Source organism: Niastella populi (assembly GCF_002078015.1).
Taxonomy (GTDB): domain Bacteria; phylum Bacteroidota; class Bacteroidia; order Chitinophagales; family Chitinophagaceae; genus Niastella; species Niastella populi.
In genome coordinates this window covers 115,344-230,686 of the sequence record NZ_LWBP01000254.1, presented here as the reverse complement: position 1 = coordinate 230,686, position 115,343 = coordinate 115,344, and the positions used below count along the sequence as shown (strand labels likewise).

The following is a 115,343-nucleotide window of genomic DNA, read 5'->3' as shown; positions in this document are numbered from 1 at the left end:
TTGCCAATGTGAGCTGGGACCATTTTTATGCCCATACCGATCATACCTCCCTGGAAGGCACCATTTTTACAAAACCTGTTGCCCATGGCTATTTTATTTTAAGCGCCGCCGCCGGTTTGTTTGTAGATGCCAAAAAAGGACCGGTAATGCTGAATTACGGGCTCGAAGAATGCCGTTTTATAAAACCGGTATATGCCGGTGCAACCATCGGTGTGCAACTTACCTGTAAAGAAAAAGTGGAACAGGAGAAAAAAGACGAGAACGATATTGCCAAAGGCATTGTGAAATGGCTTGTTCAGGTAACTGATGAAACAGGTGAACAGGTTGCCGTGGCAACAATTCTTACCATGGTTGCCAAAAAGAACCAATAACACGAAATGCCCCAAATGTGCCACACCTTGAAGGGGTGGCACATTTTATTGTAGTATTTAATAACTTTATAAAGAGAAGATCCGCTTACGCCGGCCATCTTCCTTTTACGCGTTTGTAAAACTAATTTTATGTCGTTAGGATACGTAACCTCACATATAGATCACAATGGTGTCAATACCATTGAATTCTTTCATCCGCAAAGTAATTCGCTGCCGGGCCGCCTGCTCGAAGAACTGGCGCAAACCATACATGGCGCCGGCAATGACGACGATACCAAAGTAATTGTGCTGCGCTCGGCCGGAGAAAAAACGTTTTGCGCCGGCGCTTCTTTTGATGAACTGGCTGCAATAAAAACCCACGATGAAGGGTTGCAATTCTTTAGCGGGTTTGCCCATGTGCTGAATGCCATGCGCAAAAGCCCGCAGTTTATCATCGCCCGCATTCAGGGTAAATGTGTTGGCGGCGGAGTAGGTATTGCCGCGGCCGCCGACTACGCCATTGCCGCAGAAGGCGCCGATATTAAATTGAGCGAGCTGGCGGTAGGCATCGGTCCGTTTGTAGTTGGCCCCGCGGTAGAACGAAAGATAGGGCTGGCGGCGTTTGGCAACCTCGCTATTGACGCCACCATGTGGCGCAATGCCGAGTGGGCTAAAAGAAAAGGTTTGTATTCAGAACTACATGCTTCTGTCGATGATATGGACGAGAGTATTCAACGGTTATCATATGAACTGGCGCATAGCAACCCCCTCGCCATGCTTGAAATGAAAAAGATGCTCTGGAAAGGCACCGAAAACTGGGACCAGCTCTTGTTGCAAAGAGCAGCTATAAGCGGTTCACTGGTGTTGGGCGCTTTTACCAGAAATGCCATTGAAAAGTTCAAAGCAAAAACAAAATAGTGAAGTGATTAACCATGGCGCGGCTGAAAGTTCGTGCCATGGTTTTTTTAAGCCTTGCCGGGAACTGGCGGCCATACCGCTCCATTGCAGCCATTTAGTTATGGCATCATTATATTAAAACGAGAAATATTAAGTTCTAAGAATTTTCATTACCGGCCAGCTACCCACACCTGAAAACCTGTTACAGCTTGCAGGGGTCGCCGCTGACCTGTTTCCCCTCCATCTTGTAACCAGTAACCGTGCCTTAAAACATCCCTTGCAGCATAAATACCAAAATACCTGCCATATAGCCAACCAACGCCAACCAGGCAATCTTCCGCAGGTACCAGAAAAACTCTATCTTTTCAATACCCATAGCGGCAACGCCGGCCGCTGAGCCAATGATGAGCATACTGCCGCCCGTGCCGGCACAATAAGCCAGAAAATGCCAGAAGAAATGATCGGAAGGATATTGCTGCAGCGAATACATTCCCATCGATGCCGCTACCAGCGGAACGTTATCGACTATCGACGATAAAACGCCGATTATGACAACGATTATAGTTGGGTTGCCGATCTGTTTGTCGAGCTGCTGCGCCACATTCATCAAAGCGCCGATCGACTGCAGGGAAGCCACACTTATAAGAATACCGAGGAAGAACAGAATGCTGGGTGTATCTATCTTTCGCAGGGCGTATAATACTGAAAGGAAATGTTTATCCTGCGTGTCTTTCTGGTGATGAATTACCTCCGTTATTGCCCACATAATGCCCAGGCCCATCATCATGCCCATAAACGGCGGCAGATGGGTAACGGTTTTAAATACCGGCACCATTAATAGTATGACGATGCCCGAAATAAATATAATGTTCCGGTCGCGTAACGGCGCTTCGGGTTTCATTGTTTTCGCTTCTTCAGTGCCGCCAACTTCCAGTTCGCCCCGCATCCGGAACGACATTAACACCATGGGCACCACAGCGCAGGCCACACTGGGAAGAAATAACTTACCAACGATCTGGGTTGTTGTAACCTGCCCGCCAATCCAGAGCATGGTGGTGGTAACATCGCCTATGGGCGACCAGGCGCCGCCTGCATTGGCCGCAATTACCACTACACCGCAAAACAGCAAACGCGCCGGTTTGTTACGGATCAGCTTTCTGATCAACGATACCATAACAATAGCGGTGGTAAGATTGTCAAGGATGGCCGAAAGAAAGAACGACAGGCCGCCTATAAGCCATAACAGCTTTGCCTTTTTGGTAGTTTTGATCCGGCTGGTTATAACTTCGAATCCGTCATGGGCGTCTACCAGTTCCACAATTGTCATAGCGCCCAGCAGAAAGAAAAGAATACCGGATATTTCGCCCAGGTGTTCGGTGAGCTGTTCGTTCACATGGTGATTGTCGTTCGAATACAGGATATAGACCGTCCAGCACAGTACACCGGTTATCAGCGCCGAAGCGGCTTTGTTAAGCCTTATAACATGTTCCATGGCGATAGCCGCGTAGCCGAGGACAAAAACAATAAGTATTATTACAACCATTACAACACAATTAGTATAAAAAAAATGCCTTCCATTACAGAAGGCAATGCGCGAAGTTACAATTTTTAAAGGCTGTCTTTAACGGCAACAATGAAAACGGTATTAAATATTTAACCCGCCGCAGGCGCTTATTACCTGTCCGGTAATATAAGAACTCATGTCTGAAGCCAGGAACAGGGTAGTGTTCGCGATTTCCTCCCCACTGCCAAAGCGGCCTAAAGGAATTTTATCGAGAAATGCTTTTGCACCATCACCATCTTTCAGGTAGTGTGTCATATCGGTTTCAACAAAACCGGGTGCAATGGCATTGCAACGTACATTACGGCTGCCCAGTTCATGCGCTACCGATTTGGTAAAGCCAATGATACCGGCTTTGCTGGCGGCATAGCTGCTTTGTCCGGCATTACCACGAATACCAACGATCGAACTCATATTTACTATGGAGCCTTTTTTTGCTTTCATCATGGGGCGAATAACCTGTTTGGTCATATTATAAACGCTCTTCAGGTTTATATCCATTACATCGTCCCATTGTTCGGGAGTAAGGCGCAGTAATAAGTTATCTTTTGAAATACCTGCATTGTTCACACATACATCTACCGTTCCGAATTCTTTTACTACATCATTTACAAACGTTTCACATTCGGCAAAATTACCGGCATTACTTTTATACGCTTTGGATTTTACGCCCAGTGCTTTTATTTTTTGCTCCAGCTGAGCGGCCTTTTCGGCACTGCTGTCGCTAACATAGCTGAAAGCTACATGTGCGCCATGTTCAGCCAGTTTAAAGGCAATAGCTTCACCAATGCCACGGGCTGCACCGGTAACAATAGCAACTTTTCCTTCTAATAATTTCATAGTATCGTATTTGGGTGAGCAAAAGTACAGGAAAGAAGTCGGAAATAAGAAGCCAAAGGCCGGAAGTACGGGACGTGGGGTCGAAGTGGGGTGTCGGAAACCGGATGCCGGAAGTAAGAAGCCTCTTACTTCAGTCTTCAGAGCGCAAGTATTTCTTCAATATACTTTCTGTCATTGCTCAGGCGGGGCACTTTATGTTGTCCGCCCAGCTTTCCTTTACTTTTTAACCAGCTGGTGAAAATGCCTTTGGAGAGGGACCTTACCAATGGCTGGCGCAGGGCAATATCTTTATGCCGTTTGGCTTCGTAATCGCTGTTGACGCTTTTGAGGGCGGTATCCAGTTCCTGTGCAAAATGGTTGAGGTCGGTTGGTTCTTTTTCAAACTCTATCAGCCACTCATGACCGCCGTTACCGCTATCGCTGAAGTATACCGGGGCGGCGGTATAATCATTTACTATGGCGCCTGTTTTTTCACTGGCAACGGCTATGGCGCGGTCGCTGTTATCAACGATCACTTCTTCGCCGAAGGCATTGATAAAGTGTTTTACCCTTCCGCTCACTTTTATCTTAAATGGGTTCAGCGATGTGAACTGAACGGTGTCGCCTAATAAATAACGCCATAAACCACCGTTGGTGCTTACCACCATGGCATAGTTCTTTCCCAATTCAACATCCTGCAAACCGATGGTATCGGGATGTTTCTTTCCATATTCTTCCAGTGGCATGAACTCCATAAAAATGCCGTGATCGGTGAACAACAGCATACCTTCCTCACCCGGTCGGTCCTGGGCAGCAAAAAAGCCTTCGCTGGCATTATACATTTCGAGGTAATGTATAGGTTTGCCTATGAGTTTTTCGAACTGTTCTTTATAAGGCGTAAACGAAACGCCGCCATGCATATACAATTCCAGGTGTGGCCATACTTCGGCCATCGTGCTTTTGCCGGTAAGTTCCAGTATACGCCGGAACAGTACCAACGTCCAGGTAGGAACGCCTGAAATAGAAGTGACGTTTTCTTTTATGGTGCTGTTCGCCAGCATCTCGATCTTGCTTTCCCATTCATCCATAAGGGCGATGCTCAGATCGGGCACCCGCAGCCAGTGCCCCCAGAAAGGAGAGTTCTGCAACAATACTGCGCTCAGGTCGCCATATTGCGCATCGGCATTCAACGGGTTTATATTATGACTTCCGCCAATTACCAGGCCCTTGCCTGTCAACAGGTCCGAATCGGGATTGAACTGATAATATAATGTCAATACATCCTTGGCTGCCTTATAATGACAATCTTCAAGGCTTTCATCGGTAACCGGTATGAACTTGCTTTTATCGCTGGTTGTACCGCTGCTTTTGGCAAACCAGTAAACCGGTGTATTCCACAACAGGTTCTGCTCGCCCTTCATTATACGTTGAATGTATGGCTGCAGGTCTTCATATTCATGAATGGGAACCGTTTGCTTGAAGGTCTTTACATTGAAAAGCCCCGAGAAATTATATTTGCGGCCAAACTCTGTATACTGGGCAGATGTTACCAGATCCTGCAATACCTCACGCTGGGCGTCGGCAGGATTATTTTTCCAACCCTCTATGCGCCACAAACGCATACGGGCCAATGATGATATGGCAGGCGATAATAGCTTCACAATAATTTCACTATCGGCAAAATAAAGAATTTGAAGGGAATAAATATCAGAATGCAACAGGTAAGCCCATATATACCGTGAAACCACCGATATATTGCCTTATTTGTTAATAACTGATTGAAGAATTATCTTTTAAAACATTTGCTCAATCAGCCATTCCAATTGCCGGTTACTTATTTGAAGAAACTTCAATTCCCCTGAGCGCTTCTTCGTGTAAGTAATCTTTACGCTTTAATTCAAAATTGCGACCAAGGTATAAACGGCGCACCTGCTCGTTTTCGGCCAGCTCTTCAGCCGTACCATGTTGAAATATTTTCCCATCGATGAGCAAATAAGCACGGTCGCAAATAGAAAGCGTTTCGTTTACGTTGTGGTCGGTGATCAAAATACCGATATTCTTATACTTTAACCGGGCAACCACCGCCTGAATATCTTCCACGGCAATAGGATCTACCCCGGCAAAAGGTTCATCGAGTAATATAAACTTGGGGTCAACCGCCAGCGCACGGGCAATTTCGGTTCTTCGCCTTTCGCCACCGCTGAGGGAATCGCCATTGTTCTTGCGCACATGGTGCAGGCGGAACTCATCGAGCAGGCTTTCCAGTTTGGCTTTTTGCTGGGCTTTGGTAAGTTTCGTCATTTCCAGTACCGCCTTGATATTATCTTCCACACTTAGTTTCCGAAATACCGAAGCTTCCTGGGGCAGGTAGCCAATACCCATTTGAGCCCGTTTGTACATTGGTAGTTTGGTGATCTCCTCCTGATCGAGGAATACCTTGCCTTCGTCGGGTTTTATAAGCCCCACCACCATGTAGAACGTAGTGGTTTTACCGGCTCCGTTGGGACCCAGCAAACCCACGATCTCACCTTGCTTTACGTTTACCGAAACATGATTTACCACGGTACGGTTACGGTAAATTTTTACCAGTTCCTGTGTATTAATCTCGCTGATCAATTGTAATTAAGGTTTCGGCAAAAATACCAGAACTAATTCAAATAGAAGGCCATTGACACGGTAATTTAACAGCTATTTGCCATCCCGATTTCCTGCCTTATGTTTGCAGGCCGGTTGAAGGCTGAAAATGAGCATTTTTGCTAAAATGCTTGTTTTCAATGAAACAGAATTTGTTTTATTTCTCATAACTAATAAAGGATACTTGCAAGGGGCACCGGTGTTCTGTTAAAAACCTAAATATTGGTGAGGCCTTTGAAAAACTGTTACTATTTACATGAAAGTCATCGATCACATTCGTCAGGCAACTGGTTCGCTTATTTCCTTTGAAATATTGCCCCCGTTAAAAGGTAAAACCATCAATTCGATCTACGAACACCTCGACCCATTGATGGAGTTCAAGCCTTCTTTTATCAATGTTACCTATCATCGCAGCGAACATGTTTTCAAAAAGAAAGCCGACAGCACCTTTGAGAAGGTGGAAGTGCGTAAACGCCCCGGCACTGTTGGTATTTGCGCTGCCCTGATGAACCATTACCGGGTTGATGCCGTTCCTCACCTGATCTGCGGTGGTTTTACTAAACGTGAAACCGAAGACGCCCTTATTGACCTTAATTTTATCGGTGTTGACAATGTGCTTGTATTGCGCGGCGATGCGGCCAAGAACGAAACGGTATTTGAACCGGAACCAGGCGGAAACGCTTATGCGTTCGATCTGCTGAAACAGGTAGTAAACCTGAACAATGGGATCTACCTTGAAGAAGATATCCGCGATGGCTTCAAAACCGACTTTTGCATTGGTGTAGCCGGTTACCCCGAAAAACACTTTGAAGCGCCCAACCTGCAAACCGACCTGGCCTTCCTGAAAGCCAAGGTTGCGGCAGGCGCCGATTATATAGTAACGCAAATGTTCTTCGACAACCAGAAGTATTTCGATTTTGTGAAAAAGTGCCGCGATAATGATATCAATATCCCCATCATTCCGGGCCTGAAACCCATTACCAGCAAAAAGCAACTGTCGGTTATCCCCCGCACATTCCATGTTGATATTCCCGACGACCTCAGCAACGAGATCATGAATTGCAAATCGGATGCTGATGTGGAAAGAGTAGGTACCGAATGGCTGTTGCTGCAGTCAAAAGAATTGAAAAAGGCCGGCGCACCCGTGCTGCATTATTACACACTTGGCAAGCCAAAAGTGATCTATAATGTAGTTAAGCAAATTGTGTAACTGAATATTTCATTATACCCGGGGTTTAGCCAGCCATACAGCTTGCTAAACCCCCTTTTTTTTACCAATCTTTCTTAAACCCTTATAACATGCGCAGTCATGCAGGCTTTAATAAACTGATCGCCGGCCTGTTTGTCATTGGCGCCATAGGTGGGTTATACTTTCAGTTCGCTTCCCATAAGTTCCTTAATAATGATACGCTTGCATACATAAATATAGCAGAGCGATATGCCGCCGGCGACTGGCCACATGCCATCAACGGCTACTGGTCGCCCATGTACTCATGGCTTTTATGTATTTGCCATTTAACAGGGTTGCCGTTATTGCAAAGCTGTTATGTAATAAATTTTATTGCGGCCGCATTAAACTTATACGTAATAAGCGCATTGGCGCGCCGATATTTAACTCACCGGATGTTTTACGGTGCATTTGGTTTGTATGCGCTGCTGATCCTGCTTCACTCCGCCATGTCGACGTTAACGCCCGATCTGTTGGCGGCGTTCTTTTGTTTCTGGTTCTTATATCTGGTAACCGATAAAGATTTTGCATTCAATAACCGGCTTCCCTGGCTGGCTGGCATTGCTGCGGCATGTGCTTACTTTGCAAAGTCATATAATTTTTTGCCCCTGAACATGGCCCTGGCAACATGGCTCCTTGCCGCATTAATTAAGAAAAAGGCAGCCGGCAAAAAACAGCCTTTACCTTTAATTAAAACATACGGCATTTTTCTATTCCTTTCCCTGTTGTGGATAGGCGCGCTGAGTATTCATGAAAACAAGCTTACATTTTCTACCGCCGGCCGGTTCAACCATAATCTGGTTGGACCCTATTACAGGAATGCTTTTCCTACAAATACCCAATTACTGGCTCCCCCTTTTGAAGAAGCATATAGCATACATACCAACCCGGCCAGTTTATTGAACGACTATGACTGGAGCCCATTCAATGATACCCGCAGCTTTCATCACCAGCTTCTTTTAATTATAAATTCCATCCGCGGTTTAATTATCATTCCCGATGGCACCGGCGCCAAATGGCTTGTACTGCTGGCATCGCTGTTGTTGATTTTCATTAACAGGAAAAAGATCCACACCAACACAGCCTCCGGTATTCACAAAGTTGTCTTTTTCTGTTTATGTTACCCTTTGCTATACCTGCCGCTTTTTGTTATCGATCGCTATATTTTGGTTTATATAGTGCTTTTTCATCTGCTGCTGTTTTTCATTGCACAGACGGCTGGCGTTTTTATCAATAAAAAAATATTTGTACCAGCGGTGGCCATTATAATAGCATTCAGTATTGTTCCTTTTGTAAGGGCCGCACAACGAAAGCTGACACATAGCACTGCGGAATATGCGTATTATAGCAACTTCTATCGGCGCCTGCCGCAATTTTCGTTTCTGCAAAACCAGGCAATTGCAAGCGACCGTTATTCAATGGTAGAAGCGACCCAACTTTGTTATTATTTTAATTGCAGGTATTACTGTACCTCTACCGACTACCAATATCAATCTCTCAAAAAGTTCAAGATCCGTTTTCTTATCGCCAAAAATGACCTGTCATCATTTTCCTTTTTACATGAAAGGGGAAAAATATTGCTTGAAAAAGAAACCGTGTATGTTTACGAGATCCGGTGAAGCGGGCAAAAAAAAACCCGTGCCGGTTGAACCTGCACGGGTTATACTGATAATGAGTTCACTTATAATTTGAAGCCAACAGATAAGCTCAATACCCGGTGCTTGTTATTATTGTCTTCTGAACTATTTGTGCCTGACTGCAACTTGGCCAAACCATAGCCGTAATTAAGTGCTATCATTCCATCTCTGATCAGAAAACCGGCCGTGGCATTTATACCGTAATCGAACCTTTTCATAACGCCCAACCCGGTTCCTTCTTCGTCATTGAACGTTGAAGGATCGTCATTGCTGAATTCGATCTTGTCTTTACTGCTGTACGAAACACCCAGCGTTCTTCCTTCTATCTTACGTTTACCGCCAACGCCTATGGCCGCATATGGGCCTGCGCCTACAAAAAAGGTCGACTCTTTTGATACAGGTAGTTTAAGGGCCACATTTACCGGTATCTCTATGTAATAAGGATTTACGGTTGCCTTGAAATAATTGAGATCGCCTGAATTGCCGCGTTGGATCTTCGACCCCTTACCGGTGAACTGGATGCCGGGCTGAATGGCCAGAATTTTTGCAAAGGAAATATCGCCCATTATGCCAACGTGAAAACTGGCCAACAGGTTGGCATCATCCACTTCACCATCGCTATTATAAGAAACATTGGCAAGGTTTACGCCGCCTTTTAACCAGGCTGATCCCTTCTGAGCAAATGAGGTTACACTAATACTACTGAAAATGAACAAATAAACGAAGCGCTTTGCGATCATACATGTTGTTTTACAGGGTGATTAGGAATTTTGCCTCGCTATGACCTGAATAGTTGCGTCAGGTTTAAATTATCTGGGCAGGCTTTTTACAACCGCTTCATTAATTTTTACCGGGTACTTCTTTTTAAGATCGGCTATCCATTTCTCTTCCAGGAACACCTGATAATCGTTGATCACAAAACCACGTGCATCGGCAAAACCGCGTACTTCGCGATTGGGATATAATTTAACTATGTATGCAAATACGACGCTGTTATCCGATTCATTCTTTACGTTGGCGGTGATCAGGCCTTCGGTAAAATTGGTTCTGTCAACAACCGGAATCTGGCTCAATTCAAAACGCCCCGAATCGCCCTGCAGCAGCCCGCCGCTCTGATCCATGTATTTTTTCCAGTCTTTATAGTTCTCTTTCATTTTTTCACGGAAGCCATCTGCTGCCTGTGCCTGGGATGCGGTGAGAATGATTGCATCGGCACTGCTTTCCCACTGGTATTTATCTTTATGGCTATTATAATACTTTTTCAAACCGTCGGTATCTACAGAGGCGGGGTCCCAGATATTACGCTGCATGATCTCGAACAACAGATTGCCTTCCCTGAACTCATTTAACTGATAGGCAAACTCTTTATTGTATTCTTCAAGGTGCTGGCGATAATAGTCGAATGCACTTACTTCAATGAAATCCTCCAGCAGTTGCTGATGACCTTTGTTTTGCCGTATGCTTTCTAAACCATGTAACGTTTCGAGGTATGTATTGAAGTCCTTAACGGTTACCGTTTTTTTGGCAAATGACAGCAGCGGGGTTTTTGCTGTTACATCTGTGAATACCGGGAAGCTTTTGCCTTGTAAAACACTATCTATAATTACAAACAGGTGTTTTTCATTTACCGCGTGTTTTTTGAACCCGGTTAGCTGTAATATTTTTTTGTACAACATTTTTTGCGATACCTCCATCCTGTCGCTTTGTGTTATGCGCAGTCTGAAATCTTCATTCAGTTGCGCACTGGCGGTATCGGCTACAAACGGTTTATGCTGTAAGCGCTTTATGATATGGTAACCATAGCTGGTGAGCACCGGCGCGCTTATATCACCGTCCTTTTTAAGGGCGAAGGCTGCATTTTCAAACGCAAGATCATATTGCCCAACGCCAAACTCCATCATTTCACCGCCAGCCTGCCACGACAAATTATCATTGCTGAACTGCGTTACCAGCGCTTTAAAATCGCTGCCTTTGGTCAAAACATTATAAATTGAATCGGCTTTTTTCTTAACTTCTTTCTGCTGTTCTTCGCTTGCCCCGGGCGGGAATGACAGTAAGATCTGGGCTGCCTTCATTCTTCCCAACGCTTCTCTTTCGCCCACATTGCGGAAAATATGAAAACCTGCCTTGCTGCGAACAGGCGCTGAATATTTGCCAACCGGTGTTGCATAAACTGCGTTTTCCAATTCATAAGGCAGCACCAATGCAGTGATATACCCTATTTCGCCTTTGTTTACCGACACGGTTGGGTCTTCTGAATATTCCATTGCCACTTTTCCAAAATCCTGTCCTTTTTGCAACTGGTTCCAGGCCGCATCGATCTTCTCCTTCGCTTTTTTTACATCTTCAACTGTTGCATCAGATTTGGCCGCTACGAAAATATGGGCAATGTGAATGTCTTTTTTACTGCGGGCAATAGCTTCATACACCAGTTGGTTCAGGCTGCTTTCATCCCGCACGTAGCTATCCATGATCTGGTTACGAAAGCTCTGCAATTCTGCCTGCTGAGTAGCCAGTGTGTCAAGCCTTTTATCAAGCGCTGCCTGTACTTTCAGTTTGAACCGGATATATAACTCAAGGTAATCCCTGTACGCTTTTTCACCGGGTTTGCTTTCCGCATTATTCTTATTGTACGCTTTTAAGAATTCGTTCTTTGTAACAGATTTGCCACCGTAAGTAAATAATACCTGGGCGTTTCCTGTGGCAGTCATGAAGATCAATAATGAAGCAACCGCCGCTTTACTGATAACAGTCATAGTACTGGTTAGATTTTTTTATTTTTAAGTTTAAGGTCTATCACTTCGTCTAATTGCAGGTAGGTAAGTTTTTTTGCTATGATGCGTTTATCCTTATCTAACAAATACAGAATTGGTGTCTGGTATACATCATATAGCTGGCGATAGTTGGGTTTACCGGCCGCTTCTTCCTGTTTTTGTTGTGAAGGTAGCTGGTATGCATGTATCCAGCCGCTTAATTTATTGTCGTTGATGAACTTCTTCCAAAGGTCTTTGCCGCCATCTACCATTACCCCATAAACTGTAACGCCTTCATTTTTCCATTTGGCTTTAAAGATCGAATCTACTTTAGGAACGGTTTCTTTACAATGGCTGCAGGTGGGGTCCCAGAAACAGATAACGGTAAATTCACTTTCAATGTCGTACAAAGAAGCCGGTTTATCGAGGGTATCTACCAGGTCGAGCTGCGCCGCAGGCTGGCCTATTAAATTAGCCATCAGGCTATAGGCGCGCTTGAACATAAAGTCTTTGTACTTTTCGGTAAAGAAGTCGGCCTGGCCGGTATTGATGTATTTCTCGAACAGGTGAACGAATACCGCATCCTGCCCCATGTACTCAGGGTTCACATACTTCTGCACAAAATGCACCAGCAGGAACTTAAACATTTCCTGGTTGCTTCTTGAATACAACAGCATATGATCAACTTCCTGTTTTATTGAATCGGGGTTGGGCACCACCAGTTCTTTATAATATTTTTCCATTTTGGCTTCAAAGAAAGGTGTTCTTACCAGGCGACCATCGCTGAACGATACGCCATCCCAGTAATGTGATTTGTAAAAACGGTAAGCATACAGCGAATCGTATTTACCACCGGGATGTTTTGCGGCCGGGGGTATTACCGGTTCTTTCATTGCCTGGAACAGCGCGGTTAAAAATGTATTTGGGTTCTTCGCTATCATGCTGTCGCGGTACAACTGCATTCTGTCGGTAAGCTGTTTTAACCTTATTCTCAGCTTTGCTGAATCCTTTTCATTTTTTGCCGCTTTGAAACTTTCGTTGGTCCTGTTGATCTCACCACCTATCTGGTTGGTGAACCGGGTATATAAGTGAAAAAGCAAATTATCCTGCGAACCTGTAAAGGTTACATTATTGGGCAGACTGGCCGAATCGGCCGCTATAGAGAATTTCTGTTGTTTATCGATCAGTACTTCAAAAAGGATCTCTTTGCGGGGTGAAACCACGAAATAAATACCACCGGGCAACGGTTCCTTACCGGCAAATACCCCTTTGCCATTGGCATCGAGCAATGCCGAATCGGCAAGGGCTTTCATTTTACCGTAGTAATAACCCAGATAAACATAGGTATTCTTATAAGGTTTTAGCGTAATGGGAATATTATAACCCGTTTGTGCCTTAGCTAACACACAGCTTATCAACAGCATAGCCAGCGGTAAACATCTTTTCATAGTATTGCAATAACAGAAAAATACCTGAATTATTGAAAATAAAAACGGTTAAGTTGTTAATTCCTTGCAAAGGTAACAGGATATACATGTTAACATGGCCGAAAAGTTACATGTAAAAAGCAGACAAGGCTACAAGGTCTTATTTTTGCGCTATAATTTATACAGATGAAACTTAGCCATCTTGCAGAAACATTAATTGGATCGGAAATCGTAAAACTGGGCGGAGAAATTCGTGATAAGATCCGTGGGGGAGAGCGAATATACAATTTTACTGTGGGTGATTTTGACCCGGTCATTTTCCCTATTCCGAAAGAACTAGAAGAAGAGATCATAACGGCCTACCGGAACCACTTTACCAATTACCCTGCCGGAGACGGAAACCTCGATTTGCGTGAGGCCCTCGTTCACTTCCTGAAAGAACGGGAACAGCTCGATTATAAAGCTTCCGAAATTCTGGTGGCTTCCGGCGGACGGCCGCTTATTTATTCGTTATACCGCGCTGTTTGCGATAAAGAAGATAAAGTGATCTATGCAGTTCCTTCGTGGAACAATAACCATTATACGCATTTTATTGGCGCTGAACACGTAGTGATAGAGGCCAGGGCTGAGAACAACTTTATGCCTGTTGCCAAAGACATTAAGCCGCATTTAAAAGGCGCTACGTTACTGGCGTTGTGCTCGCCCCAAAACCCTACGGGCACCACCTTCACCAAACACGACCTGGAAGCGATCTGCGATATGGTACTGGAAGAGAACAACAGCCGGGGCGACAATGAAAAGAAATTATACGTGATGTACGATCAAATGTACTGGCAGCTTACGTATGGCGATATTGAACACTATAACCCCGTATCGCTTAGGCCAGCCATGAAGTCGTATACCATTTTTATCGATGCCATCAGTAAATGTTTTGCCGCCACCGGGGTACGTGTAGGCTGGGCATTTGGTCCGCAGGTTATTCGCGATAAAATGAATGCCATTTTGAGCCACCTCGGCGCCTGGGCGCCCATGGCTGAACAAAAAGCCTGCGCCCGCTTCCTGCTCAATAATGCGGCAATCGATTCATACCTGAATGAGTTCAAAGCAGAAGTTGAAGTGCGGCTGCGCGATATTTATAATGGTTTGCAGCAATTAAAAAGCGAAGGTTTTTCCGTTGACGCCATTGCACCGCAGGCCGCCATTTATCTTACCATTAAAATAGACCTGGCAGGTAAAAAAACAGCCAACGGCCACGTATTGAAACAACAAAGCGATGTAACCGCCTATTTGCTGAACGAAGCTAAACTGGCTGTTGTTCCGTTTTACGCGTTTGGGGCCGACAGGTCGTCGCCGTGGTACCGCTTAAGCGTTGGCACCTGTAAGAAGGAAGAGATCGCTGAAATGATAGGCCAGCTCAGAAATGCACTGAAGAAATTGACAATATAATAATGTGATAATGAGATAGTGTGATAATGAGATAATGAAAAAAGCGAGCCCTCCGTCATGATTCCGGAGGGCTCGCTTAATTATGTAATGCTGAAATATGCTGATCAGTTCTTGTTGCAGATAAACATAAAAGGTTTCAGGGTTTCCCTTTCAATGACCTTCTGTAATTGTGATTTCTTTTTCAGGATCCGATACTTCTGAATATCGAACACCTCGTGTGCTATACAAAAGCTTTCCAGTGTCTCAAAATTCACCAGCAGCTTATTCAATTGCTGAAGCTCATGCTGCATAGCCTCCTTGTTTGTATAGGCATCCTTTACCAGGACAAGCAAATCACGATTAGAGTTTTTCATTGTCTGCATCGACTTTAATAACCTACAAATCCCCTGTTTAAACCACAGCCGCATTTTTTGGATGAACCGCCGCCAGCGATTCCTCTACCTGAACTGCAACTGGCAAAAACCAGGCTAACAATTAATAAAACGATCACGGGATAACTTACTTTCTTCATATACTTGGTTCTTACTAAATTAAACTATTTTACGAACAAATTAGTATTTGATATTGCCCGAAAGCAACAAATTTAACACTGCACCGGAAAAGCCCGTCGTATTACTATCGCCGTTGGATTGGGGATTAGGTCATACCACCCGTTGTATTCCCATCATCAACGAATTATTACATCAGGGCTGCAACGTTATTATAGCCTGTAATTCAACGCAAAAAGCGTTACTCATCAGGGAGTTCCCCCAGCTTGTTTACGTGCATTTGACAGGGTATGATTTGAACTACGGAAAAAAGAGGTGGGGTACAATAGTCCGGATCTTCCTCCAGATACCAAAAATATTGATCAAAATCAATAACGAAAATACCTGGTTAAATATTTTCCTGAAGTCGCAAATGGTTAATCTCGTCATTTCCGATAACCGGTTTGGCCTGTATGCGCCAGGTGTGCCTTCTGTTTTCATAACCCATCAGCTATATATAAGAACCGGGTTGGGCAGCCTGGCAAACCGCCTGGTTCAATGGATGAACTACCGCCGTATTAAAAAATTTTCCACTTGCTGGGTGCCCGATCAACAGGGAGCAGGATCGCTGGCCGGGGAATTGTCGAACCCCGCGAAACTGCCGGCAATCCCTATCCAGTATATAGGCGGCATCAGCCGGTTCAACAGCTGCAAATTGCCGGTACATAACATCGATGTGCTTATCATTCTTTCGGGCCCCGAACCGCAGCGCAGCATTTTTGAAAAGCTGGTATTGGGTGAATTGAAATTGCTGCGGGGAAAACTTGTGCTCGTGCGGGGATTGCCCGAAGAAAGCAGCGATGTAAAGGAAGAGAATAACTGCACCATTTATAACCACGCACCTGCCGGTTTGCTAAACCAACTGATTTGCGATTCGGCGTTTGTAGTAAGCCGCCCGGGCTATACAACCGTTATGGACCTGATGAAGCTCGGAAAAAAAAGTATCCTGGTGGCTACACCGGGCCAGGCAGAACAGGAGTACCTGGCGAAACACCTGCACAAACAACAACTGGCCTATACAGCTCGGCAAGCGCGGTTCTCACTTACAAAAGCGCTGGCTGCAGCAAAAGCTTTTTCTTACCGGCAGCCGGCATTGGTGATGGATGATTATAAGGAAGTACTTCGATCGATGGTTGAAAAGATAAAGAGGGGTTGAGGTAACGTCGATGCGGCACTATTTTCAATAGTGCACTTGCTGCAAATACGTGGGGTCTTTAACCGTTCCCCGGCGCCAGACCATCCCGGTCCTATTTCGCCTTTGGATAATCAAAAAACCAGTATTGTTTATCTGCATCTTTAAACTCCGACCAGTTTTTGATCTCAGCTTTAACGGCAAAGATGGCGCAGGTAGGCATATAGTCTATCCGCACATCGGTAAGTTCGTTGGCAAATTCTGTAATACCGGGGTTGTGGGCAAAAACCGCGATGGTCTTAGCCGATGCAGGCGCCTTCGCAATGGCTTCGTAAAAGGCATCCGGACCAGCCAGGTACAGCTCGGGCGTTAAAATGATCTGTTCTTTGTCGCCATCGAATTCTTTGATAAAAAGGGCGGCTGTTTTGCGGGCTCTTTTGGCTGAGCTCGAGATGAACGCATCGATTGAAACATGCCGTTCAATCAACCGTTTGGCCATTTTGGGTGCATCATCTTTGCCCCGGTCATTCAAAGGCCGGTCAAAATCACTTTCACCAATGTTATCCCAACTGCTTTTTGCGTGCCTTATAATTAATACTGACTTCATAAAATAATAATAGGGGGATTAATCCCCCTAAAAATAATGAGTTCGATCAAAGGAATCAGAAATTTTAACAGGCCTGTTATTAAAATTGGTTCCCCATAGGAAGCTAAACGGTCGGCAAGTGCATTTGCCGCAAATACTTTGCCAAACGCACCCGCCTCCGGGGGAAAATACGTTTTATTTAGATGTATTATGTACTTATATGGTAGAGGAGAATTACAGTCCGCTAGAGTTGATATAGTTAATAAGGGAAGCAGTGTTCTTCACCTTTAATTTCTTCAGAATATTGTGGCGGTGTACTTCCACTGTTTTTATAGAGATGGCCAGCTTATCGGCTATTTCTTTCGACGACAATCCATTCCTGATAAGGTTGATCACCTCTATTTCGCGTTCAGAAAGCTGGTTCAGCCCGTCACCGCCTTCATCTTCATTCATCATTTGTTCAGAAAGGATGTTTTTCACTTCCTGGCAGATGTAAACATTACCGGCAGTTACCTGATGAATGGCATCAAGCATTTCTTTACGGGGAGAATTCTTGGTAACGTAGCCACGGGCGCCGAGGCGCAGCATTTTTTTGGCATACGCCGGCTGTGAGTGCATCGATACGGCTATAACTTTTGAACCGGGCGATAACTTACGGATCATTTTCAATATATCGAACCCATTCAATGGCGACATATTGATATCAAGCAGTACAATGTTGGGCCGTTTATCCCTGGCAATTTCAATGGCGCGCTGACCGTCCCCTAATTCCGCAATAACTTCCAGCTCTTCGTTCCTGCCTAAGAGGTACGACCAGGTTTCGCGGATCAGGGTGTGATCATCAACAATCATGATGGTAATTTTACTCATACTAATTTTTTTTCAGTAGTGTTTGAATGAGCTTGTTATCTGCACAACGGCACGCAAAACAACCAAAGGTTGTTCATAGACCTTTTGTACAACTACTAATGGATGAGCTTATACCGTTGTTTTCCTTGGGGTATAGAAGAAGTTACATATATTCCCGTACCTGATATTAAGCATTTTTTTTGATATATGCAAACTTCATTTTAAAAATGCATTAATAATGAAGTAGTATTCAACATGATAGGCAAATTTAATACCCTCTCACATTTTTACCCTCCATATAGTTGATAAATGCTTTATTTACCACCCGGTTGCCGCCAGGGGTCGGGTAATTACCGGTAAAGTACCAGTCGCCTGTATTGGTTGGACACGACTTGTGAAGGGACTCTATTGTCTGAAAGATCACCTGAACCGGCAAATTAAGGCCTTTAGGTGTAATTAATTCAGCAATTTTATCAGAGATCTGTTCGGTTGTGAATGGTTTATAAACGTTCTGAACCACGTTTTCCGTATGTAACTGACCCAATCGTTGCAATTCTTTGCACTTTTCGTACAGCTCCTTCAGGCAATCTTCTTTGCCGGTCTCTTTCATCAATTCAATCGCCGCTCTGAATGCAACAAAATCTCCCAGTTTGCTCATGTCTATGCCATAGCAATCGGGATATCTGATCTGTGGTGCTGAAGATACAATAATAATCTTCTTTGGCTCCAGCCTGGCCAGCATACGTACGATGCTTTCTTTCAGGGTTGTGCCCCGTACTATAGAGTCGTCGATCACCACCAGGGTATCAACTCCTTTTTCCACCGTTCCGTAAGTTATATCATATACGTGTTGCACCATTTCATTACGGCTTACATCTTCCGTAATGAACGTACGCATCTTAACGTCTTTGATCGCGATCTTTTCAACCCTTATCTTACGGTTGATCATTTCGCTCAGCTTATCTTCTGAAATATCCCTGCCCCACGATAATATGCGTTGAATTTTAACCTGCTTCAAATAATCGTCGAGGCCCTTCCATAACCCGTAAAAAGCAACTTCGGCTGTATTAGGTATAAAAGAAAAGATCGTATTCTTAAGATCGTGATCGATGGCATTTAAGATCTGCGGGCTCAAATTATAACCGAGGGCATTCCGCTCGCGGTAGATCTTTTCATCGCTGCCCCTTGAGAAATAAATGCGTTCGAAGCTACAGGCCTTGCGTTCTTTAGGCTCTGTTATTTTATCGATGGTTATTTCGCCATTGCCTTTTACGATCAATCCCATGCCGGGCATCAGTTCCTTCACTTCATTTTCGCCAACATTGAATACGGTACGGATGGCCGACCGCTCTGAAGCGGCTACAATAACATCTTCGCTTATATAATAATAAGCGGGGCGAATGCCATGCGCATCGCGGAAAATGAATGAATCGCCATTACCCAGTAAACCACCAACGGTAAAACCGCCGTCAAAAAGCGGAACGGCTTTGCGCAAAGCGCTCAGTACATCCATTTCACCGGGCGACTGCTCGTCGCCTTTTACTACAAAGTGATGAATGACCTCCATCATAGCAGCCAGGTCGCTTTGCTTTTGAAATTCGCCGGGCTCAATATTGATGAGATCGAACAACTCATCGGTATTAACGAGGTTGAAGTTGCCCGCCAATGCCATATTACGTGCCGGAATGGTGTGGCGTTTTATAAACGGATGACAAAACTCTACATTGTTCTTTCCCTGTGTGCCATAACGCAGGTGCCCCAACAACAATTCACCGAGATATGAAATATGCCCTTTCATTAGTCCGGGATGTTTCATTACATCGGGCTGGTATTTTTCCAGCTCTTTCACTTCCTGGTTTATTTGTCTGAAAACATCTGCAATTGGCTGGTGGGCGCTGCTGCGGATCCGCTGCAGGAAGGGATAACCGGGTTCAACGTTCAGCTTCACCGATGCTACACCCGCACCATCCTGGCCGCGGTTGTGTTGCTTTTCCATGAGCAGGTACAGCTTGTTAAGGCCCCACATTACTGTACCGTATTGCTGCAAATAGTAGGAGAACGGCTTTCTTAAACGGATGAATGCTAGTCCGCATTCATGCTTTATTGCATCACTCATGAATTACTCCCGATTATAAAAAGAAAGCGCAAAGTTACAAGGAATAAATGAGAAGAAGAAACAATGGAATGTTAAGGCGGGAAAATGAAAAAACCCCCAGTCTTCATAGGTATGGGGGTTGTTCCTCATCAGGACATTGGATCAATATCTGCGCCGGTTTGTTTTTTAATTTAAACAGGCATTGGACGGTTCAGCTTTTCTTTAGGATTTGGATCTTGGACGTTGGATTTTAATTGTTTTACTATAGATATTGGTAGCGCTAAATTGATGATTTTTCTGAAAGAAATCATAAAAAATTCAATGTCTTTTGAACACTTAATGAATTTTTTCAGCCAAAAATAAAGGTTTACCCTTAGGCCGGTGTTGCATGTCCCCCAAACAGTTATGGAATATCCCTGTAAACTTTACAAATAAATACCTGTTGTAGAATATATACTACAAGATTTCGATTACCAGTGCCCCCATTTACATACTGGTAGCCACATTATTTATAAAGTTTACGAGCGATGCCGAATTTTTGAGCTTTAATTTCTTCAGAATATTATGCCGGTGCACTTCTACCGTTTTCAGCGAAATATTCAAACTCATTGCAATCTCTTTCGACGACTGCCCTTCCTTTATCAGGTTTATGATCTGAATTTCACGTTCGGTGAGTGCATTTACATTCGGCACATCCTTATTTTCTTCGAGTACCAGCTCGGAGATATTATTCTTTATTTCATCGCAAATGTATTTGTTGCCGCCGTGCACTTCCATAATGGCCGTTATCATCTCTTCCTTGGAGGAGTTTTTGGTAACATAACCACGGGCGCCTATCTGCAACATCTTTTTGGCGTAGGCCGGTTGCGAGTGCATGCTGATGCCAATGATGCGGGAAGCAGGCGATACCTTTCTGATTTTTTCAGTGGCCTCAAAACCCGAAATGGGCAGCATGTTTATGTCCATGAGCACGATCTGGGGCTTTTTGCTTTTGGCCATTTCCACAGCCTGTTCCGAGTCGCCGCATTCAGCAACCACAGTGAAACGAGGATCGTTATTGAGTATAAAACTCCAGGTTTCCCGTATCAATTTGTGGTCGTCTGCAATTAATACACTAATTTTTTCCATAATCAATAAGGGGGTTTAGATATTTGAAATAGGGACATTTATTTTTAGTTTACAACCTTCGCCCGGTGATGTTACAATATGTACGCTGCCATTGAACAACTGGGCCCGGCTGGCAATATTCGAGAGGCCCACACCTTTTTTCGATCGCACTTTATCCAGTTCGAATCCCTTGCCATCATCACTGATCGTAAGGTCTACCGCATGGCCTTCACTGTCGGCAATCAATTCTATCACCAGATTTTTCGCAGCCGCATGCTTCAATACATTGTTTACCTGTTCCTGAATGATCCGGAACAGCATCAGTTTTCTTTTTTCATCCAGCACATTATCAATTGTTCCTGAATAATAGAACTCAACATGCAAACGCCGGGTGGCCTTTATATTTTCAACCAGGTCCTGCACCGAATCGATCAGTCCCAGGTCGCCAATGCTTGGCGGCACCAGTGAACGGGAAATGGTTCTGATCTCATTGATGGCAACAGAAATATTATTGGTGCTGCGATTGATGAGGTCGAGGCGGCTCTCATCATCGGTTTGCGCCAGTTCAAGATAGAGTTTTGCGGTTGACAGGATCTGGTTCACATTATCGTGCAGTTCCTTGCCAATTTCGGCGCGCTCTTTTTCCTGTGCGTTCACCACCGCCTGGGCAATCACTTTTTGCTTATCAACTTCCTGCTTCAGCAACTTCTTTTCAAGCTCTTTTTTATCGGTAACATCCTGCATGGAACCTACCATGCGGGCTATTTTACCGGAGTGGTCAAAAATTAAAAAGCCACGGTCAAACACCAGTGAATACTCGCCATTTGGTTTTATGAATCGGTATTCATCTTCCCATATTTTGGCAGTACTGTCTTTTATAAATTTATTCAGGCCATTCACTACCCGGTCGCGATCTTCGGGGTGTATGCAGTTTTCCCAGAAATGGTTTGAGTTATCTACATATCCCGGTTTAAAACCAAACAGGGTATAAATACCTTCACCCCAATACAGGGTGTTGGTGTTCACATCCCAATCCCAAATGGCATCGTTGGTGGCTTTTGTTACCAGCAAATACCGTTCATTGCTCAGCCTGATCTTTAATTCTGAATTTTTATTTTCAATGATTATCCGCAACAGGCTGCTGATACGTTCAAACAAATTCAATTCGCTTTCAGTAGGCGTTGCCGGATACCGGTGATAGACGGCAATGGTTGCCAGCACCTCGTTGCCGGCATTCAGAATAGGGAACGACCAGCATGAGCGCAATTTGAACCGCCGCGCAAGATCGCGGTAACCCTGCCACAGGGGATCAGTTTCAACATCAACCGTAATTACTTTCTCTTTTCTGTATATAGCCGTACCACAGGAAGCTACTTCGGGCCCTATGGGAATGCCGTTTATTGAACGGGCATATTCTTCAGGCAGGCCGGGGGCCGATAAGTGCAGAATGCTTTGCTTATCATCACCCGGCATTATTACCGAACAGATCATTTCGGTAAAGATCTTTTCCAACCCGCCAAGGAAATAATCGATGGTGGTTTTCAGCGAAGCCGCCGGCTGCGCATTTATTTCAAGCACTTCTTTCTCCAGTTCAAGCAACCGTTCCTGTTTTTTACGGTCGGTAATATCTTTGAAATAAATAAACGCGCCCTGGGAAAACGGATATACACTGGTTTCGAGCCAACGGTCAAAGGCAGGCAAAAAATGTTCGAAGGTGGAGGAATTGCCTTTTTCGATAGCTTCTATATAATGGTGGTACCCGGTAGTACCTACAAAATTCGGGAAGATCTTCTCTACGTCGGAACCAATAACATCTTTTGCATTCAATCCGGTCAAATACTCTACCGAATGGTTCCATAAGAATATCTGCTTGTTCTTGTCAACGGCAATAAAGCCATCGGTTATACTGGCCAGAATGTTTGTGATACGTTCTGAATATTCTCTCAACTGGTGCTGGCTGGTTCGTAGTTCTATTTCCGCCGCTTTCTTCTGCGTAATATCTACAAACGAAGAAACCACCGCATCGGGATGTACGCGTTGTTCGGTGTAATATACCGGTTCGGTATTGATCGAGATCCAAACCAGCGGACCTTCCCTGTGCTGAATACCCATGATCACATTCTGTAAGGAACGGCCGGTTCGCAACGTTATGAGGGAAGGATGTTGCTCATTCGGGAATGGCGTACCATCTTCATATATATATATGCTTTCCGTTTCAATCGATTTTTTTCCAATCAAAACTTCACAGGGCGCGTTCAGGATCATTTCAGCGCTGCGGTTGCAGGCAATGATATCGCCGTTCTTATCGTGCATGAGGATACCTTCACCCAACGCATGCACTACAGAACGGTACCGTTCTTCATTTATCCGCAGATCTTCCTGCGATTGACGCGCCTCGGTAATATCGCGGTAAATGCCGGCGAAACCAATACGGGTTCCGCGATCGTTCTTTACAAACGACAGCGCACAGTTAAGATAAATGCGTTTACCATCGAGGCGATTGTAATAAGCCTGGCCTTCCCAGCTTCCTTTTTCATGCACTTCCTGCAAGGCGCCTTCCCAGGTATTTGACAAATACGTGAGGTTAATGATATCATTGAGGCGCCGGCCAATAATTTCGTGGCCGGGTATGCCATAAATATTTTCAGCCGCTTTATTAAACGAGATGATGTTGAGCTCCAGATCGGTTGAAACAATTCCTTCCGACACATCCTGCATTACCTGCACCTGAAAACGGATCTTTTCTTCGGCCAGTTTGCGGTCGTGTATTTCAACTATGGAACCAATATATCCTACAAAGGTGCCGTCTTCCAAAAAACGGGGCACACCATGATCGAGCACCCAGCGGTACTCATTGTCCTTATTCCTGATACGGTATTCCAGCACTACCGGTTCGCGGTACCTGAAATAACGTTTGTATTTTTCTATTGCTATCGGCTGGTCGGCCGGGTGAACGATCTTCGCCCATCCATCGCCGCCAACTTCATTCAACGTAACCCCGGTAAACTGTTCAAAACATTTGTTTACATAAATGGTATTGTCCATTTCATCGGCCACCCAAATGATAACAGGCGCCGCATCGGCAAACTGGCGAAAGCGTTCTTCGCCTTCCCGTATTGCCTGCTCTGCCTGCTTACGTTCGGTAATGTCCTTGTTTACTGAAATGATATCGGTGATCTGACCCTTTTTATTTTTTAGAAGGGATATCGTTGACCATAAAATGATCTTTTTCCCGTCTGAAGGCCGTATAAATGAGAGCTGCCCATTCCAGGCGCCGGTTGAAAATAATTCTTCCAACAACTTTTCACGGGTTGTATCGTGAAAATCAAAGTCGATGAGCTCATGTATGGCCCTGCCCATTATATCGGCAGTCTTTATGCCAAACAATTTTTCAGCTGCGTGATTATAACTTTTGGTGCAATAGTTTTCATCAGAAGCCATTACTGCATCAAACACGTTTTCAAGTACAGTAGCCTGGTACCGGTTGGCTTTTTCGGCCAGCCGCAATTGGGTGATCTCGTTCTGGGTGGTCCAAACGCGCAATAACTTTCTATCTTCTACAACACCTACGAGGTTATTCAGGAAAAATCTTCTATTGCCCTCGTGATCGATATGCATCGACATGCGGCGATATATTTTGTACCCGCCCCTGATAAACTCCTGTACTACCTGGCAGGTTACCGGTTCATTGGGATCGAAGAATGCCGAAACTTTTTTGCCTATAGCGCCGGCCGCATTTTCGTATCCGTAAAAATGCGCCATATGGTCGTTGCATTCGGCGAGCGTGCCTGCGAACAACTGCTGTAATTGTTTCTCTTCAGGGTCGTCAATATTGATGGGCGTTTGTAACTCGCACCGCCAGATGATCTCCGAGCTTTGTTGTACAAATGCTTTGTACCGTTCAGTAACTTCTTTCAGTTCCTGGTATACTTCCTTCAGCGTTGCATTGGATTCTTCAGGAATAATGCGCGCTGTTATTTCCCTGCCTATGGCGAGCACGCACTTATCTTCTTCGAGGCCGGTGGTTGACCAGGAAATCCTTTTTACCTGGCCGTTCTTACATAAGTAATCGAACTCAGCGGTAAGAAAACCTAACTCAATGAACGATGGCCGTTCGTCGGAATGAATAAAATGTATAAAATGTTTGTCCTGCATTTCTTCGGCGGTATAGCCCAGCAGGTCGGTAAACGGCTGATTTACGTTTTTTATATATCCTTCCTCATCGATCAGGCACAAAAGGTCGTTCGAAAAGCGGAAGAATTTTTGGAGCAGGTTATCGGTTGAAGACGGCAGAGGGGCTGAACGCGGGTCATGAACAGCCTTCCAGGCAATTACATCGCCTGTTTTGCGGCTACTTTTTTCCTGTGTGGCAGAAAAACCAATTTGACGCACGCCCGATTTTCCTTTCAATGCAAGTTGAATTGTTAAACCGGTATCAATACCGGTATTTAATATGGCCTGTAGTTTGGGTTTATCGGTGGAGTCGATGATCTTTTTGAAAGAAATGCCTATAAGCTCTTCCTGATGCTTGCCAGTGAAAGAAAGCAGTTCGGATGAAGCCGACAAAATTATACCCGCCAGATCCGTTTGCAGGCTAAGGGCGGTATAATCAGTTATTACTTCAGGAATGGATTTCTTTGACTGTTTTAACATACAGCATGTGCAGCTTACATGATAAATTTTAACGTGATATTTACATGTAAATACTTATACAAAATACTTAAAAGCTGGTTCACGCCAACAGTCATGGATACGTTTCTACCCCATTTAAGGGTTTACACCTACACTTAAATGACTATTTATTGCAATGAATAATACATTACTGCAAAAGCATATAACAGCAAATGACCGCAAAAAGACCGTTCAAATATACCCAATCACCATTACAAAAACAACCCCTTGGTCTTGATAGCCGGACCAGGGGGGCGTTAGATATCGTTATGGCACAGGTACCATTTAAAATAAAAGCCCCGGCAGTAATGCCGGGGCTCAAATATGTTCCATTTTTAATGTCTGTTACTTATTGCTGGCGGTCGCATATTGCATCCAGTTCTTCAACGTGCTGCAGGCGTTAAAATCAGGATCGATCATGATGTAGTATGTCGGAATTTTAGATTCAAACCAGGTTTCAAGCGCTTTTTGTTTTTTTATTTCCAGTGCGTCTTTTGCCAGGTGGTCATAATCGTCTTTCAAATTCTCAACGTGCGGTGTTGTACGTGTTTTCAAATAAATGATGCGTACACCTTTTTTTCCCCGTTCATCGGTGTAAGGGGTAGGTTTCGAATATTCGCCGGCTTTTAAGCCGCTTTTGCCTAACAGCTCTACCAGGTCTTTATCGAGCTGGTTCAATTCAAGAAATGTGCTTCCGTTTGGACCCTGTAAATAGCCACCGGTAAACTTTGAATTCTCATCTTCACTGTACTTGGCAACCGCTTCACCGAATGTAATGGTACCTGCTATCAGTTTGGCGCGTACGGAGTCGAGTTTGTCGATGGCTTCATTTATTTCATCATCAGTGATCTTTGGAATGCGTAATATATGGCGAACGATGGCATCATCACCGGCGCGGCTTACCATTTGTATAATGTGATAACCGAATTTTGATTTAAACACCGGGGATACCTGGCCTTCTTTGAGGCGGAAGGCGTTGTTAAGAAACGCCGGGTCCCATGTTTTTTCAGTACGGTTTATGGAATATTGACCGCCGCTTTCCTTACTTCCCGGGTCATCGGTATATAAACGCGCTAAGGTTTCAAACTTCTGTGTGCCTGATTCTACCTGCGTTTTGAAGTCGTTCAATTCATCGATGGTGAGCTTTTCGAGGTCGCGGCTCGCTTTCGGGTTCACTGTAATTTGCCCTATCACCACCTGCGATTCGTAAAAGGGCAGGTTCTTCTGGTCTTTTTTCGCGAAAAAGTCTTTTACTTCCTGCGGCGTGATCTTTACATTTTCAACAATTTTATCGCGCATGCGCTCGGCGAGCTTTCTTTCCTTGAAGGTTTGGCGGAAATCTTCTTTGATCTGGTAAACTGTACGGCCGGCAATTTCTTCCAGTGCTTCTTTTGACCCGTACATATTTACGAAACCGCGGATCTGGTTATCGAGCAGGGCTTCTATTTCATCGTCACCCACCTGAATAGAGTCTTTTTCGGCCTGCACTACCAGGGCTTTCAGCGTGAGGATCTGTTCCATAATTGCGCAATCGGCATTTTCAGGAACGGGTTCACCACGACGCTGACGGTCGAGGATATCGTTATAAACATCAGATTTTAAAATGATCTTATCGCCAACTATGCCTACGATTTTATCGGCAGTTACTTTACGGGGTGCCTGTGCTACCGCAATGGTCACAAAAAACAAGGCGGTAACAAATGTAAATACAGGTTTCATCTGATTCTTTTTTGAAAGGGACAGTGCCAAATTTAAATGTTACCTGGCCAATTACTGAACGGGATACGTTAATTAACAAAAAGTTGTGTCAGGTAAAATGATAAAGGTTACAAGCTGCAGGTTACAGGGCCTGCCTTGTGCAATTTCCCTGAAACCTGGACCCTGTAACCTGTTACTCTTATAATGTTCTTTTTACTTCTTCCAGTTCAAACGCTTCAATGATATCACCTACTTTAATACCGCTGAAGTTTTTAACGGTTAACCCGCACTCCATGCCGGAAGGCACTTCCTTCACGTCGTCTTTAAAGCGTTTCAGTGATTGCAGTTCGGCGCTTTGTCCTTCACCCTTAGGATATTCTACGATGCCATCGCGAATAACGCGGATCTTGGAGTTACGCAGAATTTTTCCATCGAGTACATAACAACCGGCAACGGTAGCTTTGTCGAACACGAATACGTTCCGTACTTCCACGTTGGCAACGATCTTTTCGGTGATCTTCGGTTCCAACATCCCTTCCATAGCGCTCTTAACTTCCTCAATTGCGTTATAGATGATTGAGTAGAGTTTGATTTCCACGCCTTCGTTCTCTGCCAGGCGGTTGGCCTGCGTTGATGGACGCACGTTGAAACCTACTACGATGGCGTCAGATGCGGTAGCGAGCATTACATCGCTTTCGCTGATGGCGCCCACCGCTTTATGTACTACCGAAACAACGATCTCTTCGGTTGATAATTTCTGTAATGAATCGCTCAGGGCTTCTACCGAACCATCCACGTCACCTTTCAGGATCAGGTTCAGTTGTTTAAAGTTACCCAGTGCCAAACGGCGGCCAATTTCATCAAGCGTGATGTGTTTCTTGGTTCTGATACCCTGTTCACGCAGGATCTGTGCACGGCGGTTAGCTACTTCTTTTGCTTCTGCTTCATCTTCATAAACCTTGAACTTCTCACCGGCCTGTGGCGCACCGTTCAAACCGAGAATAAGAACCGGGGTAGAAGGCGGCGCTTCGTCGACCCGTTTGTTACGTTCGTTGAACATTGCTTTTACGCGACCGTAGAACTGACCCGATACAACCAGGTCGCCATGTTTCAGCGTACCGTTCTGTACCAGTACGGTGGCTACATAACCGCGGCCTTTATCGAGGGTAGCTTCGATGATAGTACCTGTAGCTTCGCGATCGGGATTGGCTTTCAGCTCCAGCAACTCTGCTTCGAGCAGGATCTTTTCGAGGAGCTTGTCAACATTCAATCCTTTTTTGGCGCTCAGCTCCTGGCTTTGGTATTTACCACCCCATTCTTCAACCAGGAGGTTCATACCGGCCAGCTGTTCGTATATCTTTTGCGCGTTTGCGCCGTCTTTATCTATTTTGTTGATGGCAAAGATCATTGGTACCCCGGCAGCCTGTGCGTGGCTGATGGCTTCCTTGGTTTGCGGCATCACGGCATCGTCAGCAGCTACTACGATCACGGCAATGTCGGTTACTTTGGCACCACGGGCACGCATGGCGGTGAACGCTTCGTGACCGGGTGTATCGAGGAAACTGATCTTTTTACCGTTGGGGAGCGTTACTTCGTAGGCACCAATGTGCTGGGTGATACCACCCGCTTCACCGGCAACCACATTCGCGCTGCGGATATAGTCGAGCAATGACGTTTTACCGTGGTCAACGTGACCCATGATGGTAACGATGGGAGCGCGGTGCTGCAGATCTTCTTCGTTGTCGGCCTCTTCTTCTTCTTCCATTTCCATCTGCTTTTCCATATCGATGAACTCGGCTTCATAGCCAAACTCACCGGCCACCAGTTCAATTACCTCGGCATCCAGACGCTGGTTGATAGACACCATGAGGCCCAGGCTCATACACTTACTGATCACTTCGGCAAAACTTACGTCCATGAGGTTGGCCAGTTCGCTTACGCTGATAAACTCGGTAACCTGCAGTTTGTTGTCTTGTCCTTCAACACCTTCCCTTTCGGCCATGCCCTGGCGTTTTTCGTGACGGCGTTTAGCTTTTATGCTCTTACCGCCCTTGTTGCCCGACAACTTGGCCTGTGTTTCACGTATTTTATCCTGGATCTCTTTTTCGTTGATCTCTTTCGGCTCGCGTGACACGTGGCGATTTCCACCACCATGGCGCTGCTGGTTAGGCCGGTTACCTCCCCTGAAGTTACCGCCACCCTGCTGGCCGCCCTGGCGATGCTGACCACCTTGCTGGCCCTGACCACCTCCGTGATGGCCGCCACCGTGATGACCGCCCTGCTGACCTGGTTCTCTTTTCTTGAAAAGATGCTGAGCCCGCTCCTGCGCAGTTTGTTGTGACTGCTGCTGGTCTTTCTTTTCAATGGGAATGCGCTTGCGCTTCCTCTTTTCCTCGTTGGGCTTCGGTTTGGTGCGGGCTTCGTCGCCAACCGGTAATTCTATTTTGCCCAGAATTTTCGGTCCCGTAAGTTTATCTGCTTTAATATTTTCAATAACCGGGGGCAGTGCTTCTTTCTCTTCTTCTTTTTCTTTCTGCACTTCCTTTACCGGCTCCTGTTCCTTTTTCTTTTCTACAACTACCTGTTGTTTTGCAGGCTGCTGTTGTTGAGCAACTTCTTCTTTTGGCTTCTTTACCTTTTCCTCGGCTACCGGAGCAACAGTTTCCGCTGCGGTTTCCTGTACTACTTCCTTTGGCGGCTTCGGCTTTTCTTCCTTCGGCTGTGGTGTTTCTTCTTTGGCCTTTACCGGCGGCTCCTGTTCTTTCTTTTTAACGACAATAGGCGTTTTCTTCGGTCTTGTCGAAGAATCTATTGCCGAAAGATCGATCTTGTCCAGCACTTTAGGCCCTTCTATTCCGGGTGCTTCCACTTTTGTTATTTCCTGTTGTTGCGTTTCTTCCACTTTTGGCTCTTCCGGTACTTCTTCTTTCTTCGGCTCTTCCTTTTCCTCCACAGTTGGAGTTACCACTGTTTCAGCAACAACCGGTGGCTGCGTAATTTCTACAGGTGGGGTTTCTTCTATCTTTTCAACAGCCTCTACCGTCTCAACTTTTTCTACTATTTCTTCTTTCTTCTCTATCTTTTCTACTTTCTCTACCTTTTCCTCTTTCTTTTCTTCCACTACAGGTGTTGGTTCCTGTTTTTTAACCACCTCTTTTTTCGCAGCTGCGGCATCGTCTTCCTTCTTCTTCTTCGCTTCCAGGCTTCCCTTCGGCAGATCGATCTGGTCGCTTTTTAATTTGGCCACTTTATCACTCTGGAATTCCTGTTGCAAAGCACGATACATATCCTCCGTCAGTTTTGACGTAGGTTTCAGGTCGTCTTTGCTAAATCCCTTTCCTACCAAAAAGTCTACCAGCGTTTCTTTGCCGATGTTAAACTCTTTGGCTGCGGCCATTAATCTAAGTGTTGTTGTTTCTGCCATTCGTTATTGTAAGACAATTTTTTGTTTTGTTCGCTGTTTGGATAAGCAAATTACTGGTAAAAAGTCATTTTGGTCATATTAACATTTAAAACCATGCGTGTAAACGGTTCCATGCTCATACACAGACCATTACCAATTAAACGGCTTTAATAATTTGCTGGTTCCTTACAGCTATAAACCAAATAGGACTTCTCTGCCTATCCTTTTTCAAATTCTTCATTCAGGATCCGGCGCACCTCATTGATGGTTTCTCTTTCCAGGTCGGTTCTTCTTTCCAGCTCTTCGGGTGTAAGATCAAGTACACTGCGGGCTGTATCGCAACCAACGCGTTTGAGCTCATCAAGGATCCAGGTTTCAATTTCATCGCTGAATTCTTCCAGGTCGATATCGAATTCCTGTGGTTCGCCTTCCGTATCCCGATATACGTCGATGCTATATCCGGTTAATTCTTGTGCCAGCTTAATATTCACCCCTTTTTTACCGATGGCCAGTGAAACCTGGTCGGGTTTCAGGTATACGTTCGCCTGTTTTTTATCATTGTCAAGGTCCTGGGTGGTGATCTTGGCAGGGGTAAGCGAACGCTGGATCAGCAGTTGAATATTATTGGTCCAGTTTATGACATCGATGTTCTCGTTTTTCAGTTCCCGTACGATCCCATGGATACGGCTGCCTTTCATCCCTACGCAGGCGCCTACGGGGTCGATACGATCGTCGTAAGATTCAACGGCTACTTTGGCCCTTTCACCGGGCTCACGAACGATCTTTTTAATAACAATCAAACCATCAAATATTTCAGGCACCTCAATTTCAAGCAGTTTTGCAAGGAAAGAGGGAGAGGTACGGGATAAAATAATGACCGGAGAATTGTTTTTTAATTCTACTTTTTTTACAACGGCGCGGATATTTTCACCTTTCTTGAAATAGTCCTGCGGAATTTGCTCAGACTTAGGCAATATTAACTCATTCCCTTCTTCATCGAGCAATAATATTTCTTTTTTCCAAACCTGGTAAACCTCGGCGCTGATAATTTCGCCTATTCTGTCGCCGTATTTCTTCACCAGTACGTTCTTTTTCAGGTCACTAATACGGCTGGCCAGGGTTTGTTTGGCGGCCAGGATGGCCCGGCGGCCAAAATCGAGGATATTTACTTCCTCATATATTTCTTCCCCAACTTCGAAGTCGGGTTCAATTTTTACGGCATCGCTATAAGCTATCTCAGCCAGCGGGTCCATCACGGCCCCATCCTCAACAATTGTACGGCGGCGCATAATTTCCAGGTCACCTTTCTCAGCATTCACAATTACGTCAAAATTCTCGTCACTGCCATATTTTTTACGCAGCAGGGTCTTGAAAACATCTTCCACCACCTTCATCATAGTAGGGCGATCTATATTTTCGGCTTCCTTAAAGTCTGCGAAGGCCTCTATCAGGTTTATGCTTGCCATATTCTACATTTTTTTTCCTCCCGGCACTGGTGCCGGGAGAGTCTATTAAAATACAGTTTGAATTGTTGTTGATTTTATTTGATCGAATTGAAATTGGTGTTGAATTACCTCTTTCTTTTTATTTTTTCCTTTGGTTTCCTCTACCGTTATACCCTCATCGCCTGCTTCAATCATTTTGCCGGTAACTTTAATACCGTCCTTAAGCACAACCTCTACCGTACGGCCCAGGTTTTTCTTGTATTGTCGCAACATTTTTAAGGGTTCGTCAACGCCGGGAGAAGATACTTCAAGCGAAAAGTCTCCGTTAGGGAATAGATTATCCTCCTCAATTTTCTTATATAAAGCCCGGTTCCAGGAGATGCACTTCTCAATGGTCACTCCCTGATCGCCATCCAAAAAAAGCTTTACATTATTGGTAGGTTTCACTCTAATCTCAACCAGGAAATAAGCCGGGTCACTGGCTAACATATCCTGTATCATTTTTTCAATTACCTGTACTGGTGTTTCCATGCTCTTATGGGAAATAAAGAAGGGAACGATTTCCGTTCCCTTTCTATTCATCTTTTGCCTTGGCAAAGGTAAGGTAATTACCCAATTAATTCCAAAAACCCCTTTGTTAATTTTGAATAAACGAAAATCAGCATGGGTGGCCGCCACCGTTTATCATTGGAAGAACTTCTAAAAAAACAGTGTTTTGAACTTTCGCAATGCCATACTTGTTGATTTGATATAGTTTTGCCATGTTCCCAAACAAATGACCGGGGCCGTTTGCAGCTAATGAAAAAATTATTTGTCTCAGCCAACTTAACAGTTTGTTAGGTGCTGTACGTGTACCTTTAGTTTTTTTAATATGAGCATTACACGCATCTTATTATACATACTTCTTGCCTACTTCTTATACAAATTTGTATTCAATTTCCTGGTGCCCATTATTAAAGTTTCGTGGCGGGTTCGCAGCCAGGTAAAAGAATTTCAACGCAGGCAGCAACAGCAGGACCCCCTGCAGCAGCAGCAGCAAGCCGGTTCCGGCAGGCCTTCCTCTGGCGACAACCCAACCGCAACTAAGCCAAAATCGGGCGAATACATTGATTTTGAGGAGGTAAAGGAAAAATAAGCGGTACTTTTTCATATTATTTTATACCACTTTCATATGAAAATGGTACTCCACCATATGAAAACATCCCGTTTTCATATGAAAAAGGTACGCTACCATATGAAAACACCCCGTTTTCATATGAAAAAGGTACTCCACCATATGAAAACACCCTGTTTTCATATGAAAAAGGTACGCTGCCATATGAAAACGCCCTGTTTTCATATGAAAAACCTGTGCTACCAAATGTTTCAGCCGCCGTTCGTATGAAAACTATACCCTGAAAAATACTTTACAGCCCCAGATCGAGAATGGTTTTTCCACCGGTAAGATGATGTGCCTGTAAACCCGCCAGCCGGGCCCCTTCCACATTTACCAACGCATCATCGATAAAAAGCGTTTCCGCAGCATTTACATTACTGTCCTTTATCACAAACTCAAAGGCCGCCACATCGGGTTTGCGATGGTTGATCAAATGTGAATAATAAGCTTTTTCAAAAAGATCGTCCATGGCCGAGCCATATACTTCCCGGTAACTTTTTTGAAATGCCTGCAGGTGAATGGCGTTGGTATTGCTGAATAAGAATAACCGGTATTTGTTTTTTAGCAATTGCAGAAACTGAACGTGTTCTGCCGGAAAATCGAGCAGCATAACGTTCCACGCATCTATTACCTCACTGCCAGTGGTGCCCGGATGGCACAACCGGCGGGCCTTTTCAACAAACTCCTCGTCTGTAATTGCGCCTACTTCATAGTCCCTGAAGAAACCATGTGCGTGCCCAATACGAAAGAGATCATCTATTTGCTTAAGCCCCAGCTTTATAAACGCATCGCGCGTTTGCGCAATGCCCAGGTTCAGTAATACGCCGCCCAGATCGAAAATTATGTTTTTCACAGGTGCCATTGATTCATAGTTTGGTCGCAATTTACGGCTCAAAATTATTTTACCAACCTGAAACCCGCTTCCTTCACATCGCGGCTGTTGGTGCCTATGAAAACCCTGAATTCGCCCGGCTCGGCCACATACTTCAACTCACTGTTATAAAATTTCAGATCGTTTTCAGTAATGGTAAATTCCACTTTTACCGCTTCATGCCCTTTCACCATTATTTTTTTGAACCCTTTCAGTTCCTTTACCGGTCGTGTTACGGAGCCAACCATATCACGAATGTATAGTTGCACCGTTTCTTCTCCGGCTATATCGCTATTATTGGTTACCGTTACCGAGGCGGTTATCGTTCCGCCGGCTCGTAAGGTATCGTGGCTGAGCAGCACTGTGTCATAATTAAATGCAGCATAGCTTAACCCATAACCGAACGGGTACAGGGGCTCATTCACCACATCGAGATAATCTGACTTGAATTTGGGATTGCCGCCTTCGAATGGCCGGCCCGTATTTTTTGCATTATAGTAAATGGGTATCTGTCCTACATTGCGTGGAAAGGAAGCAGTTAGTTTACCCGATGGATTGTAATTCCCAAACAACACATCGGCAATGGCGTTACCAGCTTCGGTTCCTGCAAACCAGGCTTCCACAACAGCTGTCGCCTGCTCATGTAACCAGGGAATGGCCAGCGGGCGGCCGTTCAGCAATACCACTACTACCGGTTTGCCGGTTCTTACCATCGCCTCTACCAGTTTGCGCTGGCTGCCCGGCAGATCGAGATCGGTGCGGCTGGCCGATTCGCCCGACATTTCCGCCGCTTCGCCAACCGCCAGCACTATTACGTCGGCTTTTGCGGCAACGTCAATAGCCTCGTGAATAAGATCATCGGGATGACGGGGGTCTATTTCCGTTGGTTTGGCAAAGGGGCTAATGCGTTTGGCAAATGAAGTATCATCGGTAATATTGGCTCCTTTTGCATACAGGAAATTCACGCCGGCGCCTGCTGCATTCTGTAACCCCTTTTGTATGGTTACGCTTTTTGTATTATCGCCCGATACTGCCCAGGTGCCAAGCATTTCTGACTGATTGTTTGCCAGCGGGCCTATCAACGCAATGGTACCTGACTTTTTTAAAGGCAGCACCTGGCGTTCATTCTTTAAAAGCACGATAGACCGGGCAGCAATTTCCCGCGCAGCCTGGCGGTTCTCCGTTGTCAGAATCTCTTTCTCAGGACGGCCTTCATTTACATAGCGGAAGGGGTCCTGAAACAGACCTAGTTTGTATTTTGCCTCCAGTATGCGTCGGCAGGCATCATCAATTTGTTTTTTCGTCACCTTTCCTTCTTTCAATGATTTCTGCAAAGTGGTCAAAAATCCTTCGCCCACCATATCCATATCGAGCCCGGCGTTCAGGGCCAGGGCAGAAGAAGTTTGCAGATCACCCATACCGTGCGCTATCATTTCGTTCACAGATGTATAATCGGAAACCACAAAACCTTTAAAGCCCCACTGGTTACGTAATAAACCGGTAAGCAACCACCGGTTGCCGGTTGCCGGTATACCGTCGATCTCATTGAACGAGCTCATCACACTGCCCACCCCGGCATCAACGGCCGCTTTGTAGGGCGGCAGGTATTCGTTGTACATTCTGATGCGGCTCATGTCGGTGGTATTGTAATCGCGGCCGGCCTCTGCCGCACCGTACAAGGCAAAATGTTTTACACAGGCCATAACCGTATTGTCTTTCGACAGATCGGTTCCCTGGTAGCCTTTCACCATCGCCCTTGCGATTTTCGACCCCAGATACGGATCTTCACCTGCGCCTTCGGCAATACGGCCCCAGCGTGGGTCGCGGGCAATATCAACCATTGGAGAAAAAACCCAGCACAACCCATCGGCCGATGCTTCCATGGCGGCAATACGGGCGCTTCGTTCAATAAGCGCCGTATCCCACGAACAGGAGAGGCCAAGCGGAATGGGAAAAATGGTTTTATGTCCATGTATCACATCGAGGCCGAAGATCAGCGGAATGCGAAGGCGGCTTTCGTTCATGGCAAGCGTTTGCGCCTGCCGTACTTTATCGGGACCGAAGATGCCGAACAACCCACCCACACGGCCTTTGCGAATATTATCTTCTACGCCTTTGCTCACTACCGAACCGGTAGGCACGCCCCAGCCGGGTGTTACCAGGTTCAACTGGCCTATCTTTTCTTCCATTGTCATTTTTGCCATAAGGCCGGCCACGAATGTTTTCATTTTGGCATCCGTAGTTTGTGCAGTTACCTGCAACAGGGCGAATATGGCAACGATCATTGTCAATATCCTGCGCATATGTATAAGTTTTAATCTGAGAACTACTCAACTCTTACTATCTGGCTTCTTGCCGATACCCCGTTTTCATTGATGGCTTCTATAGCGAAGAAACAGGGCTTTTCTTTGTCCATTGCTTTGCAGTAATATTCGTTGGCGCTGTAAACCATTACACAGTTATATAATTTATCCGGCGCCACACCCATATATATATTATATGCATAAGCGTTGTCAACCGGCCGCCATTTCAACCAGGCACTGCGTTTGTCTTTTTCTGTTCGCAATACAATAAATTGTTGTACCGTATCGGGTTTGCTGCCGTTCCCATTACCAAACACCCGCAGCCCGCTGATGGCAAACTTACCGGTGGGCATATGTAAATTTTCCAGTTTTATATACCGGGTTTGAACCGGCTTTTCAAGTTCGATATAATCATGCGGCACATCTGTTCTGTTATTGCTTTTATCTGCAAGCAGCTTCCAGCTTTTGCCGTCAACGCTATGGTATAATTTATACTGGTGATAAGTGCCTTGCGGTTTGCCGAGGAAGGTTACATCCTGATCGGCATAATTGATCTGGATGGCCCTTACCGTACCTGTATTTCCGAGGTCGGTCTGGACCCATTCCCCTTTGTTGCCGGTGGCGGCGCTCCAGTATGTTTTTATGTTTTCGTCAACGGCAAAGTTTGGGTAATAACTGCCAAGGGTACTTGAAACGATGACGGGTTTGTTGTAGTTCAGCAACATCCAGCCGGTGAAGGTAGTTTCCCCCCGACCCTGTCCGGTGGAGGGGGAGTTTGAACCCGGCAAATAATACGGGTAATCGCCAAAAGCTGCATCCATATACATTACACCGTCTTTATCAAAACCAGCCGGCCAGATGCCAATGCGCCTTTCGAAATTATTCTTTACAGAAATAGCCATGGTCGACACATGCCACCAGTTATTATAAGGATCCTTAAAGGTAGCTCCATGGCCGGCGCCGCGGGCAAAACCGCCTGGTTTGTAACTGAAGGGAAACGATTGCGGGGTGAAGGGACCGAGCGGGTGATCACCCACTACCACACCATCGGCATATCCGCTGAATTCGGTACCCGGTGCACCGTATTGCAGATAATATTTACCGTTATATTTTGTCATCCAGGCGCCTTCAATAAACGGATCGAGAAAGGTATTATCGAGGTATTCGCCAAAGCGCTGCCAGCCATAGCGCCAGGGTTCCAAAAAATACATTTCCTTACGGGTGCCTTTGGGTGTAAATGTTTTACGGTCAATTTGGATACCATACAACGGATAGCGGTTACTGCTGCCATTGTACATATACAATTTGCCATCATCATCCGGAAAAAAGGCGGGGTCCCAGCCGCCGATCTCAAAGGAATCAACCGCTTCTTTCCATTCATTGCCCTTGGGGTTGGTGCTCATCCAAATGGGAAAGTTGGTTGAGTAGGTTGACCCGAAAACAAGCATGGTATCGCCCTGTACCCATACCGCCGGCGCACACAGTTCATCGTATACTTTGTGCCAGGGCTTCAGGAACAAACGCGAAACAAAATGCCAGTTGCTCAGATCGTTGCTCCACCAGTAGCCCCACTGGTTTGTACTGAATAAATAATAATCGCCCTTATACGTTACGATCACGGGGTCGGCTGTTGCCCGGTGTTTACCCCACTGCGTAAAATTGGGTATAGGTGTGTAGCCGTAATCGATATTCAGGGGATTACAATAGGTTCGTTGAATAAAGGCGGGACGTTCGCCATACCGGTTGTTACCGGCACCCGATCGCCCCACCTTTTGTGTAAGAGCTATATGGCGCTTACTGTTGCTTTGAGGAAATACCTGCGGAACAGTGGCCGCAATGAGAAAAACGGTATAAATAAGTTTGGCAACCATCTGTAATAATTTTAATCAGGAGCCGGCTCCTTCCGCTATCCGCCAAAGGCGGATATGCGCTCAGGACGCTCTTTCCCGTAAACAGATCCTTTGGCCTGCCGCCACAAGGGAAACAAGCGTTCAGGATCACTTAAAATGCGGGCTTGTAAAACCCAGTTGCTTCAATCCGGCTTTAACTTCGGGGCAGCTCATGAACAACCGCCATAACAATCCGCTGCGATAATTTTCCATCATTACCACAATAGGCCCCTGGTCTATTGCCAGGTACCGTTGCGGGTACCAGTTGGCTGTTTGGCTGAAGGCATCGTAAAAGCCATAGGGTCCCCACAACTTATCTTTCATATCATTGTACCAGTGCCGCATGGCCTGCATCGATTGTTGTGGGGTATAGGGAAAAGAAGATAAGGCTGCGGTAGGGGATATTACACCGCGATCGTTGTAATTGCCCGGGGCATGCGCTGCATATCCATTCACTGAATAACTGGCTGTAAGCCCCCAGTTATCGGGACCATACCCTTTAAAGTATTTGGGATTTCTGATACACCATGAATAATTGATGAGCGTTTGATTTCTATTCTCCACCCAGTAATCGGCATACCGGTCTTTCAATCCATGCGGATCGAGGCCGAGGTAAGAATAATGCGCCCAGAACAATGGGCCGCCGTACGGCGAATCGCCCTGGTGATACAACTGCAGCGGATAATCGAATACTGAACAGGGTGCAACTATACGGCCGCTTTGCGCCCAACCTTCATGATACACTTCGGGCGGTACGCCATGTGTTGGCGATGAAGCCGCCAGAATGTACATGATCAAACATTCATTATAACCATGCACCGGAAAATTCATTTCCCAATTGTATTCCGGGCTCCAGTGCCAGTACAGGGAATTGGTGCCATGGCGATACCAGTCAAATTCAACTTCACGCCATAGCGTATCTATCCGGTTCGCCAGCACCTGTTCGGCAGAATCGCCATTGATGAAATACTGGCGAACACAAAGCAAACCCTGTAACAGGAAGGAGGTTTCAACCAGGTCGCCGCCATTATCTTTCTTACTGAATGGTTTCACTTTACCCGTTTCACCATACCACCAATGCGGCCAGGCGCCATGAAAACGATCGGCTGTCTTTAAGAACTGTACAATTTTTTCGAGCCGCTCCCGGCCCTGGTCGCGCGTTATAAACCCGCGATGAATACCAACCAGCAAAGCCATAACGCCAAATCCGCTGCCGCCGCTGGTAATAACGTTCCTGTCTTTTTGAGGGTAAACATTATCAATATGAATTCGTTCCCGCGCCATCCCGCTGGCAGGTTCCGCTCCATCCCAAAAATATTGAAACGTTTGTTCCTGCACCTCGGTAAACAGCTGTTCATCTTCAGGCGAAAATTTAGCCTCGCTGTTTACTTTATGGGTATTGGTACAACGGACCAGTAAAAAAGAAATTACAATCGTTATTACGGTTAACCTGTAACGTATCATTGCCGCGTTGCGTTTGGTTTCGGTACTTTGAGCGGGCAGGATCAAAACTTTTATTGTAATAATGATGGCCGGTGGCCTTTCGGCAACCGAACCATCATACTGCGTAACCATTCAATCAGCTAACTACAAATTCGGGTTCAGGTCCTTTTGTTGCGTTGGAATGGGCAGGTATTCATTTCCAGGTGTAAAGCCGAAAGGCGCCAGCACGGTGGCGGCCTGTTCTGTACGAATGAGGTCGTTATATCTTTCTCCCCACCATTCGCAGGCAAATTCGGCGCGGCGTTCATCCAGCACCTGTTGCAGGGTAACATCGCTTATAGGGTCAAGTTTTGCCCGCTGGCGAACGAGGTTGAACGGTACATCGCCGCTTTGCCCTTTACGTACTTTTGCTTCAGCATTTAACAGCAGGGCATCGGCATAGCGCAATACGCGTATATTGTTATTGGCGCCATATTCTCTTCTGCCCGACAGGTTTTGATTGCTGGGCAGGTATGCCTTTCCCATAAATCTTGTTTGGCCATTTGTGTTGCCATAAATTTTATCGCCGCTGGGTGAGGTAACGAATGTATTTTCATTGGCACCGGCAAAAAGTACAGTTGTCTTCAGGCGAACCGAATCATTGCGGTTGTTGAAAAAGTCAACGATAATTTGTGTAGGCGACAAAAATCCCCAACCTGAAATATAACTGCCACGCTGATCGCCGTTAGGGCCCTGAAAATCCCAGAAAGCGCCCGGTTTAATGTTAGTGCCGATACTGGAACCCTGATCGGTATACTGCATTTCATACAACGATTCGTTGCTGAGCTTTCCGGGATATTTCCATAGCTGATAAAAATCGGGGAACAGGTTGAACTTACCGCTGTTGATGATCTCATCGGTGGCAGCCAAAACAACATCCCAATACTGGCTTCCGTTTTCGTTGTCTGCCAGGTCAGCAGCGGCTTTTGCTTTCAGCAGCAGCGCCGTATATTTCGTTACAGCACCCGGATGCACCGATTGATTAGGTCTTGCGTCTTCAAGGAATGCGATAGACGAATCCATTTCGCTGATGATCCATTGGCGTATTTCGGCGGTGGTACTTTTAGGTATCTGGCTAAGGTTGGCGTTATTGGTAACAATAGGCACATCGCCAAACACGCGCGATGCAAACAAATGCGCCAGGGCGCGTATTACCCGAACTTCGCCCTTGTATTGATTATTCAGGGCCAGGTTCTGATCATCGCCGGGTGCAATATTGGCGGCATACCGGTTCAGGTCGGCCATTGCTTCATTGCAAAACAATGCCAGTCCAAAATGATTGTTCCAGTAATTGTTGCTTCCCCAGAATGTGACCACACCCGGGTTGCTGTTTTGAAAGTTCTTGATATCGCTAAGCTGTATCTGGTCGTTAGGCGCCGAACCTTTGGCAACGTCATCGCCACGTACGGTGCGTATTGCGGCATCGACCCAGTGTGCAAAACCCGGATTATCGCTCGCCGCTGCGCGGTAAATGCCCGACACCGGCGAATACATTGAACCCAGGTCGTTATAATCGATAATAGTGCTCCTGGTCTGGTCTTCCACATCGCGGTCGAGCAGCTTGCTACACGCTGTTACTTCCATTATCAATAACAGAAGTAAAATATTTTTTATGATATTCATGATGCTCATATTAGTATTAATAAGAGATTCTTACTCCAATCGTGTAAACGGCAGTGGTAGGATATACGTTATTGTCGTATCCTGACCCCGAAATAACAACTGCCGGCGTATTCACAGGCGCAGCCCCGCGGTCTTTCGGCAATTGGGCAGGCGCCGCTATTTCGGGTGTTACACCGCTGTACCTGGTAAAAATAAGCGGCCTGTCGGCGGTTGCGTATACACGGAATGAAGGTCCGTTTTCACTCTTTCCAAGCCTGAAATTGTATCCCAGTTGAATGTTCTGCAATCGCAGGTAAGATCCGTTCTCTACATAAAATGAACTGGCGCTGTTGTTCCACGAGGCGGCGGTACCGATTGCCGAAGGAAATTCATTTGTAGAACCTTCCCCCGTCCATAAACTGGTCACAAATTCTTCGTCGCCATTCATATCGGGAAACTTCTGCCGCGTTGCACGGTTAAAGTTCAGGATGGAATTTCCCCCTACACCCTGGAAGAAAACACTGAAATCGAAATTTCTGTAGTCAAGTTCGAGGGTAAATCCATAATTGATCTTCGGAAAATAACTTCCGAGGTTCACCCGGTCCTGCTCGTTGAGCACTTTATCTCCGTTCTGATCTTTGTATTTGAAAAAACCAGGCTTTACATTATTGCCTGCTGTAATTGGATCGGCATCTACCTCGGCCTGATTTTGATATACACCGGTTACCTGGTAACCCCAGAAAACATTAAAGGGTTCGCCTACCTGCGAATTCGTTGGAAATTCCGCTACACCGCCAGGCAGGTTTTTCAAACCCTGCAGGTCAACCACTTCATTTTTTACCGTAGCCAGGTTACCGCCGATCTTATAGCCAAGGTCACCAATTTTGTCGCTCCAGCTAAGGTCTACTTCAATACCGCTGTTGTTTACGGTACCCCAGTTACCGTATTGGCGAATGCCGGTGAACGGGATATTTCTTTCAAATGCCAGTTTATCGGTTTGCCGGTGATAATAATCCAACGAACCTTTTAACCGCCTGTTCAACATAGAAAATTCGATACCACCATCCCACTCGGTCACCACTTCCCAGTTAACGGTACCGAAAATCGGGTCTATTCGATAACCTGTTTGTGGTGAGCCGGCAGAACCGGGCGTACTGCCGAAAATGCCCGAATAATCATTACCCGTATTCACAACAGCATAACCGGTGCTGGGGTTAACATTATCGTTCCCCAGTTTACCCCACGATCCGCGTATTTTCAATTGATCGAACAACTGCTGATCCTTCATAAATTCTTCTTCCGAAATTACCCAGCCTACGCCCACTGAAGGGAAATAACCCCATTTGTCCTGGTACTTTGAAGTACCGTCGGCGCGGAAAGTGGCTGTCAATAAATACCTGTCGGCAAAATCATAACTAAGGCGGCCGAAAAAGGAAACGGAAGAATTCCTGAACCCTGTTTCATTATAACCGTTCTGGCGGCGAACGCCCTGATCGGCATACCAGAATTCCTGTTGGCCAGGTACGCTATCGGTTATTACCTGGGTCGACCTGAATCGTTCATCACGCACCGACTGCCCCAGCAACAACGTCCAGCTGTGATCGCCTTTGTTGTCTTTATAAGTGATTAAATTATCGATGATGTAGTTTTCCGTTCTGGTTTCAGTTGTCGTCAGTGTCGAGTTTCGCTGAAGCTGAATGTTATCGACATAATATTGCGGCAGGAAGTTCTGGTTGAGGTTAGAACCATAACGCTGGCTTATCTGCGACCTGAACGACAATTTGTTTTTCACAATATCTGCTTCAGCATACAGGGTTGGCAAAATCTGGAAGCCTTTTGTTTTGTCGAACCAGTAGTTGGCTGCCGCAACCGGGTTGTTAAATACGCCGTTGGCAAAACCAAGCGTTGTTGAAGAAGTATATTTATCAGGAAACGCCAACGTATTGTTGGGATCGAATACCGGATATAATGGCGAAGCCAGGTAAGCCAGGGAAAAGGCGCCCGTGTTGGGATTTCGCTGAATAAAATTGCTCAGGTGCGTGGTTAAACCCAGTTTCAGGAATTCGTAGGGCTTGGCTTCGATCTGAAAGCGAACGTTATACCTTTTGTAATTGTTTTCTGCTGCATCCATGATCCCATCCTGGTACAGATAGTTCAAACCCAGGGTATAATTTATTTTGCTGGCGCCGCCCGACAGATCGATGCTGTGGTTATGCATAAGCGCTGAGCTCTTAAGCAATTCATCGTACCAATCGGTACTGGTTGAAGGATTCAGGCCCGAGCCGCCAAATTTCGATACCGATAACGCAACTCTCGCGGTATCGGTGCCGGTTTTTTTTGCCAGTTCCATGGCTGCATATTGTGCGCCATTGGCCAGCTTAAATTTACCTGTTGGTCTTTGTACACCGAAGTAGCCATTATAGGTTACGCGGGTTTTCTGGTTATACCTTCCTTTTTTTGTTGTTATGATCACCACGCCATTGGCGGCACGCACCCCATAAATGGCTGCGGCAGACGCATCTTTTAAAATCGACATTTCACCAATGTCGTTGGTATTGAGGAAGTCGATGTTATCGACAAACATTCCATCTACAACATATAGTGGTGATGTATTATTAAAGGAGCCAACGCCACGGATACGAACGGTTGGTGAACCACCGGGCGCCCCGGTAGTAACAACCTGTACCCCGGGCGCGTTACCCTGCAATGCCTGCATGGGACTGGCCGTCATACGTTTGTTCAGATCTTCAGGATCCACAACGGCTACCGGAGCGGTAAGGTCGCGGCGCGAACTGGTACCATAACCGATAACCACCACCTGCTGCAATGAAGAAGCGTCTGCAGCTTTCATACTAACGTCGATAGTTGCGCGGCCATTAACGGGCAATTCCTGCGTTTCAAATCCCAATGAGGAGAAAACCAGGATGGCGCTGTCGGGCACCGTAAGCGAGTAGTTACCTGCTCCATCGGTTGTAGTTCCAATGGTGGTATTCTTTACCATTACCGAAACGCCGGCAACCGGCTCACCGGTTGTACTGGTTACCCTGCCCGATACTTTTATATCCTGAACAACCACCGACGAACCATTTTTCAGAATGACCAGGTTATTGGCCATCAACTGGTACGAGAGGCCGGTATTGTTAAGTAAGCGGTTCAGAACATCGGTCACTTCTGCATTGGCCATGGTGAGGGTAATACGGGGCGCATTGGTAACCAGGCTTTCGTTATATAGAAAGCGGAAATTACTTTTCTTTTCAATGAAGGTCAATGCCCTTTTCAATTGAGTCGATTGAAAGTCGACGCTTATCCTGTTCTGGGAAAAGCCTCCGGCAGCAACATGAAGACAGCTAAGCAGTATTATGGCAAATGAAAGCTTCATAATCAGGACAAACTTTAACAAAAGCGGGTCCCTGCCGAAACTCAGCAGAATTCCGTTTTTTTTCATACTTTGTTAATTGGAAGGTTAAATAATAGGTCTTTCCTGTGCCTAAACAGGAAACTTCGTTTCAGCCTGTATTTTACCTGGCGGGATCTCACTGCAATGAGGTTCCGCTTTTGTTTAAGGCTTTAAGAGCTGTTGTTATTCATTTTTCAATCGTTTTGATTTAAAATATCATCGTCCTATAATTACTTTGTTACCCTGCATTGAATACTGAAAGGGTGTCGATATGCTTAAATAATCCAGCGCCTGTTGTATGGTTTCATTTTCGAAAGTCCCCGAAATTCTTTCCGCACGTACTTTTTCATCCCTGATCTCGATCTCTACATTGTACCAGCGTTCCATTTTTTCAACCACTTGCAAAAGCGATTCATTATTAAATGCAAGCTTGTTTTGCACCCACGCTGTTTCAACTATCATGCTGTCGGCATCTGAATAGGTTAATTTGCTAAGTGAAACCAGGGGCTCTGTATCAGGCGCGGCCGGTTTACCGGCAACGGGTTCAACCGCTTCTTCATTCTTTACAACCAGCTTTTCATTGGGGTGCAAAACGATCTTTTCTTCGGGGCGGTTATGGATCATCACTTCCACCTTGCCATGCACCAGGCTGGTTTCGGTATGTTTGTCGCCGGGGTACGACTTCACGTTGAATGCGGTTCCCAGCACGCGTATATCTATATGTTGGGTATGGATGATGAATGGAACTTTTTGCGCTGTTGCCGGTGAGGTGGCAGGCACCACGTCAAAAAAAGCTTCGCCGCTTAGTTCAACTTCCCGTATGTCACCGCCGAAATCTTTATTGTAGGTCAGCACGCTGCCCGCATTCAGCCAAACTTTTGATCCATCGGGCAGGGTAATGGTTGTTTTGGAACCATTACGGGTGCTTACCTCATTTTTTTTGCCGGCCAGGCCGGCCGCGAAAGGGCGGTCTGAAGTTTTTTTAGTTGCGGCGTTATACCAGAATATACAGGCCACCAGGAGAACGGTAGCGGCTATACTAATTATAAAAGGTGATTTACGTGAACGCTTTTGTGCGGGTATATCGCCGGGTTGAATACCGGTTTCAGCAACCTGGTTCCATTGAACACCGGTTTCTTTCAACCTGCCCAGATGGCGGTTGAAGGCATCGTCTGCTTCACTTGTTGCAGGCACAGGCAGATTCCATAAGTCAGTTATATTTTGGAGGGCGTAATGCATGTCAGGATCGCTACGCAACAGTCCTTCCAGTTCATTCAATTCTTCGGCGCTTGCCTCACCAGCTAGTTTTTTGCCAACTAAAAACCAGATTCTATCCTTACTCATGTGTATATATATAGTATATACCTGTAAGGACACTACTATAAAAAACATACCCCCAAAGTGGTGAAATATTTTTTTACCGGGCAGTCGGAATGCGGGTTCCCGGTATTACACAGATAAATTCATACCAGGCTGTTCAGGATGAAAGGGTGGTACGTATATCGAAATGAATGGCCAACCCTATTTTACGGATGGCAATAGCCATTTGATTTTCAATAGTTTTTATTGAAAGGTTCAGCAGTTCGGCTACTTCGCGGTATTTAAGCCCGTCTTCTTTTATTAGCTTAAATATAAGCTGGCAGCGGGGTGGCAGGTCGTTGATGGCTTTTTGAACGCGGTTCATCATTTCGGCGGTAAGCATCAGTTTTTCGGGGTTGAAATAGATGCTTTGAAGTTGTACGAAGTATTGCTCGGGTTGAAGCAGGATCTTTTTCCGGGTACGCAGATAATTGAGCGAGCAATTTTTAGTGCTGATAAAAAGGTATAATTTGAGGTTATGGATACGGCTGAGACCGGCCCTTTTTTTCCACACCTTAATAAATACGTCGGAAACGATCTCTTCGGCAGTTTCAGGGGAACGCACGAAGGAGATGGCAAACTGTTGAAGGCTCTTAAAGAACAGGACATACAACTCCTTATAGGCGTACTGGTCGTCATATAGCGCAATACGCGTTTGCAGTTCCTGAATGTGCGGGCTGGCAAGCATAATAAAAAAATGCTAATCGTCAAGGAAAAAGACCAAACTGTTCACCTGAAAGCTGCTGCACAAGGTAATTTAAAAAATTAAATAAGATTTCTGCGGGGTACTGAATGAATTTTTCTAATTTTGCTGCTCTTTGAAACGAAAAGCGCTTGTTTTAATAATATTGCTGCGAAAGCAGTTCGGATCCTTAGCTCAGACGGTTAGAGCACCTGACTCATAATCAGGGGGTCTTCGGTTCAAATCCGAAAGGATCCACACAAGTTTACAGGATAATGATCCCAACAGGATCCACACACAGTTCTTATTTCATCGTTGGCTTTCTCTCCAAAAATAATTATCGGGAGGGTTAGGGTATCCCAAACACATCGATCCATCGCTGGTCGGTTGAATCGGGGCCTCTGTAGGGTTAATTTCCATATTTGACGTATTGTTTCCCGATATCCGTTACTACCGGGTGGGGCGATCCGCAAAAAAGTCAACCATTACCTCATTTTGCCCATGGCAGTGCTATGGGCTTTTTTGTAACCTTAACCTTTCATTAACCCTGTGAAAGATACTTTTGACAATCATTTGAGAACAGTATGAAAAAATTGATTACGCTTTCCCTCGCATTGGCATTTGTACTTCCCTTATTTGCACAGGATTCAACAGTTACACCAGACCCCGTTCCGGCCTCCAAAACGTCGCAAAAGAACGAATGGACCAAGGCCTTAAGCCAGCGTCACGGTAACGATCACTTCCTGATTCAGGTAGGGTATAATGGATGGTCAGGTATTTCAGATACTATCGATACAAAAGGTATTCCCCGCAGCTTTAATATGTATTTCATGTTCGACTTCCCTTTTAAAACCAGTCCCCGCTTTAGCGTAGGTATTGGCGCCGGTTTGGGAACCGACAATTTTTACCTCGATAAAACAACTGTAGACATTGCCGGCTTATCGGGCAACACGCTTTCTTTCAGAAGCGACACCACTTCCAACTATTTCAAAAAATATAAAGTAGCAACCACCTACCTCGAATTGCCGGTTGAGCTTCGTTTTACGGCAAACCCGGCAAAACCCAACAGCAGCTGGAAAGCGGCAGTAGGCGGAAAAGTAGGCACCATGTTAAGCGCCATGACAAAAGGTAAAAACCTCATGAGCCGCAATGGAGGTACCATCAATAGTTATACAGAAAAGATAAAATCAAAACGCTTCTTCAATAGCACACGCCTTGCCGTAACCGGCCGCATCAGCAAAGGCATATTTGGTATTTATGGGCAATACCAGATCAACAGCTTTATAAAAGATGGTGCCGGTCCCGACATACGGCCGTTCCAGATAGGATTAACTATCAGCGGATTATAGAAGCGCCAGCAGAAAACGCCCAATTGCGGGCCATACTGTAAAAACATCCGATTCAAAACATATTAAAGTCCGGAAGGAAATTTCGCATAAGCGAAGCTACTTCCGGACTTTTTGTTTGCACTGTTGCATCCGCATTTATCGATTCATCTTTCATTATTTAATGGCGGAAAAATGGATAAACGCCGTATTTATAATAATAAGTAGAAGGCAGGTACAGCGGTATCAACTAATTAAGAGGGTGGAATATCGTACTTTTCACCCCCCACGGCCCAACCGGAAAGAGAACACGCCGGCAGTTCCGGTTTTTCAGCTTACTTTTGCACGGAAAATTCGAAGGACTTGTTAGACAAGAAGAACATCATTCAAAAAGAAGAGAAGGCTGTACTGGTAGGACTGGTACATAAATTACAAACCGAAGAGCAGGTAACCGAGTACCTGGATGAACTGGCGTTTCTGGCAGAAACCGCCGGCGCAAAAGCCGTGAAGCGTTTCGTGCAGAAACTCCCGCACCCCGACAGCCGCACCTTTGTGGGCAAGGGAAAGCTGGAAGAGATCAAAAATTACATTGAAGGACGCGATATTAATATTGTCATTTTCGACGATGAGCTAAGCGGCTCACAGATCCAGAATATTGAAAAGGTGCTTGAAGTAAAAACCATCGACCGCAGCGACCTCATTCTGGATATTTTTGCCCGCCGCGCCAAAACGGCCCAGGCGAAAACCCAGGTTGAGCTGGCCCAGTATCAATACCTGCTGCCCCGCCTGCGTGGTATGTGGAAACACCTTGAACGTTTGGGGGGTGGTATTGGAACCAGGGGACCGGGTGAAACGGAAATTGAGACCGACCGGCGAATAGTTCGTGAAAAACTGGCCCTGTTACGCAAGCGCCTCAGCGAAATTGACAAACAGGCGGCAACCCAGCGCAAAGACCGCGGTGAATTTATCCGCGTAGCCCTTGTTGGCTATACCAACGTAGGCAAAAGCACCATCATGAACCTGCTGGCGAAAAGCGAAGTATTTGCCGAAAATAAATTATTCGCCACGCTCGATACTACAACACGTAAGGTAGTTTTTGAAACCACACCGTTCCTGTTGAGCGACACGGTAGGGTTCATCCGCAAATTACCGCACCACCTGGTTGAAAGTTTTAAAAGTACGCTCGATGAAGTACGCGAGGCCGATATACTCCTGCATGTTGTAGACACCTCGCATCCGGCGTATGAAGATCAGTTGGGTGTGGTAAACAAAACGCTGCAGGAGCTGAGTGTGATCGACAAACCAACGATCACCATCTTCAATAAAATGGACCAGTACGAAAAGAACACCTTTGATCCCTGGCTGGAAGAAGAGGTTCGGGCCGAAATACTAAAAGACCTGAAAGAACGCTGGGAAAATCAGTTACAGGGCAACTGTGTTTTCATTTCCGCCACTGAAAGAATGAACATCGACGAATTACGCGCAACCATCTTAAATAAGGTGAAGGAATTATACGCCATACGGTACCCATACAAAACGGGTTTTTATTAATGGCGATTTATTTACCTGTGCATCCGTGAACAAGCCTCCATGACCGAAAAGAAATACCAGTACCACCAGGTAGCCGAACATCCTTCAGTGCTTACATTCAGCGAGCATGGCATTGCCGTTACGGATGTAAAAGGAAAAAAGATCTGCCTCACCCGGCACCGCGACCAATGGTTTGCATTTGCCTATAAATGCCCGCATGCCAGCGGCATAATGGCCGATGGTTATGTAGATGCGGTTGGGAATGTGGTTTGCCCGGTGCACCGGTACAAATTCAGTTTGCAAAATGGCCGCAATACCAGCGGCGAAGGATATTATTTAAAAACTTACCCGGTTGAAGTTCGGGGCGAAGCGCTTTTCGTTGGGCTGCCCGATGGCGGACTGTTTGGATTATTTTGATCCCCGCGAAATTAATGCCGGCCCACACCTCACATTGTAAGGCATAAACTTACGCTTATAGTATTAAAACTAAAAAGCAGGTATATGCCAACTCCATTACAGATCTTGCTCGACCCGGAATCGTTGTACATTCTTTCTATGTACCTGGTGCTCATTGTGTGGGAAGCCATTTTTCCGGCACGGAAATTACCCGCCATTCGTTTCTGGCGCATCAAAGGCATCGCCGCCTTTATCTTTTTCTTTTACCTGTCAACCTATTTGCCGCTAGCCTATAGCCGGTGGCTGCCTTCTGCCCAGCTTATCGACCTTTCAAAAATGAACCTTGCTGTAGCAACCGTTTTGGGTGTTCTGTTATATGAAGGTGGCTTATATGTGTGGCACCGGTCAATGCACCGCTACAATGTTTTATGGCGGGTATTTCATCAAATGCACCATAGTGCAGAACGCCTTGATACATATGGAGCGTTCTATTTCAGCCCGTTCGATATGATAGGATTTACCCTCTTGGGCACCCTTTGCTTTTCAATAGTCTTAGGGTTGCCGGCCGCAGCGGTAACGCTGATATTGCTCATCACCAATTTCTTCAGCATTTTTCAGCATGCCAATATAAGAACACCGGTTTGGATGGGCTACATCATTCAGCGGCCCGAAAGCCATGCCATCCATCATGCACAGGATGTACATGCATTCAATTACTCAGACCTGCCTTTGTTCGACATACTGTTCAGGACCTTCCGCAACCCTAAAGAATATGTAAAGACGACCGGTTTTTATGAAGGCGCATCTGCGCGTATCGGAGAAATGTTACGCTTTCAGGATGTGAGCCTTCCACCCGCAAGCAAAGAATAAAATATCTATTAACCAACCGCCCGTTACGCTATAGTGGAAACGGGATAAATTAAATGTATCATTTATGCGAAAAAAGGTCATTCACTGGCTGCCCTTTATGCTGGGAGTTAGCCAGTGTTTACAGGTAGAAGCTACACCTGTACTTCAGTCAGACACCAACCCAATTACCGAACAAACAATTACGCTGGCCAACGGCGTACAACTCAACTATGCAGAAAAGGGGAATGCCGAAAACAAGCCGGTGATCTTCATACATGGCTATTCTGATTCGTGGCGATCGTTTGAAAAGGTGCTGCCCTTACTTCCAGCGGATGTTCATGCCATGGCCATCACGTTGCGCGGGCATGGCAATTCATCGAAGCCGGCGGCAGGTTACAGCTTTAAAACATTTGCTGCCGACATAGCGGCGTTTATCACTGCAAAAAAGTTAGGCCCGTGCATACTGGCCGGCCATTCGATGGGCGGACTAATTGTGCAACAATTTGCCATTGACTATCCACAGCTTACCCGGTCGATAATTATTGTAAGTTCAGACGCTTCATTTGCCGATAACCCGGGGGTACCCGAATTTTTGAGTGAAGTAATGAAACTCAAAGACCCGGTTGACTATTCGTTTGCAGAAGCATTTCAAAAGAGCACGCTGGCCAGGCCGGTAGATTCGGCTTACATCAATCAATGCATTGCAGAAAGCATGAAACTGCCGGCGAGAGTATGGCATGGATGTGCCGCTGCCTTCATGAAAACAGATCTTACAAAGGAACTACCGCGCATTGCCATTCCGGCACTCATACTTTGGGGCAGCAAGGATGGTTTTTGTTCGCGGGCAGACCAGCAAAACCTGGCTAAGCGAATAAAAAATGCCCGGCTGGTGATGTATGAGGAGGCGGGCCATGCGTTGCACTGGGAGGAATCCGAGCGGTTTGCAAAAGATGTGGTAGAATTTATTAATGCAAGTAAATAGGCGGCAAGAAAAAACGGCAGTAATTTTCGGGTGCCGGGTGCCAATAAGTAAGGATTTTGGGTTGAGAAATGATCCATTCCTGCGGACTTAGGAATTGAGCAGAAAATAAGGGTAAAAAAGCAGAAAAATTTTTAAATAAAAGCCTGATTTTTCTTTCAGTATGTGTTTTTTAAAATAGGAATTTCCTTATTTTTGCTGCCCATTTCGGAGAAGGGGTAAAAGCCCGGGCTATTAGGGCCGCCGGAATGGAAAAACAAATTCCTCCTTAGCTCAGTTGGTTAGAGCATCTGACTGTTAATCAGAGGGTCGCTGGTTCAAGTCCAGCAGGGGGAGCACTCAAACACAATAGCTTACAAGGCCACCTTCGGGTGGCTTTTGTCGTTTTTGGCGAATTTTCAAACAGTCGGGAGCAGGGGTGAGAAAGAGCTTTTCAACTAAGGACTCTGGTGTTTTTTAACTGCATTTCTGTTTGCATTCGTAAAGGGTAAGAACATCATCTTCTGCCTGCCATTGAAGAAGCGGTGGTAAAGATGGCCTTCTGCACTGATATGAACCTTTCAAAAAGTAAAACTCTATGAAAACATTCAGCATGGGCACTAATTATAGAAGCGTAAAAATTGCAATTTCACAACAATTTGTCATTAACGTTATCAACTAAATTCTTGAAAACCGGATTAACCTTTACCCTGTCACTGCTCTTCTACAACCTCCTGTATAGTCAGTCTGTAGTGGACTCGATTAAAAATATGGATACCGTAACAGTATCCAGACAAAAGCAGTTAATTAATGGAGTGAACAGGCTTACATTAAGCGCAAAGCAGATAGAAGTGGTACCAAAAATAATGGGGATAGCAGATCCTTTAAAATCAATACGCTTCCTTCCTGGTTTTGGTAATGGAGGCGATGCCAATTCGGGTGTGCAATACAGAGGGCTTCCATCAGGAAGCAATGGCTATTTTTACAATGGGGTCCTCGTTCATAACCCAAGCCATCTTTTCGGATTATTCCCTTTATTCAATAATAATGTTATTGAAGACCTGAAAATCTACACGGGCGTTGTTCCGGGAAAGTATTTTGGGAAATTATCCGGCTATATTGATATAAATAGTAACTGGCAAGTCAGAGATACCACCCTTATTAAAGCAGAAGCCTCCCTGGCTCATCTGGGCGTAGGCGCCAGAATTGAACGGGACTCTATTCAGGTGATTGAAATATTCTGGAGGAATACCTTTATGAATAAAACACTATGGCCTGTATTAAGTAAAATGGGAAAGGATTTAGAAGGTATGAACTATGACCTGTTCGACTTTAATATGAACGCCAAAAGGGTTTTCAACAAGAGTGAGATAAAGGCCTTCTTATACCTGGGTAGAGATAAAGCTATGTTTGATCTGTATGAGCAGCGGGCAAAGAATAGTATGGATTGGGGAAATCTGGTTATGGGCATAACTCATACTGCAGATATCCGGCAATACCTGCAATGGGAAAATAATATTGGATACTCAAAGTACAATACCCGCGTTGCATTTGATCTGTATGGCGAAGAGTTTGCGCTATTCAATCATCAAAAGACCTTAAGCATAAATTCTACCCTGGCTTATCGAAAATCGCGCCGCTCGGTTGAAACAGGCTTCCTTTATATAATGGATGATTTAGGCACTACCCTTCAGAATGAGGGACAGCCTGCTCAATCTGGTGGCAATGTCCGGTATAAAAGTAATCAGCATTTATTTAAGCATTTTGTGAATGCCACATCCCCATTGTCAGAAAAAATTGAACTGAAAGGCTCACTGAATCTTTCTACAGTTTCAGCTGTTGAACGCGTGTTTTTTATAAATCCGGCACTTTCAGTATCCTATCTGATGGACGCAAGGAATTCTTTTTTCTGTAGTTTATCGATGGCTTATCAGCCGATACACCAGGTTGGCCTTACAAATATTAACCTGCCAGTTGATTACGTAATTCATGCCAACCGGAATCTTTCTGTTTCAAAGATCCGGGAAGCCTCTGGCGGATACCGTTACGCAGGGGCCAGTATCGAATATAGTATAGACGTTTATTACAGATGGCTGTCTGGCTTAAAAGAATTTAATGGGAACATCGTCTCTTTAAACGAAAGCAATGATATTGCCAATGGAATAGAAAATGGTAATGGGGTTACCTACGGATCCGATTTTTTTGCCAGATTAATCACCAACCGTAATTATTTCACGGTAAACTACTCCTATTCAAGAAGCTTCAGGAAATTTGATGCAATCAATAACGGACAATGGTATAAATATATTTACGACCGGCCGCATAATTTAAGTATTGTGAATTCTTATAAAATGACTCCGAAAATATCTATCTCAGTTAGTTTCATGTACAATAGCGGAAGCGCATATACTCCCACAGTAGGGATGTATTATTTTGGCAATTCCGTATTGGCGGAATATGGCGCCAAAAACAGTGTCCGGATGGCTGCCTATCACAGGTTGGATGCAAGCGTAGACTGGCTGTTGAAGAAAACCAGCAAATGCAGGCAAACCCTGGGTATTTCAATTATCAATGTCTACAATCGCTCTAATCCAATTTATATATACCAAAGTTATGACCGGAATTATTTTCAAGAGAACAATGCCTTTAAAATGATCCAAAAAGAAGGCGCAAGTTTGCCCCTCTTACCTGCTCTCACTTATTCATTGGAACTACTATGAAAAAATTACTATTAACAATCATCATAGGTACGGTATTTTCTGCATGCATTAAAGAAGGTGCCCAAAAAGAATTTGACCCTAAGTTTGTAGTTGAAGGCATTATCGAGAACGGAGCAGTTCCAGTGGTGAAAGTGATGCACAACATACCCACTAACTACGTTATCGATGAGGAGCAACTGGAAGCTCTTATTGTACGTTGGGCAACCGTAAAGGTCTCTGGCGGAGGAGATGAGGAAGTTCTGACATTGACGCGCAACGATAAAGTTTTTCCTTATTTATTTTATGTTGGTAATTCTCTGAAAGGAAAGGCAGGTCAGAAGTACAAACTGGAAGTTAAATACAACAATGATGTTCTTCTTTCCGAAACAGAGATCCCACTTTATAAGCCTGCCATAAAAGGCGTATCGTATGAATGGCTCGACCCGGAAAAGGCTCAACCTGTCGTAAATATTGACAATGCAAATCCGGAAGCCAATTATCTGCTGTTTACGAAGCTGCAAACTCAACATGAGTTCTATGCAACCACTCCCAGAGGAATCAAGGCTATTGATCAGGCCGGCAAACAATTTACTGTATCATTGATGAGGACCCGATCGATACAGGATACCATGAACTCTTCCAGATATTATGAAAAAGGTGATGAAATAGCAATAAAAGTATCTAACGTTTCCGCAACAAGTTATTCTTTATGGTCTGCTGTTTCGCAACAAGGTCTTGCGCTTTCATTTCTGAACTACTCCGATGATTTTTCCGGTAATATTGAAGGAAATGGTGTTGGCGTCTGGTATGGCGCCAATTCTTCGGTTTACAAGCTGATTATCGACTAAAAATGCCATCACGCAAAACGTGATGGCATTTCAATATTATCTGATAAGCGCCAGGCGCTTTAGTTCTCAAATTTATCCAGCAAAGCTTCGACATCGTCGATCAGGTTTTCAAAACCTGTTTCCCCAAATACTTCAAAGCTGATCTTTGATTCATCTCCGAATACAAGCAAAGGTTCCACATCATAATAATGTACAGTTGTATTACCGTATTGGTGTACATCATCTTTTAGCTGAAAGGTAACTGCTGCTATTTTCTTCTTTGTTTTTGTGTTTACGCCTACTACAGCAGCGTGCTTGTTTAAAAGGCTTGCCAACAAGGTATAATACTCTTTTTCATACGCTTCACGATCTTTCTCATACTTCTGATAGGCGGAATCATAGAGGTTGTATGCAACTTCCCATTTCGCATTATACTCGTTCAGCGCTTTCTGGTATTCGTTATAGCTGCTGTAGTCATCGTAATCAGGATAATCTATGCCTCCGAAATAAGTATCCCAATCTGGAGAAGCAGGCTCTTTGTCGCGAACTGTTTTCAGCTCATTATGCATCATTGCATAATCAATTTGTCCACCCAACGTAAAGCTGCCTACTGTAAATGTTGTGTTGGCAGAAACGAACAGGTCTAATGTTTCGTCATCCTTGGAATTCACCAGGTTGTCATACGATAGCGAACTGAAGTTAGAGTTGGCTTCCCATGCAATTAAAGTTTCGGAACCTTTGGCGAAACTAAATTTAGTACCGGCCAGCTTATTGTCTGTGTTCACTTCGAACTTCGCGGCATATGATCCGAGTGAAAGGTTTACATTAATTAATTTTGGGAGCTTATCATCCTGATAAGTATAAATTGAAGACAGATTCATCACTTCCGAACTGTTAATCGTCATCCTGGCCATTAGCTCGGAGGGCAATTCATAGGTCTCTTCTGTATTTATTTCAACAATATCGTAGTTTCCCGTTTGAGAATTGTATACATAGTCGTATTTCGTACTATTCTCCACATGAGATTTTCCAGAATTCTTATACGTAATAGTCAGGACAGTATTGTTCGTCGTTCCATTCTCTGTAGCAGGAAAATGAAATTCAATTTTGTCGCTGGAAGCAGTCTTATCCCACTTTTTTGTTGATTGATTATATTTGTAAACTCCAAATGCCTTGCTTAGAATATAAGATTTCTTTTCTGTAGTTAGTGTAGATAGCACATTGTTTATGGCTTCTATTCTCTGCGATCCGGCTGTTATTTTTCTAAAGCCATTTACCGTTATGTCTATTTCAGGAGCTTCCAACCTATTGAAGTTTTCTAATGCTTCTATAGCAGTATTGGAACTTAAATCATCAACTTTTTTGACAAAATCGCGCCCTTCAGCCTCCATAAAGGCTTTATTGGCGGTTACACCTTCTTTATCATAGGGCAATTCATAAATGGATGGATTGTTTTCCGGATCAGAGTCGTTGGATTTCTTACATGCACTGAATACGATCGGTGCTGCGATCAATAACAATACGGTTGTTTTTTTCATAATAAAAGTAACATTTACAAAAATGGTATCTAAAAGGGGATAATAAAAACTAAGCTCGAAGGATTTAGTTAGTTATACAACTCAAAATTACATTTATAATTCATTAATTTAAACTGTTAGAGACAGTTTTATGTTCAAAATGGGGCTAAATATAACCCATCAACGTAATATTGTGTAATTTATTCTTACCTATGATCTGAAATTTATGAATACTTATCCTGTTCTATATTCACGACAAATATTAATGAGTACTATGCTAAATCACTGTTGCGATCCGGTTAGAAATGTTGCTGTTGCACTTTTCCTTATTTTACTCATTCAGGTAAATCGGCAATCTTAATTCTGCAAAATCCTCTCGCCGCCCTTTGGGAAAAACGCCTTTATTCTGGCGAAGAAAGGCAAGCATTAAGCTAATCTTTTTATCTGGCATATCTATCCCATCCCAACATGCTCTATCTCGTTTTATGTTATCCCAGGTTATTCTATGTGCGCCTACAGTACACTATATAAGTCTACAGTGGTCTACATGTGTCTTAAATGGCCATGGTAACATGGGGTGTTTTTCCGGCATAGTGCCGGTATCAGGAGGGTATTATGCCGGACGTTGTTCGGGTGTTGTTCGGACTTTCCGGGGGAATGTTCGGGTGTACTCAGGAGAAATGCGAAGAAAGTCCGAACAAAGTCGGTAGTAATACCGGCACAAGACCGGATCGATACCGGATTCCGGCTGCCTGTCACCTACTAAAATAACTTTACACTTTGGAGGGTTAGACTGGGGAGAACTTTACAGTTTTAACAATTATACTAATTAGGCTTACATTTTATAAAATTTTTGGATCTTCCCTTTTAATTTTGGAAAACAAGAAGGAGGCCGTTATGACCTCCTTCATCACTCCGGATACGGGACAACATCTCTTTTTAATTATCACCTGCTTATTCCATTTTGTATGGCTATTTCAACAGGAGAAAAAATACCTGTCTCGTTTTGTTGCATCAAGTCACTTTTTAACAGTAACGGCGGCTGGGCCAGAAACCGCGGCTCTTTTCCCCTGTGCGGCTGGGCCGCATGTATCAAAAAAGGATGGCACAGGTAAACCGTTCCGGCCCTGCCTGTAGCAGTTACCACTTCTCTATCCGGTAAGGAAGGAAATTGTGCAGCCATCTCTAAAAGAGTCATGCCCTGCTCGCCATGCGGTTTCAATAACCGCGCAATATCCAAATGTGATCCTGTCTTAATTCTGGTTGGCGCATCATCCTCGCCAATATCAGAATACAGGAACAGCATCAACAAACCCCTGTTCTTCGATCGCCAGTTTGCGCGCCATTCAAAAAAGTTGGTTGGGTTATCACCAAAACTGACGTCTACATGCCAACCCGTATCACCAGCATCTTCCGTCGAAGGAAAACGAACCGGAAAAGTGCCCATGCTCCGGCAGGGCAACCATTTATCTTTTCCAACCAACTGGTCAAAGGCCGCGTGTAATACGGGCGTATTGGCCGATTGTACAAACGGCGGCTGTGTATACATGGCTAAACGGATAACAGGTTTTGTCCAGGTAGACCGGTCGGCGGGATCAGCCTCCATTTCTTTCCATAAAATATTTCGAACTTCGGCTGCTATTTCAGTGGAGAACGCATTATCGATACGTACGAAGCCTTTTTCAATAAATTGATCTATCTGAATTGAATTCAATACTTCTTCCATAAAAAAAGAGATTAGGATGAATAATAACAATACCTACACGTGTGATCATGATCACAGTTGAAATGAAGTGTAAAAAGAAGAAGTATTAAAGTGTTGGTGACATCCTCATAAAAGCAAAGATAATGAATATTTGATTTTTAGCACATCCGGCAATACCCTTAATCAATTCCATTCTCCGCCGCCTTCAATTGCCTTTCCAGCTCATCGGCCAGTTCAGCGGCGGTACCGCCAGGCATACTTCTTAAATTACCGATGGTTTGCAGGATCGCATTTTTATCGCGCAGAAACACTTCACTGTTGCTCAGTTCACTCTTTTGAATGCAATCCTTACTGAACAATTCAGCAAGCCAGTCATTCACCTTACAATCAACAACAAGGTGTATCCTGTTACTGCTTCCCTTATTGGCAAGCCGGTGCGGCAAATTGGCATTGATATACCAGCAGCTACCTTCCTGCATCTGCAACCGGTCGTTATCGAGAAAGAATTCGACAAATGGATTTGTTATAAGGGGAAAGTGCAGCCGGGCCTCGCCTTTTTCAAAATAGAGTTCTTTATCGTTATGCTCTTTGATAATTGCGCCCGCCTGAAGATTTAATAAACGCGCTGATAATTTTTCACATTGCAGGCTTTTCAACAGCGATCTTACGGCCGGACAGTGATCCAGCAACGGCGTATCCATGTAAGCTTCATTATTCACCGGTTCCGCCAGCGTATTCAAACCGCCGCCCGGCGACCGGAACGATACAACATCCCACCCGCCTTCATAATCGTGCCTGTTTAAATGCGGTTGCCAAAATGACTGCAGCGTTTCAATTTCTTTTTGAATACTTTTGACAGCCACGGGCACATTCAACATCGCGTATTTAATGATGCTCATACCAATAAATCTACAAAGATTTCATGAATTCATAGAATGCGGCAGGCCACGATAATACAATTAACCGGGCTTTCAGGGGCAGGCAAAACCACGCTGGCCCAGGGAGTAAAACACCTGCTTGAAAAAGACGCGTTGAAAGTAGTGATCATTGACGGTGATGTGTACCGGAAGACACTTTGTAAAGACCTTGGCTTCTCAAAGGAAGACAGGATGGAAAACATCAGGCGGCTTGGCGCGGCGGCTTTTTCTTTTAAAGACCAGGCAGATATCATAATGATTGCGGCCATTAACCCGTTTGAAGAAACCAGGAATGAACTGAAAGAAAAATACGACACCAGAACGGTGTGGGTAAAATGCAACATGCCCGTTCTGATCGAACGCGACACAAAAGGATTGTATAAACGGGCACTCTTACACGACAAGCATCCCGATAAGTTATTCAACCTTACCGGCATAAATGACATTTATGAAATCCCTGTTTCACCCGATCTTGTCATCGACACAAGCACGGCAACGCCTGGGCAGTGTATCCGGCAACTATACGAATTCCTCATTTTGCCGGGTGTCTCCTATTTTCATAGGCCGGCAGGAGGTTGAGATCTTTCCCGGCCTCAATAATTATTTACAACAAAAAAGGCCCGCTGATGCAGACCTGATTTGCCTTTGTGCGTGTATCGTGTAACTATTCCTATATCGAGCTCACTTACTTTTTTTTCGTTTTTTATCGATCGTATATTGATTGTAGATCAGATCGATAATATGTTTGTCTTCAACTTCTATGAGCGATGCTATCCTGATGGCATCTTTAAAATTGAACCGCTCGGGATATTTGATCAGTTTGGTGAATGTTTGATGATGCATACCCAGATCATGCGCTACAACAGTTTTCGGTACGGTATCCAGTATTTCCGAAAAGCTTTTTATGTACCCTGCTGTAATCAGGTTCTTTACAGTATTGTAGCGCTTATCCTTCGCCATTATACAAAGAAAGCGGAAACGGCTAAATGTGCGTCAAATACGTCATTCAACTACATTTAAAAGTTCATTTTCTGACATACTTTAGTTCATTTACTGACATTGTTATATTCATATCGTACTTTTTTAATACCGTAATCACTTTTGCGCCGGTTTTGTGAAAATCCCCAATCTTTGCAAAAACATTATCATGAAAGCATTTTTGGGCATGGGACTACTGGGTTCCAATTTTGTACGGGCCATGTTAAAGCGGGGTGAAACGGTACAGGTTTGGAACCGCACGGCATCAAAAGCACAGGACCTGGAAAAAGAAGGCGCCAAAGCCTTTGCACAGGCACAGGAGGCAGTAAAGGGCGCAACTGAAATATTCCTGGCCCTGAAAGACGATGCCGCCGTTGATGAAGTGCTGCAGGCAGCCGAACCCGCACTAACACCCGGCGCTATCATAATCGATCATACTACTACGTCAAAAGAGGGCGCTATCAGAAGAACGCAGGCATGGAAAGAAAAGGGATTTACTTATCAGCATGCGCCGGTATTTATGGGACCGGTAAATGCCCTTGAAGGCACCGGCTTTATCCTTTTATCGGGCGATGAAGCCGTTATCAATATGCTTACCCCAACCCTTAAAAAAATGACCGGCCAACTGCTTCATTTCGGCGCCGAAACAGGAAAGGCCGCTGCCATGAAACTGGCGGGCAACGCCTTTTTGGTTTGCCTTACGGCCTCACTTAAAGACACGCTTACTTTATCAGGGTCGCTTGGTGTTTCTGTTGAAGAGCTGCTCACCCTGTTCAATTCGTGGAATCCCGGCACAATGATACCAGCCCGGTTGAAACGCATGACCAGCGCCGACCACAGCCAGCCATCCTGGGAACTGAATATGGCGCGCAAAGACACCCAACTATTTATAGATGCCGCACAACAGGCCGGCAACGAACTGGTGCTTATGCCCGCCATCGCCGCCCTTATGGATGAATTCATCGGCAAAGGTTTCGGCAATTACGACTGGACGGTGATCGGGAAATAGTACATTTGCCGCGCATGCGTCCCAATGATCATCCTACGGTAAGCAGTTTTCGCATCCTGAGCAGGATGCTGAACCTGTACCGGCAAATAAAAAAACAGGAGCGATTTTTTAACAACCATCTTCCCATTGCGCTGGCCGGCCTTGTGCCCGATTTTCACCAAAGATTTTCGCCAGCCCATATTAAAAGGATCACCAAATACTGGCAGCTTGGCCTGAACCTGGTATGCAAAAACCTGTACAATTTAACCGGGAAAGAATTACAGCCGCATGAGCACAAACGCATCGTACTGTTAAGTGTATTCGGCCCGTTGTTCGATGATCTGTTTGACGATAAAATTCTGGGTAATGAACAGATCATCTCATTGGTTACAAAACCCGAAACATATATCGCCGTAAACGATACAGACCGGCTTGTAACAAAAATATACCTGGAACTATTACGGAACCTGCCGAGGAAGCAGCTGTTTATGCAGCAATTGCGGGCTGTTTCATACTGGCAGCAGGAATCTTTGAAGCAATTGAACGACAATATAACGGAAGAGGAATTGTACCGCATCACCTATAATAAAAGTTACTATGCGGTGCTGTTATATTGCGCCGTGCTCGATGAATATCCAAATGAAGAAATGCGGGGAATGCTTTTTCCTGTGGCCGGTTTAATGCAATTGACCAACGACGCCTTTGACGTATATAAAGATGTGCACAACAACGTATACACGCTGCCCATCTTATACCGGAACTTTGAGCAACTGCAGCAACACTTTATGGCAGAAGTAGCACGCATCAATACTACCTTATGGCGATTGCCTTATACGGAAAAGGCAAAACTCAATTATGCCATTACCATTCACTCGTTACATGCCATGGGCTGGATGGCGCTTGAACAATTAAAACAGGTAACAACAGGCATACCAACGGTTGCAGCGCTTCGCTCAATGAGCAGAAAGTCGCTTGTTTGTGACATGGACAATTTTGAACAAAAAAGGAAATGGCTGGGTCACATCCGTCGTATTACCAACTATAGCGACTCCGCTGCCGGCAACCGGCCTGCATTCATTACCATCACTATGCCTGTATAAAGGCCACTCTGTAGAAACAGAACGGCTTACTTACTAGCTATGACACAAAAATTACAATCAGAACCTGAAAATATATGTAGCCGAGTTTATGCGCGCTGGCGTTGCAACTCAAGCATTTTGGTTTCAACAAAGAACGATTCACCCTGCTCCACGTCTATGTAACACTGTTTTTGCAGTTCAAGGAACTCTTTCTCATCACGCATGGCAATGATCGCTTCTTTATCCAGTTCGCACTTCACCCGTATCAACGATGGGAATCTTTCTTTTACCATATCAACTATATTATCCCAGGTAAACATTTTGTCCTTTGTAACCCTGGGTGTTCCTGTACGAAAACCGATCACACTATGTAAAAGATCGTAGCTTTTGCGCCGGCCCCAATTATCTTTCTGCTCTTTTGCATACACTTCCAGCACTTCGAACTGTTTTTCTTTCTCGCGGGTGAGGTGAATGATCTCATCGGCGAATTCGTCTTTAATGCTGTTGATGCGCTCGTTTATTTGCGCTTCAATAAAACCAAGGCGGGCCGACACTTCAGCATATCTCGAAGATGCTTCCTGTGCCTGATCATAATCTACATTGTTGATGACTCTCTTTTTTTCACGGAACATACGTTTATAATTTAGTTGTTATTAAATAAGGTAAGCAGGCGGCGCATTGGATGGGTTCTTCTGCCACCGTATCAATGCGCGCTTAATACCTGCTCTTCTTCTAATTCCATCAAATAGCTTCTTACAGGTCCATAATATTTCAGGAATTTGTCATCCTGAACACGCAGCCAGTCGTACCCGCTTCGAATACCTTTAATTACCCCGGCATGATCGGTTGCACCTGTGAGGTTGGCCAACACGCAGTAGGAGATCTGCGGAAAACGTTTCTTGCCAGCCATCCATAACAACTTTCTCATAATGGGGCGATCGTTCGCTCTGCTTTTATCGCTTACCCATGAAAGCTGAACGTTCCAGCATTCACACATCGATTCAAATAGTTGCCGCACATCGTCTTCCACCCTTTTATTCGAATAGCGTGGAACCAACACTACGTCAATACCAGCTTGTTGTTGAATTTCCGATTGAGCACGCGTAATTACATGGCTTACGATAGACAGCTCTTTTCTTGTGAGTATATTCATAACACTTCCGTTTTTATTATTTCGCTAATCATTGTTTTATAACCATTGCTCATAATTAATCCTACCGGCGAACACTCATCGGCCAATACGCGTGCATCGTGCCAATTACGATACAGCCTCCTTTTCTCTTCAATAGAAAGTTTGTCACATTTCATCAGGGTGCCGGCAAGAACATAATCTCTGTCGAGCCATTCGTTCTTCCACCATTTCCAATAGAGCTGGTGGAGTAACACTTCATCGATTGCCACAGGATCTTTTGATATATAATATTGTAAATACAAACAGCCACATTGAAACTGAAATTCTCCATACTGCAGTTCGTCCCAATTCAGTAAATGGCATATCTGTGCTTTGAGATGGGTGGCCAGATCATTCTGTATAAATAAATGGATCATGATCGGCAGCTTTCATGCTTCAGGATTCAGGCTGTCTTTAAACGGCACCGTATCTTTTGCAGCCCGTAACAGCATGTTATCGTTCTCAATTATTTGCATGTAGGTAGCCAGTATTTGCTCATTTTCCCGATCACCTCTGACAACTTTTCTGACATGATCGGCAGTAACACCGTGAATATCTGCCACCAAAGCAGCCACATCCCGCCTCCGCAGCATCGTTTCGTCGTTTTTTTGCCTACTTTTAGCCCCATGCATATTTGTATCGCTTTTCGATACAGCAAATATATGCCTCATTTTTTGACATTTCCAATTTTTGGGGCAAAAAATTTACTCTATGCCAACTTTTTTTGCATCGAACCTCTCCTTTTTAAGGAAAAATAAGGGGTTGACACAAGCGGAAGTGGCTACAGCATTGGGTTTGAAGCGAAATACCTTCTCCAACTACGAAACCACCCATTCTGAGCCAGATTTGAATACATTAGAAAAAATTGCCTCATTTTTCGACATATCAATGGATGAGTTAATCAGTATTGATTTGTCAAAAGGCGGCCTTGTCGAATTAAAAGGCGGAAATGATGAGAAAAATGACGATCGTGACAAAATAAATGGCGGCGTTACCAACGGCAATGTAACTTCTGCCGTGCGTCAATATCTGCCACCAATTGATGAGGATCTGCCCGTTTCTGTGGTAGGCAGCACGCTGTATCCTTACCGCCGCTTTCAGGCCCCAAAAATTATCACCATCGATAGCCAGGGGGAAGAGAATATCATTTATGTTCCGGTAAAAGCAAGGGCCGGTTATATGCTGGGCTATGGCGATCCGCAATTCATTCAGTCATTATCTGCCTATCGTTTGCCCGGATATACCAACGGCACTTACCGCATTTTTGAAGTGGAAGGCCATTCCATGTTCCCCACGCTGCAGGATGCCGACCGCGTTATTGCGCGCTGGGCCGATATATCGGAAGTTCGCGACGATCGCGTATATGTGCTGGTTACCCGCACGCAGGGTGTATTGATCAAAAGGCTCATCAACCGGCATCATGAAGGAAAGATCATCGTCAAGAGCGATAATAATCACGCCGGGGAATTTCCCACCATTGTTATGGAAGTAGACGAAGTAGCCGAAATATGGTATGTGGTTGAACGCTGGACCCGTCAATTGCCCGGCCCCGGTGAAATTTATAAACGCCTGGTGAATATAGAAGCTGAACTGGCCGTATTAAAACAAAAATTGGGAGAGTAGATCAGGTATCTTTCTCCCAATAGTCTATTCCATGTGAATACACTTATGTTCTACTCACTTCGCAAAGCGTTCACCGGGTTGGCTACAGCCGTTTTTATGGTTTGAAAACTTATTGTAGCAATAGCGATGACAATAGCCGTAACGCCCGATACCGGCAGTATCCACCAGCTAATGTTAGTTCTATAACTGAATTGCTGCAAAAACAAATGCATGAACAGCCAGGCCACCGGCGAGGCAACAAGCACCGAAATGCCTACCAGTTTTACAAATTCTTTTGTTAGTAAAGAAGTGACCGAAGCAACACTGGCTCCCAATACCTTTCTTATTCCTACTTCACGTCTTCTCATTTCAACCATATAAGCAGTAAGTCCCAACAGTCCCATGCAGGCAATAAATATGGCTATCAATGTAAATGAGTTTATCAAAGCAGAAGCATTCTTTCGCTGTTGAAAGGTTCTGGCAACATCCTCATCGGCAAACTGCAGCTCTGTGATATAGCCCGGGTTATTCTTTTTTATTATATCTTCTACTTTTTTAATGCCCTGCAATGTTGAGCCGGCCTGCATTCTTATATTGATAGTTCCATCATCTGTGCCATACCGGATCATTACGGGTTTGGCAAGCTCGCCCGGGGAATTTTGATAAAAATCTTTTACCACGCCAATGACCGTCCAGTTACGGTTATCTTCTTTCAGGGTTTGTCCAACCGGATTCGCAAATCCCAATTCCTTAGCCGCACTTTCATTTATTACGCAGGCCACATCATCTGATTTGTAGTTGTTATAATCAATATCGCGCCCTGAAAGCAGGGTAAGGCCGTTTGTTTTTACAAACCCGCCTGTGGTAGTATATAAGCCAAATGAAACATACTTGTTATCTTCCCTGCCATTCCACTCCAAACCACTTAAAGCACCGCCCACTCTTGTTATTGGCGAATTGGTTTTACAAATAGCCGCTACCATGCCGGTACTTGCCAGTTCCTGTTGAACAGCTTCAAAATTCTTTCGCAGATCCTGGGTCATTGAATGAAAAACCAAACCATCCTTTGCAAACCCCATCTCGCGGTTTTCGGTAAAATTGGCCTGTTTTCTGAAAAGGATCGAAAAGTTCATAAGGAAAATGGCCAATACAAATTGAACCACAACGAGTATGCGCCGGGGGGTTATCAACGATCCCTTATTGCTGAATACGCCCTTCAACACCTTTACCGGCTTAAACGACGATAAATAAAAGGCCGGATAACTGCCCGCCAATATGCCGGTAAACAGAATAAACGCCAGCCCCGATAACCAGAAAGCCGGCAAATGCCAGGGAATAGCTATCCGAACTTTTGCCATGGCACTGAACGACGGCCATACCAGTTGAACAATAAGCAGCCCTGCGCAACCCGCCAAAAAAGCAAGTAAGGTCGACTCTGTTACAAACTGAACGATTAACGATCTCTTTACAGCTCCCATTATCTTTCGAACCCCCACTTCTTTTCCTCTTTTCCCACTTTGCGCCGTGCTCAGGTTCATAAAGTTTATACAACCTATAAATAACATAATAACAGCCAGTACAGACAGGAAATAAATTTCTGACTGGGTTTTCGGGTTTCCTTTTTCATCAAAATTACCCTGCAAACTCATTTTACCAACAGGATGCAGAAATACCTGTGAGCCCTGTTCGTTCTTACTGTGTTTGCTTACAATATCAGCAATTTGTTTATCAACAATTGTTTTCTCTCCTGCACTGTTCAATTCCACAAAGGTGTTTGCAAAATAAAAATCCCACCTATTGTTATTATCCTGCCAGGCCAACAGGTAGTCGAACTTCAATGAACTGTTCACCGGCACATCTTTCAATACACCTGTTACGGTAACGTCGCGGGTATTATCCAAACGGATCACTTTATGTAAAGGATCTTCGTTCCCAAAGATCTTTTTCGCCATCTTTTCGGTAAGAACAATTGCATCACGATCTTCCAGCACTGCTTGTTTACTTCCCGTTATTAAAGGAAAGCTGAACATGTTGAGAAAAGGAGCATCTGCATAATAGCCTTCGGCCTGCAGCTTTTTATCTTTATAACTGAACTGTTTTCCTGTATAAGCAATTCTGGCCATTTGCCTGATCCGGGGATATTCTTTTTGCAATGCAGGTCCAAGGGGAGCCTGGCTATGGTCGTGGCAACTTAGCCGGCCATTTATAGACGTTTTATTATACACTTTAAACACCCGGTCTTTCTTTTCATGAAACTGATCGATACTTACCAAATAATAAATATTCAACAAAAGCAAACCGGCGCCGGCCATCCCTAACGCCAGTCCCGAGATATTTATAAAAGAAAGTAACGGTGTTTTAAACAGATTCCGGAAAGCAGTCTTAAAATAGTTTTTGATCATATGTTCCTTTTATGCGGCCTGCGGCAATAGTAAAACAACCTATAAAATGCCAGTTTTTTATCGCGCTCTCATCCAATGACTTATAGTTTGGTAATGTAAGCCGGTGTACGGTAATGTTACAGCCGGTGTTCATTTTTAAAGGCGGGTATAAAAACAGGAAGTACGAGGCAGATAACTGCTCGTACTTCATTCGGGATCTTTCATTGGTTGCGTTTCGCTTTCTGAACGCTCAACGCTTTATAGCGCAGCCCTTCGCATGGGGCTATACTTAAAACTGCTTTTATTCAATAACCAGCGTGGTAATGGAATGGGGCAAACTGTTTACTGCCGCTGCATTGCCCTGCAGCCAAAGGTTGTACTCAACTGCATCGTTCGAAAGGTTCAGCACCACTACAATCAACCTGCCATCGGGATTTATAAAGGCCGTTGTGATCAATTTATCGCGGCTTGAAGCAGTACCGATACGTTTTGCACCGGCCTTTACAAACTTTGAGAAATGACCTAAATAATAATAGGCGTTTGTATAGATGAGCTTACCGGTTTTTGTATCGGCATGTACAGGCGCAAAACAAAAATTACCTACATGGTTCGGCCCGCCGTTCTCATCGAGCAAAATATTCCAGTCGGTCCAGGCTACTGTACCGCTATTGAAATCATTTACCATGGAGAACCCGTAGCGTTCGCCGATAGACCATTCATTGATGCGGTTCAGATCGAATTTCTCCACACATCCTTCCGTAAATATCAGGTTGGTGTTGGGAAATGTTTCATGCACTCTTTTCAGGTTTTCGAACTGCATGGCGCTGCCGGTCCAGGTTTCGTACCAGTGATAACCAATACCCCAAACATATTTGGCAGCAGCCGGGTCGTTTAAGATGGTAGTTGCCCGCTGGTACAGCAGATCGCGGTTATGGTCCCACGCGATCAGTTTTTTGCTTCCCAGTCCCTGTTGCTGCAGGGCAGGCCCAAGATATTTCTTTATAAAATCGCGCTCTTCTTCTGCGGTAAATATGCACGATTCCCAGCGCTGTTTGGCCATGGGCTCGTTCTGCACCGTAAGGCCCCATACCGGAATGCCTTTGGCCTCATATGCTTTTATATACTTTACAAAATAACTGGCCCAGCTTTGTTTATAGCTCTCTTTCAGTTTTCCGCCCTGCAACATGTTGTTGTTGTCTTTCATCCAGGCGGGCGGGCTCCACGGACTAATATACAATGGTATCTTTCCGCCGGCTGTAGCAATGGCCTTTTTGATCATGGGAATACGATACTTTTCATCGTGCGCGATACTAAACGTTTTCAGCGCCACATCATTTTCGGCCACATAGGTATACGTATCACTCGAAAAATCGCAGCTGTTCATATTCGTGCGCACCAGCGAATAACCGATGCCTTTGCCGGCACTGTAATAAGCGTTTATCAGTTCGCTCTGGCTTTCAGCAGGCAGTTTGGCAAATGTTTCTGCAGTGGCATCTGTAATGGCGCCGCCTATTCCGGTTATGGTTTGAAATTTTCGGGTAGCATCTATAAACACACAGGGCTGCGTTTCCAGTGGCTGGCCAAACGGCGTAAGGGTAAGGGTATTTGTTTTTGAGAGGCGGTAATCCGTTTTATCGGCAGTGGTGTAAACCGTAACTGTTTTCCAGGCAGGTTTGGCCCCTGTTTGTTGCGCCTGCACAACACCTGTTTGGGTAACGAAAATTAAAAACGGGACAGCAATATTCTTCATTTTTTCTTTTTTTCTAATTACCATACATAGGTTCCAACGGCGCCTCCGTTCAATGATGAGGTTACCATTTTGCCATTGAATTTTATGTTGAAAGAACCGGTTTCGGTTCCTTTGTTCAACACGATCAATACTTTTTTTCCTTCCGGGTTCTTAAAGGCCACTGTAGCAAATGAGCCGGAATTGTTTGAAGCGATGCGCACCGAACCGGGACGAACGAATTTGGAAGCGTGCGCGATTATATAGTAAGCTACATTCCTTGTTACGTCTGAACCAATGGTAAGCGCACCGAGACAGGAAGTACAACCACCTGGCGTATGCGGTTGGTAACTGGCATCCGCCGCCAGGTTCCATTCAAGTACGTTGCGGCTCCAGTTGCGGGTAGCGCCGATGATCAGGTTCTCTACATGCCATTTCAGATCGCCCGCGAAATTACCCGGACCGCCAACCCATTGTTCAGTAAAATATACATGCCTGTCGGGGTGCGCATTATGTACATCGGTAAGCGCTGTAATACTGCCGCCATACAGGTGAAATGCCGAACCATCTACATATGCTTTTGCCGCCGCGTCGTTTAAAATTGCCAGCGGGTAATCGGGCCGGTCGGCATTATGATCGTAGGTAATTATTTTGGTTGTAATGCCTGCGGCTGCAAATGCAGGCCCGAGGTTGTTCTTTATGAATGCCGCCTGGTCAACAGCCTGCATTACCATGCTGGGATTGTTACCGCCATGCAATGGTTCATTTTGAACGGTAATGGCATCGATAGTGATGCCTTCAGCTTTCATTGCCTGAATGTATTTTACAAAATAAGTGGCATAGACGCCATAATATTCAGGTTTCAGGCTGCCGCCCACAAAGCTGCCGTTGGTCTTCATCCAAACCGGGGCCGACCATGGTGAGCCCAATATTTTTATGGCGGGATTTAAAGCAACGATCTTTTTGAGAATGGGGATCAGGTCCTGTTTTTCTTTATCGATGCTGAAGTGTGCGAGCGTGGGATCGGTTTCACCAGCCGGCACATCATCGTATGTAAATGTAGATGCGCTGAGGTCAGAGGCGCCGATGCTGAGGCGTAAGTAACTAACACCGATATGTGTACTGTCCCACAAAAATAGTTCCTTTAATAAAGCGTCGAGTGTAGCTGCGGGTAATGCGTTCAACAGGGTAGCGCTGCCGCCGGTCAAAGTATAGCCAAAGCCATCGATCGATTGAAAAGTTTGTGCCGTATCTACTTCAATAATAGTGCCTGCCGGTCCGGTACCTGAAAATACGAGGCTTACGTTTTGTTTTTGAAAAAGAATATTTTTATCGCCCTGTGTTACATACAAACTTACATCCGAAGCTACCGGTGGTTCCGGATCGGGCGGGGGGCTTTCGGAAACATTATTTCTATTGCAACTGCCGGCGAGCATCACACACACCAACCAGCATCCAACACTGTTGAGCATAATAAATAAATGATTTCTTTTTAATGGTTTCATGGGAAAGTTTATAAATGTGCCACACTTTAAAAGTGTGGCACACCTTCATACACTTCTTTTACAGCAACTAATTATAATTGGGATTCTGATCTATGTTCGTACCCTGTGTTTCCCTGAAAGGGATCGGGAATATTTCATGTTTTCCCTGTACAAAACCCCTGCCTCCCAATACAGAAGGCGCATCGCCCCATCTTACGAGATCGAACCAGCGATGGCCTTCACCGGCCAATTCGGCGCGGCGTTCAGTTTTTATTGCAGCAAGCGAAACAGGTACAGACCCAAGGCCAACACGGGCTCTAACGGCATCCAGTAAGGCCTGCGCTCTTGTGCCGGTTCCGCCCAATGCTTCGGCCTCCATCAAATACGTATCAGCCAAACGGATGATATAAGTGTTCTGACGATAGTTCAGGTCGGCAGCGCCGCCGCCTTTCGAAACATCCTGTTTGCGGGGAAGGAATTTATTCAGGAAATAGCCTGTATTCTGGTATCCTGCAATGTATTTTACTTTTCCTGCTGCAGCCAGTGCTTTTACATCGAGCAGTGTGGCTTCAAAGCGTGGATCGGTTTTTATAAAATCATAAAAATTCTGCGTAAATACCATAAAGCTCCAGCCCGAAGGAAGGTCCGGTGCAGTTTGATCAAGTCTTTCATAACTTCTTGGACCAACCTGTACATTCGCCGTATTGCCTTCATCGCGGCCGCTGCCCCAGAAGCCCCAGTCGGAATTACCGGCAGCACTATGGGTTTCTTCAAAGATCGATTCCGTGTTGAACTTGTTGTCAGGTAACCACAGATCGCTGAAATTGGTGAGTAACTTATAACCAAACATACTTGTACCGCCTGGTGTTCCGTTTACATCGGCCAGTTGCTGTGCTGCCAGTGCATTTTTATTTTCATACAGGTACACTTTTCCCAGCAGCGCTTTTGCCGCGCCTTTTGTCAAACGGCCCGCTTCTGTGCCAAGCGTAAGCGTGTTAGGCAAATCGTTGATGGCTTCAGTAAGGTCTTTTTCGATCTGTGCATATACATCCTCGGGTTTAGCCTGCGTTACATCATAAATGTTGTCGGTCTTCAATGGTTCAAGTATCAATGGAACGTTTTTGAACATACGCACCAGGTTGAAGTAATAATAGGCGCGTAAGGCTTTTGCCTCGGCTGCAAACCTTGCTCTCAGGTTATTGTCCATTGCCGGAACGGCGGGCAGTTTCTGCAACAACACATTCGCTCTTGTTATACCCTGGTAAGGATCGTTCCAGAAGCTGGCGGCCATTAAGTTGGCCGTTATGGTGTAGTTGGAAAAAGATTGCAACTGCATACCATCTGTTGAGTTACCACCGCCTGCAAAATGATCGTCAGATCCGGAGTTCATCAACGCAAGCATGTTATCGAACCCGCCCGAATTTTTGCGAACGGGATCGTATACCGCAACCAGAGCTGAATAAGCCTGGTCGGCATTGGAATAATAGGAGTTAGACAGGAATTGACCCTGCGGATTTATATCGACAAAACTTTTTTTACATGAAGCCAGCGCTACAATGGTAACCGCGGCAAGTAAGTAGTTTATTTTTATTGTACGCATAACCTTAATTAGTGGGTGAAAAATTAGAATTGCAACTGAATACCACCGATAAATGAGCGCGCCTGCGGATAAACACCTCTGTCAACGCCAAATACAGCGCCGCCGATCTCAGGATCGTAACCTGTGTAACCGGTGATGGTAAACAGGTTTTCTGAGGTAATATAAACACGCAGCCTGCTGGCTTTTATCTTACTTGTAAGGCTTTGTGGTAAAGTATAACCTAATTGTATCAGTTTAAGTCTTGCAAAGTCACCTTTCTCCAAATAGAAATCCGACATGCGGGTAAAGTTACCATTGGGGTCAGCCGTTGAAAGACGCGGGTAAGCGTTGGTGGTGCCTTCACCCGTCCAGCGGCCCAGCACATCCGTTTGATAGTTGGCGTTACCTATATCAAGCCGGCGCAATCCCTGGAAGATCTTGCTGCCTGCAATACCCTGCATAAACACCATCAGGTCGAAATCCTTGTAATTGGCATTCAGCGTTAAACCGTATGTGTATTTCGGAAGGCTGTTGCCAAGGAAGGTTTTATCGAGATTATCATTGGTGATCTGTCCGTCGCCATTGATATCTACCCAACGGAAATCGCCCGGTTTAGCGTTTGGTTGTAAACGATCGCCGTTCTTGTTCTTATAGGCATCGATCTCGGCCTGGTTCTGGAAAATACCAGCGGTTTGGAAACCAAAGAAGGTATTGTAAGACTGACCTTTCTGAATACGGGTAATTGGTCCCATGGTTTGAAAGCTGGCATCGCCCGTAATGAAATCAGCATCCTGTGCTACGTAAGTAACTTCATTTTTCAGGTAGGAGAAGTTGGCATTAACACCGAGGTTAAGATCACCGATGCTTGTGCGGTAACCCAGTTCAACTTCTATACCTCTGTTATCCATATCGGCAATATTGTCAACCGGTGCAACAGGTACCCCCACATAACCGGGAATGGTAACCGGGCGCAGGATGCCGGTTGTACGCTTCAGGAAGTAATCAAAGCTCAGCGTAATTGATTTCAGGATCTGCGCTTCCAAACCGATATTGGTTTGGGAAGTTTCTTCCCAGTGTAAATTCTGGTTATCAAGCGATTCTGGTCCGTAACCGGTTGTAATATTATCACCGGTACCGATGGTATAGTTGAAACCGCCCACTACGGTTGCCAGGTAACCCCAGTTCCTGATGGCATCGTTACCTACCACACCGTACCCACCGCGTATTTTCAGGCGGTCAACAACTTTGTTGTACATCCAGAATGCTTCATTCGACACATTCCAGCCCATAGAGAAAGAGGGGAATACACCAAACTTGTTGGCCATCCCAAATCTCGTTGAACCGTCCCTTCTGATGATACCGGTGAACAGGTATCTTTCATCATAGTTATAATTCACCCGCGAAAACAACGATGACAACTTATGCTGAGCGAGGTCAGAAGAAGTTGAGTTCCTGTTTGCCTGGGGAATATCGAAGTTAAAAGACGCATCTTTATAACTGGTTACAGGCAAATTGAACAAGGTTACCGAAGAACCGCCACCGATATTTTCAACATAAGCACCCTGACCCAGTAACACCGTCAAATTGTGTTTATCGAAACTATTGGTATACGTAACCGTATTTTCAATATTCCAGTTGAAGCTGTTGTTGTTGCTTTTGTTGTAATTGTTTTGTGAAGTTTTTACAGTGGCGCTCAGGTAATAGAAAGGCGTGAACCCTGTATTGCCCCAGTAAGCCAGCTTACCACCCACTGTCGACCGCACTTTAAAATGTTTACCAAGCGCTGCTTCGAGGTAAGCATTACCTACGAAATCATCGCTCCAGCCATACTGGCCGAGGCGGGTTTGAATATAAGCAATGGGGTTGCTCATTTCCTGTCCCACATATGATGAAATACCGTAGGGATTTCCGTTTTGATCTCTTATAACGGGGTTGTTTGAATAGGGGTTGGCGTTAGCAATGGCCGGATCGGTAACTACCAAAGGCGTAACGGGGTCGAGGTTGATAGCAGAAGCCAGTGGACCGCCGTATTCGCTGTTCGTATTTCCAATACCCACGGTTTTCTGACGTGAATACCCTATGTTCTCTCCAAATGTGAAGATCTTCGCAAACTTATGCGTTGAGTTGATACGGATGTTTTTGCGGGTATAATTTGAGATCGGACCGGCTACGATACCTTCCTGGTCCTGGTAACCGAACGACATATAAAATGTAGAACGTTCGCTACCACCGCTTACACTCAGTTCATGTGAGAAACGGCCGGCGTTGTCATTAAATAATGCATCCTGCCAGTCGGTACCTACCCCCAATGAGTTGGGGTTGGCAAAAACATTGGCGCCACCGCCATTCACCGATTTTTCGTTCATAATAGTGGCATACTGGGTGGCATTCAGCAGATCGAGCTTTTTGTTTGCACGCGACAAACCATAGAAGCCATTGTAGTTTACCGTTAGCTGCCCGTTCTTACCTTTCTTGGTTGTTACCAGAATTACACCGGTAGCGGCGCGGGTACCATAAATAGCGGCAGAAGCGGCATCTTTCAATACTTCAATCGATTCAATGTCGCTTTGGTTCAGGTAACCGATGCCGCCCTGGTCGATCACCACACCGTCAACTACCCATAATGGATTATTACCGCCGTCGCCGAACGTGGTAATACCGCGCACCCTGATGGTTGAGGCAGAACCTGGCTGACCGTTGTTTTGCGCAATGGTTACACCAGATACCCTTCCCTGCAGGGCCTGTTCAATACGGTTACTGGGCACATTCTCGAGGTCCCTGGCTTTTACACTCGAAATAGCGCCTGTAACTACTTTTTTACTTTGGGTGCCATACCCTATTACCACAACCTCGTCGAGGCCCGTCGTCCCAACATCTTCCAGTTGTATATTCAATTCTCCGCTTTCGGGAATAGCTACTTCTTTGTTGGCCATACCAACATAAGAAACAACAAGAAGTACTTTTCGATTGGGAATAGTAAGAGAGAAACTACCGCTGGCATCAGTTGTTGTAGCAGTGCTGGTGCCTTTAATGGCTACCGTTGCACCCGTAAGCGGTTCGCCGGTTTTGGCGTTTACCTTACCGGTTACAACAATATCCTGTGCCAGTACAGGTAAATAGAGAGCCTGAAATACCAGCACCACGAGGACAATTCGCAGAATTTTCATACGCAAGTCAGTTGTTAGTGAATAATTCAAATCAAAATCTAAAATAGAATGTTGATGAACCCCTGCCTAAAAAGGCGCCCCATCAATACCCTATCAAACACTACTACCTGGGCCATAACAGTGCATTTTATACCCCTCTTTACCACATCATAACTGGCTGCCCGGGTTTAATTACATGTGCCACACTTTGAAAGTATGGCACATGTAAAACTCTCATTGTATAATAGCGTGTATTATTCGGCGGCAGTAAATTGTAAAGAACGAAGGCTCATTTCACCTGAATCGATATAAATGCGAAGCGTATTCGCGCCCTTTTTCAATTCCACATCTTTTATTTCCACCGCCCGCCAGTCATTTGCCCTTGGTACCGCTATTTTTTTAGTATTGTTATTATTCACATATAAAGAAAGCTTTCCGTTTGCATGTGCGGTATTGTAGTGCACCTTCACTTTGTAATGTCCCCCCTTCACCACATCAAGAGTGTATTGCAGCCATTCGCCCGCTGCAGTATGATTTACAATATAACTACCGGCTATTGCAGGGTCGGCTGCAATATCAACCCCATCATTGCGATATACCCGGCCCCGGTTACCGCCGCGTTTGCCATTCGAGATATGATAATCGGCCGTATCGGTGTCGAGGTACGCCGCGCCGTTCCTGCCCAAATCATAATCAACCGCTTTTATTTCAACACCGCTTTTAATTATATGTGTTTTGAAAGGGATGGCGGTTTGTGACCAGGGTTGTCTGAAAAGCGCATCCAGCACATCGCGTTTAATAATGGTATTCTCCAACCGGGTAGCAGCTGCCAGCTGCATCAGGCCATTGTACGCTTCTGCTTTGGAAGGCCTCGACCCTTTGCCCGACCAGTAGGCAAGCACTTTTTCATAATCCTTATTCGACTTTATTTGCATAGGATTATTATTGCCCAATTTTTTCAATGGCCACCAGGCCCAGCCTATGTTGTTGGCTTCAAGCAGCCTTACGGCTTCGGTAAACCACACATTTGAATTTTCGCCGGTTTCGCCCAGCCATACCGGTACATTGTATTTATCCCGGGTATCGAGTATATGCTGAATAGCTTCTGTGGTATTGAAATTCCAGTATTTGTGAAAGCTGAGCACCATGTTGTTATCCCAGGGTGGCAATATGCCGTTATAATTATTACCCCAGCCGTTGCCTTCAATGATAATGATGTGGCGCGGATCAACTTCGCGAATGGCTTTTGTAATATCAACCATCAATTGCTTAAGCGGCTCGTTGCCCTTTTCGTTCAACCCGTTTTTATCGTTTGCCAGATCGGCAAAACCCCAGTTGGGTTCATTCAGAATGTCGTAACCACCGATAAAAGGTTCGTTGGCATATCTTTCGGCCAGCTTTTTCCAAAGGGCGATCGTTTTTTGGCGGTTGGCTTCGCTTTCCCACAGGGATGGTTTGGCGGGGTCGCGGTCAGAAATGTTATTGTCGTTGCCCTGGCCGCCGGGCGCAGCGTGCAGGTCGAGGATCAGGTACATGTTATTGGCTTTGCACCAGGCCAGCAGGCTGTCGGTCATTTGAAAACCCTTTTCCAGCCAGGTTTGCTTTCCCGGTTCCGGCTCTTTTTCTGCGGGCAGTGTATATAAATTATAGTGCATAGGAAGGCGAACGGAGTTGAACCCCCATGCTTTCATGGAATCGATATCTACCCGGCGGGTATGGTTTTCAAGCCACATATTATAAAATGTGCGGGTGCTGTCTTCGCCTATCAGTTCCGCCATTTTTGCCCTGATGCGGTGCTGCATACCCAGGCCGCCAAGCTGCAGCATATAACCTTCCTGCAACATCCAGCCGCCGAGGCCTATGCCGCGGAGCAATACGTTCCGGCCATTTTCATCAACTATCTGTTTATTGCTGACCTTCAAAAAACCCTGGGCCCGGGTTTCAGCATGAAGCAAAAGAATAAGAAGCAGGAGGAAAAGCAAATTCGTTAGTCTGTTATGTATCATCGGGCATTTGTTTGGGTAATTAAAATTAGAACTCTACCATAAAAATTTCCGTTTTGGCACCCCATCATTACCACATCAAAAAGAGCATAAACTGTTAAAAAACAGTGTATTTACCCTATTAACACCATATCTGCCCCATTATTTATATTAATCAATTCCCTAACTTAGTATCCTATCGCCCTCAATGCCTGTCATGATGAGAAAATTATTGCTTACCATATTAAGCCTAAGTGTGCTCAATGGGTTTACCCAAAACACCATTGCGCTGCCCGGGATCATCAATTATCCCAAACAGATCTATAATGCCGGCACCCAAAACTGGAAGATCGTGCAGGATAAAAAAGGGATCATCTATGCGGCCAACGATGAAGGCCTGCTCAGTTTCGACGGAAGTTTCTGGAAAAAATATACGTTACCCGGCGGCACGGGGGTGCGTTCGGTTGCCATCGGCAACGACGGCCGCATTTACATCGGGTCGCAGGGTGAAATTGGTTTTTTTGAGCCGGGCAGGAACGGTAATCTGCAGTACCGGTCGCTGAACGATCTGATTCCCGAAAGCGATAAGGACTTTACCGATATCTGGGATGTGGTGCCGGTAGGAAATGAAGTTTTCTTCCGCGCCTTTCGCAAAATCTTCCAGCTGGAGAATGACAGGATCACGGTCTTTGGCAATCCCGCCTGGAGCTTTTTAGGGTTACACCATAATAAACTCATCAGCAAAGCCTGGCAAAAAGGCCTGCTGCAGTTTCAAAACGGAACCTGGGCGCCCTTCTCCCAACCCGATTATTTTCCCGAAAAAGCCGAGATAACGGCCATTGTACCACTTACCGGCGACAGTTCGCTGCTACTCACCAAACATCATGGGTCATATATTCTGAAAGGAGAAGAGATCATCCCGTTCAATACGCCCGATTTGCGGCTGATCAATGAAAAGAACCCCTACAGCGCCGCGGTGATCGATAAAAACCAGATCGCCATCATTACCAACCTGGCAGGTTGTTTTGTGATCAACGATAAAGGAGAGCTGATCCAACGGCTTTCGAAACAGGACGGTTTACAGAGTAATAATATCCTCAGCGTGTTTATCGATCGCAAAAAGAACATCTGGCTGGGGCTTGATAATGGAATCGATTTCATCGCCTATAACAATGCCATCAAACATATTTATCCCGATTACCAGGAGCATAGCGCGGGTAAAGCAGCCATTATTTATAAAGACCATTTATACATAGGTACATCGAATGGGGTGTACCAGGCCGGCATTTCTTCCCAGCCCGACCTGGGTTTGATCAAAAGTAAGTTTGAATTGATAAAGGGTCCCAAGGGACAGGTTTGGAACCTGTCGGAACTGAACGGACAACTCGTTATGGGTCATAACGATGGGTTCTTCGTTATTGAGAACGGCGCCACCAAAATGATCGACAGCAGTTCAGGTTTCTGGACCTTTCAACCTTTAAGCAATGTGGCGCCCTCGTCGGTTGTGCTTGCAGGAACGTACAATGGATTGAACTTTTATAACTTTCAGAACGGCCGCTTTACCAATCCCGAAATACACGCCCATTTTGAATCGGCACGTTTTGTGGCGATCGACAACAACATTGCATGGGCGGCTCACCCATACAAAGGCTTGTATAAAATAACGATGAACGGGGGCGTTACACCCACCAAGGAACCTTATAAAGACACAAAGGGAATTCTTTCACATAACAACAATCACATTTTTAAAGTAAAGAGCCGGGTCATTCTCTCTAACGATAAAGGGATCTTCGAATACAATGCAAAAACCGGCGATTTTGAACCTTCGCGGTTTTTACGTGATATGCTGCCTAAAGTGCCCATCAGGTATATGAAAGAAGACTGGAACGGAAATATCTGGTTTGTGCACGACCGGCATTTAGGCGTTGTTGATTTAAGCACCAAACAACCCCGCATCATTTATTTTCCCGAGCTTAATGGCAAGATCACCGGCAATGGGCTTGAATATATTTATCCATATAACAACAGCAATATTTTCATTGCGGCCGAAGAAGGGTTTTACCTCCTGAACTATGATCTGTACAAGCAATTCAAAGAAGAGATACCCATACAGATAAGTGATGTGCGCATTGTAAACAAAAAAGACAGCACCATATTCGGCGGTTATTTCAATAAGGAAAGCGAACAGCAGCAGCTTATAAATGAAGAAGTACCGGAAATTAATTATGCGTGGAATTCCATTCACTTCGATTATTCTTCCCCGCTGTATGGCAAACAGTCGAGTATTGAATACGCTTATTTCCTGGAAGACTTCGACAATGGGTGGTCGGCCTGGACAAAGAAAAACGAGAAAGACTATACGTATTTGTCGCCCGGCACATACACTTTTAAAGTAAAGGCAAGAACCCATGAGGGGCAGGAATCGAAAGCAGCAGTGTACCGCTTTACTATTCTGGCGCCCTGGTACCGTACATCGTGGGCCTACTCGGTATATATTTTACTTGGAATGCTGGCCATTTACACTATTTACAAATGGCAAAAAAAGAAATTCATTCTGCAACAACACCTGCACGATGAAGAACGAAAGCGCATGGAATACCTGCATCAGTTGGAAATAGAGAAGCACCAGGAAGAGCAAAAGCAATTGATGTATCTGCACCAGCTTGAGCTCGAAAGAAATGAAAAAGAGATCATCCGTTTACAGAATGAAAAGCTGCAATCGGAGATACAGGTAAAAAACACCGAACTTGCTTCAACCACCTTCAACCTGGTGCAAAAAGGCGAAATGCTGATGAAGGTGAAAGAAGAGTTTGTACGCATGAAGAAATCAAGCGAAATTGATAAGGATACCGATGATTATAAAAAGATCCTGCGCATGCTGGGCGACGATAAAATGAAAAAGAACTGGGAACAGTTTGCCGTGCATTTCGATAAGGTGCACAGCAACTTCCTGGTGTCTTTAAAAAGTATTTACCCCAACCTTACCGCCAGCGATCTGAAGTTGTGCGCTTATTTACGGTTAAATTTAACCAGTAAGGAAATTGCGCAGATCATGAACATTACTATTAAAGGGGTTGAACTGGGGCGGCACCGGTTGAGAAAGAAACTAGGTATTCAACCCGATGTGAACCTGGTTAACTTCCTGTTGAATTTTCATTCGGAGATCAATTAGTAAAAATTGTTCCCATGATATTCGAAAAGTCAATTACCATTCTCTATTCTTCCAACCTGAAGAACAGCCTCGATTATTATGTAAATAAACTGGGATTTGAAGAACAATGGGAATGGAGAGATCCACCCCCATTTGGCGGCGTTGTAAAAAACGGCGTTGAGATCTTCTTTTGTGAAAACGGCCAGGGACAGCCGGGCACCTGGTTATGTATCGTTCTTGATAATGTTGATGCCTATTACGAACACATAAAAGAAAAAGGAGCAAAAATAATAATGCCGCCCACCAGCCGTGAATGGTACATGCGCGAAATGATGGTGGAAGACCCTGATGGGCATGTTATCCGCTTTGGTCACCGCATCGAGTGCGATTAAGCCTGCGCTTAATCCGTGCAGCACCACCGGCTATTCGTATAGATGGCGGGGTAATCGATATACCCGGCATCTCCACCCTGGTAAAACGTGTCGGGATCGGGAGTGGCCAGTCCGGCATTATGCCTGAAGCGTTCAACCAGGTCGGGGTTGGCAATAAAAGGTTTACCAAAAGCCGCCAGGTCGACCAGCTCTTGCTGTAAGATGGCTTCTGCGGAAGCAGCGGTAAAACCACCGGCCAGCATCAGCAGGTTATTAAAACGCGCCCGCACATCTTCAATAAACGCTATAGGAATTGATGATTTCCCATTACTCGCCAGGGCCGACAGGTGTATGTACAGAATATCGAGTTGTTGCAGTTTGTCGATAATATACTTATATGTTTTGGCTTCCTCATCATATGCCGGCAAGTCATTGATATGCGCAAAAGGCGATAATCGCACCCCGGTCTTTTCTTTACCGATAGCAGCCACCACGCCTTCCATGATCTCCAGTAAAAAGCGGCTTCTGTTTTCTATGCTGCCGCCGTATTCATCGGTGCGGCGATTGGTATACGGGTGTAAGAACTGTTCGGGCAGGAACCCATGGGCGCCGTGAATTTCTACCCCGTCGAAACCCACTTCAATGGCATTTAACGCAGCCCGTATGTGCGCCTGCACCAGTGCTTTGGCGCCGGAAGTGGTAAGCGCTTCGGGAACCGGAAAAGGCACATGCAGATCACCGGGAATGCGTATTACCCCATCGGCCTGTACTGCCGAAGGTGCTACGATCGGTTCATCGCCTTCGTAATTCAATGAATGACCAATACGGCCGGCATGCACCAGTTGAACAAAGATCTTTCCGCCCCGCGCATGAACGGCATTTACGACCTTCCTCCAGCCTTCCTTTTGCTTTTCATTATATATGCCGGGTGTATTCAAATAGCCGATACCATTGGCGGCAACGGCCGTATTATCGGTGATTATCAACCCGGCGCCGGCTCTCTGCGCAAAATACAGTTCGGTGGAAGTATTGGGTATACCGTTCTCTGCGCGACGGCGGCTCATGGGCGCCATTACAACCCGGTTGTTCAATGTGATACGATCGGTGACCAATGGCGACAATAACTTACTCAATTGCATGACTGACATTTATTTAATGTCAAAATTAGCAGTCATCGCCATGGCCGAACAGTGATAAAGAAAGGTTTGTTCTGTACAATTCGAGGTTGGCAGAAGCAGGGACAAAATGTTCAACACAGGTTTCCGGGAACAGTGGAAGTTTCGCTGGATCAAAGAAGAGCGTGGTTGCCGCATCAGGCACGTTATTTTGCGTTTTTGCGAAACGCTACCGGGCTTACGCCGCCGCTGTGTTTTCTGAACTGCCGGTTCAGATGGCTTTCATCTGAAAAACCCAATTCATCGGCAATCTGACTGATGGTGAGGGTGCTGTTGGTAAGGCGGTGTTGCACCAGTTGCATTTTATATTGGATAATATATTGCTGCAGGCTTTCACCGGTAAGTTTCCTGAAATATTCGCCCACATAATTGGCCGATAAATTAAAATGTCCGGCGAGGTGGCTGATGCGCAATTTTTCGGGGTGGCGAATGTTTTCATGAACGTACAGCAACATACGATTGATAAGCGGTTCCGGTTGAGATTCAGCCGCTACGGTCACTTTACTTTCGGCCACATTACGCGCCAGGATGTTCAACACCAGGGTAATAAAATGTTGCAGGTTCTCTTCATAGTAGGGTTGTTGCGCTTCAAATTCCTGCACCATATGGCCGATCAGGGTGGCGATCATCTGGCAATCGGTTTCCTGTTTTATTAGCACCCGTTCAAAACGGTTATGATGGTAGAAGATATGCTCCAGTTGGCGCAGCCATTGGGTAATGCGTTCACGTTCCTGGCCGTTCTTGCATTTGCTGAGGAAAACCTCTGAAAAGCGAATAGAGCAGAACCGCGTGGGTGAATTCATTTCAAAACCGCGGCAATCGAGCGGGGTGAATAAAAAAATGCTGCCTTTACTGTATGGATAACGGTTTTGGTTCACTTCCCGCACCCCATCACCTTCCAGTATCTGTACGATCTCGAAGAAATGATAGATCAGCGGCCGGGCATACCACAATTCCATATCGGCTACATACAACTCGAACGACCGTTGAAGCATTTTCTGTTTCATACAGTGCAAAATTACAGAAGAACTGCAAATCACTCCTTCACCAATTCGAGCTTCAATTTTACAATTTGATCAAGGACGATGATTGGAAACAGGAAAGAGAAGAACAGTAGTGCTTTGTGGTTAATGGCTACGAACTTTCGCATATATAAACGGTTCATAGAATAAGTTTCGGTTTCATTGAAAACAGGTAAAATCTGGTCAAAATAGCCGGAGCCATTGCAGAACATTCAGATTTTATTATTTTTGCTGCGTATTCCTGAATGAGAATCTATACTACGCTACAAATCGGTGCGCTTCACACCAACCATTGCGAAGATTATTTTATCACGGCAGAAATTGGGAAAAACAGGCTCCTGTGTGCTGTAATGGACGGCTGCACAATGGGGGCCGACAGCTACTTCGCGGCTACTTTAACAGGTAAATTGCTGAGAAAAATTTCCAAAGAGCACAGCTATAAAGAATTCTTGTCGAAAGAATCAGCCGGCTTAGAGCAGACTCTGGAAAAAATAACAAGGCAGTTATTTGAAGAATTGCGCTGTGCTAAAAATATCCTTCAGTTAGAAAGGGAAGAAGTGTTGAATACTTTATTGATCGGTGTTATTGATACAAACAACCGCTCAGGAGAATTCCTGTGCATAGGCGACGGTTTAATATGTATCAATAAGCATCTGTATGAATTTGAGCAAGACAACAAACCTGATTATTTGGGTTATCACCTGCATGAAGAATTCAATAGATGGTATGGCAGCCAGCATCAAAGGATTACTGCGCAGGATTTGCAAGACTTCAGTCTGGTGACTGATGGAATATTTACCTTTAAAAAATTCGATAACAAAACCTATGCAGCCCCGGGCAATGTTATTGAATACCTGTTGTTTGATGAAGAAGGAAGCCATAACAGCAATATGCTGAACAGCAAACTGCTCGATATTCAAACCAACTGGGGATTAAAGCCGGGTGGCGACCTGGCAATTATCAGAACAATATTTTAGTTACATCTTAAACACAATTTTATGGCTTATATCATGGTTGATATAGAAAGTGATGGGCCTATACCGGGAGATTATTCCATGATCTGTTTTGGCGCCGTGCTGGTCGATGAACAGTTAAGTAAAACCTTTTATGGAAAATGTAAACCCATTTCAAATAAGTTTATTCCCGAAGCATTGGCCGTTTCGGGTTTCAGTCGCGAAGAAACGATGGCGTTTGATGATGCCGCAATCGTTATGAGATCATTTGCAGACTGGATAAAACAAGTGGCAAAAGACCGGCCCGTATTTATCAGCGATAATAATGGTTTCGACTGGATGTTTATCTGCTGGTATTTTCATCATTTCACAGGCTCAAATCCATTTGGATTTAGTTCACAAAATTTGGGCAGCCTGTACAAAGGGTTGGTAAAAGATACCTTCCAAAATTTCAAACATTTGCGCAAAACAGCGCACACACACAACCCGGTCGACGATGCCCGCGGAAATGCGGAAGCGTTACTGGCGTTGAAGCGGAATTATGGGCTGAAGATCAAGTTGTAAGGGCATTAAATGAGAGAAGATCGTTAAATGCTTTTCTCTCTATCCTTCAACCATTGTACCTGTTGATCGGTATCGGGTACAGCGTTTACTCCTCAGGTTTTATCACATATCTCCGTCCAATGATCCTGAACTTATCAGTGATATTCCAGAAAGCAAAACCTGGTTTACCGGTAGGTACGGGCCAGTAAATTACCTCCCCGTCTTTTTTCTTTAACCCGAATTCCGCCAGTTTCCCTTCGGTTTTTATATTCACAATTGTTCTGTTATCCATTTGTCCGGGCCCAAATGCTTTAAAGCCCCTGTTGCCATCGAAGTCTTTATAAAACAGGGAGGTGATACCTGAATTATCTATATGTATAAATCTTTCAGTAGTATTTAATATAAATTCATTTGTATTAAGAGACAACACGAGTACCGGAATTTCCTTTTTGTTGAACTCCACCCGGCTGATCAGTTGGTTTTGCTTTTCAAAATACAATTGATTAAAAATCGTGAACGGTTCCGATCCGTTGAATGAAGATCTTTCTGCTTTATGATACATTAGAAACCATCGCTCAATTTGCTCTGCTACCTGGTTTGGCGTTTTTGAAATTTTCTGCATTGTTGATCTGTTACAACTTATATAATTCTATTTTTCGTCCGTCGGGGTCTTTAATGATAGTCATAAAACCATAGTCGGTTTGCATGGGTTCCGACAAGAACACTGTTTCTTTTTCTTTCAACAATTTAACGATTGTTTCAAAGTTATTTACCGCAAATCCCAATCTTAAATTTATTTCGGCGTCGCTTTGTCCTTTTGCCAGGGGATAAATTTCAAGGACAGTGCTTCCAAGTGTAGCCGAATAGTGATAAGGAGATTTTCCATGTTTGTGATAATCGAAGATTAAGCCGAATAAGGAATAGAACGCTGCAAGCCTTTCCATGTCTGAGGTACGTACTACGAGAAGCCGGAGTTCCATGAGGGTGAGCTATTAATTAATCACATATTACTAATTTTTCTGAATTCACTCTGCAAAATTTTCAACTGATCAATTAATTCATCAAAAGGTAAATTTTCTCCATAAATCATTTGTTCCTGCATCCGTTCATAGTCTTGACGATATACATTGAGAAGATCATCAGGAGGAACAAACGATATAGTTGCGGGCCGCAGGCTTTCATAATCAAACCAGGAAATTCTATAATAGTATTTCCGATGATTTATTAAATATTCATACAGCCTGAGATCATTAAGGGCTTCCCTACTGAACGTAGTTTTCATAATATTTCCAAGGTCATATAAATGCCTGGACATCCTTTCCGACCTGATCTTAGACCTATCGGGTTTCCCGAATTCCTCATGAAGCAGGAATGCTTTCTCTAAAAAGGTCTTTCCTGGTGCAACAGCCTCTACATTAAATGGATTCTCGCCATAAAAAGAATTGGGATTAATTTCGTTTAGAAGAGAATGTATGGATATCGTTTTAAACGGAATAGAGAGTGACCTTACACTGACTTCAACCTTTACTTCATCTGATATATAGCTCCCAGGTGCATATAATGAGGGATATCTAATGTAAAGGGTTTGGGGATCGGTATCGGGAAATTTATTGGGTATAACTGCAGCGCTGATAATTATCATTCCTTCAGGCACCCCCAATGCCGAAATTTGTTTTTCAACTTCAGTCTTTAATTCCTTGCTTATGAAAGCACATCCTCTTCTTTTCAACCTTTCAACGGTAGTTTTTGAAGGATTCTCAATATAAGCCATCTCAAAAGCCTCCGGCGATAGGGCGATGTCAATGTCTTCTGAAAAACGAGCAATAATTTTCCAGCACTTACTTAAAGATGTGCCTCCTTTAAATACTATGTATCTGGAATATAAATTGCGAAATAACGCTTTTAAGGTAAGTGTAACCCACCAATCTTTTTCAATTGCCTTCGCACTTATACCACTTAATTGTTCTGCCTGATCAATGGAAGCTTTACGTTGTTCGCTTGTTAGTTTCAACCAACCTGTCATTTTCCTGCTTTCTCAAAAGTTTGAAAATGTAATCATTTACTTTAGCAGGGGCCAATGCAAGATCATGTTTTAGTTTTTTAGGATCTTCCTTCTTAAGAAGCTCATAAATTTTTAACTCCGTTTTTGCATCTACGTTTTCAGGCCCAATTTCTTCAAGCGCCTGGATAACCAGACTGCTGATCTTTCCAATTGTAGACAGCTTTCTTGGCGTAGTTGCTTTGAACCTGATCTGCATCTTTCCCAGCTTAAATAAGCGGGGATTCCCGTCTGTTATGTAAACAAGTTTGGTTGGAACCTGGTTAGTAAGACCTAACTGGTGAAGCGCATAAGCACCAGCGGGTTTCACCCGAATCTTTTCTTTTTTGGCAAGCATCTTTACAACATCTTCAGCACCTGGCCGAAGTTCACCTAATACCGGATCGATTTTAGGGATATAATAAATACCATGTGCCAATCGCTTCAACACACCTTCCTGAGTTAGCCTTGATAATGCTTTTTTAATAGCATCCTCCGTACCCTTTCCGCGGAAGTCAGTAGGGAATATTAATTCTCCTCCTTTTCTTCGCATAATTACATGCTCAATATGCGTATGCGTTTTTTGCATTGTCACAAATATATGAAAAAAGGTGACATTTGCAAACTTACAAAATCAAGATTTATGACAGTAATCAAATGATTTTCAACATAATAATAGTAACCAAACACAATGCTCCATGGAATTCGGGGGGAAATAAGAATTTACGTTTACTTTCCCCTCCGCTCCTTTACAAACCTCGCCACATCTACCAGCGGTACACATAGCAGTAATGCAGCTGCTCTTCTTACTATTGTCATGTTGGTTCTTTTTATAATTAAAAAAGCATAGTTGCATTCAGCCACTCAACTGTCCGCAACTACGCCTGTACGTAAATTTAAGCCAAAAGCTTTACTGTATAGATCAAATTTTTCCGATGCCTGCACCTGACATTACACCCGACTTCACCGCACTGGCCGCATCCAGTGAATATGAATATGGCGGCGTAAATGTGCAGGTGGAAGTGGTAGGCGCTGCGGTACCTGTGATCCCTGAAAATGTATTTCCAATTACCTGGTATTTACCCAGTGTAGAACCGCTGGCGATCACCGGGCTTTTCACTGTTTCAAATACATTATTCTCCACGCGTACACAGGCGCCCATACGGCTATCGATGCCGGATCCGCGGATCACATTATAATAGTTGTTATACACATGCGCCACACCACCACGGTTCAGCGGCAACCTCGATTGAATATTGCGGTAATAATTATGGTGGAAAGTCAATTTTCTATCCGAGATATCGGAATCCGATGAACCTATCAAATGGGTTTTGTGGTTATCATGGAAGTAATTCCACGACAGCGTTATGTACTGACTTGTATGTTTGATATCAATCAGTCCGTCGTACAGGTCTTTATTAGTTTGAACTGTTGGGTCGGTGTTGTATAGTTCACAATGATCTATCCACACATTGGAACTGCTGCCCTGAATGCCGATGCAATCGCCACCGTTTACGATGATCTGGGGAAGGCCTTCATCGCCATCGGGATCGTAAACAGCGGGGTCGCTACGATCGGTAATGGACGTGAGCGTGATCTTGATGTTCTGGATTATGATATTCCGTTTACTGGAGATATTTAACCCAATGCCATCGAGGAACCCTGCGGTGCCTACGCCCAGCAGGGTTTTGTTGGAATTTACATTGATGCTGCCACCCTTGGTGCCGTTATAGATCCTGCGGTCTACCCGAACGATGTAAGTGGTTGAGCTTTCGAGATAACTTTTCAGTTGCGCGTAGGTGGTAGCGGTAACTGTGCTACCGCCCTGTCCGCCCGTAGTGCCGCCGTTTTGGGTGGCAAAACCGGCTATTCCGAAAGGCGCTTCAGTGGTGGCGGTGCGGTCATCGGCGGGATCCTCCGAAACCGCCTCATCAGACCTGAGGGATTTTGAACAGGAAGCAATAGAAAAAACAATGGCAAGCACTGCCATACAAATGGATGTTTTCTTCATTTGGAAGCTGTTTGGTCGTTAATAATAGCAATCGTAAAACAATGGGGTGTACATGGCGGTTACCTGGTTTAAACGGCAATCAGGCGGGGTAAAAAGCGGGTACAAATTAAAATGGCTGCAGCGAAAATGGCCAGGCAATCGTTAGTAACCCAAAAAAGTCGTTTATGTAAGATAGTGATTGCTAAAAATCAAACAGTCATGGCCAGAGCCTTTTTCTGTGCAATCGTTCCCGACATCGTTTGCAGGGAGGAAGATCAGTATAAAATACAGGAGTCCTTATTTATTAATACTAAAGTACTGTTGGAAAGTATTTTTTATAGAACACGTTTACAAATGATGACGACGATCAGTATATGCACCCCCATGCCAGCCACAAGTGATTTTATCTATTTGATCAATACAAAAATTCATAAACTTATTTGTAGTTACCAGCAGATCATTTTCTACCCTGAATTACATATAGCAAAATGTTAAATGAAGCATAACGAAAAACAACAATCCCGAACTGTAAAATAATCAACCGCCCCTATTGCAATTAACGTCAAAAGCGCATACTTTGGGGCCGCAGTATAAATTCTCTACCAATGGCAAAAACAGGTATCGTACTAAGCGGTGGCGGCGTTCGCGGGTTCGCTCATTTGGGACTGTTACAGGTTCTGGAAGAACTTCAAATAGAAGTTCACGTCATATCCGGAGTAAGCGCCGGCGCTATTGTTGGCGCGTTGTACGCCGCCGGCCACTCGCCTCAAAAAATACGCGATCTCCTTAAAAAGAACTCCTATTTCGGCTGGTCGAGCTTTCTGCTGAATAAAGACGGACTCTTCTCCATGAAGGTGCTGAAAAAAGTTCTACAAACCCATATTCCCGAAGATTCTTTCGAAAGCCTTCAAAAAAAACTGTTCATTACCGCTACCGATTTTGCCGCCAATGAAGCCATTACCTTTTCCAAAGGCAGGCTCATTGAAACGGTTATTGCCTCCGCTTCGGTTCCGGCCATATTTGAACCGGTTAAGATCGACGAACATGTACTCGTTGATGGCGGACTGCTCAATAACTTTCCCGTTGAACCGATCGAAAAAAAATGCGATGTGCTCATCGGCTGTTATGTCAACAGTATTCCAAAAGGACTGGGCAATGGCAAACGCATCGGCAAAATGAACCTGATAGAAAAATGCTTTCACATGGCCATTGCTCCTACCGTTTATAGCAAAGTGCCCGCCCTGCAGGTTTTTGTTGAGCCCGACCTGCATGAGTTCGGGATGTTCGATGTAAACAAAGCCGACCTCATTTATGAAGCAGGCTACAAGGCGGCCATGAAGCATAAAAACAAACTATTAAGCATTCTATAATAAAAACCCTTACTAAATCGCCATTCCATTCCCGCACCAATGCTAAAACCCGCATTCCTGTTGACCTATATCAATAAACTCACGGTTACACAGTATATGTTTTCCCGGTAGCTTAATTCAGGATAACTTAGTAGAATAACAAAGATGTTGTTTTAAAAATTTAGACTAAATTATATAAGGGTTAACCAATATGCCCTGAATTTGTCTGTGAATAATCTCGTTCAGCCTGCGTTATCTTAGAAGGGCGTTTTTTAATCCCCCCACGTATACTAATCATTTAACCAATATAATCTAATGCATTATTTAACCTTTAAACGCTTTCCATATGCAAACATCATTGTTTACGTACAATGGGAATCAACTATATATCCAAAATGAAACCGGCATTGCCGATCTCACCAAAACACAGTTGGTACTGGGTTTTGGCGGCAAAGAAATTATCAGCACCCAACCAGTATACGAAGAACTGAAGACAAAATTCCCCAATGCGCATATCGTGTTATGCTCTACCGCCGGGGAAATCATCAATAACCGGGTCAACGACAATTCTGTGTCGGTAGCGGCCATAGAGCTGGAAAAAACTTCCATTCAACCGGTTTCTGTAAACATTCGCGATTTTGAGAACAGTTTTGAAGCCGGCAAGGCACTGATCAGGCTCATCAATTTTGTGAACCTGGCATACATTCTTGTTATTTCCGATGGCAGCAACGTAAATGGAAGTGAGCTGGTGCGTGGCATAAACGAACTGGTGAATGACCGGGTACCTGTTACGGGCGGCCTCGCCGGCGATGGCACCAATTTTCAATCTACCGTTGTAGGGCTTAATGAAAAACCTTCCGGCGGAAACATAGTAGCCATTCCGTTCTATGGCAAAAGCTTTGTGGTATCGCATGCTTCCATGGGTGGATGGGAAATTTTCGGCCCTGAACGCACCGTTACAAAATCTGATGCCAATCAGTTATTTGAAATCGAAGGCCAGAAAGCGCTTGACCTTTACAAAACCTATCTCGGCACTTACGCTGATGAATTACCCGGTTCAGCATTGCTGTTCCCCCTGGGTATTAAAATAAACGAAGACGATGCACCCATTGTGCGAACCATACTCTCCATTGACCAGGAAACCGGCAGCATGGTATTTGCAGGTGATATTCCTAACGGGTCAAAAGTAAGGTTCATGAAAGCCAATTTTGATAAGCTGGTTGATGCCGCCACAAACGCAGCGGGCCAGGCTTTTCAAAAATTGCCGGCGGCGCCCCAACTGGCATTACTGATCAGTTGTGTGGGCCGTAAGATCATTTTAGGTAAACGAACCGAAGAAGAAGTGGAAGCGGTTGCCGATACGTTTGGCAACAAAACCCTGTTGACAGGCTTTTACTCTTACGGCGAAATTTCACCTTTCAATGACAATTCAAAATGCGAATTACATAACCAAACAATGACCATTACCACCTTTGACGAGTTATAATTGCGATATGGGCTTTAATAAACTTCTTGAACGGCAAATTAAAAAATACCTTCCTGAAGATTACTATTTGCAGGAAAACCTTGCACGGTTCATTCAGGCAGTGCATGATTCCTATGAAGATTATGAACGGGACCGCAAACTGTTCAACCATGCATTTGCCTGCAGTGAAAATGAATATATACAGATCAACGAGAAGTTAAAAAAAGAAGCGGAACTGAAACATGCATCCATTCAGCAGTTAAAACAAACCATCAATAAATTCAAAGGGAACGAAAATATAAAATACAACGATACCGACGATCTCTCAGATATCATCAGTTACCTCGAACACGAACTACAGGAAAAAAAGAAAGCCGACGACCTGCTGCAGCAATCCGAAAAAAGGTTGCGCCTGGCGCTGTCGACCATCGATGATAACGTATGGGAATACCATTTTCCAACCCAAACGATGAACTTCGCAGTTAACGAGAAATCGATCCTCGAACTGAATAAAACGGTTTTTGAAGGAAAAGAAAATCTCGTATGGTGGCAAACGATCCTCGAGGAAGACCAGCACATTGCCATCGATACCTTCCGGCAGTACATGAGTGGTGAAATAACCAAACATTGTGTTGAATACCGCGTAAAGCTAAAGGACGGAAAAACCAAATGGATCCTCAACCGCGGCGGCGTTATCAGCAAATCAAAAACCGGAAAACCCATTACCATCATCGGCACCCTTACCGATATTCAAAATTACAAGAACATACAGGGCGAGTTAACCGCAACCGCCAACAGGTTATCGCACCTGCTTATTAACCTGCAAACCGGCGTACTGCTTGAAGATGAAAATGGCAAAGTGGTGCTTACCAATAAAAAGTTCACCGATTTCTTTGCTTACCCCGGCTCGCCGGAAACGCTGGTTGGTATTGAATGCACCGAACTGTACGAAAGTGCATCCTCCCTTTTTACACAACCTACCGAATTCTTAATAAAAACCGCCAGGCATTTAAAAGAAAAAAAACCCGTCAACAATGAAGAACTGAACATGGCAGACGGACGGGTGCTCGAAAGAAATTATATCCCCCTGTTCATTGATGACGTTTACCGTGGCCACTTATGGACGTATAACGACATTACCGAAAGAAAACACTCCGAGATCCAACTAAAAAAACAGGAGGAAAAATACCGCAGCATCATTGCCAATATGAACCTTGGACTTATAGAAGTTGACCTGCAGGAAAACATCAAATATGTGAACCAAAGCTTTTGCCTCATGAGCGGTTATGAAGAACATGAGCTTATTGGTAAAAATGCGGCCGACATGTTTGTGAAAGATGAATTCAAACGCGTTATCGAAGAAAAGAACAACTCGCGCCAACTAGGTCTTTCCGATGCTTACGAAATGAACGTAAAGACCAAAAACAGCGATGCCAACTGGTGGCTTGTTTGCGGCGCCCCGCTGTACAACGATAAACAACAACACATAGGCTCAATTGGCATTCACCTCGACATTACCCAGCAAAAAATACTGGAACGGCAACTGATGGAAGCCAAACAAATTGCCGAAAAATCGGTTCATGCCAAAGACCTGTTCCTGGCCAATATGAGCCATGAGATCAGAACGCCCATGAACGCCATTCTGGGCATGAGCAAACAATTACAAAAAACCACGCTCAATACACAACAAAAATCTTTCCTCGAGATCATCGGCACCGCAGCCGAAAACCTGCTGGTGATCATTAACGATATTCTCGACTTCTCAAAACTCGAAGCCGGCAAGGTTACCCTTGAAGAAATCGGTTTCAACATGCACGACCTGATAACCAACACCAGTCGCGTGTTAAAATTAAAAGCAGAAGAAAAAGGACTGGTCTTCGCCGTTTCAATTGCCCCCGAAGTAGCAAAGGTTTTAAAAGGCGATCCCTACCGTATTAACCAGGTATTGATGAACCTGCTCAGCAATTCGATCAAGTTCACTAAACGCGGCCGGGTAACCCTGCAATGTTTGCTAAATAATAACAATCCCAACTCCCAGGCATTGGAGATCGTCATAAGCGATACGGGTAAGGGTATGGATGAGGGATTTTTGAAAAACCTCTTCAACAAATTCAGCCAGGAAGATGAAAGCATTGCACGCAGTTATGGCGGAACCGGCCTGGGTATGAGCATCGTTAAGCAGTTGGTTGAACTGATGAATGGTACCATCACCGTAAATAGTAAAAAGGGCGAAGGCACAAAGGTTACCATAAGGTTGTCATTTGCCAAAGGCACCGAAAGCGACCTGCCTAAAAAAGACAACAGCCACGTGGAAGCGCACATCCTGGCCGATAAAAGAATTTTGCTGGTAGAAGACAATGAAATGAACCGCGTGGTGGCTGAAACCATATTGAAGCAATATGGCGCAACCATTTCCGAAGCGGTAAACGGGGTAGAAGCCGTTGATGCCATCCGGAACCACAATTTCGATATCGTATTGATGGATATTCAAATGCCGGTAATGGATGGCCTTGAAGCAACGCGTCATATCAGGAACGATCTGCACTCAACCATTCCCATCATTGCACTCACAGCTAACGCCGTTAAGGGTGAAATGGAAAAATGCATTCAGGCCGGTATGAACGATTATTTAAGTAAACCGTTCGAAGAAGAGGACCTCATACGGCTGATTGCAAAATGGCTCGGAAGGGAAGCGCATTTCGATCCGGCCAAAACGGTAAAAACAGCCGACACACCATTATACGATCTCAGCAAGCTGAAACAAATTACCCGTGGCGATGAAAAATTCATCGTTAAAATGCTACAGGTGTTCATCAATGAAACAAAGGCAGGCATCACCGGCCTGGAACAGGCTTTCGAAAAAAAGGATCTTAAACAGGTGAAGTTCCTGGCGCACCGCATGAAATCATCGCTCAGCAACCTGAATATTTCTTCCGCCGCCCGCATTGCGGGGAATATTGAAAATGCGCAATGGTCGGAAGAGGGATACCCCGTTTTGGAAAGCCAGATCCGGGAACTTAAAAAGGTCGTCGCAGTGGTGATACCATTGATAATGGCTGACTATTCTGAACTGCAATACTAACAGGCTGTTAGTCATTTTTAAATCCCCGCCGGTAGTTTTCTGACTACAGCCGGCTCTTATTCCCGCCCTGATAACTGGTTGAAAATGGGCATTCTGACAGGCCCTGGCATTCTTTTTTATGCTATTTCAGGAATAGTAACGAACTTTGCAACGTCTATCATTCTCCATCCCTGCTTTTAATATTACTTGCCATAACCTGAAAAGTTAGTTAGGCGATAGGCGTCCTTTATGCCATAAAGGAATGCATTTGTTCATTAATGTTAATAAGAAGAACGAGTTATGGAACAACCAGTAAAAAGAGTAGTTATTGTCGGTGGTGGATTTGCCGGCATTAACCTCATCAAAAAACTTTCAAAAGACAGTCGTTTCCACATCACCCTGGTAGACAAGAACAACTATCACTTTTTTCCACCGCTGCTATACCAGGTAGCCACCGCTTTTATTGAACCTTCGAACATCAGTTACCCGTTCCGCAGACTGTTCCAGGAAAAACACAACCTGCGTTTTCATATGGGTTCTCTCAAAAAAGTTAATCCCGACACAAATACTATTGAAACAGATACCGGTACCGTTAAATACGATTACCTGGTACTGGCCATGGGTACTGAAACCAATTACTTCGGTATGGAAAAGGTAAAAGAGAACTCGCTGCCCATGAAAACCATCGACGATGCCCTCAACCTGCGCAACCATTTGTTGTTGAACATGGAAGAGGCGGTTCATACCGACGATATGAAGGAAAAAGAAAAACACCTGAATATCGTTATCGCCGGCGGCGGCCCAACAGGGGTTGAATTAGCCGGCATGCTGGCTGAGCTCGGCCGTAATATTGCCCTGAAAGAATATCCCGAAATAAAAGACCTGCGTTCGCATCTTTATCTTATCGACGCCGGTAAGGTTTTGCTTGGCACCATGAGTGAAAAATCGCAACGGGAGGCCACACGGGTTTTGCAGAACCTGGGTGTAAAGATCATTACGAATACCGCCGTGAAAGATTATCGTGACGATACGGTATACCTTAGTGATGGAAGAACCATCCCAACCAACGTATTGATATGGGCTTCCGGTGTAACCGGCCGCGAAGTGCCCGGCCTGCCCGCAACCGCCATTACCCGCGGCAGAAGGATCATCGTCAATGAGTTCAATAAAGTGCAGGATACTGCAAACATTTACGCCCTTGGCGATATCAGTTATCAAACATCCGATAAGAACTTCCCCAACGGGCACCCGCAACTGGCGCAGGTAGCCATTCAACATGGCGACCACCTGGCTGCCAATCTTATAAAAGAGGCTGATAACAAACCCATGGAAGCTTTTTCGTATAATGATAAGGGCAGCATGGCCATCATTGCAAAATATAAAGCGGTGGTTGACCTGCCGAAGCTGTTCTTTAAAGGTTTTGGCGCCTGGTTCATCTGGCTGTTCATTCACATTATTCCGCTAATAGGTTTCCGCAATAAGGTTAAGCTGGCCTTTAGCTGGTTCTGGTCGTTTATGACCAACGACCCCACACTCCGGCTGATCATTCGTCCGCGTAAAGAAGATGTTATTGATGCGAAGCCGCATGGCGAGAAGGTTGTTGAAAAGTTGACTAGTTAACTAGTTGCAAGGATATAAAGGAAGAGGCCGTCTCCTATGTTTCAAAAACATGGAGGCGGCCTCTTTTTATTCTTGTTTTGCATATTGCTTCGCCTACCAATCTGCAGGCAGCCGAAAAAGGCGGATTCTTCCTGGTCTACTCGTCAACTAATCAACTCGTCAACTAGTTAACTCGTCAACTCCCTACCATGTCTTCTTCACCACCGCTGTTTTCGAAATGCTGTCGTGCCATGGCAAATAAGCCAGCAGCGCGCTAAACGGTTCAAATGGAATGAACCTGCACAATGTGCGTATTAACGCATGCCTGAAAGTAAACGGTTGCCCATCCTGTGTAATAGCGGTTGTGTCGGTCAGTATTTTACCAAGCGTTCTGCCGCGGGTAGCAGCTTCAAAAATGAGATAATAGAAAAAAGTTACAGAAAAGGAAAGCAAAAAATTACTTTTTATCGCCTCAATGTCGAGGTTGTTCAGGCGTTCCACATCTATCTTATGATAAAAAACATGGTCACCATAGTTGTCGCCCAGCAAATAATAGGCAACACCAAATGTTAACCCTTTTATAATTACCTGTATAGCTACCTGGTCTACCATGTAATTAATAAACCGGATGAATTTCGAAACCGGGTCGGCATATGCCAAGGACTCCCGTTCTTCCCGCAATATTTCCCTATCGTTCTGTTCCTGCATTATTCGTTAAGATTGAACTGCAAAATAAGTGAAAGAATTGCATACCGGAACAACCTGTTGCCGGCGCCGGTCTAAAATAACAATGCGTTAAAAACAAAGGGCGACCCGCCGGTTGACGGATCACCCCTTTTTTGCCTGTATGAATAGCTTATTATTGTTTTACCAGTTTCAGCTCTTTGATGAGGTTGGTAGCCCCACCCAGTTTGTCGATGCACCAAAGTACATACCGTACATCAACACAAATGGTACGGTTATACACCGGGTCGAATGAAATTTTGTGGCTCAACGCTTCGTAGTTGCCATCGAACGCCAGACCAATAAGGTTACCGTTGGCGTCGATCACCGGTGAACCGGAGTTACCGCCGGTAATATCGTTGGTAGTAATAAAGCCAATCACCAGATCGTTGCGTTGTTTATCGATGTACTGACCGAAATCTTTTTTCTTTGCCAGCTCGATCAGCTTTTCGGGCAGGTCGAACTCATAATCGCCGGGTTTGTACTTTTCCATGACACCTTTCATGGTGGTAACATAGTCGTACTTAACGGCATCGCGCGGAGCATAGCTTTTTACATTACCAAAGCTTACGCGCATGGTGAATGTAGCATCGGGATACATCTTCTTCGCTTTTACCGAATCCATTTGCATAATGCCTTTCAGGTACAAACAGCCGAACTCATTATTCTTTAAATTGAACTGCTGGTAACTCTGTAAAAACTTACCCTGCCAGTTCTTTAAGAATGCGCTGGCAACCGCATATGCCGGATCTGCCTGTAATACGGTGGCATCGGGATTATTGCTGAACGCATCCCATTTGGCATTATCCAGGATCATGGTATTGGCGAATATGCCGGCTGCATATTTTTTATAGGTAGCTTCATCGTTCAGGTCGCCATAACCTGCTTTTATCCCATCATAAAAACCAATAGGGTGTTGTGCTTTATCAATGTCTTTGTAATACATCTGTAACACAGCAGCAACAATTTGCTGATCAGAAGCTTTGTTCTCGTTCTTAAGTAATTCAGCCCTGTGATCTTTGGCTGCTTCGAGCGCTTTTTTGATATCAGCGGTGCTGCCTTTCTTTACAATGGCGTTCTCTACCTGTTGTAATGAGGCCGCAAAGGCTAACAGGGGTGATCCGAAAATACCTTCGTTGATGTATACGCGGTGTTTTGAGAACGGACGCCATTGATCATAAGCCGCGCCCCAGTCTTTGAAAATATTTTCAAACTCCGGTTTGCCATTGGCCCAGGACTGGAATTTTGCTTCGGTAGCTTTCTTCTGATCGTACACATTATATTTGATCAGTTGTTTACTTTCACCATCGAAGAACTTCCAGTAGTTAGCTATAGAGGCATAATCAGCGGCAAGTTGCAGTTTGATAGCGGGATCGTTCTTCATTTGATCGAACATGTATTTCAACCGCATTTCGCGCAGCTTCACCAGTGTTGGGTTATCGATATCAATTTTTTGTTTTATGCCGTATGAAGTTTCATAACGGTTGGTACTGCCGGGATAACCATAGATCATGGCATAATCGCCATCTTTAATTCCTTTTATAGAAACGGGAAGGAAATGTTTTGGCTTTAAAGGAACGTTCTCGGGAGAATAAGCAGCAGGTTTAGCATCCTTGCTCATGTATACGCGGAACACGGAGAAGTCGCCGGTATGGCGGGGCCACTCCCAGTTATCGGTATCGCCGCCATATTTACCAATGCTTTCCGGTGGTGCTCCTGCAAGGCGGATATCGGAATAACGTTTGTAAACAAACACCAGGTACTGGTTGCCTTTGAACAATGCGCTTACGCGGGCTATGGTGCTGGTTGCTTCATCGGAAAACCGTTTGTTGATGGCTGTTGTAACCGCTGTTACTTTGGCTACACGCTCCAGGCCGCTAAGGCCTTTGGCCGAGTCGAGCACTTCAGCGGTAACATCTTCAATTTTAGTGAGGAACTCGGCATATAATCCGGGAGAAGGAATTTCTTCCTGTTTGCTTTTGGCCCAGAAACCGTTCTTAAGATAGTTGTTCGTTACAGAGCTGGCAGTAGCTACGGCATCATAACCGCAGTGGTGGTTGGTAAAAATAAGTCCTTCGTTACTTACAATTTCACCGGTACAAAATCCACCGAAGATAATGATAGCGTCTTTGATAGAGGCCTTGTTCATGCTGTACAACTGTTCTTTGGTAAGCTTAACGCCGCGCTTCACCATATCGTTATACACCTGTTGTCCAAGCAATAGCGGCAGCCACATGCCTTCATCGGCAAAGCTGCGCACCATGGTAACGGCTAACACAACCGTTAAAAGAATTTTCTTCATATAATGATAGCTTTTGTGGCGGCAAACCTATTGAAAAATTTGGTTAAACGCACAGTTGGCAATGGTTTTCCCGCCCGAACGATGTGCTGCCAGCCGGGATTGAATTGTTGATAAGGCGCTGAACTATTAAAAAAGCATTAGAACGCCAAAGGCCCGATGCTGGTGAGGCATCCGGCCTTTGGCAATAAGTCTGGCACTGGCCGTTAACGTTTTAGTTCCTGTAATACCCTTACCATGTATGCCCGAACATCGGCCGAATAAAGCCGCTTGTCCATACTATCGAGGGTTCTTCCCGAAATAGCCCAGTTCATCGAATATTTCAATGGCTCCTTTGGCCGGTAAAGATTGATCGGTTTATAATGCAGGTCGTTCCCGTACATATTGCGCAGGTAGTTTTTCAACCGGCTGTCATTGATACTTGTTTGCACGCCGTAAGCGCCCATGAGGGTTTGAATTGGCGATGCCAGGTCGTTGACGAATGGATTTACTTTTTTCAATAATACGTCACCTTCGGGCCCGTTGCTGATGTGCATTACATAGAAGGAGATCTTCCGGCAGTTGGAACGCAGAATGGTATCGGTTTCCGCTTTACAAATGGAATCGCGCAATGTGTTCAGCTTTATGATCATTTCATGCACTACGCCCGCGCCGGAATTATCGACATACCCGCCATCGACAAAATAAAAGGGAAATTCCGTTGGCCCGGCACTGAGGAATTTCAATCCATCGATCCGGCCTGCCGGACTAATATACGGAAAGCTGGCCCCCAGCACCACCGCGGTGCTCAATTTCATATCGCGGCCATTGTTAAGCCGGGCCAGCACATCGATACGGTTATTGAATGTAAGCGGATCGATTTGTATGGTACTGATAACCGATGGCGCACCATCCTGCATGCGGGTGGTATTCACACAAAGAATGGGCAATTGACTATTTACCCGGTTCTTATATATGGCCAGTTCTGAAAAGGGCACCTGCAGCTGGTTCTTCAGCAGTACGCTATCCTTTGGCGCCTGCTCCAGCGCATCGGCCAACGCTTTGGCGCGGTCGCCGCTGGTATTGAAGGGTAACATGGCTACAAAGAAGTCGTGGCCCAGCATGCGGCTGAGTGTATACGTAAGGAAGTCGCTGCGCAGATATTCTTTTCCAGCCTGATGGAACGGCTGTTTGTTGGGAAGATCTTTACCGGGCCGGCCGGCCGCATTTCTCAGTAAAGTATAAAAGGCCGCATTGCCTACGCTGCCACCCGAAGCGCCCGACAGGCAAAACAGGTGTTTTGAAAAATCGCGGTTCGATGTGTCTTCCAGTTTGCCCAATACCGACGCCACCCAGTAACCCGAGCGGGAAGCACCGCCGTCTGACAACACAAAATAAACCGGGAACTCCTGCGATTTCCTGATAAGCGTGTCCCTGTCTTTCACCCATTGAATAAAATAGTCCCTTACACTGGCTTTACCGGCAAAACTTTCTTTTATGGCCGGGTTCTTTTCAATCAGTGCCACATGATGACGCTCTGTCCACTGACCGAACAGAAATACCATCATGAGAAAGATAAGATGAATGTTTATGCCAATGCGGATAGAAATAAAGGTAAGTATAAACCCAAAGCCCATAAATACGGCGAATGCCAGCAATACAAATGGGAAGGAACCGAGGCTTACTGCAAATGCCACATTCACCGTACATGCCAGGTACACCACCAATGCAGCTAAGCTTATTGTAAGAAAAGTAATATGAAAACGAATTTCTTCCCGTGGAATACCGAGGTAGCTGGCCAGCCGCAAAGTTTTACCGCCAGTTTCAACAGCCAGGTCTTTATGTTGTTTTATCTGCCGCTTCAGCGATTCGCGACGCGTTACTACCAGCACCATAAAACAGGCCTGCAATACCAGCAGCATAAAGATCACCAGCCACGAATAACGGCTTACATTAAGTGTTATTAAAGCCGAACCGCCGATGATAACGAACATAGTTATTAAAAACAGGTGGTTAACGCGGATCACTCTAAACCGCCGTTCAAGGAAATTATTCAGCCAGAAATAATAGGGGATGGATGCGGCCAGCAATACAAAATATATTTTACTGTCATCATCGATGCGGCTGCCAAACAGGGGCGTTTGTGCAAACGCCAGCATAATGATGGTAAACAAAGACAAGCCTATAAAGCGGGGCATGTGTTTGTAATACCCTGCCCTGAGGTAACCCGGCGCAGTATGCGCGCTTTGCTGTTTGGCATTGGCAACGGTACGGGCAGCATACCAGCTTACCAACACAAGAAAGGCAAGCAATGACTGAAATAATAGGAAGAAGCCGCGGTGTTCGGTGGCTAACACCATCAGGTCTTTACCCTGCGCAAGATTCCAGAAACAAACGAGAATGAGTGCGAGAAATAAAATGCCGGGAAAGAAAACCCAACATGCACGGAAAACATTACGCAACAGGGTAGCCAGGCGTTTTAGTATACCGGTTATAGCCATCATAAGCAGATAGTTTTTAGGGTACCCCAAGGTAACTATATCTGCCACAATTTCAATAACCTGTTAGTTGTATTGAGTGTGTAGATTTGTCACAATACGTGAGCAGCCGGTTGCATAACCGGCTGCTCACGTATTATAATTATATATTGTTTCTTAATTAAGCGTTTGAAACTTCCGGGCTTTCATTCAGGGCTTTCCATAACATATCTTTCAGTTCGTTCAAACCCTGTTGCGTAATGGAAGAAATAAAGATGTGAGGAATATTTTCCGGCAATTCTTTTTTAATAGCTGTTTTCAATTCGTCATCGAGCATTTCGCTTTTACTGACGGCAATGAGGAACTGTTTATGCAATAATTCCGGATTGTATTGTTCGAGCTCATTTACCAGAATGGTAAATTCTTTTCTATGGTCATTGCTATCGGCAGGTATTACGAAGAGCAAAACGGAGTTGCGTTCAATATGACGCAGAAAGCGGTGCCCCAGCCCCCTGCCTTCTGCCGCGCCTTCAATGATCCCCGGGAGGTCGGCCACGCAAAAGCTTTTGCCATCGCGATAGGCTACAATGCCTAAATTGGGATTGATGGTAGTAAAGGCATAATCGGCGATCTTGGGTTTGGCGGCGGTGATAACCGAAAGCAGGGTTGATTTGCCGGCATTCGGAAAACCTACCAGCCCCACATCGGCCAGCACTTTCAGCTCCAGCACTTTCCAGCCTTCGATGCCGGGTTCACCGGGCTGGGCATGTTCGGGCGCCTGGTTGGTAGGTGTGGCAAACTTCGCATTACCCAAACCGCCACGGCCGCCTTTTATCCAAACAACTTCCTGCCCGTGTTCGAGGATCTCGACTTCCTGTTTTTCGGTTTCTTCATCGCGGGCAACGGTGCCCAGCGGCACTTCAATGACAATGTCTTTGCCATCGCGGCCGGTCATATTGTTTTTGTTACCACCCTGGCCGTCCTCGGCCAGTACGTTCTTATAATAGCGAAGGTGTAAGAGGGTCCACATGTTTTTATTACCACGCAGGATAATATGCCCGCCACGGCCGCCATCGCCGCCATCAGGGCCGGCCTGGGGGTTGAACTTGGTACGCATAAAGTGCTTGCTCCCTGCACCGCCATGTCCGCTGCGGCAGAAGATCCGTATCTGATCGACAAAGTTTGATTTTTCCACTGGTTTCTAATTGGCGGCAAAGGTAAGTTAACGAGTTGACTTGTTAACGAGTTAACTAGTTAATACGTCTAAAGATTATACGTTGAAAACTAACATACTATGACATTCAATGTCAATCGCCCGGAAGGCTTCTTAAATATTTTATATAGCCACTTAATATTTTTTCGAGCTCATCGAACCTGATCCTATACCGTTTAAGTTGCTCGGTAGAAATATATCCACAATCGAACGCATCGATAAGGTGGTTAATTGTTTCACTTATAGAGCCCCGGGCCTGAGTACAATACTTGATTTTGTCCTTATTTGTACGTTTCCCGTGGCCTTCGGCAATTTGTGCATTTATAGAACGTGAGCTTCTTATCAACTGATCGGTAAGACGGTATTTTTCTTCAGGTGGAAAAGCCTTACCTAACTGAAATAATTCATTTTTCAATTCCCTGGCTTTTTTCCAGACTATCAACTCTTCGAAACTTTGATACCCTGTTTGCGACATAAAATCGTTTAGCCATAAGGTATAACAATTCTCGTTGGATCATATCAACCAAGAAAAATTTTATCATTTGTCAAATGCGCTTATCTCGTCAACTCGTTAACTCGTCAACTCGTCAACTTGTCAATTAGTCAACTCCCCTTAACCTCCTTCCATGTCCTATAAAGTAAGCTCTGCTCCGGCCGGTCCACCGGCACCTCACGCAACGGCTCACAAGCCGCCCACTCATTATACATCTCGGAAGGCAACTCCTGGTATAACCTGGTGCCTTTCGTCTTCCATTGTATCATTTCGTCTGAGACCTGTTTTATGACCTTTGCAGGATTGCCTACCAGTAAACTGCGCGCGGGGATCTTTTCATCGGCCTTTATAAAACTGAGCGCGCCCACAATGCATTCATCGCCGAGGTCTACATTATCCATTATTACACTATTCATTCCTACCAGGCAATTCTTCCCGATGGTAGCACCATGTATCACCGCACCATGACCAATATGCGCACCTTCCTTCAATAACACCGTTACACCCGGAAACATATGGATGGTGCAATTCTCCTGTACATTACAACCGTCCCCGATCACAATTCCTCCCCAGTCGCCACGAATGGCAGCACCCGGACCCACATATACATTTTTTCCAATGATGACATTGCCGGTAACGGCAGCCTGCGGATGAATAAAAGAAGATGCATGAACAACGGGTATAAAGCCTTTGAATGAATAGATCATATACGGAACATTTTACCAAAGATAACTTTGTTGACAATAATGAAACGGCGGTTCAATGCCACCTGTAAACCATTTTTCGACTTGTTTGTTCAAATAGCAATGATTGAATAGTGCAAGCATTGGTTTGAAACAGACAAGCAACAAAGCATATTTGAGTTTTAATTTTGTTTCCAAAACACAATTTTATGAAATACAGGAATCTGGGCAATACGGGGGTTCAGCTATCGGCCATCGGGCTGGGTTGCATGGGCATGAGCTTCGCCTACGGACCGCGCAATGATGAAGAATCCATTGCCACGCTTAACAGGGCTTTAGAGCTGGGCATAAATTTCTGGGATACGGCCGACATGTACGGCTTTGGCCATAATGAGGAGCTGATCTCAAAAGTACTGGCACCCAACCGGGACAAAGTTTTTATCGCTACCAAATTTGGGTTCCGGCAAAGAGAAGGCGCCACTTCTAATTTTGCAGGCACACCGGCTACTTATTTCGATGGATCACCGGCTTACCTGAAAACAGCCGTTGAAAAAAGCCTGCAGCGTTTGAAGATCGATACCATCGATCTGTATTATGCACACCGCATAGATCCCAATGTGCCTGTTGAAGATATGGTTGGCGCAATGGCCGATCTGGTAAAAGAAGGCAAGGTTAAGTACCTCGGTTTGTCTGAAGCTTCGGCCAACACCATTCGTAAAGCGCACGCGGTGCACCCGATAACGGCTTTGCAAAGCGAATATTCATTATTGACGCGCGATGCGGAAGGTGAGATCCTCGATACCATCCGCGAACTGGGTATTACATTTGTGCCTTACAGTCCGCTCGCAAGAGGTTTGGTAACCGCTACCGTACCTGATAAAGACAGTTTGCCGGGTGATGATTTTCGCAGAACATTGCCGCGGTTCGAATCGGAACACTGGCAAAACAACCAGCAACTGGTGAGTGAGTTTGCGGTTCTGGCCGAACAAAAAGGCTGCACACCCGCTCAACTTGCGCTGGCCTGGGTTTTGGCGCAAGGCAATGATCTGATACCGATTCCCGGTACGAAAAAAAGAAAATACCTCGAAGAAAATGCAGCTGCCGTAGATATTGAATTAAGCGAAGGTGAATTAAAGAACATCGAAGCAGTTGTAAACAAATATCCCAATGTAGGACAGCGTTACAGCGATGGCGCTTTAAAACTGGTCAATCATTAATAATACAAGTGTGCCACATTTCGATGTAGCAAGCTGAGCTAAATGTGGCACACTTTAAACGTTCCATTCGGTTTCTTTCCTGAAGACAGTGCCTTTGAAAAGCGCCGCCAGTTCACCATTCTCTTTTTCAACCCGCACTTCATAGATAGCGATCTTATTACTGCGGCTTTTTTCTTCTGCTGTAGCAATTATGATATCGCCTTTTTTAAGCGGTTTAATATGCGAAATAGAAGTCTCCACTGAAACGGCCTGCCGGCCATGACTGTTAGATGCAAAGGCAAGCGCGCTATCGGCAAAGGAATAACTGATGCCGCCATGCGCAATTTCAAACCCGTTGCACATTTCAGCCCGTATTGTCATTTTCAATTTGCAGAAACCATCCTGTTCTTCCAGCCGCTCAATGCCGAGCCACTGGCTGAAATAATCCTTAGCCATCATGGCATCGATGATGGCGGTGGTTCTTGTTTTACTTTCTGACATAATGCAATGTTTAAACAAGTTCGTTGCAGGTGTGCCACATTTACTTTCAGCGCAACAGGTAGCTGTGAAGCACCTATCCATCACGTAACTGCCGGCAACTTTTACTCACCCCTGAACTCCGGCGCCCGCTTTTCGAGGAACGATTGAATACCCTCTTTGAAATCGGAAGTGTTTGCAGCGCGTTGCTGGTATTCATCTTCGAGCATCAGCTGTTGCTCGAGGCTGTTGGTCATGCTTTTACTGAGCACATGTTTAGTGTAGGCCAACCCTTTAGTGGGTAATTGAGATAAGGTAAACGCTATCTTTTTGCTTTCTTCCGAAAAATCTTCATCGGGAATTACTTTATAGATCATGCCCATTTGTTCGGCCTGCCCGGCAGGAATTTTATCGCCCAGCATCATGATAGCGCTTGCTTTTTGCCAGCCGATCAACCGGGGCAGCATAAACGTACCGCCGCTATCGGGCACCAGGCCGATCTTTGAAAATGCCTGTATAAACGATGCCGACTGCGCTGCTACCACAATATCGCAAGCCAGTGCTATGTTGGCGCCTGCGCCGGCGGCCACGCCGTTCACCGCGGCTACCACAGGTTTTTGCAAATTGCGGATGCGGGTAATGACAGGATTGTAATGTTCGCTCAGGATCCGCCGCATACCGGGGCCTTCGGGGTCAACTACTTCGGCAAGGTCCTGCCCGGCACAAAACCCTTTACCCGCTCCGGTTATGTACACACAGCGAACCGCCCTGTCGATGCATTCATCGAGCTTTTTTTGCAGTAACAACGCCATTTCGCGGTTAAAAGAATTCAATTTATCGGGCCGGTTCAACGTAATAGTGGCAATACTTCCTTCAATAGTAAAAAGAACAGATGACATATAATTCTTTGTTTAGGCAGTACAATCTATGCTGTAAATAGTATTAATAGCATTTAAAATAGTCGAACGGTTCCAGGCAGTCGTTACACTGGAACAACGATTTACAGGCGGTTGAACCAAACTCACTGATGCGGCGGGTATTGTATGAATTGCAATGCGGGCACTGCACCGCTTCATCTTCTGCAAATAACTGCGTATTGCAAACCTGTTGTTTGGGATTTGGCGGTGCAATACCATAAGCCTTTAATTTTTCCTTCCCGGCCTGGGTCATCCAGTCGGTTGTCCACGCGGGTGACAGAATGGTGCTTATTTTAATGTTCTTATATCCATGCTCCAACAATACCATCCTAATGCTCATTCGTATTACATCCATGGCCGGACAACCGGAATATGTTGGCGTAATCACCACTTCTATCTGGTCTTCGTCATTGGCCCGGGTTATTTTTACATCTCTGATTATTCCGAGATCGATGACAGATAGCACAGGCACCTCGGGGTCGCATACCGTCTCGAGAATGGACCAGATATTTTGGGTTGATATGTTATCAGTTGAGTGCATTGCCTATTGCCTGCTGTATTTCATTACCACATTAGCATATATCACATTATCACATTTACCTTACCACTCACATCCCGGGAACGTACGTTGCATCGATTGCATTTCTGCCAGTATAAAACCCAACTGTTCGGTATGCACGCCCTCTTTGCCGCCGCTCTGCATCCACACGCCTTCACTGCCTGTTATTGGGGAGGAAAGGGTTGCTTCTGCAAAGATCTCGTTCACGCGTTGCTCCCACAGCGGTTTTATGGCTTTTACATCTACACCGAATCCCAGGTTAACAGCATCTGTTTCATAACCGGCAGGTGTAAACATTTCACCGGTGAACGGCCATAGGTCATCAAGCGCATTCAATAAACGGTTGCGGCTTTCTTCAGTACCATCGCCGAGGCGTATTACCCATTCACTGCTCCAGCGCACATGATAGGTCACTTCTTTCAATGACTTTTCAGCAATGGCTGCCAGGGTGCTGTCGGCCGATCTTTGTAAGCGTTGGTATAAAAAGAATTGACAGGTGCTGAAAAAGAACTGCCGCAGAATGGTTTGCGCCCAGTCGCCATTGGGTTGTTCAACCAGTAAGCAGTTCTTATATGCGCGGCCTTCGCGCAGATAGGCCAGCGTGTCTTCCGTAGCGGTTCTGGCCCCGGTGGTAGAGGAAAAAATGTTATTTGACAATTCGGCTGCGTACTGATACAAACTTCTCGCCTGGCCAATAAGGTCTAATGAAATATTGGTTATGGCAATATCCTGTTCCAGAACTGGTCCGTGCCCGCACCACTCGCTGTTGCGTTGCGCCAGAATAAGAGCATTATCGGCCAGGTGCAGGGTATAGTTATATAATGTTTCGTTCATTGTTTGAGGAATTTGGAATCCAATTACCATTCACCCCTTCTACATATGTGTCAATTCATCGGGCAGATCGTAAAAAGTAGGATGGCGGTACACTTTATCATTGGCCGGTTCGTACAACGATGCGCTTTCATCGGGGTTGCTGGCATGTATGTATTTACTTTCCACCACCCAAATGCTTACACCTTCCATCCGGCGCGTATATACATCGCGGGCATTTTCAATGGCCATTTTAGCATCGGCCGCATGCAGGCTGCCCACATGTTTGTGATCGATACCCTGTTTACTGCGAATAAATACTTCCCACAGCGGCCAGTCGGCGCCACCGCCAGCCTGTTCTTCACTGCCTGTTTTACGTTGAATATTTTTTAATCCGCCACCTTTATCCTCTGGTATGTCACCGTAGTAATATTTTGTGAGCCGTATATTCATTACAATCGTTTTAGAATTTATTATGCGATCTTCTTTTCTTCGCGCATTTTGCGTTTGGCGGCATGCGCACTGGCGGCTTCGCGCACCCAGGCGCCTTCGTCCCATGCCTTGCGCCGTGCATCGAGCCGTTGTTTATTACAGGGGCCATTGCCTTTAACCACATTCCAGAACTCCGTCCAGTTTATTTCACCAAAATCGTAGTGTTTGGTTGTTTCATTCCATTTCAATTTGTCATCGGGCAATGTCATGTTCAGCACCTTTACCTGTTCAGCGATCATATCAACAAACTTCTGGCGCAGCTCATCATTGCTCATGCGTTTTATCTTCCACAGGGTGCTTTGCTCGCTGTGCGTTGATTCGCCATCATGCGGGCCAAACATCATCAATGAAGGCCACCACCAGCGATTGATAGCATCCTGGCACATTTCACGTTGCTCGGGGCTGCCTTTCGAAAGGGCCATCAGTATATCGAACCCCTGGCGCTGGTGAAAACTTTCTTCTTTGCATATACGCACCATGGCCCGCGCGTACGGTCCGTATGAAGTGCGGCACAACATCACCTGATTCAGAATAGCGGCTCCGTCAACAAGCCACCCAATGGCGCCTATATCGCCCCAGGTTAGTGTGGGATAATTGAAAATGGAAGAATACTTGGCTTTCCCGCTATGCAGATCGAGGATGGTTTGTTCACGGGTTGTGCCTAATGTTTCGGCTGCCGAATACAGGTACAGGCCATGACCGGCCTCATCCTGCACCTTGGCCAGCAAAATGGCCTTGCGTTTAAGGCTGGGTGCACGGCTGATCCAGTTGCCTTCGGGCAGCATACCAACGATCTCACTGTGTGCGTGCTGGGAGATCTGCCGTATCAGCGTTTTACGATAAGCGTCTGGCATCCAATCCTTTGGCTCAATCTTTACTTCCTGTTCAATTTTATTCAAAAAGATCTTTTCCAACTCCTGAACCGACATGGGAAACATTTTTAGTGGTACCAAAGATAACCATATTTGTTATAAAAGCTAACAATCGTTAGCGGTCAATTTAAAGTATATTCCATTGATTGAGTGAAAGATGCAAAAAGTATCGAAAACCAACCAGGCAAAGGGTGCAAAAGCATCGCGATTCGTAATGAAGCTGTATAACGCGCGCCACCTGTAAGAACAATGCCCAATTCGAAGCACTGAAATGGCTGAAAATGGTTTCGCAGGCAGATTGTATGTTAATGAATCATTAACTGATGCCATTTTGAATACCCTGAAAACGGGTTGGGCATCATGCATTATTTCCTCTACAACCCGCGCCAGACGGCGGTTTTAACATTTCTTAATATGCTTAACCATCCTATAAACGAAATAGAGTTGTTTTTTGCCGCCTTCATTTGTGTCATAAGTTTGTATCACGAAACGCAACAAACAGCAATCACCAACCGGTGAACCTCAAAGCAAAGTTGCTCTCTCTTTCGAAAAGACGTACGAATTGCCTGCCTTACACGATTGTTACTCCATAGTTAAGCAATCAACAGAATTTAAAAAAATTATATAAAATACGAATTATGAAAAAGGCAATGAGGAATTTTGGATTTATCGCTATCGCTTTAGTCGCTTTAACCTTCGCATTCTCTAACACAGCACTGGCTAATGAAGAAGGTCCATCAAAAAATGTAACTGAACTGAAGTTCATCGGCAATAAAGAAAACCAACCTGTATTTGAACTGAACCTGAAATCAACCGTAGAAGATGAATACACGGTAACCTTCCGCGATGAGTATGGTAACATCCTGTACGCTGAAAAATTCAAAGGTGTTGGTCTTTCTAAAAAGTTCATGTTGAAATCTGATGATTTAAGTGATGCAGCCCTGAATGTAGTGGTGAAATCTAAAAAGAATGGCACTACTGAAGTTTACTCGATCAACAGAAGCCACACTTACGTAGAAGAAACTACTGTAAATAAAGTAAAGTAAGATAACCGTCAAATCACGCACAATTAAGTAAGCGTCCCGACAAATATCGGGACGCTTTTTTTATGCAGATGCGTATTTCAACATGTCAAAGAACCTGGCTGGCCAAATGGAACAAGCCTTGCGCAATTAGTGTTTATGTTCTTCCATCATTTCGCCGCCTTTTTTGAAAATATATTCGCTGTTCAGCAGGTAAGCGCCGGTGATTACCACAACATCCCCGTTCTGTAACCCCGACTTTATTTCTATGCGATCACCGCTCTCCAACCCGGTTTCAACCATTTTCCTTTTATACGTATTCTTTGCTGTTTGTACCCAAACCTGGGCCATTTTTCCGTCGCGCAGTACGGCATCTACGGGCAGCGTCATGGCGTTGCCGCCGCTGCTTTTCAGTACTACATAAGCCGGCATACCGGGTTTTAACCGGTTACCGGTATTGGGAATGGATACGCGTAATAAATTGATACGGGTATCGGTGCTGATCTCGGGGTTGGCAAATGTTACCTTTCCCTTTATTTCCCTGCCCGGCATATCGGGTAACTGTACAGTGGCTACGCCTTTGTAGTCAACTGCGGCCAGCTGTGATGCATATACCTGCGCTTCGGCCCACAGGGTCGACAGATCGGCCAGTTTTACTATAACGCCGCCTTCCATTACATACTGGCCTTCTTTCACCGGCAGTTCAGTAACATAACCGGAAGCAGTGCTGTAAAATGCGGTAAGGGGTGAAAACTTTTTTGTTTTTGCCAGGGCCGTTATCTGCGATTCGCTTACCCCCCACAGCTTGAGCTTGTTTTTTGCGCCTTCTATAAGTTGTTCAAAATCTACAATTGAATTACCCAATGCCTGTTGCCGCTCGAGCGCCGCAAGGTATTCCTGTTTGGCGGTATTCAATTCTTCACTGTAGAGATCGAATAAATGATCGCCCTTTTTTATGTAGTCGCCGGTGTTTTTGAAGTATAATCTGTCTATCCGGCCCATAACGCGTGCACTCACTGTGTTTACCTTCATTTCATCGAAATTAAGGGTGGCGGTCAACACCACTTTGTCACCCATCAGGGCACGGCCGAGGGTATCGGTTTGAATATTGCCCAGCAGGATCTGTTCATCGCTGAGCATAAGTTCGTCCTTTGCTTCGTTCGATCGGTTAACCGGTATCAGGTCCATATGGCAAATAGGACAGGTACCTGGTTTATCCTGCATGATCTGCGGGTGCATGGAACAGGTATAATATGTGTCGTTTTTGGCGGTTTCAGCCGGTTTATTGTATTTACAGGCCGATAACAACAGCATGGCAAAAAAAGCTGCGTAAATAACAAGGCGCATAAATGTCACCGGCGCTGCGGCCGGGTTGCCGGCAATTATCGCCGGCATACGACGCAACGGAAGTTGAAACCAACTCCTGCCGCCCGTACCATTATATAAAATATTCTGAAGCATAATTTCCTATTGTTTCACTTTTATAAAACTCTCGCTGTCTACCAGGTATTGGGCATTGGCCGCCACTTCATCTTTTTCAGTTAGTCCGTTCAACACCTGTATAAGATGGTTATTTACGATGCCGGCTTCAATTTTATGCGCAACAAAAGCGTCATCTTTTTTTATGAACACTACTTTATCGAGGCCGAGGGTGAGCACCGATTCTTCGGGTAACCAGCGGGCTGAGCGGGCGCCGGCGAAGATCACCGCCTTTACCTGGCTGCCGATGGGTATGTTCATATTGCGATTGTTGAAATACACACGTACGGTTGCAGTTTTACTATCGGGCCGGTAAAACGGTTCCATGAAACTTATGTCGGCCCTGAAATCCTTGTCGGGCGCTGTTTCGGGCGAAATGCGCACTTTATCGCCCACTTTTACCATGCCCGCCTGCCCGGAAAAAATATTCAGCACGGCCCAGGCTTTTGATGGATTATAGATCACAAAAAGGTTCTGGCCTTTTGTTACATACATGCCTTCTTTTAACGGCAGCTCTTCGGTGATGAGCGAAACATCTTTCATTCCCGTTTGCGACTGCTGCTGCATGGCCTCCGCCGCGCCGCTTTCATGAATATGACCACTGTAGCCGCTGTAGATGGAAACGGCAAAAGCAGGTTTACCGCTTTTTATAACCTGATCCAATTGTTGATCGCTCATGCCCAGCAATAAAAGTTTTTGGCGGGCGGCTGAAATAAGCGACCGGTTACCGGCATCATGTTGCAGCAGGAACAACAGGTTTTGCTGCGCCGTCAATAACTCGGGACTGTAGATATCCATTATCTTTTGTCCTTTGTTCACTTTCTGATACCGGAATTTCACATATAACTTTTCAATGCGGCCTGCTACGTTGGTAGAAACCGTGCCCACCTCGCGGGTATCGTATGTTATAAAGCCATAGGCAGTTATTTCAACCGGTTCATCCCGTTCCTGGATATGTACAGTAGGGATACCCGAAAGCACATACTGGTTCGAAGGGCGCAGGAGATCGTTCAGCGTAATATCTTCCACCTTTTCGCCGTGCCGATGGCTATCGGGCGTTTTCTTTACCAGGTCCATTCCACACACAGGACAGCTGCCCGGTTTATCTTTAATGATCTGCGGATGCATGGGGCAGGTGTAGGCGTCCTGTACGTTTGCTTTTGTTTCGGGCTGGTCTTTTTTATTTTCACGGCAGGCCGTGAAAACAACCGGCACCAGTAAACAGGCAATAAGCAAATACCAATTGGCAATCGGCAATTGGCAATTGGCAATTGTTTTATTACTCATTGACTCTGTTTGAACGGCTCGTTCACGCAACCGTTCAGTATTACCTGTTGTCAATTGCTTTTTGATTATTGGCCACCCGCCTGCCCATAATATCTTAAGTATCTTACTCATAAACTTTCATTATTTAACCTCCAGTATTTTTTCCAGTTCTGCCTGTAACAACAGCGCTGCTTTCAACTGATCGAGGTATTCGAGCCGGGTCATATTCAATGCTTCCCAGGCATCGAACAGTTCAAACAACTCCTCGGTATTTTGTTCATAGCCCAGTTGCATGGTTTGAAAATTCCTTTGCAGCGCCGGAACTATCTGGGTTTCGTATAACCGCATCTGTTTCTTTTTGGTTTCGAGCTCGGTTCTCGCAGAACCGGCCATACCGGCAGCCTCGTTCAATATCATCTGCTGCTGGCTTTTCAGTGATTCATTCTGCCAAACCAGGCTCTCCGCTTTTGCCTTGTTCATTTTAGACGACCATTTTGCCAACGGCAGTTTAACCATTGCCATCAGGGAGAATTGGGAAGGCTGCGCGGCCAACCCTATCATGTGATCGTACTTGATGCCAAACTCGGGTTTTAATTTGGCCAGCTCGGCATTGCGTTGCAGGTTGTTCACTTCTATATTACGTTGTAAAGCCTGGATGTCGCTGCGACGGTCAATGAGGTAAGCCGAGTCGAGTATGGAAGCCGGAAAATCTTTCCAGGTATACAACGTGTCGATAGTGAATTCATGATCTACCTTGCGATACATGAGGCTGTTTAGCATTATGCGCTTCAGGCGGATATCATTATCGAGCATCAGCTTCATGTTTTCGATATTGGCCAGGGCGGCTTTTGCCTTATAATAGGCGCTGATCTTTCCCAGGCCGTTCTTATATCGTATTTCGGCACTTTTGATCATAAAATCGAGAATGCGGGAGCCTTCATCGAGCACCATTTGCCTTTTCTGCAACACCAGCCATTCATAGTAGCTTTTCTTTGCCGCATACCGCAATTCATTGAGCGCTACTTTTCTCTTCTCCGTTTCCACTGTCGACATAGACCGCATCCAGTCGGCTTCGGCATCCTGTTTTTTCCGGTTGGGAAACATCTGTTGCGCCGACACCATAAAAAAGCCCATGCCTTCATTCATCATTGCGGGGTTGGCCTTTATCTCTTTCGTATTATACGGCGTCATGAATATTCCGGCGCCGGCTTCAGGCGGCATCCAGCTGTAAGCGCCTTTGGCGGCTTCTTTGAATGCGCGGGCTTCCGCTTCGTACATCTTCAATCCGGGGTTGTTTTTTTCAACCGTTGTGAGGATGTCGGTCAATGTCATTGGCGTTTGGGCCTGTAAAGACATTGCTACGCCTGCTAATATTGCGGTTATTATTGATCTTTTGAACATAATGCTTTTTTATCGTTAGTGAATGCTGCCAGGCTGTGATGAGTGGCTATTGAGGTGTGCCACATTTACTTTCGACGCTACAGGTAAATTGGCACACCTTGCTTATTGCCAATTGCCTGTTGGCTTAATGCTTAGCCTCCAGCACTTCAATTTTACCATGCCTGCGCAACTCATATTCTTTTGCCATCAAAAATATCAGCGGGGTTACAAGCAGTATGTGCGTGGCAGATGTAAGTACGCCGCCTACCATTGGCAATACGATCGGTTTCATAACATCACTGCCAACGCCATGGCTCCATAAAATGGGCACCAGTGCAAACAGCGAAACGCATACCGTCATTATTTTCGGACGAAGCCTTTTGGCTGCGCCTGCAATTACCTGCTCGCGCAATTCTTCGTTGGTGATGGTTTCCCTTGAATTGC

Annotated in this window: 91 protein-coding genes and 2 tRNA genes (2 of these 93 cut by a window edge); 31 read left to right on the top strand and 62 right to left on the bottom strand. The window is 45.1% G+C overall.

The features are described 5' to 3' along the window. Positions 1 to 371: the 3' portion of a phenylacetic acid degradation bifunctional protein PaaZ gene (gene paaZ, locus A4R26_RS33755; protein WP_081171516.1), read on the top strand. It extends 1,675 nt beyond the left edge of the window; 371 of the gene's 2,046 nt are visible here — the last part of the coding sequence; its start codon lies off the left edge, out of view; it ends in the stop codon at positions 369 to 371. 129 nt (positions 372 to 500) lie between these two features. Continuing rightward, the gene (locus A4R26_RS33750; RefSeq protein ID WP_081171514.1) at positions 501 to 1,268 is read left to right on the top strand and encodes an enoyl-CoA hydratase/isomerase family protein; all 768 of its coding nucleotides are present in this window, start codon (positions 501 to 503) and stop codon (positions 1,266 to 1,268) included. 244 nt (positions 1,269 to 1,512) lie between these two features. On the opposite strand, the gene nhaD is transcribed toward A4R26_RS33750, so the two are convergent. From nhaD to lptB, 4 genes are all read right to left on the bottom strand, one after another. Next, a complete protein-coding gene (gene nhaD / locus A4R26_RS33745; protein ID WP_081171512.1) occupies positions 1,513 to 2,790 on the bottom strand; it encodes a sodium:proton antiporter NhaD in 1,278 nt (425 codons plus the stop codon). 102 nt (positions 2,791 to 2,892) lie between these two features. Next, positions 2,893 to 3,648 carry a 3-oxoacyl-[acyl-carrier-protein] reductase gene (gene fabG / locus A4R26_RS33740; protein WP_081171510.1) on the bottom strand — a complete coding sequence of 252 codons (756 nt, stop codon included), beginning with the start codon at positions 3,646 to 3,648 and terminating at the stop codon, positions 2,893 to 2,895. Positions 3,649 to 3,785: 137 nt separating this feature from the next. Then, positions 3,786 to 5,288, bottom strand: coding sequence for a GH3 auxin-responsive promoter family protein (locus A4R26_RS33735; RefSeq protein ID WP_081171656.1), 1,503 nt, complete (start codon positions 5,286 to 5,288; stop codon positions 3,786 to 3,788). Between the two features lie 169 nt (positions 5,289 to 5,457). Beyond that, positions 5,458 to 6,243 (bottom strand): LPS export ABC transporter ATP-binding protein, encoded by a 786-nt coding sequence (lptB, locus tag A4R26_RS33730; RefSeq protein ID WP_081171508.1) that lies wholly within the window; start codon positions 6,241 to 6,243, stop codon positions 5,458 to 5,460. 274 nt (positions 6,244 to 6,517) lie between these two features. On the opposite strand from lptB, the gene A4R26_RS33725 reads away from it, so the two are divergent. Continuing rightward, positions 6,518 to 7,471, top strand: a complete 954-nt coding sequence (locus tag A4R26_RS33725) for a methylenetetrahydrofolate reductase (RefSeq protein WP_081171506.1) — start codon at positions 6,518 to 6,520, stop codon at positions 7,469 to 7,471. A gap of 89 nt (positions 7,472 to 7,560) precedes the next feature. Beyond that, positions 7,561 to 9,108, top strand: a complete 1,548-nt coding sequence (locus A4R26_RS33720) for a glycosyltransferase family protein (RefSeq protein WP_081171504.1) — start codon at positions 7,561 to 7,563, stop codon at positions 9,106 to 9,108. A gap of 62 nt (positions 9,109 to 9,170) precedes the next feature. Here the strand turns inward: A4R26_RS33720 and A4R26_RS33715 are convergent, their stop codons facing one another. The 3 genes from A4R26_RS33715 to A4R26_RS33705 all read right to left on the bottom strand — a co-directional run bounded on the left by A4R26_RS33715 (position 9,171) and on the right by A4R26_RS33705 (position 13,327). Then, on the bottom strand, positions 9,171 to 9,866 hold the full coding sequence (locus A4R26_RS33715) for a porin family protein (RefSeq protein WP_081171503.1): 696 nt from the start codon (positions 9,864 to 9,866) through the stop codon (positions 9,171 to 9,173). 69 nt (positions 9,867 to 9,935) lie between these two features. Then, positions 9,936 to 11,882, bottom strand: a complete 1,947-nt coding sequence (locus A4R26_RS33710; RefSeq protein ID WP_081171502.1) for a peptidylprolyl isomerase — start codon at positions 11,880 to 11,882, stop codon at positions 9,936 to 9,938. An 8-nt stretch (positions 11,883 to 11,890) separates the two neighbouring features. Next, positions 11,891 to 13,327: a redoxin domain-containing protein gene (locus A4R26_RS33705; protein WP_081171500.1), complete on the bottom strand. Its 1,437-nt coding sequence runs from the start codon at positions 13,325 to 13,327 to the stop codon at positions 11,891 to 11,893. Positions 13,328 to 13,492: 165 nt separating this feature from the next. Here A4R26_RS33705 and A4R26_RS33700 point away from each other — a divergent pair, with 165 nt between their 5' ends. Continuing rightward, the gene (locus A4R26_RS33700) at positions 13,493 to 14,752 is read left to right on the top strand and encodes a pyridoxal phosphate-dependent aminotransferase (protein WP_081171499.1); all 1,260 of its coding nucleotides are present in this window, start codon (positions 13,493 to 13,495) and stop codon (positions 14,750 to 14,752) included. Positions 14,753 to 14,856: 104 nt separating this feature from the next. Here A4R26_RS33700 and A4R26_RS33695 read toward each other — a convergent pair whose 3' ends face one another. Then, entirely contained in the window at positions 14,857 to 15,105 is a 249-nt protein-coding gene (locus A4R26_RS33695) for a hypothetical protein (protein ID WP_133054863.1), read from the bottom strand. A gap of 271 nt (positions 15,106 to 15,376) precedes the next feature. Here A4R26_RS33695 and A4R26_RS33690 point away from each other — a divergent pair, with 271 nt between their 5' ends. After that, on the top strand, positions 15,377 to 16,435 hold the full coding sequence (locus A4R26_RS33690; RefSeq protein ID WP_133054862.1) for a glycosyltransferase: 1,059 nt from the start codon (positions 15,377 to 15,379) through the stop codon (positions 16,433 to 16,435). Positions 16,436 to 16,526: 91 nt separating this feature from the next. On the opposite strand, the gene A4R26_RS33685 is transcribed toward A4R26_RS33690, so the two are convergent. From A4R26_RS33685 to A4R26_RS33645, 9 genes are all read right to left on the bottom strand, one after another. Continuing rightward, positions 16,527 to 17,018, bottom strand: a complete 492-nt coding sequence (locus tag A4R26_RS33685) for a SixA phosphatase family protein (protein ID WP_081171495.1) — start codon at positions 17,016 to 17,018, stop codon at positions 16,527 to 16,529. Positions 17,019 to 17,231: 213 nt separating this feature from the next. After that, positions 17,232 to 17,867, bottom strand: a complete 636-nt coding sequence (locus tag A4R26_RS33680) for a response regulator (protein ID WP_081171493.1) — start codon at positions 17,865 to 17,867, stop codon at positions 17,232 to 17,234. A gap of 247 nt (positions 17,868 to 18,114) precedes the next feature. Continuing rightward, the gene (locus A4R26_RS33675; RefSeq protein ID WP_081171491.1) at positions 18,115 to 19,962 is read right to left on the bottom strand and encodes an amidophosphoribosyltransferase; all 1,848 of its coding nucleotides are present in this window, start codon (positions 19,960 to 19,962) and stop codon (positions 18,115 to 18,117) included. Between the two features lie 465 nt (positions 19,963 to 20,427). After that, positions 20,428 to 21,069: a response regulator gene (locus tag A4R26_RS33670; RefSeq protein ID WP_081171489.1), complete on the bottom strand. Its 642-nt coding sequence runs from the start codon at positions 21,067 to 21,069 to the stop codon at positions 20,428 to 20,430. Positions 21,070 to 21,084: 15 nt separating this feature from the next. After that, positions 21,085 to 25,701 carry a PAS domain S-box protein gene (locus A4R26_RS33665; RefSeq protein WP_081171487.1) on the bottom strand — a complete coding sequence of 1,539 codons (4,617 nt, stop codon included), beginning with the start codon at positions 25,699 to 25,701 and terminating at the stop codon, positions 21,085 to 21,087. A gap of 363 nt (positions 25,702 to 26,064) precedes the next feature. Beyond that, positions 26,065 to 27,438, bottom strand: coding sequence for a peptidylprolyl isomerase (locus A4R26_RS33660; RefSeq protein WP_081171485.1), 1,374 nt, complete (start codon positions 27,436 to 27,438; stop codon positions 26,065 to 26,067). A 178-nt stretch (positions 27,439 to 27,616) separates the two neighbouring features. Next, on the bottom strand, positions 27,617 to 30,841 hold the full coding sequence (infB, locus tag A4R26_RS33655; protein WP_165760509.1) for a translation initiation factor IF-2: 3,225 nt from the start codon (positions 30,839 to 30,841) through the stop codon (positions 27,617 to 27,619). Positions 30,842 to 31,038: 197 nt separating this feature from the next. Continuing rightward, positions 31,039 to 32,286 carry a transcription termination factor NusA gene (gene nusA / locus A4R26_RS33650; protein ID WP_081171481.1) on the bottom strand — a complete coding sequence of 416 codons (1,248 nt, stop codon included), beginning with the start codon at positions 32,284 to 32,286 and terminating at the stop codon, positions 31,039 to 31,041. A gap of 45 nt (positions 32,287 to 32,331) precedes the next feature. Further along, entirely contained in the window at positions 32,332 to 32,847 is a 516-nt protein-coding gene (locus A4R26_RS33645; protein WP_242675091.1) for an LSm family protein, read from the bottom strand. A gap of 289 nt (positions 32,848 to 33,136) precedes the next feature. Between A4R26_RS33645 and A4R26_RS33640 the strand changes: the two genes are divergently transcribed. Beyond that, positions 33,137 to 33,400, top strand: coding sequence for a DUF4834 family protein (locus tag A4R26_RS33640; RefSeq protein WP_081171479.1), 264 nt, complete (start codon positions 33,137 to 33,139; stop codon positions 33,398 to 33,400). A 271-nt stretch (positions 33,401 to 33,671) separates the two neighbouring features. Here A4R26_RS33640 and A4R26_RS33630 read toward each other — a convergent pair whose 3' ends face one another. The 8 genes from A4R26_RS33630 to A4R26_RS33595 form a co-directional block, all read right to left on the bottom strand. Further along, positions 33,672 to 34,283 (bottom strand): HAD family hydrolase, encoded by a 612-nt coding sequence (locus tag A4R26_RS33630; protein WP_081171475.1) that lies wholly within the window; start codon positions 34,281 to 34,283, stop codon positions 33,672 to 33,674. 35 nt (positions 34,284 to 34,318) lie between these two features. Then, positions 34,319 to 36,595 carry a beta-glucosidase BglX gene (gene bglX / locus A4R26_RS33625; protein ID WP_081171474.1) on the bottom strand — a complete coding sequence of 759 codons (2,277 nt, stop codon included), beginning with the start codon at positions 36,593 to 36,595 and terminating at the stop codon, positions 34,319 to 34,321. A gap of 23 nt (positions 36,596 to 36,618) precedes the next feature. Next, the gene (locus tag A4R26_RS33620; protein ID WP_081171472.1) at positions 36,619 to 38,466 is read right to left on the bottom strand and encodes a family 43 glycosylhydrolase; all 1,848 of its coding nucleotides are present in this window, start codon (positions 38,464 to 38,466) and stop codon (positions 36,619 to 36,621) included. 126 nt (positions 38,467 to 38,592) lie between these two features. Beyond that, entirely contained in the window at positions 38,593 to 40,059 is a 1,467-nt protein-coding gene (locus A4R26_RS33615) for a glucoamylase family protein (protein WP_242675090.1), read from the bottom strand. A 12-nt stretch (positions 40,060 to 40,071) separates the two neighbouring features. Further along, positions 40,072 to 41,589, bottom strand: coding sequence for a RagB/SusD family nutrient uptake outer membrane protein (locus A4R26_RS33610; RefSeq protein ID WP_165760508.1), 1,518 nt, complete (start codon positions 41,587 to 41,589; stop codon positions 40,072 to 40,074). Between the two features lie 16 nt (positions 41,590 to 41,605). Further along, on the bottom strand, positions 41,606 to 45,013 hold the full coding sequence (locus A4R26_RS33605) for a TonB-dependent receptor (RefSeq protein ID WP_081171468.1): 3,408 nt from the start codon (positions 45,011 to 45,013) through the stop codon (positions 41,606 to 41,608). Between the two features lie 168 nt (positions 45,014 to 45,181). Next, the gene (locus A4R26_RS33600) at positions 45,182 to 46,309 is read right to left on the bottom strand and encodes a FecR family protein (protein ID WP_165760507.1); all 1,128 of its coding nucleotides are present in this window, start codon (positions 46,307 to 46,309) and stop codon (positions 45,182 to 45,184) included. A 133-nt stretch (positions 46,310 to 46,442) separates the two neighbouring features. Then, positions 46,443 to 47,012, bottom strand: coding sequence for an RNA polymerase sigma-70 factor (locus A4R26_RS33595; protein ID WP_081171464.1), 570 nt, complete (start codon positions 47,010 to 47,012; stop codon positions 46,443 to 46,445). A 178-nt stretch (positions 47,013 to 47,190) separates the two neighbouring features. Here A4R26_RS33595 and A4R26_RS33590 point away from each other — a divergent pair. From A4R26_RS33590 to A4R26_RS33550, 9 genes are all read left to right on the top strand, one after another. Further along, a tRNA-Ile gene (locus A4R26_RS33590) sits at positions 47,191 to 47,264 on the top strand. 326 nt (positions 47,265 to 47,590) lie between these two features. Then, positions 47,591 to 48,355, top strand: a complete 765-nt coding sequence (locus tag A4R26_RS33585) for an outer membrane beta-barrel protein (protein ID WP_081171462.1) — start codon at positions 47,591 to 47,593, stop codon at positions 48,353 to 48,355. A 339-nt stretch (positions 48,356 to 48,694) separates the two neighbouring features. After that, complete coding sequence (gene hflX / locus A4R26_RS33580) at positions 48,695 to 49,882, top strand: GTPase HflX (protein ID WP_081171460.1); 1,188 nt, start codon at positions 48,695 to 48,697, stop codon at positions 49,880 to 49,882. Positions 49,883 to 49,921: 39 nt separating this feature from the next. Beyond that, complete coding sequence (locus tag A4R26_RS33575) at positions 49,922 to 50,278, top strand: Rieske (2Fe-2S) protein (protein WP_081171458.1); 357 nt, start codon at positions 49,922 to 49,924, stop codon at positions 50,276 to 50,278. An 84-nt stretch (positions 50,279 to 50,362) separates the two neighbouring features. Then, a complete protein-coding gene (locus A4R26_RS33570; RefSeq protein ID WP_081171456.1) occupies positions 50,363 to 51,127 on the top strand; it encodes a sterol desaturase family protein in 765 nt (254 codons plus the stop codon). Between the two features lie 64 nt (positions 51,128 to 51,191). Continuing rightward, positions 51,192 to 52,088: an alpha/beta fold hydrolase gene (locus A4R26_RS33565; protein WP_081171454.1), complete on the top strand. Its 897-nt coding sequence runs from the start codon at positions 51,192 to 51,194 to the stop codon at positions 52,086 to 52,088. 259 nt (positions 52,089 to 52,347) lie between these two features. Next, a tRNA-Asn gene (locus A4R26_RS33560) sits at positions 52,348 to 52,421 on the top strand. A gap of 413 nt (positions 52,422 to 52,834) precedes the next feature. Beyond that, positions 52,835 to 54,784 carry a TonB-dependent receptor plug domain-containing protein gene (locus A4R26_RS33555; protein WP_081171452.1) on the top strand — a complete coding sequence of 650 codons (1,950 nt, stop codon included), beginning with the start codon at positions 52,835 to 52,837 and terminating at the stop codon, positions 54,782 to 54,784. Further along, positions 54,781 to 55,611: a DUF4249 domain-containing protein gene (locus tag A4R26_RS33550; protein WP_081171450.1), complete on the top strand. Its 831-nt coding sequence runs from the start codon at positions 54,781 to 54,783 to the stop codon at positions 55,609 to 55,611. The genes A4R26_RS33555 and A4R26_RS33550 overlap by 4 nt, the downstream gene beginning before the upstream one ends. Before the next feature lie 59 nt (positions 55,612 to 55,670). Here A4R26_RS33550 and A4R26_RS33545 read toward each other — a convergent pair whose 3' ends face one another. The 3 genes from A4R26_RS33545 to A4R26_RS33535 form a co-directional block, all read right to left on the bottom strand. After that, a complete protein-coding gene (locus A4R26_RS33545) occupies positions 55,671 to 57,128 on the bottom strand; it encodes a hypothetical protein (RefSeq protein WP_081171448.1) in 1,458 nt (485 codons plus the stop codon). Between the two features lie 925 nt (positions 57,129 to 58,053). After that, positions 58,054 to 58,833, bottom strand: a complete 780-nt coding sequence (locus tag A4R26_RS33540) for a phytanoyl-CoA dioxygenase family protein (protein WP_081171446.1) — start codon at positions 58,831 to 58,833, stop codon at positions 58,054 to 58,056. Between the two features lie 158 nt (positions 58,834 to 58,991). Next, positions 58,992 to 59,711, bottom strand: a complete 720-nt coding sequence (locus A4R26_RS33535) for an aspartyl/asparaginyl beta-hydroxylase domain-containing protein (protein WP_081171444.1) — start codon at positions 59,709 to 59,711, stop codon at positions 58,992 to 58,994. A 36-nt stretch (positions 59,712 to 59,747) separates the two neighbouring features. Between A4R26_RS33535 and cysC the strand changes: the two genes are divergently transcribed. Next, positions 59,748 to 60,308, top strand: a complete 561-nt coding sequence (gene cysC, locus A4R26_RS33530) for an adenylyl-sulfate kinase (protein WP_081171442.1) — start codon at positions 59,748 to 59,750, stop codon at positions 60,306 to 60,308. Between the two features lie 102 nt (positions 60,309 to 60,410). Here cysC and A4R26_RS33525 read toward each other — a convergent pair whose 3' ends face one another. After that, positions 60,411 to 60,689 (bottom strand): hypothetical protein, encoded by a 279-nt coding sequence (locus A4R26_RS33525; RefSeq protein WP_081171441.1) that lies wholly within the window; start codon positions 60,687 to 60,689, stop codon positions 60,411 to 60,413. 187 nt (positions 60,690 to 60,876) lie between these two features. Here A4R26_RS33525 and A4R26_RS33520 point away from each other — a divergent pair, with 187 nt between their 5' ends. Further along, a complete protein-coding gene (locus A4R26_RS33520; RefSeq protein ID WP_081171439.1) occupies positions 60,877 to 61,716 on the top strand; it encodes an NAD(P)-dependent oxidoreductase in 840 nt (279 codons plus the stop codon). 14 nt (positions 61,717 to 61,730) lie between these two features. After that, positions 61,731 to 62,795: a class 1 isoprenoid biosynthesis enzyme gene (locus A4R26_RS33515; RefSeq protein ID WP_081171437.1), complete on the top strand. Its 1,065-nt coding sequence runs from the start codon at positions 61,731 to 61,733 to the stop codon at positions 62,793 to 62,795. A gap of 86 nt (positions 62,796 to 62,881) precedes the next feature. Here A4R26_RS33515 and A4R26_RS33510 read toward each other — a convergent pair whose 3' ends face one another. From A4R26_RS33510 to A4R26_RS33495, 4 genes are all read right to left on the bottom strand, one after another. After that, positions 62,882 to 63,406: a host-nuclease inhibitor Gam family protein gene (locus A4R26_RS33510; RefSeq protein WP_081171435.1), complete on the bottom strand. Its 525-nt coding sequence runs from the start codon at positions 63,404 to 63,406 to the stop codon at positions 62,882 to 62,884. Between the two features lie 71 nt (positions 63,407 to 63,477). Next, the gene (locus tag A4R26_RS33505) at positions 63,478 to 63,927 is read right to left on the bottom strand and encodes a hypothetical protein (protein ID WP_081171434.1); all 450 of its coding nucleotides are present in this window, start codon (positions 63,925 to 63,927) and stop codon (positions 63,478 to 63,480) included. Next, positions 63,924 to 64,322: a hypothetical protein gene (locus tag A4R26_RS33500; RefSeq protein ID WP_081171432.1), complete on the bottom strand. Its 399-nt coding sequence runs from the start codon at positions 64,320 to 64,322 to the stop codon at positions 63,924 to 63,926. The genes A4R26_RS33505 and A4R26_RS33500 overlap by 4 nt, the downstream gene beginning before the upstream one ends. Positions 64,323 to 64,334: 12 nt before the next feature. Then, the gene (locus tag A4R26_RS33495) at positions 64,335 to 64,616 is read right to left on the bottom strand and encodes a hypothetical protein (RefSeq protein WP_081171430.1); all 282 of its coding nucleotides are present in this window, start codon (positions 64,614 to 64,616) and stop codon (positions 64,335 to 64,337) included. Positions 64,617 to 64,656: 40 nt separating this feature from the next. Here A4R26_RS33495 and A4R26_RS33490 point away from each other — a divergent pair, with 40 nt between their 5' ends. Then, positions 64,657 to 65,568, top strand: a complete 912-nt coding sequence (locus A4R26_RS33490; protein ID WP_081171428.1) for an XRE family transcriptional regulator — start codon at positions 64,657 to 64,659, stop codon at positions 65,566 to 65,568. Positions 65,569 to 65,618: 50 nt separating this feature from the next. On the opposite strand, the gene A4R26_RS33485 is transcribed toward A4R26_RS33490, so the two are convergent. The 6 genes from A4R26_RS33485 to A4R26_RS33455 form a co-directional block, all read right to left on the bottom strand. Beyond that, positions 65,619 to 67,949, bottom strand: coding sequence for an ABC transporter permease (locus A4R26_RS33485; protein WP_081171426.1), 2,331 nt, complete (start codon positions 67,947 to 67,949; stop codon positions 65,619 to 65,621). Positions 67,950 to 68,229: 280 nt separating this feature from the next. Next, positions 68,230 to 69,678, bottom strand: a complete 1,449-nt coding sequence (locus tag A4R26_RS33475) for a glycoside hydrolase family 30 protein (RefSeq protein WP_081171650.1) — start codon at positions 69,676 to 69,678, stop codon at positions 68,230 to 68,232. Between the two features lie 17 nt (positions 69,679 to 69,695). After that, positions 69,696 to 71,159, bottom strand: a complete 1,464-nt coding sequence (locus A4R26_RS33470) for a glycoside hydrolase family 30 protein (protein WP_081171422.1) — start codon at positions 71,157 to 71,159, stop codon at positions 69,696 to 69,698. 67 nt (positions 71,160 to 71,226) lie between these two features. Continuing rightward, positions 71,227 to 72,738 (bottom strand): RagB/SusD family nutrient uptake outer membrane protein, encoded by a 1,512-nt coding sequence (locus A4R26_RS33465; RefSeq protein WP_081171420.1) that lies wholly within the window; start codon positions 72,736 to 72,738, stop codon positions 71,227 to 71,229. A gap of 23 nt (positions 72,739 to 72,761) precedes the next feature. After that, positions 72,762 to 75,884: a SusC/RagA family TonB-linked outer membrane protein gene (locus A4R26_RS33460; RefSeq protein ID WP_081171418.1), complete on the bottom strand. Its 3,123-nt coding sequence runs from the start codon at positions 75,882 to 75,884 to the stop codon at positions 72,762 to 72,764. Between the two features lie 233 nt (positions 75,885 to 76,117). Then, positions 76,118 to 77,869, bottom strand: a complete 1,752-nt coding sequence (locus tag A4R26_RS33455; protein WP_081171416.1) for a cellulase family glycosylhydrolase — start codon at positions 77,867 to 77,869, stop codon at positions 76,118 to 76,120. Positions 77,870 to 78,062: 193 nt separating this feature from the next. Here A4R26_RS33455 and A4R26_RS33450 point away from each other — a divergent pair, with 193 nt between their 5' ends. Both A4R26_RS33450 and A4R26_RS33445 read left to right on the top strand, forming a co-directional pair. Then, on the top strand, positions 78,063 to 81,017 hold the full coding sequence (locus tag A4R26_RS33450) for a ligand-binding sensor domain-containing protein (protein ID WP_165760506.1): 2,955 nt from the start codon (positions 78,063 to 78,065) through the stop codon (positions 81,015 to 81,017). A 14-nt stretch (positions 81,018 to 81,031) separates the two neighbouring features. Then, complete coding sequence (locus A4R26_RS33445; RefSeq protein WP_081171412.1) at positions 81,032 to 81,388, top strand: glyoxalase superfamily protein; 357 nt, start codon at positions 81,032 to 81,034, stop codon at positions 81,386 to 81,388. Between the two features lie 8 nt (positions 81,389 to 81,396). Here A4R26_RS33445 and A4R26_RS33440 read toward each other — a convergent pair whose 3' ends face one another. Both A4R26_RS33440 and A4R26_RS33435 read right to left on the bottom strand, forming a co-directional pair. Next, positions 81,397 to 82,506, bottom strand: a complete 1,110-nt coding sequence (locus A4R26_RS33440) for an alkene reductase (RefSeq protein ID WP_081171410.1) — start codon at positions 82,504 to 82,506, stop codon at positions 81,397 to 81,399. A 182-nt stretch (positions 82,507 to 82,688) separates the two neighbouring features. Then, the gene (locus A4R26_RS33435; RefSeq protein ID WP_081171408.1) at positions 82,689 to 83,549 is read right to left on the bottom strand and encodes an AraC family transcriptional regulator; all 861 of its coding nucleotides are present in this window, start codon (positions 83,547 to 83,549) and stop codon (positions 82,689 to 82,691) included. A 260-nt stretch (positions 83,550 to 83,809) separates the two neighbouring features. On the opposite strand from A4R26_RS33435, the gene A4R26_RS33425 reads away from it, so the two are divergent. Both A4R26_RS33425 and A4R26_RS33420 read left to right on the top strand, forming a co-directional pair. Then, a complete protein-coding gene (locus A4R26_RS33425) occupies positions 83,810 to 84,541 on the top strand; it encodes a protein phosphatase 2C domain-containing protein (protein ID WP_081171404.1) in 732 nt (243 codons plus the stop codon). Positions 84,542 to 84,562: 21 nt separating this feature from the next. Then, positions 84,563 to 85,081 (top strand): exonuclease, encoded by a 519-nt coding sequence (locus A4R26_RS33420; RefSeq protein WP_081171402.1) that lies wholly within the window; start codon positions 84,563 to 84,565, stop codon positions 85,079 to 85,081. An 85-nt stretch (positions 85,082 to 85,166) separates the two neighbouring features. Here A4R26_RS33420 and A4R26_RS33415 read toward each other — a convergent pair whose 3' ends face one another. The 5 genes from A4R26_RS33415 to A4R26_RS33395 form a co-directional block, all read right to left on the bottom strand. Beyond that, positions 85,167 to 85,682, bottom strand: a complete 516-nt coding sequence (locus A4R26_RS33415) for a hypothetical protein (protein WP_081171400.1) — start codon at positions 85,680 to 85,682, stop codon at positions 85,167 to 85,169. 10 nt (positions 85,683 to 85,692) lie between these two features. Beyond that, complete coding sequence (locus tag A4R26_RS33410; protein ID WP_081171398.1) at positions 85,693 to 86,040, bottom strand: VOC family protein; 348 nt, start codon at positions 86,038 to 86,040, stop codon at positions 85,693 to 85,695. A 20-nt stretch (positions 86,041 to 86,060) separates the two neighbouring features. Continuing rightward, entirely contained in the window at positions 86,061 to 87,071 is a 1,011-nt protein-coding gene (locus tag A4R26_RS33405; RefSeq protein ID WP_165760505.1) for a nucleotidyl transferase AbiEii/AbiGii toxin family protein, read from the bottom strand. After that, positions 87,046 to 87,687, bottom strand: a complete 642-nt coding sequence (locus tag A4R26_RS33400; RefSeq protein ID WP_081171394.1) for a DUF6088 family protein — start codon at positions 87,685 to 87,687, stop codon at positions 87,046 to 87,048. The genes A4R26_RS33405 and A4R26_RS33400 overlap by 26 nt, the downstream gene beginning before the upstream one ends. A gap of 333 nt (positions 87,688 to 88,020) precedes the next feature. Then, the gene (locus A4R26_RS33395) at positions 88,021 to 89,109 is read right to left on the bottom strand and encodes a pectate lyase family protein (protein ID WP_081171392.1); all 1,089 of its coding nucleotides are present in this window, start codon (positions 89,107 to 89,109) and stop codon (positions 88,021 to 88,023) included. 111 nt (positions 89,110 to 89,220) lie between these two features. Between A4R26_RS33395 and A4R26_RS33390 the strand changes: the two genes are divergently transcribed. From A4R26_RS33390 to A4R26_RS33370, 5 genes are all read left to right on the top strand, one after another. After that, a complete protein-coding gene (locus A4R26_RS33390; protein ID WP_081171390.1) occupies positions 89,221 to 89,583 on the top strand; it encodes a hypothetical protein in 363 nt (120 codons plus the stop codon). Positions 89,584 to 89,693: 110 nt separating this feature from the next. Next, on the top strand, positions 89,694 to 90,458 hold the full coding sequence (locus A4R26_RS33385) for a patatin-like phospholipase family protein (RefSeq protein ID WP_081171388.1): 765 nt from the start codon (positions 89,694 to 89,696) through the stop codon (positions 90,456 to 90,458). A gap of 325 nt (positions 90,459 to 90,783) precedes the next feature. Beyond that, positions 90,784 to 91,923, top strand: a complete 1,140-nt coding sequence (locus A4R26_RS33380) for an FIST signal transduction protein (RefSeq protein WP_081171386.1) — start codon at positions 90,784 to 90,786, stop codon at positions 91,921 to 91,923. Positions 91,924 to 91,930: 7 nt separating this feature from the next. After that, positions 91,931 to 94,984 carry a PAS domain-containing hybrid sensor histidine kinase/response regulator gene (locus A4R26_RS33375; RefSeq protein ID WP_081171384.1) on the top strand — a complete coding sequence of 1,018 codons (3,054 nt, stop codon included), beginning with the start codon at positions 91,931 to 91,933 and terminating at the stop codon, positions 94,982 to 94,984. 279 nt (positions 94,985 to 95,263) lie between these two features. Next, the gene (locus tag A4R26_RS33370) at positions 95,264 to 96,583 is read left to right on the top strand and encodes an NAD(P)/FAD-dependent oxidoreductase (protein ID WP_081171382.1); all 1,320 of its coding nucleotides are present in this window, start codon (positions 95,264 to 95,266) and stop codon (positions 96,581 to 96,583) included. 183 nt (positions 96,584 to 96,766) lie between these two features. Here A4R26_RS33370 and A4R26_RS33365 read toward each other — a convergent pair whose 3' ends face one another. The 6 genes from A4R26_RS33365 to A4R26_RS33340 all read right to left on the bottom strand — a co-directional run bounded on the left by A4R26_RS33365 (position 96,767) and on the right by A4R26_RS33340 (position 104,453). Next, positions 96,767 to 97,270, bottom strand: coding sequence for an RDD family protein (locus tag A4R26_RS33365; RefSeq protein WP_081171380.1), 504 nt, complete (start codon positions 97,268 to 97,270; stop codon positions 96,767 to 96,769). A 151-nt stretch (positions 97,271 to 97,421) separates the two neighbouring features. Continuing rightward, complete coding sequence (locus tag A4R26_RS33360; protein WP_081171378.1) at positions 97,422 to 99,587, bottom strand: S46 family peptidase; 2,166 nt, start codon at positions 99,585 to 99,587, stop codon at positions 97,422 to 97,424. 203 nt (positions 99,588 to 99,790) lie between these two features. Continuing rightward, positions 99,791 to 102,067: a patatin-like phospholipase domain-containing protein gene (locus tag A4R26_RS33355; protein ID WP_081171376.1), complete on the bottom strand. Its 2,277-nt coding sequence runs from the start codon at positions 102,065 to 102,067 to the stop codon at positions 99,791 to 99,793. A gap of 154 nt (positions 102,068 to 102,221) precedes the next feature. Next, positions 102,222 to 103,235, bottom strand: coding sequence for a GTPase ObgE (gene obgE, locus A4R26_RS33350; protein WP_081171374.1), 1,014 nt, complete (start codon positions 103,233 to 103,235; stop codon positions 102,222 to 102,224). 112 nt (positions 103,236 to 103,347) lie between these two features. Next, on the bottom strand, positions 103,348 to 103,728 hold the full coding sequence (locus tag A4R26_RS33345) for a four helix bundle protein (RefSeq protein WP_081171372.1): 381 nt from the start codon (positions 103,726 to 103,728) through the stop codon (positions 103,348 to 103,350). Between the two features lie 128 nt (positions 103,729 to 103,856). Further along, positions 103,857 to 104,453: an acyltransferase gene (locus A4R26_RS33340; protein WP_081171370.1), complete on the bottom strand. Its 597-nt coding sequence runs from the start codon at positions 104,451 to 104,453 to the stop codon at positions 103,857 to 103,859. A 185-nt stretch (positions 104,454 to 104,638) separates the two neighbouring features. On the opposite strand from A4R26_RS33340, the gene A4R26_RS33335 reads away from it, so the two are divergent. Next, positions 104,639 to 105,646 carry an aldo/keto reductase gene (locus tag A4R26_RS33335; RefSeq protein WP_081171368.1) on the top strand — a complete coding sequence of 336 codons (1,008 nt, stop codon included), beginning with the start codon at positions 104,639 to 104,641 and terminating at the stop codon, positions 105,644 to 105,646. A 54-nt stretch (positions 105,647 to 105,700) separates the two neighbouring features. Here the strand turns inward: A4R26_RS33335 and A4R26_RS33330 are convergent, their stop codons facing one another. From A4R26_RS33330 to paaA, 6 genes are all read right to left on the bottom strand, one after another. Next, the gene (locus tag A4R26_RS33330) at positions 105,701 to 106,126 is read right to left on the bottom strand and encodes a hotdog fold thioesterase (protein WP_081171366.1); all 426 of its coding nucleotides are present in this window, start codon (positions 106,124 to 106,126) and stop codon (positions 105,701 to 105,703) included. Positions 106,127 to 106,227: 101 nt separating this feature from the next. After that, the gene (locus A4R26_RS33325) at positions 106,228 to 107,001 is read right to left on the bottom strand and encodes an enoyl-CoA hydratase-related protein (protein ID WP_081171364.1); all 774 of its coding nucleotides are present in this window, start codon (positions 106,999 to 107,001) and stop codon (positions 106,228 to 106,230) included. Between the two features lie 43 nt (positions 107,002 to 107,044). Further along, a complete protein-coding gene (paaD, locus tag A4R26_RS33320; protein WP_081171362.1) occupies positions 107,045 to 107,560 on the bottom strand; it encodes a 1,2-phenylacetyl-CoA epoxidase subunit PaaD in 516 nt (171 codons plus the stop codon). A gap of 60 nt (positions 107,561 to 107,620) precedes the next feature. Further along, positions 107,621 to 108,412 (bottom strand): 1,2-phenylacetyl-CoA epoxidase subunit PaaC, encoded by a 792-nt coding sequence (paaC, locus tag A4R26_RS33315; protein WP_081171360.1) that lies wholly within the window; start codon positions 108,410 to 108,412, stop codon positions 107,621 to 107,623. Between the two features lie 39 nt (positions 108,413 to 108,451). Then, on the bottom strand, positions 108,452 to 108,841 hold the full coding sequence (gene paaB, locus A4R26_RS33310) for a 1,2-phenylacetyl-CoA epoxidase subunit PaaB (protein WP_081171358.1): 390 nt from the start codon (positions 108,839 to 108,841) through the stop codon (positions 108,452 to 108,454). Between the two features lie 20 nt (positions 108,842 to 108,861). Next, entirely contained in the window at positions 108,862 to 109,809 is a 948-nt protein-coding gene (gene paaA, locus A4R26_RS33305; protein ID WP_107685933.1) for a 1,2-phenylacetyl-CoA epoxidase subunit PaaA, read from the bottom strand. Positions 109,810 to 110,390: 581 nt separating this feature from the next. Between paaA and A4R26_RS33295 the strand changes: the two genes are divergently transcribed. Next, on the top strand, positions 110,391 to 110,798 hold the full coding sequence (locus A4R26_RS33295) for a hypothetical protein (protein ID WP_242675089.1): 408 nt from the start codon (positions 110,391 to 110,393) through the stop codon (positions 110,796 to 110,798). A gap of 126 nt (positions 110,799 to 110,924) precedes the next feature. Here A4R26_RS33295 and A4R26_RS33290 read toward each other — a convergent pair whose 3' ends face one another. The 4 genes from A4R26_RS33290 to A4R26_RS35960 form a co-directional block, all read right to left on the bottom strand. After that, the gene (locus A4R26_RS33290) at positions 110,925 to 112,235 is read right to left on the bottom strand and encodes an efflux RND transporter periplasmic adaptor subunit (RefSeq protein ID WP_081171352.1); all 1,311 of its coding nucleotides are present in this window, start codon (positions 112,233 to 112,235) and stop codon (positions 110,925 to 110,927) included. A 6-nt stretch (positions 112,236 to 112,241) separates the two neighbouring features. Next, positions 112,242 to 113,540: a heavy metal-binding domain-containing protein gene (locus tag A4R26_RS33285; RefSeq protein ID WP_081171350.1), complete on the bottom strand. Its 1,299-nt coding sequence runs from the start codon at positions 113,538 to 113,540 to the stop codon at positions 112,242 to 112,244. A 120-nt stretch (positions 113,541 to 113,660) separates the two neighbouring features. Further along, positions 113,661 to 114,920: a TolC family protein gene (locus A4R26_RS33280; RefSeq protein WP_081171348.1), complete on the bottom strand. Its 1,260-nt coding sequence runs from the start codon at positions 114,918 to 114,920 to the stop codon at positions 113,661 to 113,663. A 124-nt stretch (positions 114,921 to 115,044) separates the two neighbouring features. Beyond that, a protein-coding gene (locus tag A4R26_RS35960; protein WP_081171346.1) for an efflux RND transporter permease subunit crosses the window boundary here: on the bottom strand, positions 115,045 to 115,343 show its 3' portion. Its footprint extends 1,639 nt past the window's final position; the window shows 299 of its 1,938 coding nt (coding positions 1,640–1,938); its start codon lies off the right edge, out of view — the gene reads right to left on this strand; the stop codon is at positions 115,045 to 115,047.

What these genes read in the sequence shown, in the direction of transcription:
- A4R26_RS33550 (WP_081171450.1), top strand. Translation starts at nt 54,781, where the DNA reads ATGAAAAAATTACTATTAACAATCATCATAGGTACGGTATTTTCTGCA.
- A4R26_RS33355 (WP_081171376.1), bottom strand. Translation starts at nt 102,067, where the DNA reads ATGATGGCTATAACCGGTATACTAAAACGCCTGGCTACCCTGTTGCGT.
- A4R26_RS33290 (WP_081171352.1), bottom strand. Translation starts at nt 112,235, where the DNA reads ATGCTTCAGAATATTTTATATAATGGTACGGGCGGCAGGAGTTGGTTT.
- A4R26_RS33425 (WP_081171404.1), top strand. Translation starts at nt 83,810, where the DNA reads ATGAGAATCTATACTACGCTACAAATCGGTGCGCTTCACACCAACCAT.
- A4R26_RS33360 (WP_081171378.1), bottom strand. Translation starts at nt 99,587, where the DNA reads ATGAAGAAAATTCTTTTAACGGTTGTGTTAGCCGTTACCATGGTGCGC.
- A4R26_RS33615 (WP_242675090.1), bottom strand. Translation starts at nt 40,059, where the DNA reads ATGGTTACGCAGTATGATGGTTCGGTTGCCGAAAGGCCACCGGCCATC.
- A4R26_RS33490 (WP_081171428.1), top strand. Translation starts at nt 64,657, where the DNA reads ATGCCAACTTTTTTTGCATCGAACCTCTCCTTTTTAAGGAAAAATAAG.
- A4R26_RS33595 (WP_081171464.1), bottom strand. Translation starts at nt 47,012, where the DNA reads ATGCTTGCCAGCCCGCACATTCAGGAACTGCAAACGCGTATTGCGCTA.
- A4R26_RS33520 (WP_081171439.1), top strand. Translation starts at nt 60,877, where the DNA reads ATGAAAGCATTTTTGGGCATGGGACTACTGGGTTCCAATTTTGTACGG.
- A4R26_RS33565 (WP_081171454.1), top strand. Translation starts at nt 51,192, where the DNA reads ATGCGAAAAAAGGTCATTCACTGGCTGCCCTTTATGCTGGGAGTTAGC.
- A4R26_RS33605 (WP_081171468.1), bottom strand. Translation starts at nt 45,013, where the DNA reads ATGAAAAAAAACGGAATTCTGCTGAGTTTCGGCAGGGACCCGCTTTTG.
- A4R26_RS33610 (WP_165760508.1), bottom strand. Translation starts at nt 41,589, where the DNA reads ATGAATATCATAAAAAATATTTTACTTCTGTTATTGATAATGGAAGTA.
- A4R26_RS33445 (WP_081171412.1), top strand. Translation starts at nt 81,032, where the DNA reads ATGATATTCGAAAAGTCAATTACCATTCTCTATTCTTCCAACCTGAAG.
- cysC (WP_081171442.1), top strand. Translation starts at nt 59,748, where the DNA reads ATGCGGCAGGCCACGATAATACAATTAACCGGGCTTTCAGGGGCAGGC.
- A4R26_RS33710 (WP_081171502.1), bottom strand. Translation starts at nt 11,882, where the DNA reads ATGACTGTTATCAGTAAAGCGGCGGTTGCTTCATTATTGATCTTCATG.
- A4R26_RS33665 (WP_081171487.1), bottom strand. Translation starts at nt 25,701, where the DNA reads ATGTTAAAACAGTCAAAGAAATCCATTCCTGAAGTAATAACTGATTAT.
- A4R26_RS33500 (WP_081171432.1), bottom strand. Translation starts at nt 64,322, where the DNA reads ATGATCCATTTATTTATACAGAATGATCTGGCCACCCATCTCAAAGCA.
- A4R26_RS33630 (WP_081171475.1), bottom strand. Translation starts at nt 34,283, where the DNA reads ATGGCACCTGTGAAAAACATAATTTTCGATCTGGGCGGCGTATTACTG.
- A4R26_RS33495 (WP_081171430.1), bottom strand. Translation starts at nt 64,616, where the DNA reads ATGAGGCATATATTTGCTGTATCGAAAAGCGATACAAATATGCATGGG.
- A4R26_RS33680 (WP_081171493.1), bottom strand. Translation starts at nt 17,867, where the DNA reads ATGAGTAAAATTACCATCATGATTGTTGATGATCACACCCTGATCCGC.
- A4R26_RS33720 (WP_081171504.1), top strand. Translation starts at nt 7,561, where the DNA reads ATGCGCAGTCATGCAGGCTTTAATAAACTGATCGCCGGCCTGTTTGTC.
- A4R26_RS33505 (WP_081171434.1), bottom strand. Translation starts at nt 63,927, where the DNA reads ATGAATATACTCACAAGAAAAGAGCTGTCTATCGTAAGCCATGTAATT.
- A4R26_RS33335 (WP_081171368.1), top strand. Translation starts at nt 104,639, where the DNA reads ATGAAATACAGGAATCTGGGCAATACGGGGGTTCAGCTATCGGCCATC.
- A4R26_RS33455 (WP_081171416.1), bottom strand. Translation starts at nt 77,869, where the DNA reads ATGATACATAACAGACTAACGAATTTGCTTTTCCTCCTGCTTCTTATT.
- A4R26_RS33685 (WP_081171495.1), bottom strand. Translation starts at nt 17,018, where the DNA reads ATGAAGTCAGTATTAATTATAAGGCACGCAAAAAGCAGTTGGGATAAC.
- A4R26_RS33660 (WP_081171485.1), bottom strand. Translation starts at nt 27,438, where the DNA reads ATGAAACCTGTATTTACATTTGTTACCGCCTTGTTTTTTGTGACCATT.
- A4R26_RS33440 (WP_081171410.1), bottom strand. Translation starts at nt 82,506, where the DNA reads ATGCAATTGAGTAAGTTATTGTCGCCATTGGTCACCGATCGTATCACA.
- A4R26_RS33325 (WP_081171364.1), bottom strand. Translation starts at nt 107,001, where the DNA reads ATGTCATCTGTTCTTTTTACTATTGAAGGAAGTATTGCCACTATTACG.
- paaC (WP_081171360.1), bottom strand. Translation starts at nt 108,412, where the DNA reads ATGAACGAAACATTATATAACTATACCCTGCACCTGGCCGATAATGCT.
- A4R26_RS33725 (WP_081171506.1), top strand. Translation starts at nt 6,518, where the DNA reads ATGAAAGTCATCGATCACATTCGTCAGGCAACTGGTTCGCTTATTTCC.
- A4R26_RS33410 (WP_081171398.1), bottom strand. Translation starts at nt 86,040, where the DNA reads ATGGAACTCCGGCTTCTCGTAGTACGTACCTCAGACATGGAAAGGCTT.
- A4R26_RS33670 (WP_081171489.1), bottom strand. Translation starts at nt 21,069, where the DNA reads ATGGAAAAAATTAGTGTATTAATTGCAGACGACCACAAATTGATACGG.
- A4R26_RS33295 (WP_242675089.1), top strand. Translation starts at nt 110,391, where the DNA reads ATGAAAAAGGCAATGAGGAATTTTGGATTTATCGCTATCGCTTTAGTC.
- A4R26_RS33420 (WP_081171402.1), top strand. Translation starts at nt 84,563, where the DNA reads ATGGCTTATATCATGGTTGATATAGAAAGTGATGGGCCTATACCGGGA.
- A4R26_RS33640 (WP_081171479.1), top strand. Translation starts at nt 33,137, where the DNA reads ATGAGCATTACACGCATCTTATTATACATACTTCTTGCCTACTTCTTA.
- A4R26_RS33470 (WP_081171422.1), bottom strand. Translation starts at nt 71,159, where the DNA reads ATGAAACCATTAAAAAGAAATCATTTATTTATTATGCTCAACAGTGTT.
- paaD (WP_081171362.1), bottom strand. Translation starts at nt 107,560, where the DNA reads ATGCACTCAACTGATAACATATCAACCCAAAATATCTGGTCCATTCTC.
- A4R26_RS33645 (WP_242675091.1), bottom strand. Translation starts at nt 32,847, where the DNA reads ATGAATAGAAAGGGAACGGAAATCGTTCCCTTCTTTATTTCCCATAAG.
- A4R26_RS33330 (WP_081171366.1), bottom strand. Translation starts at nt 106,126, where the DNA reads ATGTCAGAAAGTAAAACAAGAACCACCGCCATCATCGATGCCATGATG.
- A4R26_RS33575 (WP_081171458.1), top strand. Translation starts at nt 49,922, where the DNA reads ATGACCGAAAAGAAATACCAGTACCACCAGGTAGCCGAACATCCTTCA.
- A4R26_RS33675 (WP_081171491.1), bottom strand. Translation starts at nt 19,962, where the DNA reads ATGAGTGATGCAATAAAGCATGAATGCGGACTAGCATTCATCCGTTTA.
- A4R26_RS33380 (WP_081171386.1), top strand. Translation starts at nt 90,784, where the DNA reads ATGCAAACATCATTGTTTACGTACAATGGGAATCAACTATATATCCAA.
- A4R26_RS33375 (WP_081171384.1), top strand. Translation starts at nt 91,931, where the DNA reads ATGGGCTTTAATAAACTTCTTGAACGGCAAATTAAAAAATACCTTCCT.
- A4R26_RS33545 (WP_081171448.1), bottom strand. Translation starts at nt 57,128, where the DNA reads ATGAAAAAAACAACCGTATTGTTATTGATCGCAGCACCGATCGTATTC.
- A4R26_RS33715 (WP_081171503.1), bottom strand. Translation starts at nt 9,866, where the DNA reads ATGATCGCAAAGCGCTTCGTTTATTTGTTCATTTTCAGTAGTATTAGT.
- A4R26_RS33415 (WP_081171400.1), bottom strand. Translation starts at nt 85,682, where the DNA reads ATGCAGAAAATTTCAAAAACGCCAAACCAGGTAGCAGAGCAAATTGAG.
- bglX (WP_081171474.1), bottom strand. Translation starts at nt 36,595, where the DNA reads ATGCGCAGGATATTGACAATGATCGTTGCCATATTCGCCCTGTTGCAG.
- A4R26_RS33450 (WP_165760506.1), top strand. Translation starts at nt 78,063, where the DNA reads ATGATGAGAAAATTATTGCTTACCATATTAAGCCTAAGTGTGCTCAAT.
- A4R26_RS33585 (WP_081171462.1), top strand. Translation starts at nt 47,591, where the DNA reads ATGAAAAAATTGATTACGCTTTCCCTCGCATTGGCATTTGTACTTCCC.
- A4R26_RS33390 (WP_081171390.1), top strand. Translation starts at nt 89,221, where the DNA reads ATGGCTGCAGCGAAAATGGCCAGGCAATCGTTAGTAACCCAAAAAAGT.
- A4R26_RS33340 (WP_081171370.1), bottom strand. Translation starts at nt 104,453, where the DNA reads ATGATCTATTCATTCAAAGGCTTTATACCCGTTGTTCATGCATCTTCT.
- paaA (WP_107685933.1), bottom strand. Translation starts at nt 109,809, where the DNA reads ATGTCGGTTCAGGAGTTGGAAAAGATCTTTTTGAATAAAATTGAACAG.
- A4R26_RS33365 (WP_081171380.1), bottom strand. Translation starts at nt 97,270, where the DNA reads ATGCAGGAACAGAACGATAGGGAAATATTGCGGGAAGAACGGGAGTCC.
- A4R26_RS33555 (WP_081171452.1), top strand. Translation starts at nt 52,835, where the DNA reads ATGGATACCGTAACAGTATCCAGACAAAAGCAGTTAATTAATGGAGTG.
- A4R26_RS33345 (WP_081171372.1), bottom strand. Translation starts at nt 103,728, where the DNA reads ATGTCGCAAACAGGGTATCAAAGTTTCGAAGAGTTGATAGTCTGGAAA.
- infB (WP_165760509.1), bottom strand. Translation starts at nt 30,841, where the DNA reads ATGGCAGAAACAACAACACTTAGATTAATGGCCGCAGCCAAAGAGTTT.
- nhaD (WP_081171512.1), bottom strand. Translation starts at nt 2,790, where the DNA reads ATGGTTGTAATAATACTTATTGTTTTTGTCCTCGGCTACGCGGCTATC.
- paaB (WP_081171358.1), bottom strand. Translation starts at nt 108,841, where the DNA reads ATGAATATACGGCTCACAAAATATTACTACGGTGACATACCAGAGGAT.
- A4R26_RS33705 (WP_081171500.1), bottom strand. Translation starts at nt 13,327, where the DNA reads ATGAAAAGATGTTTACCGCTGGCTATGCTGTTGATAAGCTGTGTGTTA.
- A4R26_RS33395 (WP_081171392.1), bottom strand. Translation starts at nt 89,109, where the DNA reads ATGAAGAAAACATCCATTTGTATGGCAGTGCTTGCCATTGTTTTTTCT.
- A4R26_RS33285 (WP_081171350.1), bottom strand. Translation starts at nt 113,540, where the DNA reads ATGAGTAATAAAACAATTGCCAATTGCCAATTGCCGATTGCCAATTGG.
- nusA (WP_081171481.1), bottom strand. Translation starts at nt 32,286, where the DNA reads ATGGCAAGCATAAACCTGATAGAGGCCTTCGCAGACTTTAAGGAAGCC.
- A4R26_RS33535 (WP_081171444.1), bottom strand. Translation starts at nt 59,711, where the DNA reads ATGAGCATCATTAAATACGCGATGTTGAATGTGCCCGTGGCTGTCAAA.
- A4R26_RS33620 (WP_081171472.1), bottom strand. Translation starts at nt 38,466, where the DNA reads ATGGTTGCCAAACTTATTTATACCGTTTTTCTCATTGCGGCCACTGTT.
- A4R26_RS33750 (WP_081171514.1), top strand. Translation starts at nt 501, where the DNA reads ATGTCGTTAGGATACGTAACCTCACATATAGATCACAATGGTGTCAAT.
- A4R26_RS33510 (WP_081171435.1), bottom strand. Translation starts at nt 63,406, where the DNA reads ATGTTCCGTGAAAAAAAGAGAGTCATCAACAATGTAGATTATGATCAG.
- A4R26_RS33515 (WP_081171437.1), top strand. Translation starts at nt 61,731, where the DNA reads ATGCGTCCCAATGATCATCCTACGGTAAGCAGTTTTCGCATCCTGAGC.
- A4R26_RS33370 (WP_081171382.1), top strand. Translation starts at nt 95,264, where the DNA reads ATGGAACAACCAGTAAAAAGAGTAGTTATTGTCGGTGGTGGATTTGCC.
- A4R26_RS33385 (WP_081171388.1), top strand. Translation starts at nt 89,694, where the DNA reads ATGGCAAAAACAGGTATCGTACTAAGCGGTGGCGGCGTTCGCGGGTTC.
- A4R26_RS33540 (WP_081171446.1), bottom strand. Translation starts at nt 58,833, where the DNA reads ATGGAAGAAGTATTGAATTCAATTCAGATAGATCAATTTATTGAAAAA.
- A4R26_RS33435 (WP_081171408.1), bottom strand. Translation starts at nt 83,549, where the DNA reads ATGAAACAGAAAATGCTTCAACGGTCGTTCGAGTTGTATGTAGCCGAT.
- A4R26_RS33525 (WP_081171441.1), bottom strand. Translation starts at nt 60,689, where the DNA reads ATGGCGAAGGATAAGCGCTACAATACTGTAAAGAACCTGATTACAGCA.
- A4R26_RS33400 (WP_081171394.1), bottom strand. Translation starts at nt 87,687, where the DNA reads ATGCAAAAAACGCATACGCATATTGAGCATGTAATTATGCGAAGAAAA.
- A4R26_RS33460 (WP_081171418.1), bottom strand. Translation starts at nt 75,884, where the DNA reads ATGAAAATTCTGCGAATTGTCCTCGTGGTGCTGGTATTTCAGGCTCTC.
- A4R26_RS33465 (WP_081171420.1), bottom strand. Translation starts at nt 72,738, where the DNA reads ATGCGTACAATAAAAATAAACTACTTACTTGCCGCGGTTACCATTGTA.
- A4R26_RS33570 (WP_081171456.1), top strand. Translation starts at nt 50,363, where the DNA reads ATGCCAACTCCATTACAGATCTTGCTCGACCCGGAATCGTTGTACATT.
- A4R26_RS33700 (WP_081171499.1), top strand. Translation starts at nt 13,493, where the DNA reads ATGAAACTTAGCCATCTTGCAGAAACATTAATTGGATCGGAAATCGTA.
- A4R26_RS33600 (WP_165760507.1), bottom strand. Translation starts at nt 46,309, where the DNA reads ATGAGTAAGGATAGAATCTGGTTTTTAGTTGGCAAAAAACTAGCTGGT.
- A4R26_RS33475 (WP_081171650.1), bottom strand. Translation starts at nt 69,678, where the DNA reads ATGAAGAATATTGCTGTCCCGTTTTTAATTTTCGTTACCCAAACAGGT.
- A4R26_RS33695 (WP_133054863.1), bottom strand. Translation starts at nt 15,105, where the DNA reads ATGAAAAACTCTAATCGTGATTTGCTTGTCCTGGTAAAGGATGCCTAT.
- A4R26_RS33280 (WP_081171348.1), bottom strand. Translation starts at nt 114,920, where the DNA reads ATGTTCAAAAGATCAATAATAACCGCAATATTAGCAGGCGTAGCAATG.
- fabG (WP_081171510.1), bottom strand. Translation starts at nt 3,648, where the DNA reads ATGAAATTATTAGAAGGAAAAGTTGCTATTGTTACCGGTGCAGCCCGT.
- A4R26_RS33485 (WP_081171426.1), bottom strand. Translation starts at nt 67,949, where the DNA reads ATGATCAAAAACTATTTTAAGACTGCTTTCCGGAATCTGTTTAAAACA.